This window comes from Polynucleobacter aenigmaticus (assembly GCF_002206635.1).
In the GTDB taxonomy this organism is placed as follows: domain Bacteria; phylum Pseudomonadota; class Gammaproteobacteria; order Burkholderiales; family Burkholderiaceae; genus Polynucleobacter; species Polynucleobacter aenigmaticus.
This window is the reverse complement of the sequence record NZ_NGUO01000010.1, coordinates 54,562-136,629: the sequence shown is the minus strand read 5'-3', so window position 1 is coordinate 136,629 and position 82,068 is coordinate 54,562. Positions and strand designations below refer to the sequence as shown.

General features: G+C 46.2%; 67 protein-coding genes, 7 tRNA genes and 1 riboswitch. Of the genes, 45 read left to right on the top strand and 29 right to left on the bottom strand.

Annotated elements, in window-relative coordinates; all coding sequences use genetic code 11:
- From CBI30_RS07330 to CBI30_RS07320, 3 genes are all read left to right on the top strand, one after another.
- Nucleotides 1–1,008, top strand: a 1,008-nt coding sequence (locus CBI30_RS07330) for an HD-GYP domain-containing protein (RefSeq protein WP_206075601.1), incomplete at its 5' end; no start/stop codon positions are given.
- Between the two features lie 914 nt (nt 1,009–1,922).
- Complete coding sequence (locus tag CBI30_RS07325) at nt 1,923–3,305, top strand: autotransporter outer membrane beta-barrel domain-containing protein (RefSeq protein WP_161492280.1); 1,383 nt, start codon at nt 1,923–1,925, stop codon at nt 3,303–3,305.
- Nucleotides 3,306–3,819: 514 nt separating this feature from the next.
- Nucleotides 3,820–4,308, top strand: a complete 489-nt coding sequence (locus tag CBI30_RS07320; RefSeq protein ID WP_143744369.1) for a GIY-YIG nuclease family protein — start codon at nt 3,820–3,822, stop codon at nt 4,306–4,308.
- Here the strand turns inward: CBI30_RS07320 and CBI30_RS07315 are convergent.
- Nucleotides 4,280–4,567 carry a hypothetical protein gene (locus CBI30_RS07315; RefSeq protein WP_088527645.1) on the bottom strand — a complete coding sequence of 96 codons (288 nt, stop codon included), beginning with the start codon at nt 4,565–4,567 and terminating at the stop codon, nt 4,280–4,282. The two genes, CBI30_RS07320 and CBI30_RS07315, sit on opposite strands and share 29 nt — an antisense overlap.
- A gap of 383 nt (nt 4,568–4,950) precedes the next feature.
- Nucleotides 4,951–5,026, bottom strand: a tRNA-Asn gene (locus CBI30_RS07310).
- A gap of 21 nt (nt 5,027–5,047) precedes the next feature.
- On the opposite strand from CBI30_RS07310, the gene thiD reads away from it, so the two are divergent.
- Nucleotides 5,048–5,932, top strand: a complete 885-nt coding sequence (gene thiD / locus CBI30_RS07305; protein WP_088527644.1) for a bifunctional hydroxymethylpyrimidine kinase/phosphomethylpyrimidine kinase — start codon at nt 5,048–5,050, stop codon at nt 5,930–5,932.
- Here the strand turns inward: thiD and CBI30_RS07300 are convergent.
- The 9 genes from CBI30_RS07300 to CBI30_RS07260 all read right to left on the bottom strand — a co-directional run bounded on the left by CBI30_RS07300 (nt 5,929) and on the right by CBI30_RS07260 (nt 15,084).
- Nucleotides 5,929–6,855: a thiamine phosphate synthase gene (locus tag CBI30_RS07300; protein ID WP_088527643.1), complete on the bottom strand. Its 927-nt coding sequence runs from the start codon at nt 6,853–6,855 to the stop codon at nt 5,929–5,931. The genes thiD and CBI30_RS07300 overlap by 4 nt on opposite strands.
- A 12-nt stretch (nt 6,856–6,867) precedes the next feature.
- Nucleotides 6,868–7,686 (bottom strand): thiazole synthase, encoded by an 819-nt coding sequence (locus tag CBI30_RS07295; RefSeq protein ID WP_088527642.1) that lies wholly within the window; start codon nt 7,684–7,686, stop codon nt 6,868–6,870.
- A gap of 17 nt (nt 7,687–7,703) precedes the next feature.
- Nucleotides 7,704–7,901, bottom strand: a complete 198-nt coding sequence (gene thiS / locus CBI30_RS07290; RefSeq protein ID WP_088527641.1) for a sulfur carrier protein ThiS — start codon at nt 7,899–7,901, stop codon at nt 7,704–7,706.
- Nucleotides 7,892–9,043, bottom strand: coding sequence for an FAD-dependent oxidoreductase (locus CBI30_RS07285; RefSeq protein WP_088527640.1), 1,152 nt, complete (start codon nt 9,041–9,043; stop codon nt 7,892–7,894). The genes thiS and CBI30_RS07285 overlap by 10 nt, the downstream gene beginning before the upstream one ends.
- Nucleotides 9,044–9,076: 33 nt before the next feature.
- On the bottom strand, nt 9,077–11,017 hold the full coding sequence (gene thiC / locus CBI30_RS07280; protein ID WP_088527639.1) for a phosphomethylpyrimidine synthase ThiC: 1,941 nt from the start codon (nt 11,015–11,017) through the stop codon (nt 9,077–9,079).
- A 40-nt stretch (nt 11,018–11,057) separates the two neighbouring features.
- Nucleotides 11,058–11,164, bottom strand: a riboswitch (TPP riboswitch).
- A 73-nt stretch (nt 11,165–11,237) separates the two neighbouring features.
- Complete coding sequence (locus CBI30_RS07275) at nt 11,238–12,077, bottom strand: NUDIX hydrolase (protein ID WP_088527638.1); 840 nt, start codon at nt 12,075–12,077, stop codon at nt 11,238–11,240.
- Nucleotides 12,078–12,292: 215 nt separating this feature from the next.
- Nucleotides 12,293–12,367: transfer RNA gene (locus CBI30_RS07270), tRNA-Arg, on the bottom strand.
- A gap of 259 nt (nt 12,368–12,626) precedes the next feature.
- Complete coding sequence (locus CBI30_RS07265) at nt 12,627–13,859, bottom strand: MFS transporter (protein ID WP_088527637.1); 1,233 nt, start codon at nt 13,857–13,859, stop codon at nt 12,627–12,629.
- 4 nt (nt 13,860–13,863) lie between these two features.
- The gene (locus CBI30_RS07260) at nt 13,864–15,084 is read right to left on the bottom strand and encodes a CaiB/BaiF CoA transferase family protein (RefSeq protein ID WP_088527636.1); all 1,221 of its coding nucleotides are present in this window, start codon (nt 15,082–15,084) and stop codon (nt 13,864–13,866) included.
- Between the two features lie 67 nt (nt 15,085–15,151).
- Between CBI30_RS07260 and CBI30_RS07255 the strand changes: the two genes are divergently transcribed.
- Both CBI30_RS07255 and parC read left to right on the top strand, forming a co-directional pair.
- On the top strand, nt 15,152–17,140 hold the full coding sequence (locus tag CBI30_RS07255; RefSeq protein ID WP_088527635.1) for a DNA topoisomerase IV subunit B: 1,989 nt from the start codon (nt 15,152–15,154) through the stop codon (nt 17,138–17,140).
- Between the two features lie 74 nt (nt 17,141–17,214).
- Nucleotides 17,215–19,587, top strand: a complete 2,373-nt coding sequence (gene parC / locus CBI30_RS07250) for a DNA topoisomerase IV subunit A (RefSeq protein ID WP_240553529.1) — start codon at nt 17,215–17,217, stop codon at nt 19,585–19,587.
- Nucleotides 19,588–19,635: 48 nt separating this feature from the next.
- Here parC and CBI30_RS07245 read toward each other — a convergent pair whose 3' ends face one another.
- The gene (locus tag CBI30_RS07245) at nt 19,636–20,619 is read right to left on the bottom strand and encodes an XdhC family protein (RefSeq protein ID WP_088527634.1); all 984 of its coding nucleotides are present in this window, start codon (nt 20,617–20,619) and stop codon (nt 19,636–19,638) included.
- Between the two features lie 64 nt (nt 20,620–20,683).
- Here CBI30_RS07245 and CBI30_RS07240 point away from each other — a divergent pair, with 64 nt between their 5' ends.
- Nucleotides 20,684–21,334, top strand: coding sequence for a nucleotidyltransferase family protein (locus CBI30_RS07240; RefSeq protein WP_088527663.1), 651 nt, complete (start codon nt 20,684–20,686; stop codon nt 21,332–21,334).
- A gap of 4 nt (nt 21,335–21,338) precedes the next feature.
- Here the strand turns inward: CBI30_RS07240 and CBI30_RS07235 are convergent, their stop codons facing one another.
- From CBI30_RS07235 to CBI30_RS07225, 3 genes are all read right to left on the bottom strand, one after another.
- Complete coding sequence (locus tag CBI30_RS07235) at nt 21,339–21,797, bottom strand: RidA family protein (protein ID WP_088527662.1); 459 nt, start codon at nt 21,795–21,797, stop codon at nt 21,339–21,341.
- A gap of 64 nt (nt 21,798–21,861) precedes the next feature.
- Entirely contained in the window at nt 21,862–23,037 is a 1,176-nt protein-coding gene (locus CBI30_RS07230) for a vWA domain-containing protein (protein WP_088527633.1), read from the bottom strand.
- Nucleotides 23,038–23,060: 23 nt separating this feature from the next.
- The gene (locus CBI30_RS07225; protein ID WP_088527632.1) at nt 23,061–23,918 is read right to left on the bottom strand and encodes an AAA family ATPase; all 858 of its coding nucleotides are present in this window, start codon (nt 23,916–23,918) and stop codon (nt 23,061–23,063) included.
- A 211-nt stretch (nt 23,919–24,129) separates the two neighbouring features.
- On the opposite strand from CBI30_RS07225, the gene CBI30_RS07220 reads away from it, so the two are divergent.
- Complete coding sequence (locus CBI30_RS07220; protein WP_370652518.1) at nt 24,130–24,450, top strand: c-type cytochrome; 321 nt, start codon at nt 24,130–24,132, stop codon at nt 24,448–24,450.
- A 17-nt stretch (nt 24,451–24,467) separates the two neighbouring features.
- The gene (locus CBI30_RS07215; protein WP_088527630.1) at nt 24,468–24,812 is read left to right on the top strand and encodes a c-type cytochrome; all 345 of its coding nucleotides are present in this window, start codon (nt 24,468–24,470) and stop codon (nt 24,810–24,812) included.
- 87 nt (nt 24,813–24,899) lie between these two features.
- Here CBI30_RS07215 and CBI30_RS07210 read toward each other — a convergent pair whose 3' ends face one another.
- Entirely contained in the window at nt 24,900–25,538 is a 639-nt protein-coding gene (locus CBI30_RS07210; RefSeq protein WP_088527629.1) for a GntR family transcriptional regulator, read from the bottom strand.
- Between the two features lie 123 nt (nt 25,539–25,661).
- Here CBI30_RS07210 and scpA point away from each other — a divergent pair, with 123 nt between their 5' ends.
- From scpA to CBI30_RS07170, 8 genes are read left to right on the top strand one after another with little or no spacing between them, the layout of a single operon-like run.
- Nucleotides 25,662–27,830 (top strand): methylmalonyl-CoA mutase, encoded by a 2,169-nt coding sequence (scpA, locus tag CBI30_RS07205; protein ID WP_088527661.1) that lies wholly within the window; start codon nt 25,662–25,664, stop codon nt 27,828–27,830.
- A gap of 27 nt (nt 27,831–27,857) precedes the next feature.
- Entirely contained in the window at nt 27,858–28,883 is a 1,026-nt protein-coding gene (meaB, locus tag CBI30_RS07200) for a methylmalonyl Co-A mutase-associated GTPase MeaB (protein ID WP_088527628.1), read from the top strand.
- Nucleotides 28,884–28,892: 9 nt separating this feature from the next.
- Nucleotides 28,893–30,425, top strand: a complete 1,533-nt coding sequence (locus CBI30_RS07195) for an acyl-CoA carboxylase subunit beta (protein WP_088527627.1) — start codon at nt 28,893–28,895, stop codon at nt 30,423–30,425.
- A 26-nt stretch (nt 30,426–30,451) separates the two neighbouring features.
- Nucleotides 30,452–32,476: an acetyl-CoA carboxylase biotin carboxylase subunit gene (gene accC, locus CBI30_RS07190; protein WP_206075605.1), complete on the top strand. Its 2,025-nt coding sequence runs from the start codon at nt 30,452–30,454 to the stop codon at nt 32,474–32,476.
- An 8-nt stretch (nt 32,477–32,484) separates the two neighbouring features.
- Nucleotides 32,485–32,949: a VOC family protein gene (locus tag CBI30_RS07185; protein ID WP_088527625.1), complete on the top strand. Its 465-nt coding sequence runs from the start codon at nt 32,485–32,487 to the stop codon at nt 32,947–32,949.
- An 18-nt stretch (nt 32,950–32,967) separates the two neighbouring features.
- Nucleotides 32,968–33,690, top strand: coding sequence for a tRNA (adenosine(37)-N6)-threonylcarbamoyltransferase complex dimerization subunit type 1 TsaB (tsaB, locus tag CBI30_RS07180; RefSeq protein WP_088527624.1), 723 nt, complete (start codon nt 32,968–32,970; stop codon nt 33,688–33,690).
- 13 nt (nt 33,691–33,703) lie between these two features.
- Entirely contained in the window at nt 33,704–34,225 is a 522-nt protein-coding gene (gene rimI / locus CBI30_RS07175) for a ribosomal protein S18-alanine N-acetyltransferase (RefSeq protein WP_240553527.1), read from the top strand.
- A 2-nt stretch (nt 34,226–34,227) separates the two neighbouring features.
- Nucleotides 34,228–34,782, top strand: coding sequence for a uracil-DNA glycosylase family protein (locus CBI30_RS07170; protein ID WP_206075600.1), 555 nt, complete (start codon nt 34,228–34,230; stop codon nt 34,780–34,782).
- Between the two features lie 4 nt (nt 34,783–34,786).
- On the opposite strand, the gene lplT is transcribed toward CBI30_RS07170, so the two are convergent.
- The gene (gene lplT / locus CBI30_RS07165) at nt 34,787–36,106 is read right to left on the bottom strand and encodes a lysophospholipid transporter LplT (RefSeq protein ID WP_088527621.1); all 1,320 of its coding nucleotides are present in this window, start codon (nt 36,104–36,106) and stop codon (nt 34,787–34,789) included.
- A gap of 50 nt (nt 36,107–36,156) precedes the next feature.
- Here lplT and alr point away from each other — a divergent pair, with 50 nt between their 5' ends.
- Nucleotides 36,157–37,281 (top strand): alanine racemase, encoded by a 1,125-nt coding sequence (alr, locus tag CBI30_RS07160; RefSeq protein WP_420812047.1) that lies wholly within the window; start codon nt 36,157–36,159, stop codon nt 37,279–37,281.
- A 45-nt stretch (nt 37,282–37,326) separates the two neighbouring features.
- On the opposite strand, the gene CBI30_RS07155 is transcribed toward alr, so the two are convergent.
- Nucleotides 37,327–38,199, bottom strand: coding sequence for an outer membrane protein assembly factor BamD (locus CBI30_RS07155; RefSeq protein ID WP_088527659.1), 873 nt, complete (start codon nt 38,197–38,199; stop codon nt 37,327–37,329).
- A gap of 20 nt (nt 38,200–38,219) precedes the next feature.
- Between CBI30_RS07155 and CBI30_RS07150 the strand changes: the two genes are divergently transcribed.
- The 7 genes from CBI30_RS07150 to CBI30_RS07120 all read left to right on the top strand — a co-directional run bounded on the left by CBI30_RS07150 (nt 38,220) and on the right by CBI30_RS07120 (nt 45,820).
- Nucleotides 38,220–39,260, top strand: coding sequence for an RluA family pseudouridine synthase (locus CBI30_RS07150; protein WP_206075599.1), 1,041 nt, complete (start codon nt 38,220–38,222; stop codon nt 39,258–39,260).
- 37 nt (nt 39,261–39,297) lie between these two features.
- Entirely contained in the window at nt 39,298–40,023 is a 726-nt protein-coding gene (gene pgeF / locus CBI30_RS07145) for a peptidoglycan editing factor PgeF (protein WP_240553526.1), read from the top strand.
- A 101-nt stretch (nt 40,024–40,124) separates the two neighbouring features.
- Nucleotides 40,125–41,759: a class I poly(R)-hydroxyalkanoic acid synthase gene (phaC, locus tag CBI30_RS07140; RefSeq protein WP_088527619.1), complete on the top strand. Its 1,635-nt coding sequence runs from the start codon at nt 40,125–40,127 to the stop codon at nt 41,757–41,759.
- Between the two features lie 21 nt (nt 41,760–41,780).
- On the top strand, nt 41,781–42,521 hold the full coding sequence (locus CBI30_RS07135) for a 3-ketoacyl-ACP reductase (protein WP_088527618.1): 741 nt from the start codon (nt 41,781–41,783) through the stop codon (nt 42,519–42,521).
- A 113-nt stretch (nt 42,522–42,634) separates the two neighbouring features.
- Nucleotides 42,635–43,195, top strand: coding sequence for a polyhydroxyalkanoate synthesis repressor PhaR (gene phaR / locus CBI30_RS07130; RefSeq protein ID WP_088527617.1), 561 nt, complete (start codon nt 42,635–42,637; stop codon nt 43,193–43,195).
- Nucleotides 43,196–43,197: 2 nt separating this feature from the next.
- Complete coding sequence (rimO, locus tag CBI30_RS07125) at nt 43,198–44,556, top strand: 30S ribosomal protein S12 methylthiotransferase RimO (protein ID WP_088527616.1); 1,359 nt, start codon at nt 43,198–43,200, stop codon at nt 44,554–44,556.
- Nucleotides 44,557–44,635: 79 nt separating this feature from the next.
- Complete coding sequence (locus CBI30_RS07120) at nt 44,636–45,820, top strand: acetyl-CoA C-acyltransferase family protein (protein ID WP_088527615.1); 1,185 nt, start codon at nt 44,636–44,638, stop codon at nt 45,818–45,820.
- A gap of 30 nt (nt 45,821–45,850) precedes the next feature.
- On the opposite strand, the gene serB is transcribed toward CBI30_RS07120, so the two are convergent.
- Complete coding sequence (gene serB, locus CBI30_RS07115; RefSeq protein ID WP_206075598.1) at nt 45,851–46,741, bottom strand: phosphoserine phosphatase SerB; 891 nt, start codon at nt 46,739–46,741, stop codon at nt 45,851–45,853.
- A 20-nt stretch (nt 46,742–46,761) separates the two neighbouring features.
- Complete coding sequence (gene mfd, locus CBI30_RS07110) at nt 46,762–50,304, bottom strand: transcription-repair coupling factor (RefSeq protein WP_088527614.1); 3,543 nt, start codon at nt 50,302–50,304, stop codon at nt 46,762–46,764.
- Between the two features lie 23 nt (nt 50,305–50,327).
- Here mfd and ispD point away from each other — a divergent pair, with 23 nt between their 5' ends.
- From ispD to CBI30_RS07065, 9 genes are all read left to right on the top strand, one after another.
- On the top strand, nt 50,328–51,086 hold the full coding sequence (ispD, locus tag CBI30_RS07105) for a 2-C-methyl-D-erythritol 4-phosphate cytidylyltransferase (RefSeq protein WP_169711262.1): 759 nt from the start codon (nt 50,328–50,330) through the stop codon (nt 51,084–51,086).
- Between the two features lie 31 nt (nt 51,087–51,117).
- Nucleotides 51,118–51,618 carry a 2-C-methyl-D-erythritol 2,4-cyclodiphosphate synthase gene (gene ispF / locus CBI30_RS07100; RefSeq protein WP_088527612.1) on the top strand — a complete coding sequence of 167 codons (501 nt, stop codon included), beginning with the start codon at nt 51,118–51,120 and terminating at the stop codon, nt 51,616–51,618.
- 81 nt (nt 51,619–51,699) lie between these two features.
- Nucleotides 51,700–51,786, top strand: a tRNA-Leu gene (locus tag CBI30_RS07095).
- Between the two features lie 57 nt (nt 51,787–51,843).
- Nucleotides 51,844–53,181, top strand: coding sequence for a trigger factor (gene tig, locus CBI30_RS07090; protein WP_088527611.1), 1,338 nt, complete (start codon nt 51,844–51,846; stop codon nt 53,179–53,181).
- A gap of 31 nt (nt 53,182–53,212) precedes the next feature.
- Nucleotides 53,213–53,842 (top strand): ATP-dependent Clp endopeptidase proteolytic subunit ClpP, encoded by a 630-nt coding sequence (clpP, locus tag CBI30_RS07085; protein ID WP_088527610.1) that lies wholly within the window; start codon nt 53,213–53,215, stop codon nt 53,840–53,842.
- A gap of 25 nt (nt 53,843–53,867) precedes the next feature.
- Entirely contained in the window at nt 53,868–55,241 is a 1,374-nt protein-coding gene (clpX, locus tag CBI30_RS07080; RefSeq protein ID WP_088527609.1) for an ATP-dependent Clp protease ATP-binding subunit ClpX, read from the top strand.
- 177 nt (nt 55,242–55,418) lie between these two features.
- Nucleotides 55,419–57,851, top strand: a complete 2,433-nt coding sequence (gene lon, locus CBI30_RS07075; RefSeq protein ID WP_088527608.1) for an endopeptidase La — start codon at nt 55,419–55,421, stop codon at nt 57,849–57,851.
- A 114-nt stretch (nt 57,852–57,965) separates the two neighbouring features.
- Nucleotides 57,966–58,041, top strand: a tRNA-Val gene (locus tag CBI30_RS07070).
- 105 nt (nt 58,042–58,146) lie between these two features.
- Nucleotides 58,147–59,613, top strand: coding sequence for a peptidylprolyl isomerase (locus CBI30_RS07065; protein WP_088527607.1), 1,467 nt, complete (start codon nt 58,147–58,149; stop codon nt 59,611–59,613).
- 3 nt (nt 59,614–59,616) lie between these two features.
- On the opposite strand, the gene CBI30_RS07060 is transcribed toward CBI30_RS07065, so the two are convergent.
- A complete protein-coding gene (locus CBI30_RS07060; protein WP_240553525.1) occupies nt 59,617–60,210 on the bottom strand; it encodes an arylesterase in 594 nt (197 codons plus the stop codon).
- An 82-nt stretch (nt 60,211–60,292) separates the two neighbouring features.
- On the opposite strand from CBI30_RS07060, the gene CBI30_RS07055 reads away from it, so the two are divergent.
- From CBI30_RS07055 to CBI30_RS07045, 3 genes are read left to right on the top strand one after another with little or no spacing between them, the layout of a single operon-like run.
- On the top strand, nt 60,293–60,973 hold the full coding sequence (locus CBI30_RS07055) for an ABC transporter ATP-binding protein (protein ID WP_088527606.1): 681 nt from the start codon (nt 60,293–60,295) through the stop codon (nt 60,971–60,973).
- Nucleotides 60,974–60,994: 21 nt separating this feature from the next.
- Nucleotides 60,995–65,029, top strand: coding sequence for a phosphoribosylformylglycinamidine synthase (gene purL, locus CBI30_RS07050; RefSeq protein ID WP_088527605.1), 4,035 nt, complete (start codon nt 60,995–60,997; stop codon nt 65,027–65,029).
- A 3-nt stretch (nt 65,030–65,032) separates the two neighbouring features.
- Nucleotides 65,033–65,809, top strand: coding sequence for a spermine/spermidine synthase domain-containing protein (locus CBI30_RS07045; RefSeq protein ID WP_240553524.1), 777 nt, complete (start codon nt 65,033–65,035; stop codon nt 65,807–65,809).
- Nucleotides 65,810–65,883: 74 nt separating this feature from the next.
- Here the strand turns inward: CBI30_RS07045 and CBI30_RS07040 are convergent, their stop codons facing one another.
- Complete coding sequence (locus tag CBI30_RS07040) at nt 65,884–68,469, bottom strand: bifunctional aconitate hydratase 2/2-methylisocitrate dehydratase (RefSeq protein WP_088527604.1); 2,586 nt, start codon at nt 68,467–68,469, stop codon at nt 65,884–65,886.
- Nucleotides 68,470–68,858: 389 nt separating this feature from the next.
- Here CBI30_RS07040 and CBI30_RS07035 point away from each other — a divergent pair, with 389 nt between their 5' ends.
- Genes CBI30_RS07035 through ftsB form a run of 4 tightly spaced genes read left to right on the top strand, consistent with a single transcriptional unit; the run spans nt 68,859 to nt 73,061 of the window.
- Nucleotides 68,859–70,520: a CTP synthase gene (locus CBI30_RS07035; RefSeq protein ID WP_088527603.1), complete on the top strand. Its 1,662-nt coding sequence runs from the start codon at nt 68,859–68,861 to the stop codon at nt 70,518–70,520.
- A gap of 9 nt (nt 70,521–70,529) precedes the next feature.
- The gene (kdsA, locus tag CBI30_RS07030) at nt 70,530–71,393 is read left to right on the top strand and encodes a 3-deoxy-8-phosphooctulonate synthase (protein WP_088527602.1); all 864 of its coding nucleotides are present in this window, start codon (nt 70,530–70,532) and stop codon (nt 71,391–71,393) included.
- A 33-nt stretch (nt 71,394–71,426) separates the two neighbouring features.
- A complete protein-coding gene (eno, locus tag CBI30_RS07025; protein ID WP_088527601.1) occupies nt 71,427–72,713 on the top strand; it encodes a phosphopyruvate hydratase in 1,287 nt (428 codons plus the stop codon).
- 21 nt (nt 72,714–72,734) lie between these two features.
- Nucleotides 72,735–73,061, top strand: coding sequence for a cell division protein FtsB (gene ftsB, locus CBI30_RS07020; protein ID WP_088527600.1), 327 nt, complete (start codon nt 72,735–72,737; stop codon nt 73,059–73,061).
- On the opposite strand, the gene hslO is transcribed toward ftsB, so the two are convergent.
- On the bottom strand, nt 73,062–74,027 hold the full coding sequence (gene hslO, locus CBI30_RS07015) for an Hsp33 family molecular chaperone HslO (RefSeq protein ID WP_088527599.1): 966 nt from the start codon (nt 74,025–74,027) through the stop codon (nt 73,062–73,064). It lies immediately after the preceding gene.
- Between the two features lie 68 nt (nt 74,028–74,095).
- On the opposite strand from hslO, the gene gltX reads away from it, so the two are divergent.
- From gltX to CBI30_RS06995, 4 genes are all read left to right on the top strand, one after another.
- Nucleotides 74,096–75,499, top strand: coding sequence for a glutamate--tRNA ligase (gene gltX, locus CBI30_RS07010; protein WP_088527598.1), 1,404 nt, complete (start codon nt 74,096–74,098; stop codon nt 75,497–75,499).
- An 81-nt stretch (nt 75,500–75,580) separates the two neighbouring features.
- Nucleotides 75,581–75,656, top strand: a tRNA-Ala gene (locus CBI30_RS07005).
- 45 nt (nt 75,657–75,701) lie between these two features.
- Nucleotides 75,702–75,777: transfer RNA gene (locus CBI30_RS07000), tRNA-Glu, on the top strand.
- Between the two features lie 58 nt (nt 75,778–75,835).
- A tRNA-Asp gene (locus CBI30_RS06995) sits at nt 75,836–75,912 on the top strand.
- A 21-nt stretch (nt 75,913–75,933) separates the two neighbouring features.
- On the opposite strand, the gene CBI30_RS06990 is transcribed toward CBI30_RS06995, so the two are convergent.
- The 6 genes from CBI30_RS06990 to CBI30_RS06950 all read right to left on the bottom strand — a co-directional run bounded on the left by CBI30_RS06990 (nt 75,934) and on the right by CBI30_RS06950 (nt 81,955).
- Entirely contained in the window at nt 75,934–76,599 is a 666-nt protein-coding gene (locus CBI30_RS06990) for a hypothetical protein (RefSeq protein ID WP_088527597.1), read from the bottom strand.
- A gap of 399 nt (nt 76,600–76,998) precedes the next feature.
- Nucleotides 76,999–77,304: a hypothetical protein gene (locus CBI30_RS06980; RefSeq protein ID WP_088527595.1), complete on the bottom strand. Its 306-nt coding sequence runs from the start codon at nt 77,302–77,304 to the stop codon at nt 76,999–77,001.
- 386 nt (nt 77,305–77,690) lie between these two features.
- Nucleotides 77,691–78,623 (bottom strand): hypothetical protein, encoded by a 933-nt coding sequence (locus tag CBI30_RS06970; protein WP_088527593.1) that lies wholly within the window; start codon nt 78,621–78,623, stop codon nt 77,691–77,693.
- A gap of 507 nt (nt 78,624–79,130) precedes the next feature.
- Nucleotides 79,131–79,478: a hypothetical protein gene (locus tag CBI30_RS06960; RefSeq protein WP_088527591.1), complete on the bottom strand. Its 348-nt coding sequence runs from the start codon at nt 79,476–79,478 to the stop codon at nt 79,131–79,133.
- A 93-nt stretch (nt 79,479–79,571) separates the two neighbouring features.
- Entirely contained in the window at nt 79,572–79,874 is a 303-nt protein-coding gene (locus tag CBI30_RS06955) for a hypothetical protein (RefSeq protein ID WP_088527590.1), read from the bottom strand.
- A 20-nt stretch (nt 79,875–79,894) separates the two neighbouring features.
- Entirely contained in the window at nt 79,895–81,955 is a 2,061-nt protein-coding gene (locus CBI30_RS06950) for a hypothetical protein (protein ID WP_088527589.1), read from the bottom strand.
- Between the last annotated feature and the right edge of the window lie 113 nt (nt 81,956–82,068).

Genomic DNA, 82,068 nt, shown 5'->3' with positions numbered 1-82,068 from the left:
GGTGAAGAGAAAGCCAAACGGGCAGGAGAGCTCGTGATTGCTAATGAAGACAAAGCAGCGCGTGCCGCTGAACTAGTGATTGCCAATACAGAACTCCTCTTTGAAGGTGAAGAGAAAGCCAAACGGGCAGGAGAGCTCGTGATTGCTAATGAAGACAAAGCAGCGCGTGCCGCTGAACTAGTGATTGCCAATACAGAACTCCTCTTTGAAGGTGAAGAGAAAGCCAAACGGGCAGGAGAGCTCGTGATTGCTAATGAAGACAAAGCAGCGCGTGCCGCTGAACTAGTGATTGCCAATACAGAACTCCTCTTTGAAGGTGAAGAGAAAGCCAAACGGGCAGGAGAGCTCGAGGCAAGTATTAAAAATATATCCCTAACCGAAGATCTAATGCTTTCCTGCCTAAAGGCGCTCTCGCTAGCACGGGATAACGAAACGGGGAACCATGTCATTAGAACCCAGCATTATGTGAAGGTTATCGCTACTCAGTTACTAATAATGGGTAAATATTCAGATGAAATCACTGAGAAAAAGATTGATTTACTCTTCAGGGCGGCACCACTACACGATATTGGTAAGATAGGAATTCCAGATTCCATATTGCTAAAATCCCACAAGTTAGATGAGGAGGAGTGGGCCACAATGAAGACTCACACCACTATAGGTGAATCTGTTCTATCTGCCTCTAATTTGAAATTTGAGTGTAAGAAAACAGTAATTAGTACAGCCATTGAGATCGCTGGTGGGCATCATGAAAATTGGGATGGTACAGGCTATCCTCGTGGCCTAGTGGGGAATGCCATTCCGCTGGCTGCCCGAATTATGTCGATTGCTGATGTATACGATGCCTTAATTAGTAAGCGGGTCTATAAAGAGCAATGGACTCACGATCAGGCAGTTCAAGAGATTATTTCCATGCGCGGCACTAAGTTCGATCCGGTAATTGTTAATGCTTTTATTGCAGCACTGGATAGTATTCATCAAATTGCTCAACAGTATCATGATGCTTAGGCACTGCTAATTGTTCTCTTCTGATCGAATTGAACGAATAGAAAGTCTTTGGCTTTAACAGCTCAATCCGGTCAATAATGGGTATGCAGGAGGCTATCTAAAAAGTTTCTTAGTTACCCAAAGCGGGAATTATTTTTTTATTCCGTTAATCATATTCCCCAGCCCTTTCCATGGGCTACTCATTATTTCTATTTCTTTATTATGGATTCACAACTCTAAGTTGTGAATCCATGTTAATTCTTAAAGTAAATTAAACCTCGTTTTATTCTCACGCATGTTAAGACTTTAATCTTGTCACACGCTTCTTAGTATTGCCTTTAGGCTAAAAAATGAATCTCTCTTATTTTGTTAACGTATCCAATGCATCCCCAGGAATTAGTTTCAGTAAGGCAAGGCTATTCCTATTATTCTGTTTTTTAACAATAAGTTTATTGCTGTCTCACAATATTTTAGCGGGAAGCTGTGCCGACAACCCAATCATATCTTCGGTTACAGGGCCCTGCACTTTTTCAACGGGGTCACTGCTCACTGTTGAGTCTGGTGGCTCTATTACATCCAGTTCTACAGCGCTAACAATTACCTCTTATGGGTCCAGCCTGGTAAATAAAGGTCTTATCACTACAAGTTCTAATAATGGAGTTTTCAGCAATACCGGCATCCAGTCATTAACAAACTCCGGAACTATTAGTGCTAATGGTAATTATGGGCTTAGAAATGGTTCAACCCTTACAGCATTAACAAACTCCGGAACTATTAGTGCTAATGGTAATTATGGGTTTTACAACGAATCAACCCTCACAACATTAACAAACTCCGGAACTATTGGTGCCAGTGGTAATTATGGGTTCGGAAACGGTTCAACCATTGAAACATTAACCAATTCCGGTACGATAAGCTCTGGTACAGGAATTGGAGTGGATAATTGGATAATTGCTACCTTAACAAATACGGGGACAATCAAATCAGCTTCTGGTTTTGTAAATTTATCGAATAGGAGCGCAATTACCACTCTAAACAATGCCCAAGGAGGTGGTGTTTCAACTCAATTAACCTACAGCGGTTATCTTCCCACTAACTACAACATCATCATCAATAGCACCAGCAGTTTTGGTCAGTTAGCCGTTACCAGCGTAAGCGGAAGTACCGGTACCGCTTTCGGAATTTATACTGGATCAATAGCAAGCAATAATCATGTCTATGTGGGTGTATTGAGTGGTGTTACTGCTAGTCAGGTTACCAATAGATCTGGAGCATATGGAGGTTATAGCTGGGCTTTAACTCTAGAGTCAGGAAGTTCCACCGTTTGGGATTTGATATTCGGATCTCCACCCCCTCCAGGCCCTTCCACTGCCGATACCCAACAATCTTTAGCCAATACCGCTCAAGCACTGCAAGGTGCCTATACCTTGCAGAACTCAGTCTTAGCCAACAGCTTTACTTACGATTGCAGCTTATTTGATGTGAATAACATCTGCATCTCTGCTGGTGGTCGCAATACTGCAGTATCAGCTGCTAACGGATTTAACAACACCAGTGCTTTATTGATTGCTTCATACCGTGTACTACCCTCGGTTCGTGTTGGTGCGTATGCCGATCAGAACTTATCGGTGAATCAAGCTGGTAACACAGTGAACTTAGGTAATAACACTCCACTCATTGGTTTGTTTGGAGCTTGGAATGAAAACCTTGACGCCACAGGTACGGAAGTGAAGGTATCGGCTGCCTATGGCCAAAAGAATACAACAGTTAATCGCTCTGCTGTCGGTTCTGGCGTTACTGCCTCGGAAGCAGGTTCAGGATCCTCCACCTTAAATAGCCAAGGTGTCCAAGCAACTGCTAAGTATGGCTTTGGCATTATGGACAATCTGATTGTTTCCCCATATGTCGGAGTGCGTTATAGCCAAAATAATATGGGTGGCTATACCGAAGGTACTTCAGCCTCCGTGACTGCACCACTTACTTACAGTGCGCTCAATACTAACGCCACCACAGCATTAGCTGGAGTAGGGGCTAGTTATCAAGTCATCCCAGCAGTCACCACCTTTGCCAGTGCTGGTGTAGAAACCGATACCAATACGGCAAATGGTTCTTACTCTGGAACAAACTCCGGCATCTCAGGATTAACCCCAGTAAACTTTAATGCTAATCCAGTTAAGACCAGACCTACTGCAACATTGGGCGCTTACTATGACATCGTCAAAAATCAACGTTTAGCCGTTACTGGTATTTATCGCCAAGAAGCATATCAAGCAGTTTCCACAACTACGGTAATGGCTACTTATACGATTGGTTTATAAGGCTAGTAATTCAGCCCTCGATACTAGGCCCGCCTTTGAGCGGGTTTTTTTCTTGCTTGCGAGGGGCTGCTTCGGGTTGACTTGCGACCCCCACATTAGGGTCAGGGGAATGTCCGCTTAAGAACTGTTGGCTGCCCTTGTGAAGTCTTAGGTGAATGCGCTGGACTTACTTGGTGATTCTTTTTTGCCTAAGGGCTTTGGTTTGACCTATACATCTCAACGTAATTCCGACAATCTATAAAGTTATTCAGTTGAGCTGCACAATATGTATATGAAGAGAGTGGGGTGTTAGCTTGAGGAAATTTATTTTGTATAGAAAATAAAATTATCACTAATATGGAAAAATATAGCAAAAATTTTTAGGTGTTCAGTAGATGTAAACCTTTTGTGACTGTTGCTAACATAACATTCTAATTTTAATAACTAATTTATTTTACACCTTATTTTTCAGGCCAGGTCAGCACTAATCACATGTTATCGTCGCTCGATTAATAACACTAGGGTTGAATCTAAGATGAAAAGAGATGTTTGTCAGCGGTGTAAATTTGCTATGATTTATTTTCTATATTTTCCAGAAATAAAATGTTTTAAGATTGGTCAAACCGTGAATCCCCATTGGAACTATATGCGTTTGCGATCAAGCAACGGTGAACCCGACCTTGAAAATTCGTTCTTTATTCAAATACCGTGTTGTCAAAAATCTGCTGTGGAGGGCCTTATGCATTTCACCTCCAGAAAATACAGAATGCAAGAATATGGTCGGGAATTCTTTAGAATAAAAGGATTTGAAGAGTGTTTAGAAACAGCTATACGATTTTGTAAGACTAATAGTGATACTGTTTTGAGTCATTGGCTTATAGATGATTGGACTGGAGCTGCAGGGAGCTTGCGCGTTATACGTGATAAAAAATTAGAATTAAATAAGTCGGAACTAATTGAAAAAAGAAAATTTTTAAGAAGGAATAGGTTAAAAATTAAGGCTGCTCCTCGTAAGGCTCTCTAGTAATCACCCCAACTCTCTGTCCAATAGGAGTGGGGCAGTTAGGCGAAACGGATTTCTCTGTCCGATTAACAAATTCCTCATCTAGAGCGGCCCTTGTAAAGGCATTAGCCCTATCTAACTCCTCTTGTTTTCGTTTCGCTAACTCTGGGGCTGGAATAACCTGATCCTTCAGCAGTCGCTCTTGCGCTATCTGCTTGAATGTTTTGGAAGCTATCTTTCCAAGGTATTGCACATCACCCAAGGGTGCTTTATTTTTCATAGAGTTAATCTTTAAGCCGACTATCCAAGCTTCTATGCAAGGGGTTTCTTATTCTTTTAAGTAATCTTACCCATAGACTTGGTTTAAGACTTGATATTCCATCCTCAGAACTCTTGCAGCGGCAACCAGACCCGCAAACAATTGTGATCCCATCACCATAATTAATATGGCTAACCCCAGTTGTTTGGGATGCTCCCTGTTGTTCAAAAGGGCTATTCATAACTAAGACTATTTCCTTGATTCTGTATCGGCTAACCCGTTGTTTTCAACTTCACTGCAAAATCGGCAATCCCCAATTTGAATAATATTAGGCAATCGCCTAATAAAGCCCACCTTTAAACTAAAAAGCCCCGCAAGAATTAACTTGCAGGGCTTATAGTGTTTGGCTCCTCGACCTGGGCTCGAACCAGGGACCTACGGATTAACAGTCCGGCGCTCTACCAACTGAGCTATCGAGGAATAAGCCGATATTATAGCAAGATGAAATCATCTACTCCAAGTTCTGTGCAGATCCCTAAAGTATTGACCATTGCCGGGTCCGATAGTGGCGGTGGTGCAGGTGTTCAGGCGGACCTTAAAGTAATTACAGCCCTTGGTGGATATGGGATGTCGGTCATTACCGCCATTACTGCCCAGAACACTTTAGGGGTCAGCCGGATTCAGGATATCGATCTTGATGTTGTCGAAGCCCAGATTGACGCCATATTTTTAGACATTGGGGCGGACATTGTCAAAATCGGTATGTTGGCCAGTCCAGAAATTGTCCGTACGGTTGCTTCAGCTCTCAAGCGCCATGGGGTCAAAAGAATTGTCCTGGATCCAGTCTTAAGAGCGACATCTGGTGCCAGCCTTGGGGGCGATGACACTGCCCAAGCCATTATTCAAGATTTATTTCCAATGGCCACTTTAGTGACCCCTAATTTAGAGGAGGCTTCCTTGCTGTTAGGTCGAGAATTATCAGGCCCCGAGGATTTCAAGGCAGCAGCTCAAGAATTGCTCGACATGGGTCCGCAAGCAGTGTTGATTAAGGGTGGCCATCTCGATGCAACCCATACTCAGCTGACAGATTTTCTGATGTGGCGCACTATCGAGGATGACCTCGAAGTTGTCCTATCAAAAGAATTTAAACACTATCGCGTGAAGACTGCCAATACTCATGGCACTGGTTGTTCATTATCCTCAGCAATTGCAATATATTTGGCTGATGGTCATGATCTTCCACATGCAGTTGCGAAAGCAATTTCTTATGTAGAGGCAGGATTGGAGGCGGGGCGTTTCTTGAGTATCGGTGAAGGCCCGGGACCTTTGTGGCATATGCATGATTTTTATCCCACTGCATTGCCGGAAGAAGAAGGTAAGTATTAAGTTTTCATCAACTCTTGTAGGCGCTTAACCTCAGCCTTCGGATCGCTTGCTCCACTGATGGCCCTCACCACTGCTACTGAGCCAACCCCACTTTGTGCCACCGCATGAATACTGCTCTCATCAATACCGCCAATAGCAACTAGGGGGTATTGACTCATGAGCTTGGCGTATTTATAGAGACGCCCTAAGCCTTGAGGTGCAGTAGCCATTTTTTTTAGATTCGTTGGAAACACAGCGCCCATGGCGATATAGCTAGGGCAAAAGCGATCTGCGTACACCATCTCTGCATAGCCGTGGGTACTTAAACCTAGACGTAGACCTTCAGAGCGAATGGCATCTAGATCTGCCGTCTCTAAATCTTCTTGCCCCAGGTGAACACCGTATGCCCCGGCCTCAATTGCCTCCTGCCAAAAATCATTAATAAACAGCAAGGTCTTGCTACCTTTGACCGCCTCAACAGATTCCACGATCTGTTTGCGAATCAATTTTTTATCTTCAGACTTGAGGCGTAGTTGTACGGTGGGCACTTCGGCCTCAACCATGCGCTTTACCCAGTTAGCATCCGGCATTACGGCATATAAGCCCAAACGCTTAGGACACTCTGCAAATGCATTGGGATTCATATTACGAGTCCAGGGGAGCAAATCAAAATGCTCTGGTCTAGATGGCCACTTAAAAGGATTAAAGCCACCATCTTGATGCACCATGCGGGCCCATGCTTTTCCTAAGGTATTTGCATCCTTCTCAATAAATCCCATGGTGATGGCCGCAACCATACCTGCTAATTCGTAATGGTCTGACGCATGTTCATTATCGATTTTTGGTGGCGGTGACGCCATACTGTAGGCCGGAATCGGAAGGCATAAATCATCATTGCTGTGGGCAGCAACAATTTGGTCAGAAAGATCGCGTACTAAGCTCATGGATATTTTTCTCTAGCTCTGATGCCAAAATGGAGTGCCAACCAGCGGGGTGCTGGCTTGAGCAGACTGTTGGGCTTTCATGGCGCCAGAAAGATATGCAGTGCGACCAGCATCTACTGCCATAGCAAAAGCTGTTGCCATGGCAACTGGATCATCAGCCAGTGCAACCGCAGTATTGAGCAAGACACCGTCAAAGCCCCATTCCATTACGCTGCAAGCATGTGAAGGCAGACCTAAGCCCGCATCGACTAAAAGCGGCACCTTTAAGCGATCACGTAGAAGCTTCAAAGCATAAGGATTGAGTGGTCCCTGGCCTGTTCCAATTGGGGCAGCCCAAGGCATTACTGCTTGGCATCCTACATCAACCAAACGCTGACATAAGATGAGATCCTCAGTGCAATAAGGCAATACTTTAAAACCATCTTTAATCAAAGTTTCCGCTGTTGAAACCAAACGCAAAGTATCGGGCTGCAAGGTGTAATCATCCCCAATCAGCTCTAACTTAATCCAACTGGTTTCAAATACTTCCCGAGCCATCTGTGCAGTTGCAATGACCTCTTGTGGACTATGACAGCCAGCGGTATTAGGTAAAACGGGGACCGCCATTTTCTTAAGGAGATCCCAAAATCCCGAGTGTGCTTCTGCAGTCGAGGTGCCTTGCCTGCGTAAGCTAACAGTAATCATGCCGGGGTTGGATTGCTTTACGGCATTCTCTAAAACCTGAGGGGATGGGTAGCGTGATGTTCCCAGCAATAGGCGGCTAGCAAAAGTCTCGCCATACAACACCAATGGGTCGGCAGTATTTAAAGTATTTGGTAATGGAGCGGTCATATTGAATAATTGCTAAATTAACCGCCGGTAACTGGTTCTATGACTTCCATCTCATCGCCTTCATGCAAAACTTCTTCTGCATGCCTGGTCTTGGGAACAAATTCATAATTAATCGCAACAGCAAAGGGTGGCTTTGCATTAATCAGTAGTAGCACATCATCAATGCTGCTGTTTTCAGGAACTTGCATCTCAATTTGGTTGACGATTACGCGCATGTGGTGTCCTCATGTGTTGCTAAATGCATATTCACCGATAAGCCTAAATCTTTTGCAGTGTCACTGCAACCGGTGCTAATGAGTTCCAATGCGCAATCTAAAATTGCGGGTGAGATCATGAAGCCATGACGATACAGTCCATTAATCATCATCAGCCCAGTTTTGCCTGAGGATTGATCAACATAAATCTCGGGTAGATTGTCTTTTAGGGTTGGGCGGCACTGTGTAGCCATCTCCAAAATGCGCGCTTCAGCAAAGCCGCTATGCACGGTATAAATCGCACTGAGTAATTCCATGGCGGAGCGAAGGCTCATTGGGGAGAGATCTTCAGATTCAATCTCGGTGGCGCCAACTACATATACATCATCCTCTTTCGGTGCAATATAAATCGGATAGCGTGGATGAATCAAGCGAGTAGGGCGACGCAGTTTCACTTCAGGCGCATGCAGACGAATGACTTCGCCACGGACTCCGCGCAAATCCTTGGAAGAAATGGCAGCATTCTTCCAGGCGTCTTTGGCACCTAAACCACGGCAATCAATCACCCAATCAAACTGCTGATTCGTACGAAGTTCTTCGGGGTCGACTGCCTGATGCCAATGGCAATTCACCTTCATTAAGGTCAATTCAACTAACAGGGCTTCAAGGAGTTGACGATTATCTAGCTGACCTTCATTGGGAAGATACAGTCCTTGAGCAAATCGATCGGCAACACCGGGCTCGATTTCTGCAAGAGACTTGCTATCCAAATGTAATGGTCTAGATAAGGCCTTATTGCGATCGCAATTACCCTCTAAGTGAGATGCAAATCGTTCCGCATCACTGGTATCTTGGCGATGCCACAAAATCAGAGTGCCATCCTGCTGAAAATAAACCGGTTTAGCCAATTCGCTAATGAGTTGCTTCCAACGTGGCAAGCTGTGAAGTCCCATGCGTACAACATTGTCTTCGGTGATGGCAGATTCAGCGAGTGGCGCCAACATAGCTGCAGCGATTCGAGCGGGGGATTCTAATGCGTCGGAGCCACCTTTTTCAAATAACTCCACTTGGGCTCCACGCTTGGCAAGCGCAACCGCTAGCAACCGACCTATAAGGCCGGCGCCAACGATGGCATATTTGCCGTTTGCGAAAGAATTGCTCATCTCAACCAATAACTTTTAGAGTTCACATTTTTCTTATTGATAGATTTCACTACCGCGCTTACGGAATTCTGCTGACATTTCTTCCATGCCCTTTTCAGGATCTGTCGAAGATTCACTCACAATTGGAATGACCTTTGCTACTTTTGGATTTCCATCCGCATCTAATGTCGCCGCGTAATCTCGTACTTCTTGAGTGATCTTCATTGAGCAGAACTTTGGTCCACACATGGAGCAAAAATGCGCAATCTTCGCACCTTCTGCAGGCAAGGTCGCATCGTGATATTCACGAGCACGCTCAGGGTCTAGGCCAAGATTAAATTGGTCTTCCCAGCGGAACTCGAAACGCGCTTTAGATAAAGCGTTATCGCGCACTTGAGCGCCCGGTAAACCTTTAGCCAAGTCTGCACCATGGGCTGCAATCTTGTAGGTGATGATGCCGGTACGGACATCTTCCTTGTCAGGCAAACCTAAATGCTCTTTTGGTGTGACATAGCAAAGCATGGCTGTGCCGTACCAACCGATTTGTGCAGCACCGATACCGCTGGTGATGTGGTCATAACCAGGAGCAATGTCTGTGATTAATGGTCCAAGGGTATAGAAGGGGGCTTCTAAGCAATGCTTTAACTCTTCAGTCATGTTTTCTTCAATGCGCTGCATTGGTACGTGACCAGGACCTTCGATCATGACCTGCACATCATGTTTCCACGCTTTGGCAGTTAGTTCACCAAGGGTGTGGAGTTCACCAAACTGGGCGGCATCATTGGAGTCAGCAATACAACCAGGACGCAAACCATCGCCCAAACTAAATGACACGTCATACGCTTTCATGAGTTCGCAAATCTCATCAAACTTTGTGTAGAGGAAATTTTCTTTGTGATGAGCCAAGCACCACTTGGCCATAATAGAGCCGCCACGAGAGACGATACCAGTAAGGCGCTCAGCCGTTAAAGGTACATAGCGAAGTAATACGCCAGCATGAATGGTGAAGTAGTCAACACCTTGCTCAGCTTGCTCCACCAAGGTATCGCGGAACATTTCCCAAGTGAGATCTTCGGCGATTCCGCCAGTTTTATCTAAGGCTTGATAAATTGGAACGGTACCGATTGGTACTGGAGAGTTGCGAATAATCCACTCACGAGTTTCATGAATATGCTTGCCAGTGGAAAGATCCATGATGGTATCTGCACCCCAGCGAATCGACCACACCATTTTTTCCACTTCCTCATTGATTGAGGACGTGACAGCAGAGTTACCGAGGTTGCCGTTAATCTTGACACGGAAGTTACGACCAATAATCATTGGCTCTAACTCTGGGTGATTAATGTTGGCTGGAATTATCGCGCGACCTGCGGCGATTTCAGAGCGAACAAATTCACCTGTAACGATTTCTGGAAGATTGGCGCCGTAACTCTTGCCTGGATGTTGCTTGAGCAATTGTTTGTATTCTGGGTTCTTACGCAATTGCTCTAGGCCCATGGATTCACGCAAAGCAACGTATTCCATCTCAGGGGTCACGATCCCTTGGCGGGCGTAATACATCTGACTCACGTTATTGCCTGATTTAGCAACGCGCGGAGGATTGATGTGAGCAAAACGTAAACTTTGTGTTGCCTCATCAATTGATCGAGCAACACCGTACTCAGAAGAAGGGCCAGCTAACTGCTCAGTATCACCACGCTCTTCAATCCAGTTTTTGCGCAATAAAGGCAAACCTTTTTCAAGATTGATCAGAATGTCTGGATCACTGTAAGGACCGGAGGTGTCATAAACTGGAATGGGTGGATTTGCCACCATCTCTTCGCCAACGCGGGTCGAGAGTTGCTCAATCATCCGAATCGGCGCTTTGATGTCCGAGCGAGAACCCTCTAAATAGGTTTTAGTGGATGCGGGATAGGCAAATTTTTGACCGAAGTCTTGCTCTAAGCTCTTTAAGCTTGGAATCTCATGTTTAGTTTTATTCTGGGTATCGCTCATATCCATCTCCTGACTTAAATTAGATGGACGAAACCGGGTGACGGTCTGATGGAAAACTCCCCACGCCAGCATTACCTGGATCGGGTTATAGGGTCTTTCTCAGCGCCTCTTAGCAAAAATCACTAGAGGGCACCCCTGTTTCATCCTTAAGGCTAATTTAACCACGAATTGGCTTTGAGTTGGATGACTAAAATCAAGTCACCAACTAACTGGGCCAGACTTAAATGGCTTTGGTATTGCGCAAAATGAAATCCGCCGTCACAAAGGCAGCATCACTGGTAAATTCATCGGCCAAAATGCGGGCTGCGGCCTCTGAAAGCGGTATTTCAATAAAGCCACTGACTTCCCCGTCATGATTCGTGGGAAAAAAGTTCTCAGCAAGCTCCAAATCGTAGACATACAGTTGTTCATCATGAAAACCTCGCCCTAGTACGGGGCGGCGCATGTGAATACGGCCTATAGGCTCGATTTGATCGGAAATTTGGGGTGGAACACCCGCTTCTTCCCAGAGTTCGCGTCGGGCATTTACCCAAGGGGTCTCATCAGCTCCAATACCGCCGGCGGCGATGTTATCCAGCCTGCCGGGATCGGTGGCTTTGGTCTCGCTACGACGTCCTAGCCAGAGATTACCGGCCTTGGTATAGCCGTTGATATGGGTTGCCATGCTACGAAAGCCAAATGTTCTGAACGCAGAGCGCTCTAAACGGAAGTATTCATGACCATTTTGGTCAATCCAGGCGAAATCTTCATTCCTCCAGCCAGGAATAAAACCGCCCTGATGCATGCGGTCGGCCAATTTAGCTAGGCTACCTGACAAAATTAAGGGTTTAGCGTTGTAAATAGTTAGCCGATCATGATCCATTTCTACATAAGGAATCGGATTTTTTAGTAAGGATTCCTGTAGGTAGGGTACAAAATCCGGGTTTAGATGCCCAATGACCTGCCCAGCCTGTATCCCACCTAAAAACTGAATGGGTAAGAAATCCCCGGGCTCAGATCTCGCGGTGTTTTGGAGCATCTCCTCTAGGGCGGCGATGGTACTGGTGGTGAGCTTATGCATGCTCATAGTGTAAGAGAAATGAAAAAAAATACCAAAAAATTGGTCTAAAAAACTATAAGCGGATTTAAATTGTCAACAGATCTTTTTTGTAATTTTTTGCCAAAGGCGGATGCCCATAATTTAAGCAAGCTAGGTCACTCTATACAAATCTACGACTTACGAAAACTTTTGGGGATTTATCCACAAAAGCTGTGGATAAGTTTTTTATTTTGAAGTGGTCCCGCCGACAGGAATCGAACCTGTATCCCACGCTTAGGAGGCATGTGCACTATCCATTGTGCTACGGCGAGAAGAGTTAGAAAAATAAACTCTAAAAAATAAATACTACGAAATCTCAATCAATAACAAAAATAATGTTATGAGCGAATCATTATCAACGTATCTGCACGCAATGTAATCTACCAGCCACACATTGCCCAAACTTGATTTGTTATAGCAATCATCGTCTCAGGCGCGAAGTATGCAGTAAAAATCAGCCCCAGTACGAGTGACACCAAAAAATATATTAGTACTTTTAGTAACGATTTATTTTGCGTTGTATCAAACATATTAGGCGGTCACGGCGCGATGAATGGCTCGCTCTTTAACGGGAAGGTTGACTAGGAAAGCAAAGAAGCCTAAGGCAATGGCGATATTCCAAACAATGAGGTAAGAGCCGGTACGGTCAAATAAGTAACCGCCAAAATAGGCGCCACAGAAGCTACCTAACTGGTGTGAGAAGAAAACCAATCCAGAGAGCATGGATAGGTATTTAACGCCAAAGATCTGCGCCACAATCGCATTGGTTAGGGGGATTGTGGAAAGCCACAAGAAGCCCATAATTGCTGCGAAGATATAGGTGGTAGCAGGGCTAAGCGGTAGCCAGATGAAGCCCATGATAGCGATTGACCTAAAGATATAGATGCCTGATAGTAGATAGCGCTTCGGAAAGTGTTGACCAAGCATTCCGGCACTATAGGTGCCAAATATATTAAAGAGTCCAATCAAAGCGAGTGCCGTGGTAGCTACAACAGGTGCACCAACACTTGGATAAATCGTTGATAAATCTTTGAGGTAAGGCGCTAAATGCACTGCAATGAATACCACCTGAAATCCACAAACAAAATAACCCAAAGTCAGAAGCCTAAAACTGGGATTGCCCATGGCCTCTTTTAATGCTTCTTTAATTGTTTGATTATTACCTGGGTGAGCATTGGTGATGACGGGCTCACGCAACATAAATGCAATTGGAATCATCAGGCTAGCCATCAGCGCCAATATCAAGAGCGCATCATTGGCGCCAAAGTTACTCAGCAGGCCTTGCTCAACCGGAATCATTAGAAATTGCCCAAATGATCCAGCTGCTGCTGCAATACCCATTGCCCAGACTCGTTTTTCTGCGGCAACGTTGCGACCCAATATTCCGTAGACCACACTATAGGTGGTTGCAGTTTGCGCAAGACCAATCAGCAATCCACCTGTCAGGGTGAAGTTCAATGCATCTGTAGAGAGTGCCATCCCTGCTAAACCGAGTGCATAGAGCACGCCGCCAGCCACCATAATTTTGAGTGAGCCATAACGATCGGCTAATGCCCCAGTGATGGGTTGAACTACACCCCAAATTAAATTCTGCAATGCAATCGTTAGTGCAAATGTTTCACGGCCCCAGCCATTGGCTGAAGTGATTGGAAGATTAAAGAGCCCGAATCCATGGCGTATACCCATGGAGAAAGTGACCATCAAGCCGCCAAAAATCAGCACTTGCTGAAGTGTTAACTTTTCGCTTGACTTACTAAATGACATTTAATTAGATGATGCCCTTTTCTTGCAAGGCAGCAATGGCCTGGGGATCCAGTTTTAAACGTTCCCGCAGAATCTCATCAGTGTGTTGACCCAGGGTCGGAGGTGCAAGACGAACATCTACGGGGGTTTCTGAGAGTCGCATAGGGCTTCTAACTAGCTTCATCGTGCCCGCTGTTGGGTGAGGAACCTCAATTTGGACGCCACGCGCCTTGACTTGCTCGTTATCAAAGACCTCCTCGAAGTTGTTAATTGGGCCGCAAGGCACATTAGCAGCCTCTAAAAGGGCAATCCACTCAGCCTTAGTTTTTCGGCGCGTCATTACTTCTAGCAATGGAACCAATGATTTCCGATGTTCAACGCGTAAGGGGTTGTTGGTAAAGAGAGGATTTTCAGCTAAATGAGCCTCCCCACCGGCAGTAACAAAGTGCTTAAATTGACCATCATTGCCAACTGCCACAATCATCCAGCCATCCGACGTGGGAAAGGTTTGATAGGGGACGATGATGGGCGATGCATTTCCCCAGCGGCGAGGAATCTGGTCTGAGCACAAATAGGCGCTTGAGACATTAGCCATGACTGCAATTTGGGTATCCAAAAGCGCCATATCAATGTATTGACCTTGCCCAGTTTGGTCTCGATACACAACTGCAGCCAAGATGGCGGAACTGGCGTACATGCCAGTAAAGATGTCAGCGATAGCTACACCAGCCTTTTGTGGGCTAGCCCCTGGAAAATCATCAGCCTCGCCAGTAACACTCATAAAACCACCCATGCCCTGGATGATGAAGTCATAGCCAGGGCGGTGAGCATAGGGTCCATTTTGACCAAAACCGGTAATGGAGCAATAAATCAGGTCAGATTTGACCTTTTTGAGGCTCTCGTAATCCAGGCCGTACTTGGCTAAGTCACCAACTTTGTAATTTTCAATGACCACGTCAGACTCTTTGGCTAGCTGACGAATGATTTCTTGTCCTTCTGGCTTGCTGATATCGACAGTAATGGAGCGTTTATTGCGATTAATGCAGATGAAATAGGCTGTTTCAGCTGTTTCATTACCCTGGGCGTCCCGCGCAAAAGGGGGGCCCCAATGTCGGGTATCGTCCCCAACCCCTGGACGTTCGACTTTAATGACATCCGCCCCTAGATCGGCAAGATTTTGTGTACACCATGGGCCGGCAAGAACCCGGCTGAGGTCTAAAACGCGAATATGACTTAAGGCTCCCATTCAGTGATTTTGGCATAAATTTAGGAAAATTCAGGTTTTCCTCCAGACATGACTACAATTTGCGCGCATGGCTACCCGTAAAACTTCCGAATACAGCGAATCATCGATTCAGGTCCTTAAAGGGCTTGAACCTGTCCGTCAACGCCCGGGAATGTACACCCGAACTGATAACCCTTTGCACATCATTCAGGAGGTGTTGGATAACGCTTCTGATGAGGCTTTAGGGGGGTTTGGTAAGCAAATCATTGTGACTTTGCATGCCGATAGCAGCGTGAGCGTAGAAGATGACGGGCGTGGCATTCCGGTAGGAATGCACCCCACGGAGAAATTACCGGTAGTAGAAATCGTCTTTACCCAGCTTCACGCTGGCGGTAAGTTCGAAAAAGGCAGTGGCGGTGCATATGCTTTCTCGGGTGGTTTGCATGGAGTTGGTGTCTCGGTAACCAATGCCTTATCCAAACGTTTAGAAGTGACTGTATGGCGTGAAGGCCAAGTATCTACTTTGGCATTTGCTGATGGCAGGGTCATCGAAAAACTCAAGACCAACGCTGCTGGCAAAGAAGATAAATCACACGGTACTCGAGTACGCGCATGGCCAGATGGTAAGTATTTTGATAGTCCTGGCATACCAATGCCAGAGCTAATTCGTTTATTGCGCTCAAAGGCAGTGTTATTGCCGGGCGTCAAAGTGACCCTCATTCAAGAAAAGTCTGGCGAGAGTCAGACTTGGCAGTATGCCCAAGGCTTACGTGGCTATTTAAATGAAGCCATGGCACAAGCAGGGCACGGCGCTGAAGTAATTCCACCATTTGAGGGTGAGCAATATGCCACCGGCAATGGTGATGATGATTCTTTTGCAGAGGGCGAAGGCGCTGCCTGGGTTGTGACTTGGACTGAAGATGGTGCGCCAGTGCGCGAGAGTTATGTGAACTTGATTCCGACCCCTGCAGGGGGAACACATGAAAGTGGTTTGCGTGAAGGACTCTTTAATGCTGTTAAAGGTTTTATTGAAATGCATGCTTTGCAGCCTAAGGGCGTCAAGTTAATGCCTGAGGATGTCTTTGCACGCGCCTCCTTCATTTTGTCTGCCAAAGTATTGGACCCACAATTCCAGGGGCAGATTAAAGAGCGTTTGAATTCCAGAGACGCAGTACGTTTAGTTTCTGGATATGCAAAATCTGCATTAGAACTTTGGCTTAATGAGCACGTGGATTACGGTCGCAAACTGGCTGACTTGGTAATCAAGCAAGCTCAAGCGAGAACACGTGCCGGTCAAAAGGTTGAGAAGAAAAAATCTTCTGGTGTTGCCGTTCTGCCTGGAAAGCTGACTGATTGTGAGAGTGAAGATATTAGCCTCAATGAAATCTTCCTCGTTGAGGGTGATTCAGCAGGTGGATCTGCCAAGATGGGTCGCAATAAAGAGTATCAAGCAATCTTGCCATTGCGAGGCAAGGTCCTAAATACTTGGGAAGCAGAGCGCGACCGCTTATTTGCTAATAACGAGGTACATGACATTGCCGTGGCGATCGGCGTTGATCCGCACGGTGCTAATGACAGCCCTGATTTATCGAACCTGCGTTACGGTAAAGTGTGCATCCTATCCGATGCGGACGTCGATGGGGCGCATATTCAGGTATTGCTGCTCACGTTGTTTTATAAGCATTTCCCTAAGTTAATTCAATTAGGTCACATTCATATTTCACGACCACCCTTGTTTAGGGTTGATGCACCAGCACGTGGCAAAAAACCTGCGCAAAAAATCTATGCCCTAGATATAGGCGAACTTCAATCGATTGAAGATAAGTTGCGTAAAGATGGCGTCAAAGAGTCGGGTTGGCAAATCTCTCGCTTTAAAGGATTGGGTGAGATGAGTGCGGAGCAATTGTGGGATACCACCTTAAATCCAGATACCCGCCGCTTATTGCCAGTGACATTGGGCTCTTGGACGGAAGATGAAACAATTAAAACAATGGATATGTTGATGGGTAAATCCGAATCCGGGGCTCGTCGTGATTGGCTCGAAGAGCGCGGTAATGATGTAGAGGCAGACATCTAATGGCGATTAAAAAAACTCCTGGCGATATTGCTGCGGCCGATCAAGCAGATTTATTTGCTGCAGAACCCATTGAGATGGATATTGTTGAAGTGGATGCAGTGGCATCTCCACAAGCTGGTGGCCCCAAGGACCCTCATGATCCAAAAATAGTCGAACTCAATGAGGATGACAAAGATAGCTTAACTCTGGCCGTCTATGCGGAGCGCGCTTACCTTGATTACGCCATTAGCGTAGTGAAGGGTCGTGCATTGCCCGATGTATCGGATGGTCAAAAGCCAGTACAACGTCGCATCTTGTTCTCCATGAGTGAGATGGGATTGCGCGCTGATGCAAAACCAGTCAAGAGCGCGCGCGTGGTGGGTGATGTACTAGGTAAATTCCATCCCCATGGCGACCAGTCAGCTTACGACGCTTTAGTGCGTCTTGCGCAAAGCTTTTCACTACGTTATCCGCTAATTGATGGCCAGGGTAACTTCGGTTCACGTGATGGTGATGGCGCAGCTGCTATGCGTTACACCGAAGCGCGTCTAACCAAAATTGCTGGCTTGCTGCTGAGCGAGATCGATGAAGGTACGGTAGATTTTGCGCCAAACTACGATGGATCATTCCAAGAGCCCAAGCTTTTACCAGCACGCCTACCCTTTGTTCTGTTGAACGGTGCGTCCGGTATTGCAGTTGGTATGGCTACTGAGATTCCTTCTCATAATTTACGTGAAGTTGCTAGCGCTGCAATCGCATTGATGAAGTCTCCCAAAATGAGTACTTCAGAGCTCCTAGAAATCATGCCTGGCCCCGATTATCCAGGCGGCGGTCAAATCATTTCTTCTCCTGGAGAAATTGCACAGATTTATGAAGCGGGTCGTGGCAGTCTCAAAGTGCGTGCACGCTGGTCTATTGAGGAGCTCGCTCGCGGTCAGTGGAAAATTGTTGTCAATGAATTACCCCCATCCACTTCGACGCAACGCGTACTACAAGAGATTGAGGAGATTACTAATCCCAAGGTGAAAGTCGGCAAAAAGACTTTGACTCCAGAGCAGAACAATCTCAAGTCCACCATCTTGAATGTACTTGACGGTGTTCGTGATGAATCCAGCAAAGATGCGGCAGTGCGTTTGGTATTTGAGCCTAAGAGTAAAAATATCGATGTCAATGAGTTCGTAAACCTATTACTAGCCCATACTTCATTAGAGTCCAATGCGCCAATGAACTTGGTGATGATAGGCACTGATGGTCGTCCACGTCAAAAAGGACTAAAAGAGATCATCTCTGAGTGGATTTCTTTTAGGGTGGGAACGGTGACACGCCGTACACAGCATCGCTTAGGAAAGGTCAATGACCGGATGCATATTTTAGAAGGGCGCTTAATTGTTCTTCTAAATATTGATAAGGTAATTAAGATTATTCGCAATAGTGACGAGCCTAAGGCAGACCTCATTAAAGAGTTCAAACTCAGCGATCGCCAAGCGGAAGACATTTTGGATATCCGCTTGCGTCAGCTGGCACGCCTAGAAGGCATCAAGATTGAGCAAGAACTCAAAGAGCTCAAATCAGAGCGCGATGATCTGCAGGGCTTATTACAAAGTGACACTGTGCTTCGCAAACGCATCATCAAAGAAATCGAATCCGATATGAAGGATTTTGGTGATGACCGCCGGACCTTGATTCTAGAGGATAAGCGCGCTATTGCAGAGACTAAAGTACTGGACGAGCCGGTAACAGTGATCGTCTCTCAAAAAGGTTGGGTACGTGTTCGCCAGGGTCATGAGCATGATGCAACTCAGTTTGGCTTCAAGGCGGGAGATGCGCTCTACAGCACCTTTGAATGTCGTACGATCGACGTTATCCAGGGCTTCGGTAGCGATGGCCGCGTTTACACGGTCCCCGTAAGTGACTTACCTGGTGCCCGCGGCGATGGTTCGCCATTGACGAGTTTTGTAAACTTGGCCGCTGGATCCCAAATGGTGGCGTATTACGCTGGTCAGTCAGATGATTTGGTATTGATATCCACTAGATCGGGTAATGGCTTCTTGGCCAACGTTGCCGATATGACCACGCGTAATAAAGCAGGCAAGTCATTTGTTGGTATCGATAGCAAATTCCCAAGCGGCGACGCTCCTCTAGGTGCGGCAAAAGTAACTGCCGGAATGAAGCAGGTAGCTTGTCTCTCTGAGGGTTCCAAGCTATTGGTTTTCCCATTGGATGAGCTCAAGCGTCTGCCTACTGGCGGTAAGGGTGTGATCTTGATGGGCTTAGAGGACAAAGAGAAACTTGCCTCCGCTATTGCGGTTGGGTCTGATGGCGCCACATATTCTGGTGCAGGCCGTGCAGGCAAACCAACCGAGCTAAATCTGGATGCAAAAACCTTGAAGTCATTTGCGGGTAATCGTGCTCGCAAAGGACACTTTGTTGAGCCGCGACTTAAAGATGGCAAGCTTAAAGCAAATTAAGCCACTTACTACAGAGTAGTAATCCAGCAAATAAAAAACCCGATCAAACTACCGATCAGGTTTTTCTTTATTTAGGTTTTTTTTGGGAATGGGTATGCCGTATTTGACGGCAATCACTTCCGCCAAAATCGATACAGCAATTTCAGGCGGAGTCAGGGCGCCTATGAACAAGCCTACAGGACCATGCAGTCGCTCAACTTGTTCTTGGGTCACATCAAATTCTAGTAGGCGGTCTTTGCGTTTTTGAGTATTCACTCTACTACCTAACGCGCCGACATAAAAAGCGGGGGACTTTAGCGCCTCCATAAGGGCCATGTCATCGAGCTTAGGGTCGTGCGTCAAGGCAACTACTGCTGTATGAGAGTCAACTCCTATTTCCAGTAAAACATCATCTGGCATCCCTTTAATAAACTGGATGTGCTCGCGATTAATGCCTTCAGCATATTCATCACGCGGATCAATGACAATGACTTCAAAGTCTGATGCCAGCGCAAAGTCTGCCGTATAAAGCGACAACTGTCCCGCACCAATGATCACCATACGCCAGCGTGGGCCGTAAGTAGTTTTCATAAGCTTGTCATTGCAAATAAAAGCCTCATTGCGGTTACCAGATTCCAGTTTGGATTTGCCAGTACTGAGATCAACTGTACGGGAGGTAATTTGGTGACTGGAGATGGAGGCCAGGATTGCCTCCAAAACATCTAGCTCAGGTTTGGGCTCTACCAGTAATCTTAAGGTGCCACCACAGGGCAGACCAAAGCGAGCAGCCTCCTTTTGGCTCACGCCATAGACCACCATCTCGGGTAAGTCTCGGGTCAAGATTTCAGCTTGAACTCGACGAATCAGGTCATCCTCGACGCATCCACCAGAAACCGATCCCGTTACTTGTCCATCATCCCTAATGGCAAGCCATGAGCCAATTGGCCTTGGGGCTGAACCCCAAGTTTGGACTACGGTAGCAATGGCAACGCGATGGCCAGATTTGAGCCAATCTACCGCCGCTTTTAATACGCTTAAATCGGTGCTATTCATCTCTTATCTTCAATATTTTTGTATTTATTATTTTTTTACTATTAATGTAATTATTATCTCTCTAATGATAAGTTCTAGCCCATCTACTCAAGCTCCGAAGTTGCGCCTTGCAGTTCTATTGCTCGCTGCAGGTGAGGGTAGTCGTCTAGGTAAGCACCCCAAAGCCTTACTCCGTAAAGAAGACCATACCCTTTTAGAGTATTTATCAAACGCTATTCAGATATTTATGCCTACTGAATACATTGCCGTAACGGGCTTTCATGCGGAAGTGATCGAGTCTGAGATTGAAAAGATCAATACTTCTTTAGCGTTCCCAATTAAGTCCATTCGAAATCTAGCGCCACAAATGGGCCAGGCCTCATCGGTTCGATTGGGTCTAGAGTCACTCCAAAGCCAGTTTGATGTCTTGCTGCTTGCACTATCAGACCAACCTGAGATAGGCGCCAAAGAAATTCAAGAATTACTCCAAGAATTTTCTCATTGCAAGGCTGGAGAAGAAGTTATCCTGCCAATGGTTAATGGAGAGCGTGGTAATCCAGTGCTATTTTCCAGCAAAGCAGTTCAAGAAGTTTTGGCTGCCCCGGGAATGGTTTGCCGTGCCTATATGGATGCTCATCCTGAAAAAGTACACATCATGCGCACGAACAATCGGGCATTTGTATTGGATGTCGACACACCGGAAGACATCCAAGAGTACAAATTAAGCTTAAGCTAAGCTCTTAAATCTCGGCAATGAGTTCGATCTCGACGCAAGCGCCTAAAGGGATCTGCGCCACACCAAATGCACTTCTAGCATGTTTTCCGGCATCACCAAATACCTCAAAGAGTAGTTCTGAGCAGCCATTGATAACCAGGTGTTGTTCGGTAAATTCCGAAGTGGAGTTCACTAGACCCATTACCTTCACGATGCGCTTTACCTTATCCAGTGAGCCCAGGTGATTTTGCAAGGTAGCAATTAAATCAATCGCAATCGACTTTGCAGCAGCCTTACCTGTTTCTGTATCCATGTCTTGACCAAGCTTACCAACCCAGGGCTTCCCATCTTTCTTGGCGATATGGCCAGATAGAAAAACGGTATTGCCGGTCGTGGCGGCCATCACATATGCGGCGGCAGGGGGTCCAGGTGGAGGTAAATCAATGCCAAGTGTTTTAAGGCGATCGCAAATATGGTTTGTCATAGTGTTTAAGTAAAAATAAAAAGATGATTGAAATGAAATAAAAAATATTTGATATGGGCAAATCTTACTTGGAAAGTTGCCGCATGGCTCTCTCAAGACCATTCATAGTCACAGGGTACATCCGATCTTTCATGAGGCCTTGCATGATATCGATTGATTGTCGGTACTGCCATACAGATTCTGGCTCAGGATTAAGCCAAGCAAAGTGGGGGAAATGATCAATCAGTCGATTGATCCAAGAAGCTCCAGTCTCGCGGTTGTTGTATTCGACGGATCCGTTGGGACTCAGAATTTCATAAGGAGACATAGTGGCATCTCCAATAAAAATGAGTTTGTAGTCGGACCCATACTTATTCATGATGTCTTGTGTCGAGGTGACTTGATCTCGCCGGCGGCGATTACTTTGCCATAGATGTTCATGCACACAGTTATGAAAGTAGTAGTACTCCAGATGCTTAAATTCTGTTTTGACAGCGGTAAACAATTCAGAAATACGCTGGATGTGGTCATCCATTGATCCGCCTACATCCATCAACAGCAAGACCTTAACTTGATTGTGGCGTTCAGGCCGCATTTGGATATCGAGCATGCCCGCATTGGCTGCGGTGGAATGGATGGTCTTATCCAAATCTAATTCAAGGCTTGAGCCCTCCCTGGCAAAACGACGTAAGCGCCGAAGCGCCATTTTGATATTGCGGGTTCCTAGGCTGAGGTCACTGTCATAGTCTTTAAATTCTCGCGCTTCCCACACCTTGATTGCTGTTCTATTACCGGCACTCTCGCCACCGATCCGAATACCTTCTGGGTGGTAGCCGCTATGACCAAATGGAGATGAGCCGCCAGCACCAATCCATTTATTGCCGCCGCCATGCCATTCTTTTTGCTCCTTCATGAGCTCTTGCAAGCGCTTTTGTAATTCCTCAGGCCCGCCCAGCTTCTTAAGTGCCGCTTTTTCCTCAGCAGTTAATACACGTTGCAACTTTTTTTCGAGCCAATCGAGTGGGATGTCTGGTGCGAGGGCAATGATTTGTTCAACGCCCTTAAAATAAGAGCCAAAGACCTGATCAAATCGATCAAAGTGCTGCTCATATTTTACTAAAGTCATGCGAGCCAATTGGTAGAACTCATCAATCGAGGGTTCAATGACACCTTCCTTTAAAGCTTCAAGCAGGGTTAAAAATTCCCGAACTGAAACGGGAACCTTAGCCTCCTTTAAATTAAGAAAGAATTGAATCAGCATGACTTAGTGGACGCCGTATACGATCAACGATGATTTCGATTCATCGCAACTAAGCGTTCAAATAGGTGAATATCCTGCTCATTTTTTAGTAAGGCACCATGCAAAGGTGGGATAACAATTTTCTCTTCACTGCTGTAGAGTGCTTGCGCTGGAATATCCTCAGCCAACAACAGCTTTAACCAATCAATTAATTCAGAAGTCGATGGCTTCTTCTTTAATCCTGGCAGAGACCGGATTTGATAAAAGGACTTAAGGGCTGCCTCCAGCAATTCTTGTTTGATATTGGGGTGGTGAACATCCACAATGCTCTGCATCGTTCCTGCATCGGGGAAAGTGATGTAATGAAAGAAGCAGCGACGCAAGAAGGCGTCAGGTAACTCTTTTTCATTATTGGAGGTGATGATGACGAGGGGGCGATGCTTGGCTTTAATGATCTCTCGTGTCTCATATACATAAAATTCCATGCGATCAATTTCACGAAGTAGATCATTCGGAAACTCAATATCTGCTTTATCAATTTCATCAATCAGCAAGACAACCGGTTCATCTGCTTCAAACGCTTGCCAAAGAACACCTTTAACAATGTAGTTACGAATGTCGTTTACTTTTGCGTCGCCCAGTTGGGAGTCTCTTAGGCGGCTGACTGCGTCATACTCATAAAGACCTTGTTGAGCCTTAGTTGTCGACTTAATATGCCACTGCATTAAAGGCATATTGAGTGCTGCAGCAACCTCCTCGGCCAACATGGTTTTACCCGTTCCGGGTTCGCCCTTAATTAATAATGGCCGCTGGAGTTGAATGGCGGCATTCACTGCCAATTTCAGATCATCAGTGGCTACATAGCTTTGTGAGCCATCAAAACGGGATTTAGTCTTAGTCATTGTTGCGAGCAATCAATTTGTCGTTAAATAGCGCTCAAGTATAGGTAAAAGGGCTGGTATTTTCAGTGTTTTTACCGATTCCAAGCTTTGAAATAGAGAATCTCAGTCCGTCTCCGCTATACTCTCTCCAAATTGATCTAAATCAAACTCGTTAATGATGATTTCTATGAAAAAACACCTCATTCTTTCCCAATTGGCCATCTGCGCAAGCATGGCTCTTGTTGGCGTTTCAGCTCAGGCTGCCGATGAAAAGGGCTCAGCTCAAGCTGGCCAAGGTAAGGTTTGGCTCTGTATAGGCTGCCATTCCATTCCTGACTATCGCGCTGATTATCCTTTTGTATACAAGGTGCCAATGATTGGTGGCCAAAACGCAGCTTATATTGCTAGTGCTTTAACGGCTTATAAAAAGGGTGAAAGAAAACATCCAACGATGCGTTCAATTGCTGCCAGCTTGTCTGATCAGGACATGGCCGATATTGGCGAGTACTACGCTGCGCAAACTGCCAGCTCACCCAAAAACCCATTGAAGTGATACCTAGAGACACGTCTATGAAATTCGCACTAATTACCGCTATTTTCTTATCCAGCATCGGCTTAGCTCAAGCTGCTAGCGCTGATAAAGGCCAGGCACTTGTTGAGAAGGCCAATTGTGCTTCTTGCCATGGCGCAGGCTTAAATGCCCCAATTCTTCCGGCATATCCAAAGTTAGCCGGCCAATACGCTGATTATGTGTATTACGCTTTGCGCGCCTACAAAGTTGGCAATACCAATGCTCAGTTTGGTCGCAATAACGCTGTGATGTCCTCTCAGGTGCAGACTTTCTCTGATGCTGACATGCACGATATTGCTGCTTACATTGCCACATTGCCAGGAAATTTCGTAGTTAAGAAGTAATTCTCCGGCGTTACGGCGTTAAATAAAAGGCTTAGGTTCACCACCTAAGCCTTTGTTCTTTATAGAGCGATTACCTGAAAGATCTGATTACTTGGTCGCCTCTAATCCGCGAGCCAGGTGCTTGCGCATAGCTGCTTCTGCAGCCAAGGAGTCCCTCTTGAGGATTGCCTGAAGAATCTCACGGTGTTCAATTAGCGAGCTTAGTAAGCGACCGCCACGACTCAAAGAATCACGCCTTTGGAGCTTAAGAACCTTACGCAGATCAGCAATGACCCCATTCATCCACTTATTTCCAGCGATTTCCCCAATTACATCATGAAATTTCACATTAATTTCGAAGAATTGCTCCAAGTCCCTGTCAGCGGCTGCCTTTTCTAGCCGGTGATGCAAATCATCTAACTGCGTCAATTGGGCTTCAGTTGCCTTAAGGGCCGTTTCTTTTGCAGCTTGACCCTCGAGGAGGGAGAGGACGGTGAAGATTTGCTCTAAATCACGCCTATCAACCTCAGTTACGTAGGCACCCTTATTCATTTTGGTAGTTACAAGCCCCTCAGAGGCTAAAACCTTGATGGCTTCACGCATCGGAGTCCGGCTAATACCGAAGGCTAAGGCTAGGCTTTGTTCGTCTAGCCAGCTGCCTGGAGCTAATTCATGGGAGAAAATTTGCTCACGCAGACGTTCTGCCACATCTTCGTAGAGGGGTCTATTAATTAGTTTTGTATTCATAATTATGTATACAGTATCTAGACAAATAAATAAAAGTCAAGCAAAATAGGCCTACAAATTTAGCAACAATGTAATAAAGCCAACCGGGAGTGCTTTATGAGTGCAAGTGAAAAAAAGTCCGCAATGAATACATCTAATACTTGGCCAGATGTGCCAGAGAGCACTCTAGACGCATGGAAAAAATCAGCCCAAAAGTCAGCACCCAATGGTGATGTTGATAAATTAGGCTGGCAGACGCCAGATGGAATTCATCTCAAGGCCTTGTATACCGCAGAGGATATTGAGGGACTTCAGTACACACATTCATTGCCTGGATTTGAGCCATTTGTACGTGGACCACAAGCAACGATGTACTCCGTGCGCCCATGGACTATTCGCCAGTACGCAGGATTTTCTACTGCGGAAGAATCCAATGCGTTTTACCGCAAGGCGCTTGATGCAGGTGGTCAAGGCGTATCAGTTGCATTCGACTTAGCAACTCATCGTGGCTATGACTCCGATCATCCACGTGTTACGGGTGACGTTGGTAAAGCCGGTGTTGCCATTGATTCTGTTGAAGATATGAAAATTTTGTTTGATGGCATTCCATTAGACAAAGTATCTGTTTCGATGACGATGAATGGTGCAGTGTTGCCGGTATTGGCTGGTTATATTGTTGCTGGTGAAGAGCAGGGCGTAAAACAGGAGTTGCTATCAGGAACCATTCAGAATGACATTCTGAAAGAGTTCATGGTGCGCAATACCTATATCTACCCACCAGAGCCTTCGATGCGCATCATTGGGGACATCATTGAGTACACCGCTAAGCACATGCCAAAATTTAACTCGATCTCGATTTCGGGTTATCACATGCAAGAGGCGGGTGCGAACCAAGTTCTTGAACTAGCATTCACAATAGCCGATGGTAAAGAGTATGTAAAAACGGCACTTGCTAAGGGCTTGGATGTTGATGTTTTTGCTGGACGCCTCTCTTTCTTCTTTGCGATTGGCATGAACTTCTATTTAGAGGTTGCCAAGCTACGCGCTGCAAGACTCTTGTGGTGGCGCATCATGAAGTCCTTCGAGCCAAAGAATGCTAAGTCATTAATGTTGCGTACTCACTGCCAAACCTCAGGCTGGTCTTTGACTGAACAAGATCCTTACAACAACGTAGTTCGTACGACTGTCGAAGCAATGGCGGCCATATTTGGTGGTACACAGTCTTTGCACACCAATTCATTTGATGAGGCGATTGCATTGCCGTCTGAGTTCTCCAGTCGTATCGCCCGTAATACCCAATTAATACTGCAGGAAGAGACTCATATCACTAGTGTGATCGATCCTTGGGCCGGCTCCTACATGATGGAAAACCTCACGCAAGAAATGGCCGATAAAGCGTGGGAGATTATTCAAGAAGTCGATGCCATGGGCGGAATGACTAAGGCAGTTGAAAGTGGTTGGGCTAAGCTGAAGATTGAAGCGGCTGCCGCTGAGAAGCAGGCCAAGATTGATTCTGGTTCTGATGTGATTGTTGGTGTTAATAAATACAAACTTGGCAAAGAGGATCTAGTCGATGTCTTGATGATCGATAACGACAAGGTTCGCGAAAGCCAGGTTGTTCGTTTGAAAAACATCAAAGCAAAACGTGATGCTAAGAAGGTGGAAGCTGCATTAGAGGCTTTAACCAAGGCCGCAGAGGACAAGACTGGCAATTTGCTGGAGTTGGCGGTTCAAGCAATTCGCTTGCGCGCTACGGTTGGCGAAGTATCTGATGCATTAGAAAAAATTTACGGGCGCCATCGCGCCGATACTCAAAAGGTGACCGGTGTGTATGCAGCTGCTTATGACTCAGCAGAAGGCTGGGAGAAATTGAAAGTCGAAATCGCTGATTTCGCAAAAGATTTCGGTCGTCGTCCACGCGTCATGATTGCAAAATTGGGTCAGGATGGCCATGACCGCGGAGCCAAAGTGGTCGCTACCGCATTCGCGGATTTGGGCTTTGACGTAGATATTGGACCTTTATTCCAAACGCCAGAAGAGTGTGCACGTCAGGCCATTGAGAATGACGTTCATGCTTTGGGTATCTCGACACTTGCTGCTGGACATAAGACTCTGGTTCCAGCCATCATTGCCGAACTGAAGAAACAGGGTTCGGATGACATTATCGTGTTCGTGGGTGGCGTTATCCCAAGGCAGGATTATGACTTCTTGTACGAAGCTGGTGTCAAAGGCATTTATGGTCCCGGTACACCGATCCCAGCATCTGCCAAGGATGTGCTTGAGCAGATTCGTAAATCTGCAAAGCCACAGTAAGCATAGATTGATAAAGAGTACATCAGCATGCTAAATGCAGTTGACCAGGCGTTAGTAAATGACCTCACTGGTGCGCCTTCATCATTGCAGCGCCGGGCTTTGGCCAAGATTATTACTTTGCTTGAATCCACGCGCATGGATCATCGCAAGCGTGCCGATGAAGTTCTCAATACCTTATTACCAAAAACGGGTAAGTCTTTTCGTCTTGGCATATCCGGGGTGCCTGGCGTTGGAAAATCTACATTAATTGAAACCTTAGGCTTGTATCTGATTGAAAGAGGCCATCGCGTTGCAGTACTCGCAATCGATCCTTCTTCAAGCCTATCTGGTGGCTCCATTCTCGGCGATAAAACCCGTATGGAGAGACTGTCTGTATTGGATAAGGCATTTATCCGTCCAAGCCCGTCTTCTTGCACCTTAGGTGGTGTGGCTGAAAAGACCCGTGAAGCCATGCTCGTTGCTGAAGCGGCTGGATTTGATATCGTCATCGTTGAAACGGTTGGTGTTGGTCAGAGCGAAATTGCTGTTGCGGGCATGACGGATATGTTCTTGCTATTACAACTTCCGAATGCAGGCGATGATCTTCAGGCTATCAAAAAAGGCGTCATGGAAATTGCTGATCTGATTGCAATCAACAAAGTGGACATTGACCCCAATGCCGCTATGCGCGCGCAATTATTTATTACCAGCTCGTTACGTCTCTTAGGTTTTCAGGGAAATCCTGATCACGCTTCCCACGATCGAGAGTTTTGGCATCCCACTGTGATGACCCTCAGTGCTTTAGAGGGCAATGGCGTACCTGAATTATGGGAAAAAATTCTGCATTTTCAAAAGCTACAAACCGCCAATGGCCAATTGCAAGCGCGCCGTAAACAACAATCAGGCGCTTGGATGTGGGATCGTATTGATGTAGGACTTAAAAATGCATTTCAGAATCACCCGGCAGTACAAACACTTTTACCAGTCTTGAGTGCCGAGGTTAATCAAGGAACCATGGCCGCTTCTGTTGCTGCGCGACGTTTGCTTGAGGCAATGGGACACGAATTTTTCTAAGGAGTAGTTATGAAGGAAATCATTCAACAGCTTGAAGCTAAGCGCGAGCTTGCCAGATTAGGCGGCGGACAAAAGCGCATTGCTGCTCAGCATTCCAAAGGGAAGCTGACTGCACGTGAGCGCATCGAACTTTTGCTAGATGCTGGCACCTTCGAAGAATGGGATATGTTCGTTGAGCATCGCTGCCATGATTTCGGAATGGCCGACCAAACTGTTCCTGGTGATGGTGTTGTTACTGGTTACGGCATGATTAATGGCCGCTTAGTATTTGTATTTTCACAAGATTTTACTGTTTTAGGTGGCTCTCTCTCTGAGGCGCATGCTGAGAAAATTTGCAAGATTATGGATCAGGCGCTAAAAGTTGGCGCCCCTGTGATTGGCTTGAACGACTCTGGTGGGGCACGCATTCAAGAGGGTGTGGCTTCCTTGGGCGGCTATGCCGAAATTTTCCAGCGCAACGTGACTGCTTCCGGAGTAATTCCTCAAATCTCTTTGATCATGGGCCCATCAGCAGGTGGTGCGGTTTATTCTCCAGCGTTGACCGATTTTATCTTCATGGTCAAAGACAGTTCATACATGTTTGTGACTGGTCCAGAGGTGGTAAAGACTGTGACGCATGAGGATGTGACGGCTGAAGAGTTGGGTGGCGCCGTCACGCACTCGACTATCTCAGGTGTTTGTGATTTAGCATTTGACAATGACGTTGATGCAATCATGATGCTTCGTCGTTTCTTCAACTACCTCCCATTATCTAATCGCGAAAAGCCGCCCATGATCAATGGGGCGATGCGTACTGAAGAGCCTGATTTCTCTTTAGATACCCTGGTTCCAAGCAATCCGAATCAACCGTACGACATGAAAGAGTTGATTGAGAAGATTGTTGATGATGGCGAGTTCTTTGAATTGCAACCAGATTACGCAAAAAATATCTTGATCGGCTTTGCCCGTATGGAAGGGCGCTCGATAGGGATCGTTGCAAATCAACCATTAGTGTTGGCCGGTTGTTTGGATATCAAGGCATCCATTAAGGCTGCGCGTTTCGTGCGTTTTTGTGATGCCTTCAATATTCCCGTAGTGACTTTGGTGGACGTGCCTGGATTTATGCCTGGAACATCTCAAGAGTACGGCGGCATCATTAAGCACGGGGCTAAGCTGCTATATGCCTATGCCGATTGCACTGTACCCAAGGTGACATTGATTACTCGCAAAGCGTATGGTGGAGCTTATGACGTAATGGCTTCTAAACATTTGCGTGGCGACGTTAACTTTGCCTGGCCTTCAGCAGAAATCGCCGTAATGGGCCCGAAAGGTGCAGTGGAGATCATCTTCCGTGAGGAGAAGTCTGATCCAGAGAAAATCACTGCGCGTGAAGCTGAGTACAAAGCGAAGTTTGCTAATCCGTTTGTTGCAGGGCGTCGTGGCTATATTGACGACGTGATCTTGCCTCATGAAACCCGCAAGCGTATCTCACGCTCATTGGCGATGCTTAAGGATAAAGAGCTGACCAACCCACCGCGTAAACACGGCAATATTCCTCTTTAAGGCGCCGATACATCATGACTACGAAAATGTTTAAGAAAATTTTGATTGCTAACCGCGGTGAGATTGCTTGCCGGGTAATGAAAACAGCTAAGAAGATGGGCATTAAGACTGTAGCCGTCTACTCCGAAGCTGATAAGGAGGCGCGCCACGTTCAAATGGCCGATGAGGCAGTTTGCATAGGGCCTGCACCATCGCGCGAATCCTACTTAGTAATGGATCGCATTATTCAGGCCTGTAAAGATACGGGCGCTGAAGCGGTTCACCCAGGCTATGGTTTTTTATCTGAAAACGAACAGTTTGCACGTCGCTGCGAAGAAGAGGGCATTGTATTCATAGGTCCAAAACATCAGTCGATCGCCGCAATGGGTGACAAGATTGCCTCCAAGAAATTGGCAATTGAAGCTAAGGTTAATACGATTCCTGGTTTTAATGAAGCAATTGAGAAGGCTGAGGATGCCGTCAAGATTGCGCAAGGCATTGGTTATCCCGTCATGATTAAAGCATCTGCAGGCGGTGGTGGCAAAGGTTTGCGTGTTGCATTTAATGACAAAGAAACATTTGAAGGTTTTACTGCCTGCCGTACAGAGGCGCTCAACAGTTTTGGTGATGATCGCGTTTTCATCGAAAAGTTTGTCGAAGGTCCTCGTCATATTGAGATTCAAGTGCTGGGTGACTCACAAGGGAACGTGGTGTACTTGGGTGAGCGTGATTGCTCCATTCAGCGTCGCCATCAAAAGGTGATTGAAGAGGCGCCATCCCCATTTATTGATCCTGCTACACGTAAGGCAATGGGTGAGCAAGCCGTTTCGTTGGCTAAGGCTGTTAACTATCAATCCGCTGGTACCGTGGAGTTTGTAGTTGGTAAAGATAAATCCTTCTACTTCCTGGAGATGAATACCCGCTTGCAAGTAGAGCACCCAGTAACCGAAGGTATCACTGGCTTGGATTTAGTGGAGCAGATGATTCGCGTTGCTGCTGGTGAGAAGCTGGCATTTAAGCAGGAAGATATTAAGCTTGATGGTTGGTCAATGGAGTGTCGCATTAATGCGGACGATCCTTTTCGTAACTTCCTGCCATCTACCGGTCGTTTGGTTAAATATCGCCCTCCAGCAGAGATTGATGGTGTGCGTGTAGATACCGGCGTCTACGAGGGTGGTGAGATTCCGATGCACTACGACTCCATGATTGCGAAGTTGATCGTACATGGCAAGGATCGTACCGAGGCTATTGAAAAGATGCGTTCCGCACTAAATGATTTTGTGATTCGCGGCATTCATTCGAATATTCCTTTCCAGGCCGCTCTGTTGCAGCATCCCCGTTTTGTATCTGGCGATTTCACGACCGGCTTTATTGCTGAAGAATATCCAGACGGCTTCAAAAAGGATTCTGTCCAGCCTTCTGATCCCAAGCGTTTAGCAGCTCTCGCGGCATTTATGCGCTACCGCTATCTTGAGCATATCCAGATGATTGATGGTCAACTAGCTGGTCATGAGATGACGATTGCGAAGAAATTTGTCATTGTTACTGGTACGCGCGTTGGCTCAAGTGACGATATTCAAGAAATTGCAATTCGGGTAGAGCTAAAAGACGGTGTGTATTCAGTTTATATCGATGAAGAGGGTGACGTTAGCCGCTACAACATCGTCAGTAATTGGCGTCCAGGTGAACTTTGCTTGCGCGCCACTATCAATGGAACTCACAAGATCACGGCGCAAGTGGAGCGCAAGGGCGTCAAATATGTACTGGTTTTAGATGGTGCACACTACGAATGCATGGTCCTAAGTCCATTGGGCGCAGAGCTGCAGCGTCGCATGTTAGTTAAGGTTCCACCGGATACATCGAAGCTAGTCTTGTCGCCGATGCCAGGTCTCTTGACCAACATTTCCGTCAAAGTTGGCGAGGCAGTTACTGCTGGTCAAAAATTAGCTGCAATTGAAGCGATGAAGATGGAGAACACATTACTTGCAGCTCAAGACGGTGTCGTAGCTGAAATCTGCGCCAATGTGGGTGAAAGCTTGGCAGTGGATCAATTGATTATCCGCTTTGAATAAGGCGCATCATGACTAAGCCATTTAAGATATTAGGCATTCAGCAAATAGCTATTGGCGGCGAGAATAAAGACCGCCTGCGAAAGCTTTGGGTTGAGTTATTGGGTTTTGAATATAAGAGCACTTTTATTTCTGAGCGTGAAAACGTGGATGAAGATATTTGTGCAATTGGTAAAGGCGTACATGAGATTGAGGTCGATCTGATGCAGCCATTCGATATTGAAAAGAAACCTGCTGTTCATCAGACTCCACTTAACCATATAGGTTTATGGGTTGATGATTTGCCAAAAGCCGTGGAGTGGCTTTCAGCACAAGGTTTACGTTTTGCTCCGGGCGGCATTCGCAAGGGTGCTGCTGGCTATGACATTACTTTCGTTCACCCCAAAGGAAATGAAGAGTTTCCATTTTGTGGTGAAGGTGTCTTGATTGAACTTGTTCAAGCTCCACCAGATATCATTGTGGGTCTGAGTTCATAAGTAATAAGAGAGTCCAAATTGACCCGTATATTGGCCATCGATACCTCCTCAGCGTGGTGTTCGGTGGCTTTATCTTTAGGCGATGTAGCGCCACTGGTCCGCCACCAAAAAGTGTCGGCTGGCGCTAGCCAACTCTTATTGCCTTGGATTGAGGAATTACTAAACGAAACATCTAGCGAACTTGCTTTACTCGATGCAATCGCAGTGGGTGTTGGCCCTGGAGCCTTTACAGGGGTTCGCTTAGGTGTCGCTGTTGTTCAGGGTCTGGCAATTGCAACCAAGCTGCCTGTGCTCCCTGTAGCCAGTCTAGATGCCATTGCAGCTCAGCTCATTCTTCAACCTGCCTTTATTGCCTCTGGAGCCCAGACATTTGTCGTGGCTGTTGACGCCCGTATGGGGGAGGTTTACTGGGCAACATATCAAGCCTCATCAAAAGCTCTTCCAAATCGCCTCGGCGATATCCACTTGTCATCTCCAGAGCTTGTTAATCTGAATGAGGCAGAGTATCTAGCTGGTAGCGCGATTACAGAATTTGGCGACCGCCTTTTTGCATTAATATCAAGTCCATTTCCCAGTAGTCATCTAGATGCAGCTATAGGCGTCGATGCCCAAGGTGTTTTAGCCTGCGCTCAGGATATGTGGCGCAAAGGCTTACAGCAGGACGTTCACCTACTGGAGCCACTTTATATTCGTAATAAAGTTGCCTTTACCTCGGCGGAGCGTAGCCAACAACATGGTTGACAACATCAACTCAATGTCCAGTACAGAAGGTGTATCAGAGCTTTCTTTTTTGCCGATGACAACTGCAGACTTAGATTCGGTCTTAGTAATCGAATCTGCCTCACATATACATCCATGGACTAAAGGTAATTTCTCCGATTCACTAGCAGCGGGACATTGGGCTTATTGCATCAGGCCGCAGCTAGAGGATGTAATTAAAGGAAGTTATCTTGACCCTGAAATCCTCTGGGCCTATTGCGTATTATTTCCGGCGGTTGATGAGATGCACCTCTTAAATATTACCGTATCACCAAAATTGCGTCGTTTAGGTATTGGCGCCAAAATCATGAATGCGATTGAAGGCGTGGCTTGTCAGAAAAAAATGCCTCGGATCATTTTGGAGGTTAGGCCAAGCAATGTCAGCGCTCTACAGCTTTACCAAAGTTTAGGGTATGAGCAAATCGGCTTACGCAAAAATTATTACCCTGCGGACGCCACAAGTGGATTGCGAGAGGATGCATGGGTTCTTGCTAAATCGATTAAGCTTGAGGAATGAATATGAGTACAAATTCTACTTTTCTTAAAGAGATGGGCATCACTGAGTGGACTTCACGCGATGTCGTTCCGCAAGCCTCTGAAACTATAGTTACCACTGAAGAAGTGGGGGAGCAGTCCGTGGCTTTAACTAGCGAAACCCTTGCGCTTACCCCAGCTAAAGATAGAGCTTCTTCAGGCATCTGGTGGTTTTTTGGCAATAAGCCCCAAGGCGATGCGGAGCTCTTCTTTCAGAGCATCATTCGCGTACTTGGTCTAACTCCCCAAGAGTGGTCCTGGAAAGCTCCTTCTGACAAATTCAACCCAGAGCAGTTGCCTCAAGATGGCTCGCCAATAGTTGCGCTGGCATTTGGTGGTGCTGCGGCGCAGAAGTTATCTGGTGAGCGTGATGGACTGCCGGAACTTCGCGAAACTGTGCTGGCTATCAATGCCGATGGAGCAGAAGATCTACCGCTTATCGCCACTTTTGAATTGAATCAATTGATTTCAAGGCCAAAGGACAGGGCCTTATTTTGGCAAGATCTACTGCTTGCTAAATCCGTATTGCAAAACAGCTAAAGGCCTAGTGCTTATGCTCACCAATTAAGTGCATTGAGTCATATTCAGCTTGGTTTGCAGCGTGACGCTTAATAACCAGCCACATGAGTATGCTGACCGTAAGGCCAAATCCAATAATCACCGCCTGAACCGGTGCATCCAGCCAAATCAATCCAGAATAGATGGATAACATCATCAATACAGAAATATTCTCATTGAAGTTTTGTACGGCAATAGAATGGCCGGCAGACATGAGGACGTGGCCACGATGCTGCAAGAGTGCATTCATTGGCACTACAAAATATCCAGCCAACCAGCCAACCAAGACAAGTAAAAAATACGCTGGTAGCAAATTGAGGGAGATCTCAAATTGAGCGATTGTAAAAATAGTTGTATTGGGCAACATATCTGAGTTGTAGATAGCCAAGACGCAGACGACAAGACCCATGGCAATGCCGTAAGGCAGCACTTTGAGTGAGCTGCGAAGGGGTACTCGCCAGGCCGCCCAAACGGCGCCTCCAGCTACCCCAAATGCAGAGATCGCCTGAAGGATGGCCCCCTGTGACAAAGTCATGTGGAGTGCGACCTGAGCCCACTTAATGACAATAAATTGCAAAGTGGCCCCAGCACCCCAAAAAAGGGTTGTTACCGCTAATGAAATTTGACCGAGCCGGTCATCCCACAGAGTCCTAAAGCAGATGGCAAAGTCTTTTACCAGCTCGATGGGATTAGTTTTTTGTGAGACATAGCGCGCTCCAGTATCTGGGATGCGTAAATTAATTAGTGCTGCCAGCACGTAAATCATCATGATGATGAGTATTGCGGATTCTGCTGCTGTATCAATGCCGGTTTCTAAAACAGGCATATCTAGACTGAGAAGGCCCTGAGAAACCGTTTTGCTGATAAGTACACCGCCAAGCACGGTACCCATGATGATGGACCCAACAGTAAGGCCCTCAATCCAGCCATTTGCTGCCACCAGCTTTTCTGGGGGGAGCAATTCAGTCAGGATGCCGTATTTAGCAGGGGAGTATGCGGCGGCGCCTAAACCGACGATGGCGTAAGCCAATAAAGGGTGGCTACCAAAGAGCATCACCACACAGCCAACGAATTTGATCGTATTGGTAATGAACATGACATTACCCTTAGGGCGGGAGTCTGCAAAGGCTCCCACAAAGGCTGCCAACACTACGTAGGAGAGAACGAAGAATAATTTGAGTAAAGGAGTCATCCAGGCCGGAGCGTTAAGCTGGACCAAGAGTGCGATTGCTGCGATCAGCAATGCGTTATCAGCAAGCGACGAAAAAAATTGCGCCGCCATAATGATGTAAAAACTGCGGTTCATTCGTACAATCTAGTCATTAACGTAATTAAAACATGAAAGGAGAGGCAGATATGGGCACATCAGCTAATCGCTTGATTAATAGACCAATTTTGGCAACTATACACACTGAAGCCTTTCGTCATAATTTAAGTCGAGTCCGTGAACTTGCCCCAGAGTCCAAGATTTGGTCGGTTGTGAAGGCCAAGGCCTATGGCCACAACCTAGAAGCAGCCCTCAAGGGGCTAGAGTCTACCGATGGTTTTGCACTTTTAGACATTGTGGATGCGCAATGGTTAAGAGACCATGGCTGGGGTGGGCGCATCCTGTTATTAGAAGGGCTCTTCAGTCGTGAAGAGCTTGAGTTGGCATCTCAGCTCAAATGTGATTTAGTCATTCATAGCCAAAAACAGGTCGAATGGCTCGAATCCTATCAAAACCATTCTGGGCATCCGATTAGTATTTTTCTGAAATTGAATTCTGGAATGAACCGTCTTGGTTTTCAGCCGGATCAATACCGTACCGCCTTCCATCGCTTGCATGCAAGTGGTTACCACATGCATCACATGACCCATTTTGCAAATGCCGATCAAGTTGATCGCTCACCATCGGTCGGCCTTCAATTGGAGTGTTTTGACAAGGCCACTGAGGGCTTAGATGCGCCCAGCTCCCTAGCGAACTCAGCAGTAATTCTGTGGCATCGGAATGCGCTGGGTGATTGGGTTCGACCCGGAATCATGTTGTATGGAGTTTCACCTACTGGAGTTCATGCCGATATTGTTCGATCAGAACTGCAGGCCGTAATGCAACTACGTAGTGAAATTATCGATATTCAGGAATTGAAGAAGGGCTATCATGTGGGTTACGGTGGTCGCTATCAAGCGCCAGAGGATATGCGTATCGGTGTAGTTGCCTGTGGCTATGCTGACGGATATCCCCGCCATGCAGAAGATGGGACGCCAGTGTGGCTTGATGCTGGCGATGAACAGGGTGATGGCATCATTTGCCCTATTGTTGGTCAGGTGTCGATGGACATGTTGACTGTTGATTTACGTGCAGCGCCTAATGCAAAAATCGGCAGCGTCGTAGAGCTTTGGGGTAGCGAAGTGCCGGTAGATGATGTGGCGCAGATGAGCGGTACGATCGGCTATGAGTTGATTTGCGCTTTAGCACCAAGGGTGCCAGTAGTAATCAAGTAGTGCGTCTTATGGTTTTTTGGCACCACTTGATTATTTTGGAGTGAATTATTTATTCCAGATCTGCCACCAACGACGCTCTTTTTGCACGCGCTGACCAGTCAACAACATTTGACTATCAGGAAAGTTCAGTTTAAAAACACGCGCTGCATCATTACTCAAATCTGTCATGCCGAGTTTCTCGTACGACTTCACAAGAAGGTAGAGAGCCTCTTCAACAGCTGGCGCGCGATCGTAATCACGAATAACTAGTTGAGCTCTATTCGCGGAAGCTAGATAGGCACCACGCTGATAGTAGAAGCGAGCCACAATCACATCGGCTTCAGCCAAAGAGTTCACGATATAGCGCATACGATCTAAAGCATCTGGCGCATATTTACTATCAGGAAAACGCTCAACGACTACCTTGAAGGACTCAAAAGCTTCTTTGGCAGCCTTTGGATCACGCTCACTCAGATCCTGACCTGTAAATTTGCCTAACCAACCTAAATCATCATTAAAACTAATGAGTCCTTTAAGGTAGTAGCCGTAATCTAAATTGGGGCTACCTTGATGGAGCTTAATAAAGCGATCAATGGCAACTAAGGCTTGCGCTTGTTCTTGGGCTTTCCAGTAGCAGTAAGCCGCATTAATTTGTGCTTGTTGTGAATACGGGCCAAAAGGGAATCGCCCCTCTAACTTATCAAAGTACTTGCCACATTTTGCGTAATCAGCATCATTTAATTTGGCAGTTGCCTCTGAATACAGCTTGGTCTCAGACCAAATATCCGTATCGTCTTTTTGACCATCGCTACCAGCGCACCCACTGAGCAATAGGCAGGCAGCGCTTGCGCTAACAAATAGCGATAGAAGGGATTTTCTGGAAGATAATCCAACAATGGCAGCAAGCCTTAAACTGGCTTCTGTAATAACGTTCGACATAACTAAAAGGCTCTTTAAGCGTGGCATTGCCGCATACTCCCGATTCGAATCCCATTGATTATATCGATGAAGAGGATTTCATAGCCCTAGAAGTTCCCCATGATGTGAGCGGGGAGCGTTTGGATAAATTTCTTGGGGGTGCTTTACCCGATTATTCCCGTAACCGCCTCAAAGCCTGGGTAGAAGCCGGCGCCGTCACGGTAGACGGAAAGGTCACTAAAGTCCGTCATTTGCTCCGGGGAAGCGAAAGTATTAAGGTATTTCCACAAGAAATGCCCGAACAGTTCGCCTTTGGGCCTGAAAACATCTCTTTGGATGTTGTCTATGAGGATGATTCCATCATTGTGGTCAATAAGCCTGCTGGGCTAGTGGTTCATCCGGCTGCTGGCAATTGGACTGGAACGCTGCTCAACGGCTTGTTATATCGCTTTCCAGAGCTAAAGCTGCTGCCTAGAGCTGGGATTGTGCATCGATTAGATAAGGATACCTCCGGCTTAATGGTGGTTGCGCGCACTGACATTGCTCAAACATCTCTGGTTAGGCAGTTACAGGAGCGTACGGTTGGCCGTCGTTACCTTTCATGGGTATGGGGCGATGCCCCATCCCAGGGCAAAGTATTGGCGACCGTGGGTCGTGACCAGCGTGATCGGTTAAAAATGGCCGCTGGATCCGCCCAAGGCAAACCTGCCGCCACCTTATTCCGTCGTCTTGCCAAGGGCATGTTTTCCGAAAGCCCCGTTGCTTTGCTGGAGTGCCGGCTAGAAACAGGGCGCACCCACCAAATACGAGTTCACCTCGAGTCTCTGGGCTTCCCCTTGCTGGGAGATCCCGTCTATCGCAAAAGAACTCCTGGCGTTGCTAAAACTCTCCCGTTTGAGCGTCAAGCCTTGCACGCCTACGCCTTGAGCTTGCAACATCCATCTACTCAAGAAATCATGACCTGGTTTCGATTGCCCCCTCAAGATTTAATCGACTTACTGCCTTTGGTGGGGATGAGCGAGTTGGATCTTCCTAGGGAGGAGGCTTTGTTAGCCTCCATTAAAAATGATCAGCCCCAATAAAAAGATAGAACCAAGCTGGGCAGTGCCAAGGTCAATCATGGCTTTTTGTAGTACTCGAGTTGGAGGCATCAGTAAGCCTCCATTTGACGACCTTAATCTTGGGCTTAATGCTGGCGATGATCCTGCTGATGTTATGCATAACCGCGCCTTACTTCGGTCAACTCTTCCATCTGAGCCTATTTGGCTAAAGCAGATTCATGGTGTGAGGGTGAGCACCCCAGCTCTGAGGATATCTTGTAGTGATGGACCATTTGAGGCGGATGCCTCGGTGACCAATATCCCCAATGAAGTATTGGCGGTGCTGACCGCGGATTGCATGCCAGTTTTATTTGCAAGTAAGCGTGGGGATGTCATCGGCGCAGCACATGCTGGTTGGCGAGGTCTCAGCGGGGGGGTTTTGGAACGCACTATTGAGGCAATGTGCACTCTATCTCCCGACCTAAATCCGCAAGATATTTCAGCTTGGATGGGTCCAGCAATCGGACCCACGGCATTTGAGGTTGGCGACGATGTCTTGGAGGCCTTTTCAGGTAAGGGTCAATCTGCTGTATCGCAAGCATTCACCCCAATCATTGGGCGGCCAGGAAAATATTTGGCCAATCTCTACATCCTTGCTCAAGACTGCTTAAGCTCCTTAGGCATCACACAAATTACTGGCGGTGGTTTTTGTACCTTCACCGATCAAGAGCGCTTTTTCTCATACCGAAGGGATAAAGCAACGGGGCGATTTGCTTCTTTGATTTGGATTTCTAGCGACGTATAAACTTGGGGTTATTACTAGCTAGCTCTATGGCTAGGGTTAGTGCGTATAACTCTTCTAGCCTTATAGATGGAGAATGGTCTCACTAACTTTACGAGATCATTATGTTTGCAGGCATGAATTCAGGTGTTGCGCCATCCTTGGCTCCGCATCATATGGCATTAATTCCCCCAGAGAATTTATCGGAAATTCAAAAAGAATATTTCACCGAGTTGGCGCATCTTGCGAGCAATCCTGAAGCAATCGAAGTAAAAGATCGTCGCTTCTCTGGCAAGGCATGGCATTCATCTTGGAGTAAGGTGATTGCGGCAACCTACTTGTTGAACTCAAAGCATTTACTTGCTCTTGCTAAAGCGGTGGAGGCTGATGAAAAGACCAAGATCAAAATTCTGTTTACTACAGAGCAAATGATCGATGCTTTATCTCCCTCGAACTTTATAGCTACCAATCCAGAAGTCCTTGAAAATATTATTAGCTCTCAGGGTCAATCAATACAAAATGGGATCGTCAATTTATTAGGCGATATGAAAAAGGGCAAAGTATCTCAAACAGATGAAAGCGCTTTTGAGGTGGGGAAAAATATTGCCACCACTGCAGGTCAAGTCGTATTTCGTAGTGATCTCTTTGAATTAATTCAATACACACCTTTAACAGAAACAGTATTTGAGCGCCCTTATTTAATGGTGCCGCCTTGCATTAACAAGTACTACATTTTGGATTTGCAGCCAGACAACTCCGTGGTGCGTTATATGGTGGAGCAGGGCCATACTGTTTTCTTGGTGTCCTGGAAAAATCCAGATTCCACTATGTCGAAAGTAACTTGGGATGACTATGTAGGAGAGGGTGTCATCAAGGCCATTGAGGTTGTTAAGGATATCGGTGGCACAGAACAAATTAACGTATTGGGTTTTTGTGTTGGCGGCACCTTAACCGCTACCGCATTGGCGGTATTGGCGGCACGCAAAAAAGATTATGTCGCGAGCTTAACTCTGCTCACAACTCTTTTAGATTTCAGTGACAGCGGTATTTTGGATGTCTTTATCGATGAAGGTATGGTGAAGTTACGCGAGAGCACCATCGGAGGTGAGGGTGGTAATTACGGAATGATGTCTGGTCTTGACTTAGGTAATACGTTCTCTTTCTTGCGCCCCAATGATTTGGTCTGGAACTATGTTGTTGAGAACTACCTGAAGGGTAATTCACCACCACCGTTTGATCTCCTGTATTGGAATGGGGATTCAACCAATTTACCTGGTCCTATGTATTGCTGGTATTTGCGTCATACCTATTTACAAAACGAATTGATCAAGCCAGGCAAGCTCACCGTGTGTGGTGAACAGGTCGATCTTGGCAAGATCACCATTCCGGCGTATATCTACGCCTCACATGACGACCATATTGTCCCTTGGAAATCTGCTTATGAGTCTACTCGCATCCTTAAAGGCAAGAATCGATTTGTCTTGGGTGCGTCAGGTCACATTGCCGGCGTGATTAATCCGCCAGCAAAAAATAAGCGTCATTATTTTGAAAACAACAAGTTAGCAAAAACTGCGGATGAGTGGTTAGCAGATGCTAAAGATATTAGGGGTAGTTGGTGGCCCAACTACGCTCAGTGGCTAGAGCAGTTTGGCGGTAAAAAAATTAACGCTAAAAAAACGTTTGGTAATACACGGTACAAAAAACTAGAAGCGGCGCCTGGTAAATACGTCAAAGAAAAAGTAAGCACAGCCGCTAAATAATATTTTCATAAGGGGAACTACATGTCTCAAAAGATTGCATATGTAACTGGTGGTATGGGTGGAATTGGTACCGCTATTTGTCAGCGTCTCGCCAAGGATGGATTCAAGGTCATTGCTGGTTGCGGCCCAAATTCTCCACGTAAAGATCGCTGGATTGGCGAGCAAAAAGCTTTGGGTTACGACTTCATTGCTTCTGAAGGCAATGTATCAGACTGGGAAAGTACCGTTGTTGCATTCGAAAAGGTGAAGGCTGAAGTGGGGCGCGTTGATGTGCTTGTCAACAATGCGGGTATCACCAAAGACAGCGTATTTCGCAAGATGACGCCTGATGCCTGGAAATCTGTGATTGATACCAATCTCAATTCACTATTTAACGTGACTAAGCAGGTGGTTGACGGAATGGCCGATAACGGTTGGGGTCGTATTATCAATATTTCCTCAGTAAACGGTCAAAAAGGCCAATTTGGTCAATCTAACTACTCAACAGCTAAAGCCGGCTTACACGGCTTTACGATGGCCTTGTCACAGGAATTGGCCTCTAAGGGGGTTACGGTGAACACCGTATCTCCTGGTTATATTGGTACTGACATGGTTAAGTCTATTCGTGAGGATGTCCTCGAGAAGATTGTGTCTGGCATTCCAGTCAAGCGTCTTGGCACCCCAGAAGAAATTGCCTCAATTTGCTGCTGGATTGCCTCTGAAGATGGCGGTTATGCCACTGGAGCTGACTTTTCCTTGAATGGCGGCTTGCATACAGGCTAAAACGTCTGAAGAATGTTTTTTTGTTGTGCACTCATCGGCATATTTACCTTTAGGTCAAACTAGGGATAAACTATGTCGATGTTGCATTGCAGTGCCAAGAATTAGGAAAAAACATGGCCACACGTTCTAAAAAAGCCGGCGATAGCCGTTTAATCAAGAAGTACCCCAATCGTCGTTTATATGACACGCAAACTAGCGCTTATGTCACGCTGGTTGATATCAAAAATTTAGTGATGGCTGGCGATACATTTAGTGTCGTTGATGCAAAAACTGAAGACGACCTGACTCGCAATATTTTGCTGCAGATTATTTTGGAAGAGGAGGCTGGTGGAGCACCAGTATTTTCTACCCAAATGCTTTCTCAGATTATTCGCTTCTACGGCAATTCAATGCAGGGACTGATGGGTAGTTATTTAGAAAAGACCATGCAGTCTTTTGTTGATATCCATAATAAACTTGGCGATCAAACCCAAGATTTAGGTGCTGGTAGCACCCCAGAGTCATGGGCCAAAATGCTTAATCTTCAAAATCCGTTGATGCAGGGTTTGACGTCCAACTACATGGAGCAGAGCAAAGATTTGTTCGTGAAGATGCAAGAGCAAATGCAGAAATCACCAACCATATTTAGCGGCTTCCCATTTCCGGCGCAAGCCAATAAAACAGAAAAAGAATAGTTGTGGCTGGAAAAGTAGGTTTTGTTTCCTTGGGCTGCCCCAAGGCATTGGTAGATTCCGAGTTGATTCTGACGCAGTTAAGTGCCGAAGGTTATGAGACGTCTAAGGATTACTCTGGCGCAGACCTCGTGGTGGTTAACACTTGTGGATTTATTGATTCTGCAGTTGAGGAGAGTCTAGCGGCGATTGGTGAGGCACTCTCAGAGAACGGTAGGGTCATTGTCACCGGGTGTCTTGGTGCTCGTAAAAACGCTGATGGTAGCGATCTCATTCAGAGCATTCACCCCAAAGTCCTTGCTGTGACTGGCCCGCATGCTACTGAAGAGGTGATGCAAGCAATACATCTGCATCTGCCCAAGCCGCATGATCCCTTTATGGATTTACTGCCGCCGATTGGTGTGAAGCTAACGCCTAAGCACTATGCCTATCTCAAGATATCCGAAGGCTGCAATCATCGCTGCACTTTTTGCATCATCCCAAGTTTGCGTGGCGATTTAGTATCGCGACCAATTGGTGAAGTGCTGCTAGAGGCCAAGCGATTATTTGAATCCGGTGTCAAAGAGCTACTGGTTGTCTCACAAGACACCAGCGCCTATGGTGTCGATATTCAATATCGTACGGGCTTCTGGGATGGCAAACCCGTCAAGACTCGCATGTTTGATTTGGTCAATGCACTAAATCAAATTGCAAGAGAGCATCAAGCATGGGTGCGCCTCCATTATGTTTATCCCTACCCACATGTTGACGACATCTTGCCATTGATGGCAGAGTTTTCGGATCATGGCTTTGGTGTATTGCCTTATCTAGATATTCCCTTGCAGCATGCACATCCCGATGTGCTTAAGCGCATGAAGCGTCCAGCTAGCGGCGAGAAGAATCTAGAGCGCATTCAGGCATGGCGTGAAGCATGCCCAGACTTGGTGATTCGCAGTACATTTATTGCTGGTTTTCCTGGTGAGACTGAGGAAGAGTTTCAATATCTCTTGGATTTTCTTGATGAAGCTCAAATTGATCGCGCTGGCTGTTTCGCCTATTCACCAGTAGATGGCGCAACTGCAAATGCATTGGATAACCCGGTTCCAGATGCGATTCGTGAGGATCGTCGCGCTCGATTCATGGCCAAGGCAGAAGACATCTCGATCAAGCGACTTGCTAAAAAAATAGGCAAACGTATTCAAGTGCTAATTGACCGAGTCGATGATTCTGGTGGAATTGGTAGAACTACTGGGGATGCCCCTGAAATTGATGGTTTGGTGAGGGTTTTACCCCCAAGTAAGCCCTCGAAGAGATACCGTGCTGGTGAAATCATCAAAGTGACGGTGATCAGCTCCCAAGGGCATGACCTAATAGCCGAAACTTGACTATTGGAATAAAAATAGAGTTTGGGTCTGAAGTTAGGGCCATTAATTTGCCTCAAAAGGCACAGCTAAGGGGATTGTTATGAGTCGTGATGTCGTCGTATTAAGTGCTGTACGTTCTGCAATTGGTACATTCAATGGATCACTCAGCAGCCTTGAGCCGTGTGAGCTCGGCGGTATTGTGATGAAGGAAGCGGTTGCGCGCTCTGGAGTGGATCCTTCATTAATTAATTACATTACTGTTGGCAATACGATTCCTACAGATAACCGTTATGCCTATGTTGCTCGAGTAGCCTCGATTCAGGCTGGTCTGCCAATGGAATCTGTAGCAATGGCATTAAACCGCTTATGTAGCTCTGGTTTACAGGCAATTGTTACAACATCTCAAGCCATTATGTTGGGTGACTGCGATTACGGTATTGGTGGTGGTGTAGAAGTCATGTCTCGGGGCATGTATGGCTCACCAGCAATGCGCAGTGGTGCTCGCATGGGCGATACCAAAATGCTTGACTTGATGGTTTCTGTGTTGACCGATCCATTTGGCGTTGGTCATATGGGCGTTACTGCAGAAAACTTAGTGGAAAAATGGAAGTTCACACGTGAAGAGCAAGATGCTCTTGCGGTTGAGTCCCATCGTCGCGCAGCACATGCAATCAAAGAGGGTCGCTTCAAATCCCAAATCGTTCCAATTACTATTAAAACTCGTAAGGGTGATGTAGTGTTTGATACGGATGAACATTGCAAGCCTGAAACCACCATGGAAACTTTGGCGAAGATGAAAGCAGTCTTCAAAAAAGAAGGTGGTAGCGTGACTGCAGGCAATGCATCTGGTATTAATGACGGTGCAGCGTTCTTTGTTTTGGCTGAAGCCGAAGCGGCTAAGAAGGCTGGTCACAAGCCAATCGCCCGTTTAGTGTCTTACGCTATTGCTGGGGTACCGAACCACATCATGGGTGAAGGCCCAATTCCAGCAACGAAGATCGCTCTAGAGCGTGCTGGTCTGAAATTAGATCAAATCGATGTGATTGAGTCTAACGAAGCATTTGCCGCTCAAGCATTAGCTGTAACTAAAGGCTTAGGCCTCGATCCAGCCAAGACTAACGTTAATGGCGGTGCTATTGCATTGGGTCACCCAATCGGTTGCTCCGGTGCGGCGATTGCGACTAAGGCTATTCATGAGCTACATCGTGTTCAAGGTAAATATGCCTTGGTCACAATGTGTATTGGTGGTGGACAAGGTATTGCTACGATTTTCGAACGTCTCTAAGAGGCGCTCGTTTACTGCTCAGCTTGTCAATCAGGCAATGAGCAGTAAAGCAGCATCCAAGCCGACTCGGTCAAAAGCCGCGTCAGCTTTTTCTTTGACGATGGGCTTTGCGCGATAAGCAATGCTAATGCCCGAGCCATGCATCATTGGCAAGTCATTTGATCCATCACCCATAGTGATGGAGTTCTTTTTATGGCAATTCATGAGGGTGCAAGCGCCGTCAAGATAAGATGCCTTGGCGGCACCATCAACGATTTCTCCAACAACTCTACCGGTAAGTTTGCCATCAATAATTTCTAGGGTATTCGCTTGGGTTTGCTTAAACCCCAGCTCTTGTTGCAGTTTCTCGGTGAAGAAAGTGAAGCCACCAGAAACGAGCAGGGTATAAAGTCCGCCGTCATTGGCACCAACAAGCAATTCAGATGCACCAGGATTAGGGCGCAAACGCTCTTTATACACAGACTCTAGTACATCAGCCGAGACGCCAGCTAAGAGGGCTACTCGTCTACGCAAGCTTTCTTTAAAGTCTTTAATCTCACCACGCATGGTAGCTTCTGTAATTTCAGAAACAGCCGCCTTTTTACCCGTGAAGTCTGCAATCTCATCAATGCATTCAATATTGATTAGGGTAGAGTCCATATCCATTGCTAGGACTTTAACTTCGCTTGGCTTAAATCCTGGGGATAAAAAAGCTAAATCAGAATTGTGAGATGCGGCAATATCGCGCATCGCTACCCGAGCCTCAGGCATCAAGACCTGCTTACTGGTCCAGCGAGTAGTGAAATATTTTGAAGGTGAGTATTCCCTGTCAATCTTGGCAAGTTCAATTCCCAGGACTTTTGCATGCTCAATGAATGCAGTATTTAATTCTGCGGAAATTGGCGTGTTTGCGAGGGCTACAAGAGTAAGGTGGCTAGACATAGGCGGTAGGTAATAGCGAATTAATTAGCTTGAACAGTATTGAGCATGGCAGATTCATTGAGGCTTCTGAGTATCTTTCGGATATGGTCTAGGCGTTGTTCTAGTTTCTCAAAATCTTTCTCCTTTTGGGGGAGAATCTTTAATTTATCTTGGCCATTCAGTTGGATGTATTTTGATGACTGAATTAGTTGAATGATCTTCATCGGGTCAATCGGCGGATTGGGGATGAACTGAATTTGAATGGATGCTGGGGTCGCATCAATCTTTTTAATACCAAAGCCAGCCATCTCCAAGCGTAAGCGGTGTGTTTCATAAAGTGATTTTGCTTGGTCAGGCAAGTCACCATAGCGATCTACCAATTCCTCGCGCAAGCCCATTAATTCTGAGAAGTCATTTGTGCCCGCAAAGCGCTTATACATGGAGAGTCGCTCGTGAACGTCGGGGCAATAATCGCTAGGGAAAAGGGCTGGTACACCAAGGTTGACATCGGTAGTTGCCTGTAAAGGCGAAAGAAGATCCGGCTCTTTTCCACTACGCAAAGATTTAACGGCGCGATTCAGCATCTCGGTGTAAAGCTGAAAACCAATTTCATGAATCTCACCAGACTGCTTATCACCCAATACTTCGCCAGCACCACGAATCTCTAGATCATGCATAGCCAAATAGAAACCAGAACCCAATTCTTCCATCGCCTGAATCGCATTTAAACGCAATTGCGCTTGTTTACTTAGTGCCTCTGGATCCGGTACCAATAAGTAGGCATAGGCCTGATGATGCGAGCGACCAACACGACCGCGCAATTGGTGTAGCTGTGCCAAACCAAACTTATCAGCACGATGCATGATGATAGTGTTGGCTGTTGGTACGTCAATACCAGTCTCAATAATGGTAGTACATAACAAAATATTAGTTCGCTGCGTCACGAACTCACGCATGACCGATTCCAGTTCACGCTCATGCATTTGGCCATGAGCGACGCTAATGCTAGCTTCTGGAATGAGTTCTTGTAATGCATGTTTACGGTTCTGAATAGTTTCTACTTCGTTATGCAAAAAATAGACTTGGCCTCCGCGCTTAATTTCGCGTAATACGGCTTCACGAATGACGCCATCACCTTCACGTCTTACGAAGGTTTTAATAGCTAAGCGCTTTTGAGGTGCCGTCGCGATGATGGAAAATTCGCGCAACCCTTCCATTGCCATGCCTAAGGTTCTAGGAATAGGCGTCGCAGTTAAAGTCAAAATATCTACTTCAGCACGCAATGCTTTGAGCGCATCCTTTTGGCGCACACCAAAGCGATGCTCTTCGTCTACGATCACCAAACCTAAGTTAGCGAACTGGGTTTCTTTGGATAAAAGCTTGTGCGTTCCAATGATGATGTCAGCCTCGCCTTTGGATATCGCCTCGAGAGCAGCATTAATTTCTTTAGTGGTTCTAAAACGAGAGAGCTCAACAATCCGAACAGGCCAATCAGCAAAGCGATCTTTCCAGGTTGCCACATGTTGTTCGGCGAGAAGGGTAGTCGGGGCCAAAATAGCCACTTGTTTGCCACCCATCACAGCCACAAAACTGGCGCGCAGGGCAACCTCAGTCTTACCAAAGCCCACATCACCGCAAACTAGGCGATCCATTGGTGTACCGCTAGTCATATCACCAATCACGGCAGTAATCGCATTGGCTTGATCTGGTGTTTCTTCAAAGCCAAAGCTTTCTGCAAATGCAGCGTAATCATGAGCCGAGAATTCAAAGGCATGGCCTTTGCGAATGGCTCTTGCGGCATACAGACTTAAGAGTTCAGCAGCAGTATCTCGAATTTGTTGTGCAGCTTTACGTCTCGCTTTATCCCACTGGCCAGAGCCCAGCTGATGCAATGGAGCGGAGTCGGGATCTGAGCCCGCATAGCGCGTGACCATTTGTAATTGTTGTACTGGTACGTAAAGCGTGGCATCTTTCGCGTAAACCAAATGCAAGAACTCTTCAAAAATAGGCTCCTCCTTAGGCGGCGCTAAATTCAGCAGTACTAAACCTTGGTAGCGTCCAATACCGTGGTCTGAATGTACGACTGGATCACCAATTTTGAGTTCAGATAAGTCTTTGAAGAGCATGTCCGGATCGGCGCTCTCACTCTCTTTACCTTTTCGTCGTTGACGTGCCGTAGTGGTAAAGAGTTCAGCTTCGGTTACAACAATCAGGTTTTCAGACGGCCAAGTAAACCCATTGAAGAGCTGGGCAGTAACAAGACCAAATAGAGCATCACTCTTAATAAAATCAGCAACGCCCTCAAAGCCTTCAGGCTTTAATTGATAGAGTGGCTTACCACTCTGACTGGCAACCGAATTACTTTCTTCAAAGAGCTGGCGAATAGATTCTTTACGTCCATTGCTGTCACTACAAATTAGTATCCGTACTTTTTCTTGTGAAACTAATGCACGCAATTGATTGATGGGGTCCGCATCACGACGATGGACCGCTAGATCGGGAACCGCTAAAAATTGTGGCGCCTCTTTTGCCTCCTTCTCCAGCGCCAATCGCGCATTGGGTTTGGCTGCAGTAAAGAATTGATCAACATCAAGAAATAATGCAGGCGGCGGAAGAATAGGTCGGTCTAGGTCATGCTTTAAAAATTCATATCTTGAAAGTGTGTCTTTCCAAAAGCCCTTGATGGATTCTTCAATATCCCCAGTACTCACAACCCAGACGGGATCGCCCGAGCGAGGGAAGTAGTCAAAGACGGTAGCAGTCTCTTCAAAGAAGAGTGGCAAGTAAGATTCAATGCCAGCGCTAGGAATGCCTAAGTTGGCATCCTTGTAAATGGAGCAACGAGTTGGATCACCTTCAAACACTTCGCGCCAGCGTCCGCGGAAAGCAGTGCGTGAGGCGTCATCAAATGGGAATTCATGCCCAGGCAAAAGTCGCACTTCTTTAACTGGGTAGAGGCTGCGCTGGGTATCTGGATCAAATGCTCTAATTTGTTCAATCTCGTCCCCAAAAAGATCGAGACGATAAGGTAGGCTTGAGCCCATCGGGAAAAAATCAATTAAACCGCCGCGAATACTGTATTCACCAGGGCGCATCACCGCGCTCACAGGATCGTAGCCAGCCTGCTGTAACTGTAGCTTTAGCGCTGCCTCATTGAGCTTGTCACCTTGCCTAAAGAAAAAAGTGTGTCCCGATAAAAAGTTGGGTGGACCCAGTCTTTGTAGTGCGGTGGTGATTGGCACCAGGACAATATCGCAACTACCGTTTAGCAACTCATACAGTGTTGCTAAGCGCTCCGAGACTAAATCTTGGTGCGGAGAAAAATGGTCATACGGCAGAATTTCCCAATCGGGTAATAAGCGCGTTTTGAGTTGCGGTGCAAAAGCGGGGATTTCCTCTAGGAGGCGCTGCGCTTCCTGTGCCTGAGCACAGAAAATGACCATGACCGAGAATTCAGTTCTATAACGAAGTGCAGATTGGGCAATTAATGCGGCATCTGCAGAGCCAACCAGGCCTGAAAAGGTAAAGCGCTGCCCAGCCCGCGGTGCGGGTATGGGGGTTGCGAGTTTTAATACATCAGACATCTAGGCTCATTATAGAATCAGGTATGCCTTCTGGAATCCAATCCTCATTACCTTTGCCTCAATGTCATGCCTTGCTGCCTACGGCTGGGACAGGATCTAGACTTGGTGGCGTTTTGCCAAAGCAGTTTCAGGAGCTCGCGGGACAACCGATGCTGGCTTATGCCCTCAAGGCCTTTCACGATACCCCGGAGATTGCCTCCATATGGGTGGGTGTGAGCCCTAGTTTTATTCATAATCCCATCTTGAAGAGTCTTTCTGGAAATTCATCCTCCGTCCGATTTCTTCCGAGTGGGGGGGCTACCCGTCAAGAAACCGTCAGAAATACCTTGTCTGCCATGCTCAAAGCGGGTATTCCTGAAAATGATTGGGTGTTGGTTCATGATGCTGCCCGCCCTGGTATCTCTCCGGCATTGATTCAAAAACTGATTGCATTGGTCTCTCAATTAGGTGAGGGCGGTTTATTGGCAATGCCTTTAGCAGACACCCTCAAAATGGCTGATGCCAATTCCGCTATAGCCGGCAACCCAACGCGAGCAATGAAAACAATTCCCCGTGAACATCTCTGGCAGGCTCAAACCCCTCAAATGTTTGGCTTAAGGCGTCTGCATGATGCGATCGAAGAGGGTATCCGCTTGGAGGCTGATATTACAGATGAAGCCAGTGCCATGGAGCTTGCTGGCGCAAGTCCATTATTAATAGAAGGCGCGACTCGCAACTTCAAAGTTACGCATCCAGCGGACTGGGAGTTAATGCACGCTATTTTGCAGGCATCAGATAAATAATTACCTTTAGCCAAGCATCCATAAGAATCCAATGACCCAAAGCCCCCATATCCCTCAATTTAGAATCGGCCAAGGCTATGACGTCCATGCCCTGGTAGCGGATCGTAAATTGATTTTGGGCGGCATTCATATTCCCAATGAAACAGGTTTATTAGGCCATTCCGATGCAGATGCTTTGCTGCACGCCCTGACGGATGCCATATTGGGGGCTGCAGGCTTAAATGATATTGGGCAACTATTCCCGGACACCGATCCCCAGTTCAAGGATATGGATAGCCGAATTTTGCTCAGAGCAGCCTTGCAAAAAGTGCAAGCTGCAGGTTTTCAGGTGGGTAATGTCGATGCAACCATTATTTGCCAGAAGCCTAAATTGGCCGCTTTCTTGCCGGATATGGTTCGTAATATTGCAGTAGATTTGGCTGTCACGCCCAGTCACGTCAACCTTAAGGCTAAGACAAACGAATCCTTGGGGCACCTCGGACGAGGCGAGGGCATCGCTGTCCATGCCGTAGCTTTACTGTACAAGGCTTAAATATCCTCTAAAACCGCCAAGCATTGTAGAATTACGGTCTTTAGAGTGAAGCTTTAGCTCGGTAGGGTTTGCGGAATTCGCGCGAGGATGGCGAAATTGGTAGACGCACCAGGTTTAGGTCCTGACGCCAGCAATGGTGTGGGGGTTCGAGTCCCCCTCCTCGCACCACAAGATATCTACTTGGCTTGGGCTTCATATATTCTGATTTTCAATTAAGAGACGAGAATGGCTGTGCAGATAGAAAATTTAGGTCAGTTAGACCGCAAAGTTACCCTAGAGTTCGCTCGTGCCGATTTGGCTAAGGCAAGAGAAGCCCGTTTGGTTAAATTGGGTAAGACCATGAAAGCTCCAGGCTTCCGTCCAGGCAAAGTGCCTAAGAACATGGTTGAAAAGCAATATGGTATGCAAGTGGATTTTGAACTTCAGTTCGATAAAGCTTCAGAGATGTTCTATGACTTAGCTCAAAATGAAAAACTCTTGTTAGCTGGTCAGCCACGCCTAGATCCTAAGAGCGAACTAGATGCTGACAAGATTGTGTTTGATGCTTACTTTGAAGTGTTGCCAGAAGTGAAAATTGGCGATTTCAGTAAAGCTGAAGTAACCAAATACGTAACTGATATTTCGGATGCAGAGATCGACCGTGCTTTAGATGTATTGCGCAAGCAGCAGGTTCATTACCACCCACGTGGCGAAGCTGGTGCCCATGGTGATGGCGGCGCAAATACTGCTGCCCAAGCTGGTGATCAAGCTGTTATTGACTTCGTAGGCAAAATTGATGGTGTTGAGTTTACTGGCGGTAAAGCGGAAAACTTTGAATACGTACTCGGCGAAGGCCGCATGCTACCAGAATTTGAAGCCGCGACTCTGGGCCTCAAAGCAGGCGAGAGCAAGACATTCCCATTAAGCTTCCCAGCCGATTACCACGGTAAAGATGTAGCAGGCAAAACTGCCGACTTCACGATTACTGTGAAGTCAGTGAACTGGGCGCACCTACCCGCCGTTGATGATGCATTTGCATTGTCATTGGGCGTTACTGAAGGTGGCGTTGCAAAAATGCGTGAAGAGGTTAAAGAAAACTTGGATCGCGAAACCAAGCGCCGCATTACTTCCTTGTTAAAAGGCGAGGTAATGGACAAGCTCAATAGTATTTGTGAGTTCGATGCACCAAAATCTTTGGTTGCTCAAGAGCAAGAGCGTTTAGTTGAGTCTGCACGTCAAGACTTAATGCAACGCGGCATTCCGAATGCTAAAGATGCACCTATTCCCGCTGAGATGTTTGCTGAACAAGCACTCAAGCGCGTTCGCCTCGGTTTGATTTTGAGCGACTTGGTTAAGAAGCAGAATTTAGCTGCAACCGCAGATCAAATCAAGGCTGAAATTGATGAGCAGGCTGCCACTTACGAAGATCCAAAAGAAGTAGTTCGCTGGTTCTATAGCAACCCAAGCCGCCTCAAAGATATTGAAAACTTGGTTCTCGAAGACAACGTCATTAAGTATTTCACTTCACAAGCTAAAGTGATTGATAAGGCCGTTACCTTCGAAGAGCTGAGCAAGCTTAACTAAATCTAAGTATTTACTGAAAAGGTCCGATCCTATGAGCCAGAATCATTTCCAGTCTGAGAATTTTGAGCCTAAAGGCTTGGGTTTAGTTCCAATGGTGATTGAAACCTCTGGTCGAGGTGAAAGGGCCTATGACATTTACTCCCGCTTACTCAGAGAACGTGTGGTTTTCTTAGTTGGCGAAGTAAATGATCAAACTGCAAACTTAGTCATTGCCCAGCTGCTATTTCTTGAGAGCGAAAATCCAGATAAAGAAATCTCTTTATATATCAACTCTCCAGGCGGCTCTGTGTCGGCCGGTTTAGCAATCTTCGATACGATGCAATTCATCAAGCCACATGTCAGTACCCTTTGCATGGGTATGGCTGCTAGCATGGGTGCATTCTTATTGTGTGCCGGCGAAAAAGGTAAGCGTTATGCATTGCCTAATTCTCGTGTAATGATTCATCAACCCTTAGGTGGTGCTCGTGGCCAGGCTTCTGATATTGAAATCCAAGCCCGTGAAATTTTGTACTTGCGTGAGCGCTTGAATAAAATCTTGGCTGACCGCACTGGCCAATCCATCGAAACGATTGCTAAAGATACTGATCGTGACAACTTTATGTCTGCTGAGCAGGCGCAAGAGTATGGCTTGATCGATAAAGTAATCGACAAGCGCCCTTAATACAGTACCAACATCTAAGTCTACCTTGAGCGATACAAACAACTCCAATAGCGCAGACAAAGTTCTGTATTGCTCTTTCTGCGGCAAGAGCCAGCATGAAGTTAAGAAACTCATTGCTGGGCCATCCGTATTCATTTGCGATGAGTGCATCGACTTATGTACGGACATCATTCAAGAAGAGCTAGCAAAACTGCCTAAAGTAGACGGTGAAGATTCATTGCCTACGCCACATCAGATACGTGAGAATCTAGATCAGTATGTAATTGGTCAGGACCATGCGAAGAAGACTCTAGCTGTAGCGGTATACAACCACTATAAGCGCTTGCAGTACTTGCCAAAGCCTAAAAAAGATAAGCTGGAAAAAGACGGTAAGGCTGTAGAGGCTAGTGAAAAAACTGCGGATAAAAAAGAAACTAAAGTTCCCGCTAAGGCTATGGTGGATGGTGTTGAGCTCGCGAAGAGCAATATCTTGCTGATCGGTCCAACTGGCTCCGGTAAAACATTGTTGGCCCAGACCTTAGCGCGCATGCTCAATGTGCCTTTTGTCATGGCAGATGCAACAACATTAACTGAAGCCGGTTATGTTGGTGAAGACGTTGAAAATATTATTCAAAAGCTATTACAAGCTTGCGACTACAACGTAGAAAAAGCACAACATGGAATTGTCTACATCGATGAGATCGATAAGATTTCTCGTAAATCTGACAACCCATCCATTACCCGTGACGTATCTGGTGAGGGCGTTCAACAAGCATTATTAAAGTTGGTTGAGGGCACTATGGCTTCCGTACCCCCACAAGGTGGTCGTAAGCATCCAAACCAAGATTTCTTGCAAGTAGATACAACCAATATTCTGTTTATCTGCGGTGGCGCATTTGATGGTCTTGAGAAGGTCATTCAGCAACGTTCAGCCAAGACTGGCATTGGATTTAATGCCACGGTACCCGGCAAAGATGATCGTGGCATTAGCGACCTCTTAATCGAAGTTGAGCCTGAAGATTTAATCAAATTTGGACTCATTCCAGAGTTGATCGGACGACTACCAGTTGTTGCCACCTTGGCCCAACTAGATGAGCCCGCCCTGATTCAGATCTTGACTGAGCCTAAGAATGCCTTGGTTAAGCAATATCAAGCACTGTTGACGATGGAAGGCTCTGAGCTGGAAGTTCGCCCAGCTGCCTTATCAGCTATCGCTAAAAAAGCAATTGCACGCAAGACCGGTGCTCGTGGACTACGCTCGATTCTGGAAGGTTCGCTCATGGATGTCATGTATGACTTGCCATCGTTGAAGAACGTTCAAAAGGTAGTAATCGACGAGAGCACGATTGCTGATGGCGGGAAGCCTATTTTGGTCTACAAGCAGGGTGACGAATCTGCAGAATTGAGCAAAAAAGCCTAATTTTTGGTTTTTTTAGCTGTTTTCGGTAGTTTTTTGCACACTTTTAGCATATTTCCCCCTTGTTTTTCACTGGGTGGCATCCATATAGGTAGTATCCTATTCTCTAATTATGTCCGTATGTAGTGGTACGGCATCTTAGAGATTTTTACGGAATGACTACTTTGGAGGAATTGCCCCATGCCTGGCCACTTATTACTACCCTCTGAACCCATTCAACTCCCACTTCTCCCATTAAGGGACGTTGTGGTGTTTCCGCATATGGTGATCCCTTTGTTTGTGGGTCGGCCAAAATCGATTAAGGCCTTAGAGGCTGCCATGGAAACTGGCAAAAATGTCCTTTTGGTAGCCCAAAAGGCGGCTGCTAAGGATGAGCCAAGTGTTGAGGACCTCTATGAGGTTGGCTGTATCGCTAATATCCTGCAAATGCTAAAGCTTCCAGATGGCACTGTTAAGGTGCTGGTGGAGGGGGTTCAACGTGCCGAAGTGAGTCAAGTAGAAGATAGTCAAGGTTATTTCGGCTGCGAGGCGACTCCAACATCGATGTCGTCTTTAGATGCTCATGAGACAGAAGCATTGCGTCGCGCCATCATGGCGCAGTTTGATCAGTACGTAAAACTGAACAAGAAGGTTCCACAAGAAATTCTGTCTTCCTTGGGTGGCATTGATGATCCAAGCCGTTTGGCTGACACAATCTGCGCACATTTGCCAGTCAAGTTAGAGCAGAAGCAGCGCTTACTTGAGATGACAGATGTAGTTCAGAGGTTGGAAAGTCTTTTGGCTGATCTCGAAAGCGAAATTGATATCTTGCAAGTTGAAAAACGTATTCGTGGACGCGTAAAGCGTCAGATGGAAAAGAGTCAACGCGAGTACTACCTGAATGAGCAGGTTAAAGCAATTCAAAAAGAATTGGGCGAGGGCGAAGAAGGTGCTGATCTTGAGGAACTCGAGAAACGCATCAAGGCTGCCCGTATGCCTAAAGAGGCATTGAAGAAGGCTGAGTCTGAGTTGAAGAAACTTAAGCTTATGTCGCCAATGTCCGCCGAAGCTACGGTGATTCGTAACTTTATAGACACCTTAGTAAACCTTCCTTGGAAGAAAAAAACCAAGATCAATAACGATTTAACTAATGCTGAAAAAGTATTAGATGAAGATCATTATGGTCTTGATAAGGTCAAAGAACGCATTTTGGAGTATCTTGCAGTTCAGCAACGTGTCGATCGCGTTAAGGCTCCAATCCTGTGTTTAGTTGGCCCTCCAGGTGTTGGTAAAACTTCTCTTGGCCAATCGATTGCTCGTGCAACGAATCGCAAGTTTGTGCGCATGGCTTTAGGTGGTGTTCGTGACGAGTCAGAAATTCGCGGGCACCGTCGTACTTACATTGGCTCAATGCCCGGAAAGATTCTTTCTAGCTTAACCAAAGTCGGCGTACGCAATCCTTTATTCCTCTTGGATGAGGTAGATAAGATGGGTATGGATTTCCGTGGCGATCCTGCGAGCGCTTTGCTTGAAGTTTTAGATCCAGAGCAGAATCATACCTTTCAAGATCACTATGTTGAGGTTGACTTTGATCTGTCGGATGTGATGTTTGTTGCCACCTCGAATTCTTTAAATATTCCTGGCCCACTGTTAGATCGCCTTGAAATTATTCGCCTTGCTGGATACACGGAAGATGAGAAGACTAGCATTGCTACTAATTATTTAATTCCTAAGCAGATTAAAAATAATGGTCTGAAAAAAGATGAGCTGAAGATTGAGGAAAGTGCTGTGCGCAGCATGATTCGCTACTACACCCGTGAGGCCGGCGTTCGCTCCTTAGAGAGAGAAATCAGCAAGATTTGTCGTAAGGTAGTGAAGTTGCTACTCCTTAAAAAAGAGGCGGCTCCAGTAACAGTAAATGCCGATAACTTAGAGAGGTTCCTGTCTGTTCGTATGTACGATTTTGGTCTTGCTGCCAAAGAGAATCAGGTTGGCCAGGTCACTGGTTTAGCTTGGACTGAGGTCGGTGGAGATCTGTTGACGATTGAAGCTGCAGTCATGCCTGGTAAGGGCGTAATTACTCGTACAGGGTCGATTGGCGATGTGATGAAGGAGTCTGTCGAGGCTGCAAAAACAGTGGTTCGATCTAGGGCGAGAGCGCTAGGAATTACTGATGAAGCCTTCGAGAAAAAAGATATCCACATTCACTTCCCAGATGGTGCAACCCCGAAAGATGGTCCATCAGCCGGTATTGCGATCACGACAGCCTTGGTGTCGGTATTTACAGGTATTCCGATTCGATCAGATGTGGCAATGACTGGTGAAATCACTTTGCGTGGAGAGGTTCTTCCAATTGGCGGCTTAAAAGAGAAGTTGCTGGCAGCGCATCGCGGTGGCATTAAGTTGGCCTTAATTCCAGAGGAAAACGTCAAGGATTTGATCGATATTCCTGATAACGTGAAGAATGCAATTGAAATCGTGCCAGTCCGCTGGATTGATAAAGTTTTGGAGCTTGCCTTGGAGCGTAAACCAGTTGCTTTGCTAGATCCAACTCCTGAAGAACTCGCTAAAAAAGCTGCTGAAGCTAGCAAAGCCAATGAAAAGATTTCTTCTGGAGAGGCCTTGAAGCATTGATGCCTAGGGATATTTGAGGGGTTTGGGGTCGAATCGAACTGTCAAGCGCAGTCCATTTTGATGAAGAATCCCTCTTTTATTCCCGCACTAGGTTACAATCTCGTCTGTAATTTGGGGCGCTTAGCTCAGATGGTAGAGCGTCTGCCTTACACGCAGAATGTCGGCGGTTCGATCCCGTCAGCGCCCACCAGTTTCCCAAATAGCATTTGGTTTACTTCTTTCAGGCTTTCTAGTTCTCCTAGAACTCCCGCCTAGTACACTCGCATCATTGACTTTATTTTCGAGCGATTAATTCATGTTTGATTCCGTACGTAAGCACCAAAAAATTCTGCAGCTTGTGTTGATGTTATTTATCGTTCCCTCTTTTGCTTTGTTTGGTATCTCTAGTTATTCCGAATTTATGGATAAAGAGACTGACATTGTTAAGGTGAACGGCAAGCCCATTACAGCGCAAGAAGTTGATATGGCTGCTAAGCGCCAAGCTGAGCGCGTTGGTGGAAATGTTCAAATCGCTCAGAGCCTGCCGTTTCGTCAAGCGATCCTCAATGAGTTACTTCAACAGCGCATTCTTGGTTTTGCAGTTAGCGACTTACGCCTTCAGGTAGGCAAGCAAGAGCTTGTTAATAGCTTACAAAAGATTCCGCAGATTCGTGCCTTATATCGTGAAGATGGCAGCTTTGATGATCTGCGCTTTAAGCAACTACTTGCAAGCAATGGCATGAATGAAGAGCAGTTTTACGCCGGCCAAAGCTTTGACTTGAAAATCCAGCAACTGGTCAATTCTGTTGCGCGCACTGAATTAGCTAGCCCAAAATTATCTGAGATAGTTTCATCTTTGTATGAAACTGAAAGACAAGTGCAGACACTTGAATTCAACGCCAAGGACTACCTGAGCAAAGTGAATCCTAGTTCAGAAGAGTTACAGGCGTTTTACGAAGCTAATGCCAAACTGTTTGAGCGCCCTGAATATATTGATGTGGAATACATTGTTCTTAAAGCTGATCCCAAGGAAGATTCCAAAGCCTTTAATGAAAAAGCAGATCAGTTTGCAAATATCACTTACGACCAATCTGATAGCCTCAAGCCTGCTGCAGATAAATTGAAACTTAGCATTCAATCCCTGAAGGGTGTTACTCGTGGTGGGGCGCCTGGTGTATCCAAGGATCATCCCTTGGCCAATCCAAAGCTTATTCAATCTCTCTATGGCGATGAAGCTTTGAAAAACAAGCGTAATACTGAAGCTGTTCAATCTTCTCCAGGCGTATTTGTTTCTGCTCGTGTTGTGACATTGCACCCAGCGCAGATCCGACCTTACCAAGAGGTTGCCGCAGAAGTGAAACGTCAAGTAAGTCAGCGCGCTGCCGAGAAGTTGGCTATTGCCGCCGCTAGCGATAAATTTACATCCCTAGAAAAAGATCCAAAGAACTCTGCTGGCTTTAGCAACGCGAGCTGGATTTCACGTAATAAGCCTGGTAATTTAGTCGGCCCATCTATGGATGAGGTCATGGCTATTAACGCTGATAAATTGCCTGCCGTGGTATCAATCTCTAATCCCGGTGTTGGCACTACGATTTATCGTATAGACCAAGTTCGTCAACCTACTTCAATTGATGCCAAGGTTCATAAGGCGCAAGCACAACAGATTCAAGCTTTGGCCGCACAGTCAGAATTTTCAGGCTTTATGGCTTACTGGCGCAATAGTGCTGGCGTGAAAGTAATCAACCCACTCAAAACCGCAAGCGCTGGCAGCGCGGGCAGTTAATTGCTAAGGCGATTTCTTAAGTAAGTTACTGTATGGGGCCATTGAGCCCCATACGTTTTTAAAGAGAATGGCTTGCGCTTGTATATTTGGGTGCAATCGATCCGCCTGAAATAATTCAGATTTTGTTGCAACACCTTCCAGAAAAAACGGCAGTAGCTCTGTGCGCTCTTCATTGGCCAACTGAGGGAAGAGCTTTTTAAATTGTGAGGTGTAACTCTGACCATAATTGGAAGGTATCTGTATGCCAAAAAGTAAAACCCGTGCACCCGATTTTTTGCTCATCTGAATCATCTTGCGCAGGTTGGTTTCAGTTTGTGCAATAGGAAGGCCGCGCAAGGCATCATTTGCGCCCAACTCAATCATCACGATCCCAGGCTTCTTTTGAGCTAAAAGCCCTGGTAGTCGTGCAAGACCGCCCGAGCTAGTCTCCCCGCTAATGCTGAAATTAAATACAGTCCAAGGGCTTTTATCGTTCTCAAGCTGTTTTTCTAGAAGATTGACCCAGCCAGCGCCACGTGGCAGACCATATTCAGCGGACAGGCTGTCACCCAAGACCAAGATCACTGGATTTGTTTGAGCCCAAGAACAAATGCTCATTAAGAGGCAAAATAAGCCCGTAACTAATTTATTAGCTGTTAAACACTGAATCTGCATTTTTCAATTCTAGAAAATTTCCCACATGAATACAGAGTCTAAATCCATTACCGCCGACCGGGTGGGGAAGCTAGTCAAGACATCTGATGGTGACCTAGTTATTTTGCACGACATTAGCTTTTCGATTGAGCGTGGTGAAAGTGTGGCGATTGTCGGCAGCTCTGGCTCTGGCAAAAGTACTCTGTTGAGTCTGTTGGCCGGCTTAGATGTTCCCAGTTCTGGGCAGATTGACTTAATGGGTGAAAACCTCAATCTTCTAGATGAAGATGGAAGGGCTCGTTTGCGCGGCAAGTCTGTTGGATTTGTATTCCAATCCTTCCAATTGTTGCCCCATTTAACGGCCCTAGAGAATGTGATGCTACCTTTAGAGATAGCGGGGGGGTCTCAGGCTGAGGCACGACTAGCTGCCACCAAATGGCTTGAAAAGGTGGGTTTAGACCAGAGGGCAAATCACTTTCCTAAAACCCTCTCTGGTGGCGAGCAGCAACGTGTTGCATTAGCTCGAGCCTTTATTAATCGACCCGCCATACTCTTTGCAGATGAGCCCACGGGGAGTCTTGATGAGGCGAGCGGAAACAGGGTGATTGAGCTCCTTTTTGAGTTAAATCGGGAGAATTCCTCGACGCTGGTTTTGGTAACCCATGATCCAGCCTTGGCTGCACGGTGTGGACGCCAACTGAACCTTCAAGGCGGGTGCCTAGTTTGACCGAAACCTTATAATCTTGGGATGTCATCATTCTGTTGTTTGCCCGGGGCAAATGCCCTTTCAGCCTTCCGCCAACAGCGACTTTTAGCTTCGCTCGCAGCCCAAGGAATTCAACTTGAGTCTATTGAGGCTCAATACCTTCATTTCGTTTGGTCTGAGTCTGAACTCAATGCCAGGGACAAAGAGGTTCTAGAAAGTCTGCTGACTTACGGCCAGCCCTTTGTTTCGCATATTAAGGTAGGCGGCTCCTTATTTAGCAAAGCTGTTGATAAAGAATCTGCTATCACCATTCCACGCTTTGGCACAGTTTCTCCGTGGGCCAGTAAAGCAACCGATATTGCCCGCCAATGTGGTCTCAATGTATTACGTATTGAGCGCGGAACTGAATACGGGTGGCAAAGTAAAAAATCACTGAGTCCGGAACAAAAGCAACTGGTATTGTCAGCGCTACATGATCGGATGACTGAAGCGGTCATTACTGAAGTTAATGAAGCTAGCAACTTATATCAATCCCTTCCTGATCGGCCTTTTGTCCGAATTCCAGTACTTACTGAGGGTAGGGCTGCTTTAGATAAGGCTAACCAAGAATTAGGTCTTGCACTGTCAGAAGATGAAGTGCTTTATCTAGTTGAGAATTTCGTTCGATTAGACCGTAATCCTAGCGATGTCGAATTGATTATGTTTGCACAAGCCAATAGTGAGCATTGCCGTCATAAGATATTTAATTCTAGTTGGACTATCGATGGTGATGATCAGGAAAAATCCTTATTTGCGATGATTCGTAATACGCATCAACTTCAGCCCGAAGGCACGATCGTCGCCTACTCTGATAACTCTGCTGTGATGGTAGGTTGCGAGTCAGAAACCTGGGTTCCAAAGGGTCAAGATGGTCTGTACCAAAAAGATACTCGTTTAGTCCATACCTTAATGAAGGTGGAGACACATAACCACCCCACAGCGATTGCTCCATTTCCTGGCGCATCTACTGGAGCTGGTGGTGAAATCCGTGATGAAGGCGCTACCGGAATTGGTGGACGCCCTAAAGCGGGTTTAACTGGTTTTTCTGTTTCAAACCTCAATATCCCAGGTACGGATTTGCCATGGGAAGCAGAGAAATATGGCAAGCCTGAACGCATTGCCACGCCACTGCAAATTATGATCGAAGGCCCACTGGGTGGCGCAGCATTTAATAATGAGTTTGGTCGACCAATTTTGGGTGGGTATTTCCGTGTCTTTGAGCAAACCTTAGAAGGCGTGCGTCGCGGGTATCACAAGCCCATCATGATCGCAGGTGGTATTGGCAGTATTGATTCTATCCACACTGCCAAAAAACAAATTAAAGCGGGACACTTGTTTATCCAATTGGGCGGCCCTGGTATGCGCATCGGCATGGGTGGCGCAACCGGAAGTTCTGTTGCAACAGGTACTAATACAGCTGACTTAGACTTCGACTCAGTGCAGCGCGGTAATCCAGAAATGGAACGTCGCGCACAAGAAGTAATTAATTCATGTATCGCCATGGGTCAAGATAATCCAATTATCTCAATCCATGATGTTGGTGCAGGCGGTGTGTCTAATGCATTCCCCGAACTGGCTGATGGTGCTGGCTTAGGTGCGCAATTTCAATTGCGCAAAGTGCCGCTTGAAGAGAGCGGCATGAGTCCTGCAGAAATCTGGTGTAACGAGTCTCAAGAGCGTTATGTCCTTGCAGTTGAAGCTAAAGATTTAGATCTATTTAAATCACTCTGCGAGCGTGAACGTTGCCCATTTGCAGTGGTGGGGGAGGCAACTACCGAACGCCAACTGCAGTTAAGCGATAGTAAAGAAGTTACTGGTAGCGACGCTTCCATGCCCATCGACATGCCAATGGAGGTTTTGCTCGGCAAGCCTCCGCGTATGCGCCGTGATGTAAAGCGGGTTGCCCAAAGCTTTGATGAGCTTGATGTGACTGATGCTGATTTAACGCAATGTATTGCATGGGTTCTCCAACAACCAACCGTGGCTAGTAAGTCTTTCTTGATTACGATTGGTGATCGTACTGTTGGCGGCCTGAATGCTCGCGATCCATTTGTGGGTCCTTGGCAGGTTCCTGTAGCTGACTGTGCAGTCACGCTGATGGATTACAAAGGCTATCGCGGTGAAGTCATGACCATGGGTGAGCGTACCCCATTAGCCGTCATTGACGCCCCAGCAGCTGCCAAAATGGCGGTTGGTGAAGCCATTACCAATTTGCTGGCTGCCGATATTCGACGCCTTGAGGATGTCAAGCTATCTGCTAACTGGATGGCGGCCTGTGGTGCACCCGGTGAAGATGCCAAGCTCTACGATTCTGTCCAAGCAATTGGTATGGATTTATGCCCCGCCCTGGGAATTTCGATTCCAGTTGGCAAAGACTCATTATCTATGGCTACGGCATGGCAAGAAGATGGCCAAGCTAAGAAGGTTGTTTCGCCAGTCTCATTGATCATTTCTGCTTTTGCATCAGTCCAAGATGTTCGTAAAACAACAACACCTTTACTGAAGCTCAAAGATGCATCAGGCGCATTTATAGAAACTGAATTGATATTGATTGATTTGGGTCGCGGCAAGAATCGTATGGCCGGAAGTATTCTGGCTCAAGTTCTGAATCAATCTGGAAAATCCGCTCCCAATGTGGATCACCCAAAAGACCTTAAGGCCTTGGCGGCTGCCATGATTGAGTTGCGCAAAGAAGATCAATTACTGGCGTATCACGATCGGTCAGATGGTGGACTGTTTGCTTGTATTGCTGAGATGGCTTTTGCATCACACGTCGGGATTTCCATGAATGTCGACATGATTGCTGTTGATGTTGGACAAGAGGCTGATTGGGGTGATGCAAAGAACTGGGCAGAACAAGTCTCTGGACGACGTCACGAGCAAACTTTGCGTGCTTTATTCAACGAAGAACTCGGTGCAGTCATTCAGATTCGTAAAGCAGATCGTGATGCGGTATTTGCCGTACTCCGTGGGCTCGGCCTTAGTGCCCATAGCCATGTGATTGCAAAACCTAATACCAATGGTCGTATTGAGATTTGGCGCGATGCTAAAAATATCTTCGCAGAGCCTCGTGAGGTTTTACAAAAGATGTGGGCTAACACCAGCTACCAAATTGCACGCTTGCGTGACAACCCGGATTGCGCAGATAGTGAATTTTCTTTACTGGATGACGTCGCTGATACCGGCATGTCTCCTAAGCTTACTTTTGATATTGCCGAAGATGTTTCAGCGCCCTTCATTAATCAGAATGCTCGGCCTAAAGTTGCCATCTTGCGTGAGCAGGGCGTTAACTCCCACGTTGAGATGGCTTATGCCATGAATTGGGCTGGTTTTGATACCTACGACGTTCATATGTCAGATCTGCTTTCTGGAAAGTCGAAATTAGATGATTTCCGTGGCTTGGTAGCTTGTGGTGGATTCAGTTATGGAGACGTATTGGGTGCAGGCGAGGGTTGGGCTAAGACCATTCTCTTTAACGGCCAACTGCGTGATCAGTTCTCTTCATTCTTTCAACGCCAAGATAGTTTTGCTTTAGGTGTCTGCAATGGTTGCCAGATGATGAGCAATCTTGCCGGCATCATTCCTGGTGCTGAAGCGTGGCCTAAATTTACTCGAAACCAGTCAGAGCAATATGAGGCTCGTTTAGTTATGGCCGAAGTGTTGTCTTCACCATCCATCTTTACTCAAGGTATGACTGGTAGCCAATTACCGATTGCTATTGCTCATGGTGAAGGCTTTGCCAACTTTAGCCAGCAAGGTAATTTAGAAGCATTACAGAAGCAAGGTTTAGCAGCGCTCCGCTTTGTTGATCACAAAGGCAGTCCTACTGAAATCTATCCGATGAACCCGAATGGCTCACCTGGTGGCTTAACAGGTGTTACGACACCTGACGGACGCTTCACGGTCATGATGCCTCACCCAGAGCGTGTATTTAGGGCTGTGCAGATGAGTTGGGCCCCTAGGGAATGGCTTGATACACCAGATGGTGCTAGTCCTTGGATGCGCCTGTTCCGTAACGCTAGAGTCTGGGCTAAGTAATTCATGTCAGATACATCCTTGGCTATGGAGCCGGTAACATTTTCTGAGAGTGGGGGTGTTCGCTACCTCCATTTTGGTAGCGAGCTAATTCAGGGTGCGATGCGCATTCGAGATCCAGATGAAATCTATTTGGAATACAACCAGCAGATGATGGCTTGGCTACTCTTTCTGGAGACCAAGCCTGGCATGCGGATTGCCCAACTGGGTCTAGGTACCGGCGCTCTTACAAAGTTTGCGCATCGTTATTGCCCAGCAGTGAAAACCACTGTGGTTGAACTGAATCCATCTGTGGTTGTTTCTGCGCGCAGTATGTTCTTTACACCAGATGATGATCGCCGCTTGGAAACCTTACAGACCGATGCTAAGAAATTTGTGCAAAATGCTCAGTATCACAATCATTTTGATGCCGTTCAGGTGGACCTCTATGATGCTATTTGCGATGGACCCGCTGCTAGTTCTTTGGATTTTTATAAAGGCTGCTACGATATTTTGAAGTCACCTGGCGTGTTGACCGTGAATCTGTTCTCGCGTCACAAGAGTTTTGATCTAAATCTGAATAACATCTGTCAAGCGTTTGATAATCGGGTGCTCTTATTTCCGGAGTCCCATGATTGCAATGTTGTGGCGATTGCTTTTAAGGGACCGCAACTAGATGTGGAGTGGAAAGAAGTGTCTAAGCGCGCTAAATTAATTCTTGAAAAGACGGGGCTACCTACCAATACTTGGGCATCTGGCCTAAACCGCGAAAACGCCCATCAAGAAAATAAACTCAGTATTTAAACTATTGAGAAAACAAAAAAGGCGATCAATTGATCGCCTTTTTTGTTTCCCCATACTTCGGGGTTAATTGATACTTAGATTGTTACGGTATCAGCAACATCGCTGAATGACTTGATCTGGTCAAAGTTCATATACTTATAGACTTCGCCAGCTTTAGCCTTCAATGATTCCACTTGGTCGAAGTATTCCTTCGGTGTTGGCAATCGACCTAAGAGTGCCGCTACGGCTGAAAGCTCAGCAGAAGCTAAGTACACACGTGTATCAATACCTAAACGGTTCGGGAAGTTACGTGTTGAGGTAGACACCGCAGTGGAGCCTTTACGAATCTGCGCCTGGTTACCCATGCAGAGGGAACAACCAGGGGTTTCCATGCGGGCACCTGTTGCCCCCAGTATTCCGTAGTAGCCTTCCTCAGTCAGAACCATCTGGTCCATCTTGGTTGGAGGAGCAATCCATAGGCGCGTTGGCATGTCTTTTTTACCCTGAAGAACTTGACCTGCTGCGCGGAAGTGGCCAATGTTCGTCATACAAGAACCAATAAATACTTCATCGATTTTCTCGCCAGAAACTTCCGATAAGAATTTCACATCATCTGGATCATTAGGGCAAGCGAGGATTGGCTCTTTGATATCGGTCATATCAATTTCAATGATCTCTGCATAGTCAGCATTGGCATCAGCCTTGAGTAATTCAGGCTTAGCAATCCATGCTTCCATTGCCTTGATACGACGACCTAGAGTACGCTTATCTTCATAACCATTTGCAATCATCCACTTCATCAAAGTGATGTTGGAGCGCATGTATTCAATGATCGGCTCTTTGCTTAATTGAACTGCGCAACCAGCGGCAGAACGTTCAGCTGAAGCATCAGACAATTCAAATGCTTGTTCAACTTTAAGATCAGGTAAACCTTCGATTTCCAAGATGCGGCCAGAGAAAATGTTCTTCTTGTTTTGTTTTTCAACAGTTAACAAGCCTTTTTTGATTGCATACAAAGGAATTGCATTTACTAAATCACGCAAAGTAATGCCAGGCTGCATTTTGCCTTTAAAACGAACCAATACTGACTCAGGCATATCTAACGGCATTACGCCCGTAGCAGCAGCAAAGGCAACTAAGCCAGAGCCAGCAGGAAAAGAAATACCGATTGGGAAGCGGGTATGGCTATCGCCACCAGTGCCACAGGTATCAGGTAGGAGTAAACGATTTAACCAGCTATGGATCACGCCATCACCTGGACGCAATGCAACGCCGCCACGGTTGGTCATAAATGCTGGTAGCTCATGGTGAGTGCGAATGTCAACTGGCTTTGGATATGCCGATGTATGGCAGAACGATTGCATTACCAAGTCAGCAGAGAAACCTAAGCAGGCAAGATCTTTTAACTCATCACGTGTCATTGGGCCGGTAGTATCTTGTGATCCGACAGTAGTCATGTGCGGCTCGCAATAAGTATCCGGGCGTACGCCTTGACCTTCTGGTAAGCCGCAAGCACGACCAACCATCTTCTGCGCCAAGCTGAAACCTTTTGTGTTCTCAGGAGGGCTTACAGGAATGCGGAATTCAGTAGAAGCTGGCAAGCCAAGGGCTGCACGAGCTTTAGCTGTGAGGCCGCGACCCACGATCAAAGGAATACGACCGCCTGCACGTACTTCATCCAGAATGACTGGTGACTTTAGTGAGAAGGAAGAAATTTCTTTGCCGTTTTTAAAGGCTTTACCTTCGTATGGACGTAATTCAATTTCATCGCCCATATTCATATCAGAAACATCAAGCTCAACCGGCAATGCGCCAGCATCTTCCATGGTGTTAAAGAAAATTGGAGCAATTTTAGTTCCCAAGCAAACACCACCAAAGCGTTTGTTAGGGACGAATGGTATATCTTGCCCAGTCCACCACAAAACAGAGTTCGTAGCAGATTTACGGGAAGAGCCGGTACCGACTACGTCGCCAACGTAAGCAATCTGATTGCCTTTTTTCTGGAGCGCTTCAATTTGCTTCATTGGGCCACGAACACCAACCTCGTCTGGCTCAATGCCTGGACGTGGGTTTTTCAACATGATGGTTGCATGCAATGGAATGTCTGGACGGCTCCATGCATCAGGGGCAGGGGACAGATCATCCGTATTAGTCTCTCCGGTAACTTTAAATACGGTGAGCTTCATGCTTTCTGGTACGGCAGGACGACTTGTAAACCATTCTGCGTCTGCCCAGCTTTGCAATACTTCCTTCGCTTGAGCGTTGCCTTTCCCTGCTAATTCCTGAACATCATGGAAGTAGTCGAACATCAACAAGGTTTTTTTCAACGCTGCGGCAGCAGCAGCGGCACACTCTGCATCCGATAACATTTCAACTAAGGGCTTAATGTTGTAACCACCAAGCATCGTGCCCAGCAGTTCAGTTGCCTTGATACGTGAAATCAATGGCGATTTCTCAGTGCCTTTAGCAATCGCGTCTAAAAACTCCGCCTTTACCTTTGCCGCTTCATCAACACCGGCAGGTACACGGTTCGTAATGAGTTCAACCAGCTCCGCTTCCTTGCCTTTAGGAGGATTTTTGAGCAACCCAACCAATTCGGCTGTTTGATCCTTAGTCAAGGGGAGGGCTGGAATTCCAAGGGCTGCGCGTTCGGCAACTTGGTCGTTGTAGGCTTCTAGCATCGTGTTTCCTATTGGGTAAGAGTTATCAACAGTAAGACTAAGCAGGGTGTGTCTCCCTATCCAGTCTATTGTAATTGCTAATTCATGTCTTATATAAGACTTAATTGCTAAAAATTCTCAAAAAATGACTCCAAATAGGCCTGATTGGGGTTTATTCCGATGTCTTATCTCACTTCAAGCTATTGTGCCGAATAAGTCGCTCTCAAAAGAGCCTCTATTGCCTGATGCTAGTGATACCAAAATATGGGGAATATTCATAAAAGTAGTCCAAAAAAGAAGCAGATTTCTGAAGTGCGCCTCGTAAGCCCTTGGTGTCATTGAGGGGGCCAAGAAATTATCCTATTGGCAGAGCTATCGTTATAATTACTTTTTCCAACAGAGCCTAAGCGATGACCAAATACGTTTTTGTCACTGGTGGTGTGGTTTCTTCCTTAGGGAAAGGAATCGCAGCTGCCTCGCTTGCCGCGATTCTTGAATCCCGCGGCCTGAAAGTCACCCTCCTAAAATTAGACCCCTATATCAACGTTGATCCAGGGACCATGAGTCCACTTCAACATGGCGAAGTCTTCGTTACAGAAGATGGAGCGGAAACCGATCTTGATCTCGGCCACTACGAGCGCTTTGTTTCAGCAAAAATGCGCAAAAGCAATAATTTCACTACTGGCCAAATTTACGAGTCCGTCATTAGCAAAGAGCGTCGCGGTGAGTATCTTGGTAAAACTGTTCAGGTGATCCCGCACATTACTAATGAGATTCAGGCATTTGTAGAGCGTGGCGCTAAGGCAAGCCATGATGGCAACGCCGATATTGCTATTTGTGAAATTGGTGGGACAGTGGGCGATATTGAATCCCTGCCATTTCTTGAGGCTGCTCGCCAAATGAGCATTCGTCTGCCAAAGCACAGTTGCGCCTTTGTGCACCTCACCCTAGTCCCCTATATTGCGAGCGCAGGGGAGCTTAAGACAAAGCCCACCCAACATTCAGTACAAAAGTTACGCGAGATCGGCATCATGCCGACGGTTCTGTTGTGTCGTGCTGATCGCCCAATTCCTGAAGATGAGCGCTCTAAGATTTCTCTTTTCTCAAATGTCCGCGAAGAAGCGGTGATTTCAGTTTGGGATGTTGACACCATTTATAAGATTCCTGAGATGCTTCAGGCACAGGGAATGGATGACTTAATTTGTCGTGAATTGGATATTCAAGCAAAGCCCGCCGATTTATCTGTATGGGCAAACTTGGTTTATGAGTTAGCAAATCCGAAACATGAAGTCACTATCGGTATGGTGGGCAAGTATGTTGAGTTAACAGAATCCTACAAGTCACTAATTGAAGCCTTACGTCATGCGGGTATTCACAACCACACACGCGTCAATATTAACTACATTGATTCCGAGATGATTGAAAAAGACGGTATTGATTGTCTGATAAATTTGGATGCCATTCTGGTTCCTGGTGGCTTTGGTAAGCGCGGCACTGAAGGCAAAATTGCTGCCATTCGTTATGCCCGTGAAAACAATATTCCCTACTTAGGTATTTGCTTAGGCATGCAATTAGCCGTAATTGAATTTGCCCGTCATGTTGCCAACATTGCCGAGGCAAACAGTACCGAGTTTGACCCAGAGACCGAGAGCCCAGTAGTTGCTCTTATTACAGAGTGGGTGGATCGGGAGGGCCGGGTTGAGAAGCGTAGTAATGAATCTGATCTAGGAGGAACAATGCGCCTAGGTTCACAACGCTGCCCTGTAAAAGCAGGCACTTTGGCATACGAAATCTACGGGGCTGAAGTGAATGAGCGTCACCGCCATCGCTATGAAGTGAATAATATTTACGTGCCACGCCTTGAAAAATCCGGGCTTATTATTTCTGCCAGAACTCCGAATGAATCTTTGCCGGAGATGATGGAATTGCCTAAGACAATGCACCCTTGGTTCTTTGGTGTGCAGTTCCATCCAGAGTTTACCTCCACGCCACGTGATGGACATCCACTGTTCTCTGCATTTGTTAAAGCATCTTTGATTCATCAAGATGCTACTGCTTCGCAAGCTGCTTAAGGGGATTTGATGAGCTCATTTAAGTTATGTGGTTTCGATGTTGGCTTAAATCACCACTTCTTTTTGATAGCAGGTCCGTGCGTGATTGAATCAGAGCAGTCAGCTTTAGATATTGCTGGTGAGCTTAAGGAAATTACTGGTGCACTCGGCATTCCATTTATCTACAAGTCTTCCTTTGATAAAGCCAATCGTTCTTCAGGAAGCTCCTTTAGAGGTTTGGGGATGGAGAAGGGGCTTGAGATTCTAGCTCGCGTGAAACGTGAGATTGGGGTGCCGGTACTGACTGATATTCATGACATTAGTGAAATTGAGCCCGTCTCAAAAGTGGTGGACGTTCTTCAGACGCCAGCCTTTTTGTGTAGACAGACGGATTTCATCAGAGCCTGCGCTCAAAGCGGTAAACCAGTCAATTTCAAAAAAGGCCAGTTTTTATCTCCCCACGAGATGCTCAATGTTATTGATAAGGCTCGAGCTGCCGCTGTTGAAATGAATCTTCCAGATCAATTTATGGTTTGTGAGCGCGGCGCCTCATTTGGTTACAACAATTTAGTTTCGGATATGCGTAGTTTGGCAATCTTACGTGAAACCCATGCGCCAGTTGTTTTTGATGCCACTCATTCAGTGCAACTTCCTGGCGGCCAAGGTAACGCAAGCGGTGGTCAACGTGAATTTGTTCCTGTATTGGCTCGCGCTGCTGTTGCAGTAGGTATCAGTGGCTTATTTATGGAAACGCACCCAGATCCTGCTAAAGCACTTTCTGATGGGCCGAATGCAGTACCACTCAATCGCATGAAAGAGTTGCTTGAGTCATTGGTGGCGATTGATTCTGTGGTTAAAAAATCCGGTTCATTTTTAGAAGACAGTTTTAAGTAATACCCCCAATTCATTTTATTTAGGAGAAGGTGCATGAGCGCCATTGTTGACATCATCGGTAGAGAAGTTTTAGATTCGCGCGGCAACCCTACGGTTGAATGCGATGTCTTATTGGAGTCTGGCGTCATGGGGCGAGCAGCTGTGCCGTCTGGTGCATCAACTGGTTCACGTGAGGCGATTGAGCTTCGTGATGGCGACAAAGCCCGTTACTTGGGCAAGGGCGTTCTTAAAGCAGTACAGAACATCAATATTGAGATTGCAGAATCCATCCTAGGTCTTGATGCAAGCGAACAAGCCTTCCTTGATCACACTTTGATTGAATTAGATGGCACCCACAACAAAGCGCGTTTAGGCGCTAATGCGACACTTGCTGTCTCTATGGCTGTTGCACGCGCTGCTGCTGAAGAAGCCGGCCTGCCTTTATACCGTTACTTTGGCGGATCTGGTGGTATGCAGTTACCAGTGCCGATGATGAATATTGTGAATGGTGGTGCACATGCCAATAACAGTTTGGATATTCAAGAATTCATGGTGATGCCGGTTGGTGCGCAAAGCTTCCGCGAAGCTTTGCGTTGTGGTGCTGAAATCTTTCATGAGTTAAAGAAAATTTTGGGTGCCCAAGGCATGCCAACGACAGTTGGAGATGAAGGTGGCTTTGCCCCTAATTTCAAGAGCAATCAAGAGTGCTTGCAGACCATCATGAAGGCAATTGAGGGTGCAGGCTACCATGCTGGTGAAGACGTCTTGTTAGCTCTTGATTGTGCTGCTAGCGAGTTCTATAAAGATGGTAAGTACCACTTATCCGGCGAAGGATTGCAGCTGACTTCAAGCGAATTCTCAGATTACCTCGGCAATTTGGCCGATCAATTCCCAATCGTATCGATTGAGGATGGTATGCATGAGAGTGACTGGGATGGATGGGCTGATATTACTCAAAAATTGGGCAAGAAAATCCAGTTGGTTGGTGACGATCTATTTGTGACCAATACTCGCATTCTCAAAGAGGGTATTGAGAAGGGTATTGCCAACTCCATTCTGATTAAGATCAATCAAATCGGCACATTAACTGAAACCTTTGCGGCAATTGAAATGGCTAAGCGCGCTAACTACACGGCCGTCATTTCTCACCGCTCTGGCGAAACTGAAGACAGCACGATTGCAGACATTGCCGTTGGGACTAACGCAGGCCAAATCAAAACAGGCTCTTTGTCACGCTCTGATCGCATTGCAAAGTACAACCAATTACTGCGCATTGAAGAAGATTTAGGTGATGTTGCTACTTATCCAGGCAAGTCTGTTTTCTACAACTTAAAGCGTTAATAGGCGTTAAGTTCATAGCCTATGCGTCTCGTCATCTACTCCATGCTGTTATTGCTGATCGCAATACAGTACCCCTTGTGGTTGGGTAAGGGTGGATGGTTCAAAGTCTATGAAATGGAAAGGCAGCTCGAGTTGCAGCAGGCTAAAAATAGCCTGCTCAGCTTGCGAAATGCTAAATTGACCGGCGATGTAAAAGATTTAAAAGATGGCACTCGCGCAATTGAGGAGCGTGCCCGCGTCGAACACGGCATGATTAAAGAAGGTGAATTCTTTGTTCAGATATTGCCAACAGAAAAATCAGCAGCCAATGCTGCTGATGGTGTCAAGCCAGTAATCACAAAACAGTGATCAATGCCCGCTAGATGGCGGCCTTGTAGCATCTGCCAATAGATCTGTTTTAAAGACCTGCCTGCAATCTACCGCATCAAAACGGTAGGCTTTTGCACAGAAATCACATTCGGTCTCAACGGCACCTTGTTCAGCAAGAATACTTTCCACTTCCTGCTCCCCAAGCATTCTGAGCACATCAGCAACCTTAGCCCGTGAGCAGCGGCATGAAAAATGGACGGGGCGGGGCGGAAAACTGCGTACGCCATTCTCTGCAGACTCCTCAAGGAAGAGGCGACGTAAGATGGTTTGAGGGGGAAGAGTTAGCAACTCTTCGTTTGTGATGGTTTCACCCAGAGTTTGAATTCTTGACCAGCCTTCAGCCGCAATCTGTGGGTCGAGATGCGCATGTCCACCAGAATCCGGTAAACGTTGCAAAAGTAACCCGCCTACATGGGTATCATTCGATGCCAACCAAATCCGGGTGTCGAGTTGTTCGGAATTTTTCATATACAGAGCAATAGCCTCAGCTGCGCTGGTAACGGGCTTAATTACCGTACCACGATGCTCCTGGAGCGCAACAATGCCTTGGTAAGGGGGTTGGCCTGGCTGACGGTCGGCTGGGTCAAGGGTAATAACGAGACGACCGGTATTGTCAGCATCCAATAGCTCGCCTAAGGTGGCATTCGGATCAATTGTGGATGCATCAACCGATAGCTTTACTGTTGCCCTCATGGTGAGGTCAGACTTGCATTCCACCACAAGCAGCTGAATAGGACCTTTGCTTTGGGCTTGAATAATTAAGGTTCCATCAAACTTAAGGCTGGCGCTCAAAAGGGTCGCTGCACCAACAAAGTCGCCTAGTATTCGCCTAACTACTGGAGGGTCGTTGCGACGCTCTAAAACGGCCTGCCAGGCGCTACTAATAGAGACAATTTCCCCGCGGACTGGGGCGCCATCACACATAAATACAAGTAATTCGTTCATAAGTGAAAGTATCCACGTTTTTGAGCATTGGGGTGCTAATTGGCATAATTACAGGCTGACCTGAGATAATGTCATTTATGCATATACGTACACGTTTCGCCCCTAGTCCAACGGGCTTTATTCATTTGGGCAACCTTCGCAGCGCCTTGTATCCATGGGCTTTTGCACGCCACAATCAGGGTGATTTCATCCTACGTATCGAAGATACGGATTTAGAGCGTTCCACCCAAGAAGCAGTGGATGTCATTATCGAAGGTATGGCTTGGCTTGGCCTGGATTTAGATGAAGGACCAATCTATCAAATGCAGCGCATCGATCGTTATCGTGCAGTTGTAAAGCAGATGTTAGATGCGGGCTTAGCTTACCCCTGCTATATGAGCGAAGACGAGCTGAATAAGCTACGCGATCAGCAGATGGTCAATAAAGAAAAGCCCCGCTATAACGGTTTATGGCGTCCTGAGCCAGGCAAAACACTTCCGGCGATACCTGAGGGTGTTTTACCGGTAATACGCTTTAAGAACCCGATTGGCGGGTCGGTTATTTGGGAAGATGCGGTTAAAGGCAAAATTGAAATTAGCAATGATGAATTAGATGATTTAGTCATTGCTCGTCCAGATGGCACGCCAACATATAACTTCTGTGTAGTCGTTGATGACCTCGACATGAACATCACGCATGTCATTCGTGGGGATGATCACGTAAACAATACCCCGCGCCAGATTAATATCATGAAAGCGCTAGACGGTGTACCGCCGGTATACGCCCATCTGCCCACCGTTTTAAATGATCTAGGCGAAAAGATGAGTAAGCGCAATGGCGCGATGAGTGTGCGCGATTATCAGAAGGCAGGGTACTTGCCTGAAGCTATTCTGAACTATTTAGCGCGCTTAGGTTGGTCCCATGGTGATGCGGAGATCTTCACCAAAGAGCAGTTTGTAAATTGGTTTGAGTTAGATAGTCTTGGAAGATCGCCAGCGCAACACAATCCAGAAAAATTACTTTGGTTGAATCATCAATACATTCAGAATGCTGATTCTGCAGCTTTAGCAGAGGCGACTAAGCCGTTTGCTCATGAGCTAGGCATCAATACTGAAAACGGTCCTGACTTTGTACAAGTGGTTGCACTCTTAAAAGATCGCGCCAACACCTTGATTGAAATCGCAGAAGGAGCAAAGCTTTTCTACTTGCCAGCTCCCGCCCATAACGCAGAACAAATTGCGGCAAATATCCCTCAAGAAATCGTTCCAGCCTTGCAAGATTTGATCGAGGCCATAAAAAATACTGAGCATACGAAAGCAGCTTATGGCGCCGCATTTAAAGAAGTGCTAGCTAAGCATCAGATCAAAATGCCCGCATTAGCCATGCCTGTTCGTTATGCTTTATTTGCCACAACCCAGACCCCAGCGATTGATTCTGTCTTGGTTGTTTTAGGTAAAGATGAGGCTGTTAAACGGCTTTCTAAGGTCGTCTAAACAAGAATTTGCGCGCTCCTACAAAAATAGGATAAAATCTTGGATTGTTTTGAGTGTCTTGTAGTTGCTTTGCGAGATTACGGGGGTATAGCTCAGCTGGGAGAGCGCTTGCATGGCATGCAAGAGGTCAGCGGTTCGATCCCGCTTATCTCCACCAAGCATTTAAAATGGCAGCATTAGTTTTTTAGTAGTCGTGGTCCAGGTCCCCATCGTCTAGAGGCCTAGGACATCACCCTTTCACGGTGAGTACGGGGGTTCGAATCCCCCTGGGGACGCCAAGAATTTTTGGCTAGTTGTGAGTAGTAAGAAGTGACACAAGTAGCATGCGTTGTATTTGGAGCGGTAGTTCAGTTGGTTAGAATATCGGCCTGTCACGCCGAGGGTCGCGGGTTCGAGTCCCGTCCGCTCCGCCAAGTATTAAAAGTCCTTATAAATCAAGGACTTATGAGTTTAGAGGGGAGAAGTTTTCCCCCTAACTTTCCCCCCATATTTTCCCCCTGTATTGATACAAGTAGAGCCTGTTTGCAGACCTTCTCAGCTCTTCTCTCAGCCCTCGCTACCTTCTTATCAAGAATCTCCTCAGGTGTCCTAGCAGCCTTAATAGCTACCTTCTCGGCTACCTTTAATGCCTTAGCTTTAGCCAGCCTCTCTGAATTCGCTTTCCTAGTTGCAACACTCTTGGCAGTAGAAAGCCTCTGCTGATAATTCACGATTAGACCCAGCTCATATTTCTTATCGGCATAGATAGCCATGATCTCCTCATCAGTTGGCTGGACATAAGTATTAGGCAACCTCTCTAGCCCCAGCTCCTTGGCACAACATAACTGCATCCAACCCAAGGAAGTCTTTACGAATACAGATCGAGAATGGTGCTTAGGTAACTTACAGTAGATCTCCCTGTCATAACACTGCCACTTAGTAATCCCTTTAGCCTCTGCTTGAGCCTCACTTCTCATCTCCCAACTGGGACTAGCCGTGTTGATTTGGTAGTCCTCGGATCTCACAAGGTTACTCAAGATGGTAGAGGCTTCTCTAAGACAGAGGGATAGCTTGTAGTGCTTGAATGGGTATAGCTCAATCTCTTCATTAGTTGTATCCATCTAGATTGTCCTAAAGAGCACTAGAGCCAAGATAGCTACCAGTTCATACATAAGGTAATTAAGATGAGCTTTGATTTGTAATAGTTGCTGGATCATTGTGTGTAGATTCCTGTGTGTGTGGGTAAATGGAGTGCCTTCCATTCCTCAGTTGTGATGTCAAAATCTACTGAAAGGCTTGGGAGCTTGGGAATCCTTGGAGATTCTTGGGAGAAAACTAGATAAAAGGTATCTGCCACTTGGTGAATCTCACCACTAACCACCAAGTCCTCTACCTTTTGGTAATAAGCTCTGAAACAGGGGACTGCTATCACCATCTGTGGTGTGAGGTTCTGTCCACTGTAGGTACTAAGTGTGTAGGGCGAGTGAAGTAGTACAGACACAGGAATAATCTGACTGAGCTTAAGGTTGTCCATTCTGTCTCTCCTTGATAGCTCTAGTGGCATTACCTCTAGTGGTGAAGGCTTCATCTACCAGCTCTCGATTTTGTTCAATAAAGAACTGGATCATTTTCTGTAAGACCTTGGAATCTGCATAGTTGAAGTGATCAGCCAATACAGAGAGAACATAGAGATGATGGTTACTAAAGGAATGAACCTTGTATGTAAATCCTCTTGGGGGAGGAGTGCCACCAATTAAGGTCGGCTTCTTTCTTGGTTCAGATACAGACTTCATAAATGATTCTGTAGTGATGTTGGTGGTATCCAAAGTGGAATCCTTGTGTGTGTATAGGTAAGGTGTCCCACAAGTAACCACTGGGCGAGAGTTGTCCTCCTGTAGTTACCCTCAGGTTTCTATAGTCAGGCTCTTGCTTTGTGATTACTGTGGGACTTAAAGTTGTTACAGCGAGTCTCTTTGAAGAGCAGCTGCATACCCCACTGAGATAGGGAGGTCTTCTCGAATCATCGTGGGGGAGTTGGGTGAGGGCTTGAGTAGAAAGTACCCAGCCTGATCCTTCTGTAAGAGGTAGCCGTTGAGATACTTTGGTTGCTTACTGTCTGCCTGAGGCTCTATGACATTACATCTAGCCTGTAGCTTCCTCTCATCTAACTCTCTCTTGCTAAAACTATAAGTGGAGATGACCTTAGCCATGCTTAGATCAATCGAGCTTTTGCAGCTGCCCTGACATTCATCTCTTTACCTTTGATGAAGACAGTTGTAGAGCCGTCTGTAGCCTTTCCGGTCTTATAACCAGCAGCATTAAGAGAATTCTCGCTTGGTGGATTAGACATAGCCCAAGAGCCAACTAGTTGACCCATAGACTTAAAGTTGTTATTACTAACCATCTTATTGATAGCAGCCTTCAGATCACTTGGAGCATGAACTTTTGCCCACTCATAGAACTCAGGAATATCACCCTTAGTCATACCTACTGTTTGCTCTAGGTAACGATTAGAAGCCTTAGTGAAGGTCTCTACTACCTTGTTCACTGTAGCGGTAGCCTCTGCTGGGGACTGTCCACTTGACTGTGAGAGGGCTGCAATCGTATGAGTTAGATCACCACTTACGGCAGCCTCTACTCCTCGGTGTGTGATAGCTTCAATAGCCCCGTGCTCTACACCCTGAGGTACTAAAGCATTGATTGATTCATTCTCTTGTTCGCTCATAGCAAACCCATCATGTATATCTGTATTGGCTTGTTCTTGTGCTTGCTGCTGAGGGGTGGCTACTTGTTCTACAAAGTCATAGCGACCCATAGAGTTTTGTTTAAGGATGCCCATATTCTCTAAGGTTGCTGCTTGTACGGCCATTCCTTGGTAATTTACAAGGTCGCTAGGTGAATCAATAAATGACTTTGGAGTCCCCTTGGCTGAAAAGACTTCTGCACCTTCGGCAGCTTGGAATGAACCTTGCCCTGTACTGGATTCCTCGCCTGTGTTTCCATTGTATTGGTGGGTTCTATTGCTACTTGCTTGGGTGGTAATGGAGGTTATCTCCGAACTGCTAACTGTATTGATTGGTTGGGCTAAACCAGACTCTAGGGACTGATTAGATTCGCTACCTACTGTGTATGAACTATAAGACATGGTGTGTTTACTTTCTGTGTGGTGTATTGGTGAGGCATAGGATTGCTTTAGAGATCCAAGTGGTTCTCTTGGTAGGGGTGTCACAGGACTTGCATTGAAAGCGAGCCTGTGTTGACTGCTGCTCTCTTGTAAAGCTAGTGAGGCAGTTGCGACATACTCTCTTAGCGTGGGGCTTAGTAATGTAATTATTTCTTTTCATGCTCTTTGATTGCTTTGTTTAGTTTTTTAATAAATAGCTTTAGTTCTGCAACTATCTTGGGTGGTCTCCCGACCTTGCCCTTGTAGCTATCTATTTTCTTAAGTAGGTCAACCCTGTGCTGCTTCATACCAAGGGCAAACTGCTTGTTGATTGGTAATGAGTGACAGAGTCCCCCAGCTTGTAGAGTGGAGCAGTGCTTGCATCTGTAGTCTGATCGTAAGAATTTATTGTTACTAATGTTCTTACCTATGAATAGTGGATCATGGCAGCCTAGGCATATCTTGATACTTCTTAGATGGTTAAGCACATCAGTAGCCCATGCGAACTATGTACTTCAATTCATCCATTAGCTTGGGGATCTGCTCTTGTAAGTAGGACTTCCTAGCTTTGATAGCAGACTTCTTACTGTTGGCTCTCTGTTTGTTATAACCCTTGAGTGCTAATGAGTAACACTGGGAGCACAAGTAATACTGCTTTTTGAATCGGTAAGAAGTAATGTTCTGACCAATGGTAAGAGGGGTTAGGCAGCGTGGGCATACCTTGGTTGCTACTGCTGGGAAGTTCTTAAATTCACCTCTAGGTAAGGGGAAGGGTATGTAGAGTCCATAGCTCATACGGCTTGGTCTACTGGTCTGTGTTGATATTAGTAATGACATATTGATTTCTTTAGTTAGTAATAGGGCAAAGAAAAACCAGCACTAGGCTGGCTTGGTTCTCTCTGCATATTGGTGGTTGTGCTACTGGGTTACTTAGGGAAGCTTATGGATATATGAGATATTTCTGTAAGGGTCTTTGTTATCTAGAAGTAAGGCTGCTGCTAACTCCTCATAGTTAAGGCTTGGTTGTTTAACCATAGTCCCATTGGGTGTGGTGTGGTCAAACGCACATTCTATGTAGGTCTTAATTTGATCTGCAAGGCTGACTTTAGTAACCCTGCTTAATCTTCTCGTTAGTCTGAAGCTATATTCTCTGTTGTAGACACCTAGTAGGCAATCTTCATAGGCAGAGCTTGTGGCTGCATCAGAGAACTCACTGAATTTATTATCAGTCATGCTTGCATCTTTCTTAAGAGTTAATGTTGGGTGATCTTGATTTGGTGCTGCTGGGTTACCGATGGAAATACTCTCTTGAAACTTTTAGAACCCTGTGGCTGATACCATCCTTGATTCATGCTTAAGGCTTGATCTCTAGCTGCCTTGAAGGTCTGATCAGGAACTCCAGTTAACTCATAGCGAACCTTAAAGTCCCTTACAGAGATTTCATTAAGATCACCACTGGTTAATTCTTGGAAAGCCTTGATAACTCTCTGTGCTGCCTGATTCATTACCTTAGGTTTAACTAGGGTTGGATCACTAGGTATCCACTCCTTGATTGATAGCCCCCTCATAATTTCTAAGAGGTAACTCTCAACCCTTGGCTCATCTAGAACTAGGTAAAAGTTGGCTGCTAGTGCTTTCCCATTCGATACAACCCTAGCTCTTGATCTGAGGGAGGCTTGATAGATTAAGTGACTAAGCTCTGTAACCTCTGCCTCACTGACGGCTGCCTTAGGCATATCCTTAAGAAGATCGTAGGACTGCCCCACTAACTGAGCTAGGAATTGATTTGCTGGTTGTCTTAGAACTCCCACAAGGAAGATATGGTGACAATGACTAGCATTATTACTGCCAGTTTCTTGCCCCCAAGTTTTCCACATAAAGCGTGGCTTGATAGTCCCATCCTTGAGGGTGACAGTGGTATCAATATCAATCCCTTGTTCCAGTAGAGCAGTGATAACGATAGAAGCATGAGCCTTCTTCTTGGGATTGTCTTGCCACTTGAAAGTGAATAGGCAGATAGCTTCATCCAGCGGTAACCCCTTGATGACTATAGCCACTTCCTTAGCTACCTTGGCTGCACGAACTGGAGTCTCTGCTGCAACTCTTGAGCCAAAGTAATCTAGGCGGTGTAGGGTGCAATCTTCATAGGATTTAAGGTTTTGCTTATGGACAAAAAAGTCTGGTTCTTGAAGTGTTGGGTCTATTCTCACTAGCTCCCTAATCTTGTAACTAGCATCAAGGACAACTAGATTAGTGAGTTGTTTAGACACGGCATCTGAGAACTGAAGTACAGCTTCACTACCAGTTATATTGACTCTTACTGGATCAGCAGCCATAGCTACCATTTCTCTTAACATCTGCCTCCATTCTGATCTCTTATCTTTCCTTGAATACTGAGCATAGCCACCATAGGTAGTAGCTTGTATTTCAGATAGGGGAGGAAGGTATATCTCTTTAGCTTTACTTCTAGCCTTCTGAGACTTCTCTTCATTTGCTAGTAGGTCATGGGATTGCTTAAGCCATGTAATGAAGGGAGCTACTTCCTGTAGTTCATATTGCATAGAACCTTCAAATTCCACAATGGCAGTCTTCAGATCCCTTAAGCCAACACAAGTAGCCTCAGTAGAGATGAATGATTCATCCCAGATAGTGAGTGATCTTGGTTGTCCTTTGTACTGGGTATGCTTAACGATCTCTCGCTTACCTTTTACCTTGCTATGAGAAACCAGTAGGAATTGAAACTGAGAGGAGTCTTCTTTGGCATTACTGACTCTAGCTGCATAACCTTTCTTGATCTCACCATACTCATTGAGAGGCTCACCATCAACTACTGGGAGCTTAGGGTCATACTGGTATGAGTGGACTAAGCCAATGCTCTCAGGGGCTACTCCAGCCTTGATAAGGGAATCATTCATGAGACATAGCTCAGCGATACGAGACTGAGCCACCATGATAGATTTAGACTTGTAGCCTAGCTTAGTGATGGCTGCTGCTAGTGCCACTATGGACAAAGTTTTACCTAATCCTGCATCAAGACTAATAACTATTCGACCAGTGGCTTTACCAAAGAGAATTTGTGAGTATTGGATACAGACTTCAAAGAGGGATTGTTTGTGCTCTTCAGATAGCTTGTTGCCATAACCCTGCATCATTCCTTGGAGTAATTGGAGGGCTACTGCTGGGAGCTTATCTACAGGGCTACCCTTTTGGATTAGCTTCTTGAGATTGCCCTCTGCTTGTCTGCGTTCTTGGCGGTTAGGGCTGAATCTAAAGGCTTGTTGTGCTTCATTACTTACTGCTTGTAGTTGTGTCATTGTGGACATTCAAGTTAGTTGTTTGGAGAAATTTGATAAGTGTTTCTGAAAGGGATTGATTACTCTTTCTACTTAGTTCTGCTAGTGCATCTATTTGCTTATGGAGGAGGCTG

Bases quoted from the DNA above. Each gene is read 5' to 3' on its own strand.
- kdsA (WP_088527602.1), top strand. From the start codon at position 70,530: ATGAGCTCATTTAAGTTATGTGGTTTCGATGTTGGCTTAAATCACCAC.
- eno (WP_088527601.1), top strand. From the start codon at position 71,427: ATGAGCGCCATTGTTGACATCATCGGTAGAGAAGTTTTAGATTCGCGC.
- thiD (WP_088527644.1), top strand. From the start codon at position 5,048: ATGAAATCATCTACTCCAAGTTCTGTGCAGATCCCTAAAGTATTGACC.
- CBI30_RS07295 (WP_088527642.1), bottom strand. From the start codon at position 7,686: ATGACCGCTCCATTACCAAATACTTTAAATACTGCCGACCCATTGGTG.
- CBI30_RS07255 (WP_088527635.1), top strand. From the start codon at position 15,152: ATGGCTACCCGTAAAACTTCCGAATACAGCGAATCATCGATTCAGGTC.
- CBI30_RS07035 (WP_088527603.1), top strand. From the start codon at position 68,859: ATGACCAAATACGTTTTTGTCACTGGTGGTGTGGTTTCTTCCTTAGGG.
- CBI30_RS07170 (WP_206075600.1), top strand. From the start codon at position 34,228: ATGAGTACAAATTCTACTTTTCTTAAAGAGATGGGCATCACTGAGTGG.
- CBI30_RS07315 (WP_088527645.1), bottom strand. From the start codon at position 4,567: ATGAAAAATAAAGCACCCTTGGGTGATGTGCAATACCTTGGAAAGATA.
- CBI30_RS07285 (WP_088527640.1), bottom strand. From the start codon at position 9,043: ATGAGCAATTCTTTCGCAAACGGCAAATATGCCATCGTTGGCGCCGGC.
- CBI30_RS07210 (WP_088527629.1), bottom strand. From the start codon at position 25,538: ATGAATACAAAACTAATTAATAGACCCCTCTACGAAGATGTGGCAGAA.
- CBI30_RS06970 (WP_088527593.1), bottom strand. From the start codon at position 78,623: ATGTCTTATAGTTCATACACAGTAGGTAGCGAATCTAATCAGTCCCTA.
- lon (WP_088527608.1), top strand. From the start codon at position 55,419: ATGCCTGGCCACTTATTACTACCCTCTGAACCCATTCAACTCCCACTT.
- tig (WP_088527611.1), top strand. From the start codon at position 51,844: ATGGCTGTGCAGATAGAAAATTTAGGTCAGTTAGACCGCAAAGTTACC.
- accC (WP_206075605.1), top strand. From the start codon at position 30,452: ATGTTTAAGAAAATTTTGATTGCTAACCGCGGTGAGATTGCTTGCCGG.
- serB (WP_206075598.1), bottom strand. From the start codon at position 46,741: ATGTCTAGCCACCTTACTCTTGTAGCCCTCGCAAACACGCCAATTTCC.
- CBI30_RS07240 (WP_088527663.1), top strand. From the start codon at position 20,684: ATGATAAGTTCTAGCCCATCTACTCAAGCTCCGAAGTTGCGCCTTGCA.
- CBI30_RS07055 (WP_088527606.1), top strand. From the start codon at position 60,293: ATGAATACAGAGTCTAAATCCATTACCGCCGACCGGGTGGGGAAGCTA.
- phaC (WP_088527619.1), top strand. From the start codon at position 40,125: ATGTTTGCAGGCATGAATTCAGGTGTTGCGCCATCCTTGGCTCCGCAT.
- lplT (WP_088527621.1), bottom strand. From the start codon at position 36,106: ATGAACCGCAGTTTTTACATCATTATGGCGGCGCAATTTTTTTCGTCG.
- mfd (WP_088527614.1), bottom strand. From the start codon at position 50,304: ATGTCTGATGTATTAAAACTCGCAACCCCCATACCCGCACCGCGGGCT.
- rimI (WP_240553527.1), top strand. From the start codon at position 33,704: ATGTCCAGTACAGAAGGTGTATCAGAGCTTTCTTTTTTGCCGATGACA.
- CBI30_RS07245 (WP_088527634.1), bottom strand. From the start codon at position 20,619: ATGAATAGCACCGATTTAAGCGTATTAAAAGCGGCGGTAGATTGGCTC.
- gltX (WP_088527598.1), top strand. From the start codon at position 74,096: ATGTCATTTATGCATATACGTACACGTTTCGCCCCTAGTCCAACGGGC.
- CBI30_RS07045 (WP_240553524.1), top strand. From the start codon at position 65,033: ATGTCAGATACATCCTTGGCTATGGAGCCGGTAACATTTTCTGAGAGT.
- CBI30_RS06950 (WP_088527589.1), bottom strand. From the start codon at position 81,955: ATGACACAACTACAAGCAGTAAGTAATGAAGCACAACAAGCCTTTAGA.
- CBI30_RS07260 (WP_088527636.1), bottom strand. From the start codon at position 15,084: ATGGGAGCCTTAAGTCATATTCGCGTTTTAGACCTCAGCCGGGTTCTT.
- meaB (WP_088527628.1), top strand. From the start codon at position 27,858: ATGCTAAATGCAGTTGACCAGGCGTTAGTAAATGACCTCACTGGTGCG.
- ispD (WP_169711262.1), top strand. From the start codon at position 50,328: ATGCCTTCTGGAATCCAATCCTCATTACCTTTGCCTCAATGTCATGCC.
- purL (WP_088527605.1), top strand. From the start codon at position 60,995: ATGTCATCATTCTGTTGTTTGCCCGGGGCAAATGCCCTTTCAGCCTTC.
- alr (WP_420812047.1), top strand. From the start codon at position 36,157: ATGGGCACATCAGCTAATCGCTTGATTAATAGACCAATTTTGGCAACT.
- hslO (WP_088527599.1), bottom strand. From the start codon at position 74,027: ATGAACGAATTACTTGTATTTATGTGTGATGGCGCCCCAGTCCGCGGG.
- CBI30_RS07300 (WP_088527643.1), bottom strand. From the start codon at position 6,855: ATGAGCTTAGTACGCGATCTTTCTGACCAAATTGTTGCTGCCCACAGC.
- CBI30_RS07225 (WP_088527632.1), bottom strand. From the start codon at position 23,918: ATGACTAAGACTAAATCCCGTTTTGATGGCTCACAAAGCTATGTAGCC.
- scpA (WP_088527661.1), top strand. From the start codon at position 25,662: ATGAATACATCTAATACTTGGCCAGATGTGCCAGAGAGCACTCTAGAC.
- phaR (WP_088527617.1), top strand. From the start codon at position 42,635: ATGGCCACACGTTCTAAAAAAGCCGGCGATAGCCGTTTAATCAAGAAG.
- CBI30_RS07235 (WP_088527662.1), bottom strand. From the start codon at position 21,797: ATGACAAACCATATTTGCGATCGCCTTAAAACACTTGGCATTGATTTA.
- CBI30_RS07220 (WP_370652518.1), top strand. From the start codon at position 24,130: ATGGCTCTTGTTGGCGTTTCAGCTCAGGCTGCCGATGAAAAGGGCTCA.
- clpP (WP_088527610.1), top strand. From the start codon at position 53,213: ATGAGCCAGAATCATTTCCAGTCTGAGAATTTTGAGCCTAAAGGCTTG.
- CBI30_RS06955 (WP_088527590.1), bottom strand. From the start codon at position 79,874: ATGACTGATAATAAATTCAGTGAGTTCTCTGATGCAGCCACAAGCTCT.
- pgeF (WP_240553526.1), top strand. From the start codon at position 39,298: ATGGCTTTTTGTAGTACTCGAGTTGGAGGCATCAGTAAGCCTCCATTT.
- CBI30_RS07065 (WP_088527607.1), top strand. From the start codon at position 58,147: ATGTTTGATTCCGTACGTAAGCACCAAAAAATTCTGCAGCTTGTGTTG.
- ftsB (WP_088527600.1), top strand. From the start codon at position 72,735: ATGCGTCTCGTCATCTACTCCATGCTGTTATTGCTGATCGCAATACAG.
- CBI30_RS07215 (WP_088527630.1), top strand. From the start codon at position 24,468: ATGAAATTCGCACTAATTACCGCTATTTTCTTATCCAGCATCGGCTTA.
- thiS (WP_088527641.1), bottom strand. From the start codon at position 7,901: ATGCGCGTAATCGTCAACCAAATTGAGATGCAAGTTCCTGAAAACAGC.
- CBI30_RS07155 (WP_088527659.1), bottom strand. From the start codon at position 38,199: ATGTCGAACGTTATTACAGAAGCCAGTTTAAGGCTTGCTGCCATTGTT.
- CBI30_RS07265 (WP_088527637.1), bottom strand. From the start codon at position 13,859: ATGTCATTTAGTAAGTCAAGCGAAAAGTTAACACTTCAGCAAGTGCTG.
- parC (WP_240553529.1), top strand. From the start codon at position 17,215: ATGGATATTGTTGAAGTGGATGCAGTGGCATCTCCACAAGCTGGTGGC.
- CBI30_RS07185 (WP_088527625.1), top strand. From the start codon at position 32,485: ATGACTAAGCCATTTAAGATATTAGGCATTCAGCAAATAGCTATTGGC.
- CBI30_RS07320 (WP_143744369.1), top strand. From the start codon at position 3,820: ATGAAAAGAGATGTTTGTCAGCGGTGTAAATTTGCTATGATTTATTTT.
- CBI30_RS07275 (WP_088527638.1), bottom strand. From the start codon at position 12,077: ATGCATAAGCTCACCACCAGTACCATCGCCGCCCTAGAGGAGATGCTC.
- thiC (WP_088527639.1), bottom strand. From the start codon at position 11,017: ATGAGCGATACCCAGAATAAAACTAAACATGAGATTCCAAGCTTAAAG.
- CBI30_RS07135 (WP_088527618.1), top strand. From the start codon at position 41,781: ATGTCTCAAAAGATTGCATATGTAACTGGTGGTATGGGTGGAATTGGT.
- CBI30_RS07120 (WP_088527615.1), top strand. From the start codon at position 44,636: ATGAGTCGTGATGTCGTCGTATTAAGTGCTGTACGTTCTGCAATTGGT.
- CBI30_RS06960 (WP_088527591.1), bottom strand. From the start codon at position 79,478: ATGTCATTACTAATATCAACACAGACCAGTAGACCAAGCCGTATGAGC.
- CBI30_RS07230 (WP_088527633.1), bottom strand. From the start codon at position 23,037: ATGCTGATTCAATTCTTTCTTAATTTAAAGGAGGCTAAGGTTCCCGTT.
- CBI30_RS07060 (WP_240553525.1), bottom strand. From the start codon at position 60,210: ATGAGCATTTGTTCTTGGGCTCAAACAAATCCAGTGATCTTGGTCTTG.
- CBI30_RS06990 (WP_088527597.1), bottom strand. From the start codon at position 76,599: ATGGATACAACTAATGAAGAGATTGAGCTATACCCATTCAAGCACTAC.
- ispF (WP_088527612.1), top strand. From the start codon at position 51,118: ATGACCCAAAGCCCCCATATCCCTCAATTTAGAATCGGCCAAGGCTAT.
- CBI30_RS07195 (WP_088527627.1), top strand. From the start codon at position 28,893: ATGAAGGAAATCATTCAACAGCTTGAAGCTAAGCGCGAGCTTGCCAGA.
- CBI30_RS07040 (WP_088527604.1), bottom strand. From the start codon at position 68,469: ATGCTAGAAGCCTACAACGACCAAGTTGCCGAACGCGCAGCCCTTGGA.